Raw genomic sequence first — 94,624 nt, forward strand, 5'->3', positions numbered from 1 at the left:
CCGCTGGCCGCCGCGCCGCCGTCGCCGCGGCCGGGGCGGGGGGCGGCGCGTACAGCGGCTCGCTCGGGCGCTCGGCGGGCGGCGCGAAGTCGCGGACGCCGTAGTCGCCGTACTCCGCGGAGTGGCGCGACCGCGCCCGACGGCCGGCCTCGGCGGCCGGGCCGGCCCAGGCCTCGTCGGGTTCGGAGTGCCGGGCGCGCCGGCGCCGGCCCGGCGTCTCCTCAGCCGGGGCACCGGTCGGGTCGTTGCCGGCCCAATGGCTGCCCGGCGTTCCGGGCGGCAACCACAATCCGGACGCACCCACCGGCTGCCAACCCTGACCTTGCGGCTGGGCCTCGGGCTCGGGCTGCGGCGGGGCCGGCGGGGGTTCGAATCGCGGCTCCGGTTGCGGCGGGGCGGCGACGTACGACGGCTCCGGCTGGGCCGGCGCGGGCGGCTCCGGCGGCGGTTCGTACTGGTAGGGGGCCCGTTCGCGGTGCGGCGACGGCTGGCGCGGCGGCAGCAGCGGTTCCTCGGGCACGTCGATGATCGCCGTCTCGTCGGCGCGGCTGTCCTGGGGGACGGAGGCCACCCGGTCGCTGGCCACCCAGTCGTAGGGCGCGTCGCGCGGGGTCTCGCCGTTGCGGTCCCACTCGCTGTACGCGCGCTCCCGCGGCGCCTCCGTCTCGGGCGTCTCGAGCGCCGGGCGCTGGGCGAGGTCGGTGTCGAACAGGATCTCCAGGCTGGTGCGCAACGCGCTCAACTCCGCGCGCAGCTCGGCGAGGTCGTCGGCGGCCTGCGCGCGCAGCTCGGAGGCCAACTCGCGGCGCAGCTGGGACTCCACGGTCAGCTCGTACTCGCGGCGGGCCGAGATCTCCCGATCCAGCTGCAGGTCGTACACCAGCTTCAGGTCGCGGACGCGGGACTGATCCGCGTCGCTCTGGCGGCGATACAGCACCGAGACGAAGGCACCGGCGACTGCGGCCCACAGCGCCAGGATTACAGCGAGCTTGAGAAGTTCCACCCGATTGGTGAAAACCAATGCGGAACTGGCCCCCATCGCGAGGACCAGCAACGCGGTCAAGAGCACCCACCCCGGCCTGCGGCCGCCGCGCCGAACCCGGGCGCCGCGGGACAGAACGGTCATGGCCTGACTGTACCTGCGCGAGGTCAATCCGCGTGTCGCCCTCCTCCGGCGATTCTCGGGCGGCTTGCGGGCGGCCGTGAGAGGACTAGTTTTCCGCCCCTTCGCCGTGCTCGGTCTGATCCGGCGGCGACTTGCAGCAATGCTGCAGCCATAGCGCGGCGGCGACGAGTGCCAGCGCGCTGACGGCCGCGACCACGGTCCCGGTGGTGTCCTCGGCGGCCGCCCGCAGCCAGGACCGCCGCGGCAGGAAGTACACCAGCACGCCCACCCACCAGCCCAGCATCAACGCACCCACCCAGGCCGACGCCTTGGCGACCACGAGGCTGCGGGCCACGGCGAGCGGGTGCAGCCAGCCGGGCCCGACGCCGATCTCCCCGTCGCCGATCTTGGCCCGCACGTAGCGGGCCCACAGCGCTTCGCCGACTGCCACCGCCAGCAGCGACAGGCCGGTCCACACGGTGATGGGCGGGAACCAGCGGTACAGGGCCGTCACGAGCAGGTACCCCACCACCGCCGCGCCGACCACCGCGACCGTCAGGTCACGTTTCCTGGTTGGTCCCATCAGGTTTCCGGTTTCCGATCGGCCGCCCGCTGGAGCGTCAGGCTGGTCAACCGGACGCTGTCCCGGTCGGCCGGCTCCAGCTCGGCCAGCAGGCTCGCCACGGGCCGCGGGCCGTCGGCGAGCGTCAGTTGGGCATCCGGGTCGACGGCAAGCCACGGGATCATGACGAAGGCCCGTAAATGGGCCAGCGGGTGCGGCAGCGTGAGGTTGTTCTCGCGGGAGATCACCTCGGTCTCGCCGTAGCAGGCGATCAGGTCGACGTCGAGGGTGCGCGGGCCCCAGCGCTCGCCGCGCACCCGCCCGGCCGCGCGCTCGAACTCCTGGGCCCGGCGCAGCCAGCACTGGCCGTCGCAGTCCGGGTCGTTGGCGATCAGCACCGCGTTGAGAAACGCCGCCTGGTCGACCCGGCCCCACGGGTCGGTCTCGTACACGGGGGACACCGCGAGCACCGTCTCGCCCAGCCCGTCGACGACCGACTGCAGGCGCGCCAGGCGGTCGCCCAGGTTGGAGCCGACGGACAACACCACCCACGTCATAGGCGCCACTCCGTGACCACGGCCATGCCCGCGTCGTCGCGCTTCATAGGGCCCGGCCCGCCGGAACCACCGAGCCGCGCCCGCCGCGGCGCGACCGGCGCACCACGACGGCGACGTCGTCGAAGTGCCGGGGGATCGGGGCCTGCGGCTTGTGCACCACCACCTCGACGGCATGCACCCGCTCGTCTTCCATCACCCGGTCGGCGATCTCGCCCCCGACGGCTTCGATCAGGTTGCGCGGCGGACCGGCCACCACCTCGGCCGCGAGCTGGGCCAGGGCCGCGTAGTCGTACGTGTCGGCCAGCTGGTCGCTGGCGGCCGCCGCGGCGAGGTCGATCCACACGGTGATGTCGACGACGAAGTCCTGCCCGTCGGCGCGCTCGTGATCGAAAACCCCGTGCCGCCCACGGATCGTCAACCCCCGCAACTCGATTCGATCAGCCATCGTCTCCGGCCCGCCGTGTTTCGGTGTGCGCCCAGGCCGCCACCACCTTGAGGGCGTCGACCGTGGCCCGCACGTCGTGCACGCGAACGCCCCACGCCCCGTACAGCGCCGCCAGCGCGGAGATCACCGCGGTGGCGGTCTCGCGGCCGGCGGGCGGTCGCGGCGAGCCGTCCGGCCCGGCCAACAACGTACCGAGGAACCGCTTACGCGATGCGCCCAGCAGCACCGGGATTCCGGTGGCGACCAACTGCGGCAGCGCGCGCAGCAGCGCCCAATTTTGTTGAGCCGTCTTGGCGAACCCGAGGCCCGGGTCGATCACCAGCTTCGCGGGGTCGACGCCCGCGGCCACCGCCGCGTCGACGCTGGCGAGCAACTCGGCCCGCACTTCGGCCACCACGTCGTCGTAATGGGTGTCCGCATGCGGGCGGTCGGCGGCCACCGACCGCCAGTGCATCAGCACCCAGGGCACGCCGGCGTCGGCGACCAGCGGCGCCATCGCGGGATCGGCGCGTCCCCCCGACACGTCGTTGACGATCCGCGCGCCGTGCTGCAGCGCCGCCCGCGCGACGTCGGCGTGCATCGTGTCGATGCTTACCGTAATCCCCTCTGCCACAAGTTCTTTGACGACCGGGATCACCCGGGACGTCTCGACCTGGGAGTCGATCCGGGTGGCGCCCGGCCTGGTCGACTCGCCGCCGACGTCGACGATGTCCGCGCCGTCGGCGGCCAGAGCCAGCCCGTGCGCCACCGCGCTGGAAGTATCGAGGTAGCGCCCGCCGTCGGAGAACGAGTCGTCAGTGACGTTCAGGACCCCCATCACCTGCACAGGCGCCGGCTCACTTACGCAGGATGAGGTCGAGCGCTTCCGCTCGAGACGCCGCGTTGCTCTTGAACTGTCCGCGCACCGCCGACGTGGTGGTCGTCGCGCCGGGCTTGCGCACCCCGCGCATGGCCATGCACAGGTGCTCGGCCTCGATCACGACGATCACCCCCCGGGGACTGAGCTTGTTCATCAGGGCGTCGGCGATCTGACTGGTGAGCCGTTCCTGCACCTGGGGCCGCTTGGCGTAGAGGTCGACCAGTCGCGCGATTTTCGACAGCCCGGTGACCCGACCGTCGGCGCCGGGGATGTAACCGACGTGGGCCACCCCGTGGAATGACACCAGGTGGTGTTCGCAGGTGGAATACAGCGGGATTTCCTTGACCAGCACCAGTTCGTCGTGCTCTTCGTCGAACATCGTGTTCAGGACGCTGTCGGGGTCGGTGTAGAGCCCGGCGAACATCTCGCGGTAGGCGCGGGCGACGCGGGCCGGGGTCTCCCGCAGGCCGTGCCGGTCGGGGTCCTCCCCGACGGCGTACAGCAACTCCCGGACCGCGGCCTCGGCGCGGTCCTGGTCGAACACCCGGATAGGGGGATCGGCGGTGTCCGGCCCCAAATCCGTCAAGGCCATCGAGTCCTCCGTTCGTCAGCCGTGAGCCGGTGGGTTGGACCGGCTCACGTCGTCGTCCTGCTGGTCGGGAGACTTGCCGCCGGCCGGGTTGGGCAGGCTCGGCGGCGGGTAGGGCGGATACGGCGGGTAGGGGGGCTGCGCCTGACCCTGCGGGTGGGCGGGCTGGCCTTGATAACCCGGGTGGTACCCCGCCGGCTGCGGAAAGTAAGGCTGCTGTGGGGCCTGCGGCGGCGGATACCAGTAATTCGGCTGCTGGTCCGGCGGCGGCCACCCCGGCGCGTGCCAGCCCGCCGGAGCGCCGTAGTCCGGCTGAGTGGGGGCGTGCGGCGCGCCTGGTCGTTGGCCTTGAGCACCCTGAGAACCGTTGCCGCCGTTGTTGTTTCGCTCGGCCTCCGCTCGCGCGGCCGCGGCCTCGCTGGCGCGCGCGATGGCGGCCTTGAACGCCGGCTCGGGGACCGGGGGCGGCCACGGCTCGCCACGCTCCATCGCCAGCTCGCCGGGCGTCTTGATCGGCGGCTTGTCGGACGGGATGCGGCCACCGAAGTCGTCGAACATGGTGAGCCGGGGCCGCTTTTCGACGTCGGCGAAGATGCCCTCCAGCTCGGCCCGGTGCAGGGTTTCCTTTTCCAGCAGCTGGCCGGCCAACGTGTCGAGCACATCGCGGTATTCGGTGAGGATCTCCCACGCCTCGGTGTGGGCCGCCTCGATCAGCTTGCGGATTTCGTCGTCGATGTCGCGGGCGACCTCGTGCGAGTAGTCGGCCTGGGTCCCCATGGTGCGGCCCAGGAACGGGTCGCCGTGTTCGGTGCCGTACTTGACCGCGCCCAGCTTGGAACTCATCCCGAATTCGGTGACCATCGCGCGGGCCACCTTGGTCGCCTGCTCGATGTCGGACACCGCGCCGGTCGTCGGCTCCCGGAAGACCAGTTCCTCGGCGGCGCGGCCGCCCATGGCGAACACCAGCTGCGCGACCATCTCCGAGCGGGTCCGCAGGCCCTTGTCTTCCTCGGGCACCGCCACGGCGTGGCCCCCGGTGCGGCCCCGCGCCAGGATCGTCACCTTGTAGATCGGCTCGATGTCCGGCATCGCCCAGGCGGCCAAAGTGTGGCCGCCCTCGTGGTAGGCGGTGATCTTCTTTTCCTGCTCGCTGATGATCCGGCCCTTGCGGCGCGGCCCGCCGATCACCCGGTCCACCGCCTCCTCGAGCGCGGCGCCGGTGATGACGGTGCCGTTCTCCCGGGCGGTCAGCAGGGCCGCCTCGTTGATGACGTTGGCCAGGTCGGCGCCGGTCATGCCGACGGTCCGCTTGGCCAGCCCGTCGAGGTCGGCGTCCGGGGCGATGGGCTTGCCCTTGGAGTGCACCTGCAGCACCGCGCGGCGGCCCGCCAGGTCGGGGTTGGACACCGGGATCTGCCGGTCGAAGCGGCCGGGCCGCAGCAACGCGGGATCGAGGATGTCGGGCCGGTTGGTGGCCGCGATCAAGATGACCCCGGCGCGCGGGTCGAAGCCGTCCATTTCGACCAGCAACTGGTTCAGCGTTTGTTCGCGCTCGTCGTGGCCGCCGCCCAGGCCGGCGCCGCGCTGTCGGCCGACGGCGTCGATCTCGTCGACGAAGATGATGCACGGGTTGTTCTGCTTGGCCTGCTCGAACAGGTCGCGCACCCGCGAGGCGCCGACGCCGACGAACATCTCGACGAAGTCCGAGCCGGAGATGGTGAAGAACGGCACGCCGGCTTCCCCGGCCACCGCGCGGGCCAGCAGCGTCTTGCCGGTCCCGGGCGGGCCGTAGAGCAGCACGCCCTTGGGGATCTTGGCGCCCAGCGCCTGATAGCGGCCGGGGTTCTGCAGGAAGTCCTTGATCTCGTAGAGCTCTTCGACCGCCTCGTCGACGCCCGCAACGTCGGCGAACGTGGTCTTGGGCATGTCCTTGTTCAGCAGCTTGGCTCGGGATTTGCCGAACCCGAAGCCCATTCGCGCGCCGCCCTGCATGCGGGAGAACATCACGAACAGACCCACCAGCAACAGCAGCGGCAGCACGTAGACCAGCAGCTCGCCCAGGATGCTGCCCTGGTTGACGACCGTGCTGACCTTCGCGTTCTTGGCGCTCAGCGCGTTGAACAGGTCGACCGCGTACCCGCTCGGGTATTTGGTGATGATCTTGTCGGAGTTGTCGGTGTCGTTGTTGCCCTTTTTCAGGGTCAACCGCAGCTGCTGCTCACGGTCGTCGATCTGCGCGTTCTTGACGTTGTCGCCGTTGATCTGCGCCACCGCCACCGACGTGTCGACGGGCTTGTAGCCGCGGGTGTCGTCGCTGAAATAGAAGAACGACCAACCGAGCAGCACCACGACCGCAATCGCCGTGATGGTGCGAATAACGTTTTTCCGGTTCATCAATCATCGGCCTTGCCGGCCAGGTCCTTCCCCGATATTCACGCAGCTAGAAATGTCCAGGTTACCGCTCGTGGCGATCGCGAGCCCCGGCAGAGCCGGGGCGAAGCGGGTCGCCACCATCTGCACGGCGGCGATCGCGAGCCCCGGCAGAGCCGGGGCGAAGCGGGTCGCCACCATCTGCACGGCGGCGATCGCGAGCCCCGGCAGAGCCGGGGCGAAGCGGGTCGCCACCATCTGTCGATATAACGACCGGGGGTTCCCCTCCCCGCACGCCGAGACGCCGGGCGGCGGCCGCGGTTACCGGGCGTCTCGTCATTCGTAGTACCGGGCCTCGATCACGTTGCCGTCCGGATCGGCGAAGTAGTACGCCTGCGGCGCCCAACCGCGGGCCCCGAAATTGGGGCCCAGCCGCGCGCCGGTGTCCACGCCGTCGGCCTGCAGGCGTTGGTCCAGCGCGTCGTATTCGGACTTCGACAGCGCAAGGCAGACGTGATTCACCGGGTGTCCGGCGCTGCCGTCGACTCGCGTCAGGGACTCGGTGCCGGCGGCACCGGCAACCGGCATCAGGTCGATGATCGAGTCCTCGCACACCCGCACGCTCGGGAAGGGCGCGTCGCCGGCCTCGAACTCGGCGAACCGGACCGGAGCCAATCCGACCACCCGCGTATAGAAATCCATCGCGACGCGCGGATCCTTCGTCCACAGGACGACGTGGTCGAGCCGCTTCATCGGGTCCACCTGCTTCCAAGAAATGCGCGGGCTTTACGGCGATATCTACCAGCCGAGCAAAGCCGTTGGAATGCTATTCGCAATCAGCGCGAATACTTCTCAGCCCCGTGGGGGTTGTGCTTTGGTGGCATGGTGCTCAAATCAACCGAACGGTTAGTGGACACCAACGGTGTGCGGCTGCGGGTGATCGAGGCGGGCGAACGCGGCGCACCCGTAGTGATTTTGGCCCACGGATTTCCCGAGCTGGCCTACTCGTGGCGTCATCAGATACCGGCGCTCGCCGAGGCCGGCTACCACGTGCTGGCCCCCGATCAGCGCGGCTACGGCGGCTCGTCTCGTCCCGACCCAATCGAGGCTTACGACATTCACCACCTGACCGCTGACCTGGTCGGCCTGCTCGACGACGTCGGGGCCGAACGGGCGGTCTGGATCGGGCACGACTGGGGCGCCGCCGTGGTGTGGAACGCCCCGTTGCTGCACCCGGACCGCGTCGCGGCCGTCGCCGCGCTGAGCGTGCCGGTGACGCCTCGCCCGCACGTGGCGCCGACGAAGGCCTGGCGCAAGATGTTTGGCGAGAACTTCTTTTACATCCTGTACTTCCAGGAGCCCGGCGTGGCCGACGCCGAACTGAACGCCGATCCCGCCCGGGTGATGCGACGCATGATGGGCAGCCTGCGCGCCGACGGCAAGGATGCACTGGTGCGGATGGCCACCCCCGGCCCGGAAGGCTTCCTCGAGCGGCTGCCCGAACCCGACGGGCTGCCGGACTGGATAAGTCAGGACGAGCTCGACCACTACATCGCCGAATTCACCCGTACCGGCTTCACCGGCGGCCTGAACTGGTACCGCAATTTCGACCGCAACTGGGAGACCACTCCCGAGCTGGATGGCGTGAGGATCTCGGTCCCGTGTTTGTTCATCGGCGGGACGGCCGATCCCGTCCTGTCGTTCACTCGCGCCGACCGCGCCGCCGACGCGATCACCGGCCCCTACCGCCAGGTGATGATCGACGACGCGGGGCACTGGCTGCAGCAAGAACGGCCCGACGAGGTGAACGCGGCCCTGTTGGACTTCCTCAACGGATTGGAGTTGCGATGAGTGCCCCGCTGCGCTTCGGTGTCTTCATCACACCGTTTCACCCGATTGGCCAATCGCCAACGGTCGCTTTGGAATACGACATGGATCGGGTGGTCGCGCTGGACCGGCTCGGGTTCGACGAGGCGTGGTTCGGTGAACACCACTCCGGTGGCTACGAGCTGATCGCCTGCCCCGAGGTGTTCATCGCCGCCGCGGCCGAGCGGACCAAACACATCCGACTGGGCACCGGGGTGGTCTCGCTGCCCTACCACCATCCGCTGATGGTGGCCGACCGCTGGGTGCTGCTCGATCACCTCACCCGCGGCCGGGTGATGTTCGGCACCGGCCCGGGCGCCTTGCCGTCGGACGCCTACATGATGGGCATCGACCCGGTCGATCAACGGCACATGATGCAGGAGTCGCTGGAGGCGATCCTCGCGTTGTTCCGGGCCGGCCCCTCGGAGCGGATCGACCGCCACACCGACTGGTTCACGCTGCGTGAGGCGCAGCTGCACATCCGGCCCTACACCTGGCCCTACCCCGAAATCTCCACGGCGGCAATGATTTCGCCGTCCGGCCCGCGGCTGGCGGGCGCACTGGGCACGTCGCTGTTGTCGCTGTCGATGTCGGTGCCCGGCGGCTACGCCGCCCTCGAAACCACCTGGGACGTGGTGCGCGAGCAGGCCGACAAAGCCGGCCGCGCCGAGCCGGACCGGGCCGACTGGCGCGTTCTGAGCATCATGCACATCGCGGACAGCCGGGAAAAGGCGATCGACGACTGCACCTACGGCCTGCAGGATTTCGCCAACTACTTCGGCGCGGCCGGGTTCGTCCCGCTGGCCAACAGCGTCGAGGGCGCCCAGACGCCGCACGAGTTCGTCGAGGACTACGCGGCCAAGGGCAATTGTTGCATCGGAACCCCCGACGACGCGATCGCCCACATCGAGGACTTGCTCGAACGCTCAGGCGGTTTCGGCACGCTGCTGATGCTGGGCCACGACTGGGCCTCCCCCGAGGCGACGTATCACTGCTACGACCTGATGGCGCGCAAGGTGATTCCTCATTTCAAGGGGCAGCTCGAGGCGTCGCGTTCGTCGCACGACTGGGCCAAGGGCAACCGCGACCAGTTGATCGGCCGGGCGGGTGAGGCCATCGTGAAAGCCATCACCGAGCATGTCGAAGACGAGAAGGGCGTGAAAAGCTGATGCGCGCCGCGGTATTGCGCGACGGCCGGATGGTCTACCGCGACGACGTACCGGATCCTGTGCCCGAGGCCGGTCAGGTGCTCGTCGGCGTGCGGGCCTGCGGAATTTGCGGCTCCGACCTGCATTTCGCCGCGCACGGCGCACAGGTGCTGGAGATGACCGACTGGGTGGCCGGCGGCAAGGGCGGCATGCACGTCGACATGAGCCACGACATCTTCATGGGCCACGAGTTCAGCGCCGAGGTGCTCGAGGCCGGGCCCGACACCGAGACCCACCCGCCGGGAACGCTGGTCACCTCCCTTCCGATACTGCTGTCCGCCAAGGGCGTTGAGCCCATCGTCTACAGCAACAGCACCATCGGCGGCTACGCCGAACGCATGCTGCTCTCGGCGCCGCTGCTGCTGCCCGTCCCCAACGGCCTGGACTTCAAACATGCCGCGCTGACCGAACCCATGGCGGTCGGGCTGCACGCCGTCAACAAGTCGAACATCGCCCCCGGCGAGACCGCCCTGGTCATCGGATGCGGCCCGATCGGCATCGCCATCATCGCGGCGCTGCGGGCTCGTGGCGTCGAAAACATTGTGGCGTCTGACTTTTCACCGAAGCGCCGGGAACTCGCCACCGCCATGGGCGCGCATCAGACGCTGGACGCTGCGCAGGGCTCGCCGTTCGACTCCGTCAAACCCGCCGTGGTGTTCGAGGCGGTCGGAGTGCCCGGGGTGATCGACGACGTCCTGCTTCGGGCCCGGCCCGGCACCCGCCTGGTGGTCGCGGGCGTGTGCATGCAGCCCGACACCGTGCATCCCTTCTTCGCGATCGCCAAAGAGATCAACGTCCAATTCGTGCTCGCCTATACCCCGGAGGAATTCACCGATTCGCTTCGGGCCCTGGCCGACGGTGACATCGACGTGAGCCCGCTGATCACCGGGGAGGTCGGCCTGGACGGGGTCGGCGCCGCCTTTGACGACCTCGCCGACCCCGAGCGGCACTGCAAGGTTTTGGTCACCCCTTAGCCGCTAAGCCCAGCTCGACCCGACGGCGCTGTCGGTGCCCGCCATGTTGCTGCCGGCGGTTTGCACGTTCTGCCCGTGGGCGTTGGCCTGCTCGTAGATCACCTGGAAGTTGCGACCCAACTGAATGATGAACTCCTGGCACGCCGCCGAACCGGCACCGCCCCAAAAGTCGCCGGCGGCAAGCACATCGCGGACGATGGCCTGGTGCTCGGCCTCCAAAGAAGCGGCCTGCGAGCGGATCAAGGCGCCGTGGGCGTCGACATCGCCGAACTGGTAATTGATGGTCATCGTTGTACGTCTCCTGTTTGTACCGGTGGGCTAGCTGCCCAGGATTTGCTGCGAGGCCTGCTCTTGCTGCTCGTAGTTGTTCGCGTCGCGGACCAGTCCGTCGCGCACACCGTGGAGCATGTTGACGATGTTGCGGAAGGCCTGGTTGACCTGACCCATGGTGTCGTACGAGGTCGCCTGCGCCTGACCGCTCCAGCCCGAACCCGCGATGTTCATCGAGGACGCCCACATCTTGCGAGCCTCGTCCTCAACGGTCTGGGCGTGCACCTCAAAGCGGCCCGCCATCGCCCGCATCTCGTGCGGGTCGGTCATGAATCGTGCTGTCATTGCTTGTCTCCTTCGAAAATGGTTGTCAGTTCTGGATTTTGGTCAATGGTGCGTCGAGATTGCTTCTCCCCTTCCGTCATCCGACCAGCTGCGGCAATACGCTGACGCGAGCCGGCACCGCAGCGCCGAATCCGCGCATCTCCATGCCGCCGACCTGCCCCGCCGGGATGCCGCGCGGGGCCATCATCGGCGCGCCGGCACCGGCCAAGGGCGCGGCGGCGGGAGCGGGGGCCTCCGGGGCCGCCGCGGGCCAGCTCGCCGGCACCGACAAACGTCCGACCGGGGCGGCCTGGCCCATGGCCGCGGACGGCATCAGCCGCGCGGGCGCGAGCATTTCCGGCGCGGTCATCGCCGGCCGGAAGGGTGCGAGATGCTCCATCGCGGGCATCGCCGGGCGGACGACCGCCGGTGCGCGCACGGCGGTGGTGAGGCCCGCGCCGGATGTCGTCATCCCGCTCAGTCCGGACGCCCCAACCCCTCCCCCTTGTCCGAACGGCGTTCCGAGCAAGCTGGTGAAGCCGGTGATCGCCGACGGGAAGCCGCCGACCAACGACGACGCCGACGCATTGAGCGATGACGGCAGCCCCATCGCCGCCTGAGTGGCCGCGCCCGGCATGTTGGCTGCGCCCGCGGCCGCGGCGCCGGCGGACGCCCCGGCGGGATTAGTGGTGGGCGGCGCGACCGTCATCGGCGCCAACATGGCCGCCGCCGCCGAGGACCCCGCGTAGGCGTACATGGCAACGGCGTCCTGTGCCCACATCTGGCCGTACTGCGCCTCGGTGGCCGCGATCGCCGCCGCGTTTTGGCCCAGGAAGTTGGTGGCAACCAGCATCATCAACAAGGCGCGGTTGGCGGCGATCATCGGCGGCGGCACGGTAGCCGCAAACGCCGCCTCGTGCGCGGCCGCGGCCGCGGCGGCTTGCATCCCCGCCTGCTCGGCCTGCGCGGCGGTGGCGTGCATCCAGGCCACGTAGGGAGCGGCGGCGGCGGCCATCGCCGCCGACGACGGACCCTGCCAGCCGGCATCGGTCAGATCCACGATCGCGGTCCCGTACGCCGTCGCGGCCGAACGCAGCTCGGCCGCCAGACCCTCCCAGGCCATCGCCGCCGCGAGCAGGGACGCGGGCCCTGGCCCCGCGTACATCAGGCCGGAATTGATCTCCGGGGGCATCGCACCGAAATCCATCACTACATTCCTTTCCTGCTAGCCCAGCGCCGGGAGTGGCTTCGGGCCGGTGAACGCTTTGACCGCCGGCTCCGCGTGGACGATGTGCTCGGCCGGTAGGTTCGCGGGCAGCACCTTCTCGGCGGGCAGGGCGGCCGCGAGCCGGGCCGGCGCGGTGGGCGCCAGCTCCGCGGGCGAGATGTGCCGGGGCGCGATGTCCGCGCGCGCGGCGGGCGCCGGGTGGGCGGGCGCGAGGTGCTCGACGTGTTGGGCGGGCGCCATGCGGGCGGGGGGCGCGGGGGGCCGGCGGGGGCGGCCGGGGGGGCGCCGTAGTGGCCGTGCGTGTACGGCGCCTGGTGGCGGCCGTAATTGGCGGCTCCATAGCCGTTGTAGCCGCCGTGCTGGGGTGGGACGCCACCGCCGTAGCCGCCGCCGCGCCACCCCGGGGTCGTGGGCGCTGCCGCGGTGGCCGGCCGGGCGGGCCCCGTGGGTGTCACGCGATTGGGTGCGGCGGGCGTCACGCGACTGGGCAGGGCCGGTGACGTGCGAGCGGGTCCGGCCGGCACCATGCGGGCGGGCGCGGTGGGGACGAGGTGGCCGCCGGCGGCTTGCGTCGCGTTGGCGGCTTCGGTGGCCTCGTACGAATCGGCGCTTTGTCCCAGGGTCCTGACGAACTGCTCGTGGATCATGCTGGCCTCGGCGCTGATCGCCTGATACTGCTGGCCGTAGCCCGCGAAGGCGGCCGCGGTCATCGCCGAGACTTCGTCGGCCGCCGCCGGGACGACGCCCGTGATCGCGAATGCCGCCATCGAGTTGGCCGCGGTCACCGCCGAGCCGATCGACTGCAGCTGGCCGACCGCGGCCGACAAGAGCAGCGGTTGCGTGGTCAGGAACGACATGTGTCTTCTCCTCGTGGAAATGCCTGAATCTGGATAATCCCGTCGTGCTTGCGGACACTATGTCATGTTTTAGGAATTCATGTCTAGTGTTGGGGACAAATTTCTTATGTACGTCATCAGACTCGCAGGTGGAGACACTTTGCCCGGCTTTCGGCACCGCGTTACTCTGGACGGATGCCACGCACCAACGCCGCAGGATGGGGGCTGAAGCGCCTGCTCGAGGCGACGCTCAACCGCGACATCACCGTCGAGCAGTTGCGCGACGCCTGCGGCGTCACCAAAGGGCGCTGGTACGGGGCGGCCGGGCGCGCCAACGCCGACGACTTCCCCGACGCCGAGGAGGCCAGGCGCGCCGCGCACGCGTTCGGACTCAGCGCCACCTGGCTACAGATAGAACTGGGCCTGATCACGCCCGAAGATGTGCACGCAGTCCTGGGCGATGGCGAGTCGCCGGATCCGTTCCGGGTCACCACCCGCCAGCGAGTGCTGATGCCCAATCCGACGGTGGAGGGCCCCAGCAGCTGAACCGGCCGGCCCGGCTTTGACTCAGCCGCCGGCCGGGGGCGAAGCGATAACGGTGGGCTTGAAACCGTATCGGGGCGCAACAAAGTGCGCCGCGCCGCGCCCGGTCCCACCGACGGGCATCATCGGCACCCCGCCCACCGCATTCGCGGCCGGCTCGACGGACGACGCGGCGGAGAGACCATTGAGCGCCACGGTGACGGGCGGACCCGCCGGGGCCGCGCCCGCCCACGCCGCCGGCACCGACAAGCCACCGACCGACGAAGCCTTCCCGACGGCTCCGCCGATCGCGCCGATCGCGCCCGCGCCCGGCGCGGCCGCGGGCAAAGCCGCTTCCGCGGCCTTGGCGGCGCCCTCGGTGGCCGATTTCGCAGCCGGCATCATGCCCTGAGCAATACCTTGGATGTCTTTGAACGAGGTGGTGAAAAGCCTTGTGGGCGAGATCAATCGGATGAACGCATCGAAGGGCGTGCTGGCGTCCAGGGTCTGCGAGCCGGTCAGGCCCTCTAACAGATCGCCCAACGGCCCACTCACCACGAGCCCATCGCCCTCGGGGTTCAGGCTGATCCCACCGAGGCTGATACCGGCGGGATTGTTCGGCACCCCGGCCAGCGACGACAGCGTTTGAGGCACGGTGTCGAGCCCGTGCGCGCCGCCATTCCCGGCCGCCTGGGCCACCGCGGCGGCCTGACCGGCGACGCCGGCCGGATTGGTGGCGGGGGCCGCCGGGTCGAAGGGCGCCAACGTCGCCGCCTCGGCCGAGGTCCCGGCATATCCGTACATGGCCGCGGCGTCCTGCGCCCACATCTCGCCGTACTGCGCCTCGGTGGCCGCGATCGCGGCTGTGTTCTGGCCGAGGACGTTCGTCGCCAGCAATTCCAGCAACAACGCGCGATTCGCCGCGATCACCGGCGGGGGCACCGTTTCGGCGAACGCCGCCTCATAGGCACCCGCGGCGGCCACGGCTTGAGCGGCGGCCTGCTCCGCCCGACCCGCCGTGCCGCGAAGCCAGGCCACCTGTGGCACGGCCGCCGCCAGCATGGCCGACGCCGCCGCCCCCTGCCACAACCCGTCGTCAAGTCCCGCGACCACCGACCGGTAGGAGGATGCCGCGGCATCCAACTCGGCGGCGAGAGCGTTCCAGGCCGCGGCGGCGGCCAACAGCGGCCCCGAGCCGGGTCCCGAATACATCAGCGCGGAGTTGATCTCCGGCGGCAACTGCGCGAAATCCAGCATCTCCCCGCCTAACCGACGGCGGCGGTGTTGGCGATCTCCGTCGCGGCGTACGAACCCGCGCTGATACCCAGCGTGGTCGCCAACTGCTCACGAACCATCGCGGCCTGGGCGCTGATCTCCTGGAAGAGCTTGGCGTGCCAGGAGAACTGCGCCGCGGTCAACAGCGACACCACATCGGCGGCCGCGGGAGCCACCCCGGTCGTCGGAACGGCCGCGGCCAAACTGCCCTCCCGCACAGCCGTATTGATGCTGTGCAGGTCGCCGGCGGCCGAATGCAGCATGTCCGGCTGAGCCATCAGATAAGACACGTCCCCTCCTGGAAAATCAGTTCAGATCAACAGCTTTCAGACGCCTGGACACGTTAGGGAGTCGCATCCCGGGGCGACAGGCCCGCGGCCGCATTTTCACCACCGGGTCGATGACTGTTCACTTAGCTGGCCGAGAATGCTGGAACATTTGGTTTTCTCATGAAAGAGATTACAAACCAATATGATTGGAACATATATGCACATATATGCGGCCGCTGCCGGGGCGCATCGTACGTTTGCCGGCGGTCCTGGGGTCGTTGAACTTATTGGCACACAACGAAATTCGATTCTGCGCGCGAGCCGCAGTGGTCAGCCCGTAGCATCGGCGCACCCCGAGCGGCTAGGGTGCCACTCATGCCGGTCGCAAAGAATGTCCCGAGGTTTTCCCGCAAGTTGATCGCCGTGGCCGTCGCCGGCTTGGCCGCCGCCACCGTGTCGGCATGCGATTCCGCACCCTCAGCGCCCGCGCCCGGGGTGCACCCCCGTCAGGTCACCGTCCTCGGGTCCGGCCAGGTCCAGGGCGTCCCGGACACCCTGACCGCGGATGTCGGGATCGAATTCACCGCACCCGACGTGACCTCGGCGATGAACCAGACCAACGATCGCCAGCAAGCGGTCATCAATGCCCTGGTCGGCGCCGGCGTCGACCACAAAGACATCAGCACCACCGAGGTCACGCTGCAGCCGCAGTTCAGCAATCCCGAGCCCAACGGCGCCGCCAAGATCACCGGATACCGTGCCACCAACGCCATCACCGTCAAGATCCACCCGCCCGACGCCGCGTCGCGGATGCTGGCCCTCATCGTCGGCACCGGCGGCGACGCCACCCGGATCAAGTCGGTCAGCTACTCGATCGCCGACGACTCGCAGCTGGTCAAGGACGCCCGGGCGCGGGCCTTCAACGACGCCAAGAGCCGGGCCGAACAGTACGCCCAGCTGTCCGGGCTCCGACTGGGACGGGTGCTGTCGATCTCGGAGGCGACGGAACCGGCGACAGGCGGGCCGCCGGCGCCGCCGAGGGCGATGCCGAGCGCGGTCCCGCTGGAACCCGGCCAGCAGACCGTGAGCTTTTCGGTGACCGCGGTGTGGGAGCTGGACTAGGGCTACTGCTGGTAGACGCGGGGGTCCAGCGTGCCGATGTACGACAGGTCGCGGTAGCGCTCGTCGTAGTCCAGGCCGTAGCCGACGACGAAGTCGTTCGGGATGTCGAAGCCCACGTAGGCGATTTCGACGTTCGCGCCCTTCGCGTCGGGCTTGCGCAGCAGCGTGCACACGCGCAGCGAACGCGGATGGCGGCTGGTGAGGTTGCGCAGCAGCCACGACAGGGTCAGGCCCGAGTCGACGACGTCCTCGACGATCAGCACGTCGCGGCCCTGGATGTCGCGGTCCAAGTCCTTGAGGATCCGCACCACCCCCGACGACGAGGTCGAGGACCCATACGAGCTGACCGCCATGAACTCGAACTGGGTGGGCACCGGGATTGCCCGCGCCAGGTCGGTGACAAAGATCACAGCGCCCTTGAGCACGGTGATCAGCAGCAGATCTTGGCCGGTCTCGGTCATCACGTTGCGGTAGTGCCCGCCGATCTCCTCGCCGAGTTCGGCGATGCGCGCCTGGATCTGCTCGGCGGTGAGCAGCACCGACTTGATGTCCCCCGGATACAGCTCCGCGGGCTGGGCGGGGGTGATCGCCGAGGAGATCTGGGCCACGCCCACAGAGTGCCACGCCAACGGCCGAATAACCAACGGCGACCCCGGTATTGCGCCTACCGGACCGGTTCGCGCCACAGCGTCAGGACGCCGTCGCGCCGCCCCGCGATCAACCGCTCGGCCCGCAGCGCGGATCCGACCGCCACCCCGCCCTGCCCGCGCCACGCGGTGACGAGCGCGTCGACGCCGCGGATCTGCTTGTCGGTCAGGCCCGTTGCGCCACCGGCCAGGAGCCAGCCGCGGATCACCCGGCGCCGAACCGGGGCGGCCAGCGCCGCCAGGGCCTGCGCCCGCAGGCCCGCACCCTCCTTGGCCCCCGGCAGCGCCTGGGCGGCCAGGGTGTCGATCAGCTCGGTGTCCTCGCGCAGCGCGGTCGCCGTGCGGGCCAGCGCCTCGGCCACGCCCCCGCCCAGCACGTCCTCCAGCAGCGGCAGCACCTCCAGGCGCAGCCGGGACCGGGTGAAGCGGCGGTCGGTGTTGTGCGGATCCTGCCAAGGGGCCAGGCCCAACTCGCGGCAGGCGGCGTGCGTCACGGCCCGGCGCACGCCCAACAACGGCCGGCCCCACGGCGAGTCGTACGGCCGCATGCCGGCGATCGACCGCACGCCCGACCCCCGGCCCAGCCCCAGCAGCACCGTCTCGGCCTGGTCGTCGAGCGTGTGGCCCAGCAGCACCGGCCCGTCGTGGTAGGCGCTCAAGGCGGCATAACGGGCGGCGCGGGCGGCCGCCTCGGGGCCGCCCTCGTTACCCACGTGCACGCGAACCACTTGTGCGGCAACGCATCCCAACGCGACGGCTTGCTCGCGGGCGGTTTCGGCGATCGCGGCCGACTCGGGTTGCAGGCCGTGATCGACGATCACCGCGGTGGTCGGCCGCAGCTGCGCCGCCACCGCGGTGAGCGCGAGGGAATCGGGTCCGCCCGACAGCGCCACGCACCATCGCTCGACGGTGGCGACGTGGGTCTCGACGAACGCCTCGACAGCCGCGCGCAGCTGCCCTACAGCACCCTGTCGATCCATCGCTGAGGTTCTTCGATCTCGTCGGGCAGGGGCAGCGTCTCGGGTCCGGTCCAGATGGTGTTGAACCGCTCCATCCCGACCCGTCCCACCACATGGTCGACGAACGCCTTGCCCCGGGTGTACTGACTGAGTTTGGCGTCGAGGCCCAGCAGCGCGCGCAGCAGCCGTTGCAGCGGCGGCTGTTTGCGGTTGCGGCGCTCGTCGAATCGACGGCGGATGGTGGTCACCGACGGCACCACCATCGGCCCGACGGCGTCCATCACGTGGTCGGCGTGGCCCTCCAGCAGCGTGCCAAGCACCAGCAGCCGATCGAGGGCCTGACGCTGCGGCTCGGACTGCACCGCGCGCACCAAGCCGACAATGCCCGACGAGTTGCCGTCCGCCGATCCGTCGCCGCGGTTGCGGACGTACTCCGCGAGCCGGCTCGCCACCTGCGCGATGTCTTCGCCGGCGTCCCGCGTCAGCAGGGCCAGGGACTCGGACATGTAGTCGGACAGCCACCGGTTGGCGGTGAACTGCACCCGGTGGGTCACCTCGTGCAGGCAGACCCACAGCCGGAAATCGGAGGGTTCGACCCGCAGCTGCCGCTCGACGGCGATCACGTTCGGGTACACCAGCAGCAGGCTTCCCTCGTTGGTGGCGTCCAGGCCCCTCGCGAACGGGTCGTACTGGCCGAGGATGCCCGACGACACGAACGCCAGCACGGCGCCCGTCTGCGCGCCGGTGACGCGGCCGGTGAAGAAACCCCGCGGTTTCTCGGCCCCCTTCATCATCACGCGCATCGACTCGGCCGCCGCGCCGATCCATTCCGGCCGGTCGACGATGCGGGCCGGCGGCACGGCGCCCTCGGCGACCAGGCCGGTGACCTCGCGCACCGGCGGTTCGGCCTTGGCGGCCGAGCGGCTGAGCTCGTCGATCACCTGGCGCCGCGTGTAATCGCTCGCCGCCGGACCCGGGCGGGCCAGCCGTTGTCCGACGGTGGCGGCGAATCCCCAGTCGACCGCGGTACCGAGCGTCAGCTCCGAGGGCGGGCTCATGCGCACCCGCAGGACCACAGCTTGGTGGCCAGCGCGTCCATCACGTTGCGGCCGTTCGGCCCCGCGGCGTTGGAGATGAAGGCGAATGTGAGGACCCGTCCGCTGCGGTCGGTCAGCACCCCGGCCAGGGCGTTGACGGCGGTCAGCGATCCGGTCTTGGCGCGCAACCAGCCGGCCGGCCCCTGGTTGGAGGCCGCGTCGGTGAAACGGTCGGCCAGCGTCCCGCTGCCGGCCGCGATCGGCAGCAGGTCCAGCAGCGCCCGCAGCGTCGGCTGGTCGGGTCCGGCGGCGGCCTGCAGCACACCGTCGAGCGTCTTGGCGGTCAACCGGTCGTCCACCGAGAGCCCGCTGGAATCCATCAGCGTGGCGCCGCCGGTGTCGACGTGCGCGGTGCTCAACCGGTTGGTCACCGCGTCGGCCGCACCGGCGAAGCTGCGCGGCCGGTTGATGGCGGCCGCCACCTCGCGGGCGATGCATTCGGCCATCACGTTGTCGGAGTGGTCCATCATCTCCGACAACCGCTGGACCAGCGGCGCCGACTGCACGACGGCCAGCTGCCGCGCGCCCGACGGCGCGGTCGCGATCGTCACCGCGGCGGGATCCAGGCCGAGCGCCTTGGCCAGCTCGCGGCCGGCATCCAGCGCCGGGGTGCGGGACCGCCGGGAGTTGACGGTGGTCGGCTGGATGCGCCCGGCGTCGATCATCACCGACTCGATCGGCGCGATGTCGCCGTTGTCGACGTCGGCCGCATCCCAGCCCTGGGCCATCGTCGGCCCGCTGAACGCCGAGGTGTCGACCTGCACGGCGGTCGGGGTCACGCCGCTGCGGCGGACCTGCTCGACGAGGTCGCTGATGCGGGCCGACCCGCGGTACCAGGTGTCCACACCGGGCGGCGCGGCCGATAGCACCGGGTCACCCGCACCGACCAGCACCACGGGCCCCTGGGCGTTCTGGCTGCCGGCCACCACTCGCGTGCTGATCCGGGCCTGATGGTCCAGGGTCAGCAGGGCCGCGGCCGCCGTGAGCACCTTGTTGGTCGAGGCCGGCACGAACGGCATGTCGTCCGCCACCTGCCAAAGCTCTTTGCCCGTCATGGCGTCCGTGACCCGGCCGCCCAACCTGCCCAGGTTCGGATCGGCCGCCACGGCCGACAGCACGGCCGCCACCCCGGCGGGGTTGGGAGTCTCCGCGGAGTCGCTGACCGGGATCATTCCCGGCTTGACCGCGGGCGCGTGCGGAGGCGGTATCGGCGCGTGCGAGCTGTTGCCGCCGTGGCCCGCCGAGGTGAAAAACGTCGCCGCCGCCACCACGGCGGCTACGAACGCCAGCACCGCCAACCCAACGAACACCTGGGTGGATTTTTGCCAGCGAGTGGGACCCATCGCTCTCCTGACTGTCTCCGACCCATTCTGCCGAATCCGGCGCACTGGGCTCGACTAGGGTGATCCCCGACGCGACGGGACCACCGCGAAACGCCCAGATCTAAGGAGCGCACAGTGCAATTCGACGTGACCATCGAGATCCTGAAAGGCCAGCGGAACAAGTACGAGATCGACCACGAGACCGGACGGGTGCGTCTGGACCGCTACCTGTACACCTCGATGGGCTACCCGACCGACTACGGCTTCATCGAGGACACCCTCGGCGAAGACGGCGACCCGCTGGACGCGATGGTTCTGCTGCCGCAGTCGGTCTTTCCCGGAGTCATCGTCGAGGCGCGTCCGGTGGGCATGTTCCGGATGACCGACGAAAAAGGCGGCGACGACAAGGTGCTGTGCGTGCCCGCCGGCGACCACCGCTGGGACCAGGTCAAGGACATCGGCGACGTTCCGGAGTTCGAGCTGGACGTGATCAAGCACTTCTTCGTGCACTACAAGGACTTGGAGCCGGGCAAGTTCGTGAAGGCCGCCGACTGGGTAGGCCGCGAGGAGGCCGAGGCCGAGGTGCACCGCTCGATCGAGCGGTTCAAGAAAGAAGGGCACTGACGCCCGCTGAGGTGCGGTGACGCTCACGGCGTAACCGCACGCCGATTTCCGGTGGCATCCTGGCGAGGTGACCCCGGTGTGGCATTTCGCCGCCAACTTCTGGTGGCTGGTTTTTCCGCTGGGCGGCGCGATCGGCGGGGGCCTTCGCGCCATTGCCGCCGCCAACGAGCGCCGGGCCGAGCGGCGGCTCGAACGGTATCGGTTGAAGCAGCAAGCCAAGATCGCGGTGGCCGAGGCCTCCGGCCGGGCGCGGACCAACCACGAGAGCGACCGACGAGAGCTCGCCAAACTCGTTGCGGCGCATGACGGCACCGACGGGCGGTGGCTCGAATACGAAGTCGACATCGCGCGACTGCTCGACTTTCCGATGATGACCGACATGCGAGCCCCGCTGACCGTCGCGTTTCACAAGGCCAAGCGGCACGCGGACCTGCTGCGGCCGGAACCGCCCGAGAGCCTGCTCGGCGACCGGGACGCCTTGGCCGAATACCGCGACGCCGTTCACGAATACGTCAGCGCGTTCGAGATCGCCGAGGCCGAGGCGATCCGCCGGCGCCGTAGCGACTTCTCGGCGGACGAGCAACAACGGATGGCGCGGGCCCGGAGCCTGCTACACCTGGCGCAGGACGACGCCGCCACCCGCGAGGAACGCCAGAATGCCTACGCGCGGGCGAGCAAGGAATTGGACGGCCTGATCGCGCTGCCGGCGCCCGCGCGGGTCAGCATCGAACGGCGCATCGCGGGCCAGATCGAGGCCTAGCCGGCCGGCGACGCGGCGGCCCTGGCCTGGCGCCGGTTGCGCAGCACGCTCCAGCCCAGCGCCGCCCCGATGAACACCACGCCCACGGAGGCGGTGACGGCGTCGGGGACCTCTAAGCCCGGGTCGATCGACAGCAGCATGATCACCGCCAGCACACCGATCGCCCAGTGCGCGCCGTGTTCTAGGTACACGTACCGGTCCAGCGCATCCTGCCTCACCAGGAAGATCGTGATGGACCGCACGAACATCGACCCGATCAGCCCGAGACCCAGGGCGATGACGACGGGGTCCGAGGTGATCGCGAAGGCGCCGGTGACCCCGTCGAACGAGAAGGCGGCGTCGAGCACCTCGAGGTAGAGGAACAGGCTCAGGCCGGCCTTGCCGCCCGCCGTGCCGGCGGACACCGCGTCGATGTCCGGGGGCCGAAAGGCCCGGCTCAGACCGTTGACCACCAGGTACGTCACCAGGCCGAGCAATCCGGCGGTGAGCACGGTCGCGCGCTCGCCACCGGAGTGGGTCAGCCGCGTGCCGACGAGGATCAGCGCGACGCCGGTGACCGCCACCGGCACCTGGCCCAGCCGCCCGATGCGGGCGAACGGGATCTCGATCCACTTGAGCCACTTGATGTCTCGGTCGTGGAAGACGAAATCCAAGAACAGCATCAGCAGGAACGTGCCGCCGAACGCCGCGATCTGCGGATGCGCGGCGGTGATCAGTTTTTCGTAGCTGGGCGAGCCGTCCGGGAATTCCAGCGCGCCGTGGGGCGGGGGGTTCAGCGCCAACTGCATCGCGCGGACCGGATCGAGGCCCGCGGTCACCCACACGATCACCAGCGGGAAGAGCAGCCGCATGCCGAACACCGCGATCAGAATCCCGACGGTCAAGAACATCTGCCGCCAGAACGGGCTCATCTGCTTGAGGATCGCGGCGTTGATGATGGCGTTGTCGAACGACAGCGACACCTCGAGGGTGGCCAGCACCAGAAGCAGGAAGAGGTCTTTGAGGCCGCCGTGGGCGTATCCGACCGCGAGGGCCGCCACGGAGACCAACAGCGAGATCCCGAATATGCGCAAGGCGGCCAAGGTCCTTTCCGACAGCCGCCCACGATAGCGAACGCCGCTCGCCGCCGCCGACCAGCGCCCACGGGCACCTACTATTTTCAAATTGTGGCGATGCCCGAAGTCGGCGGTACCCCAGCGTCGACCGGCGCCGGTCCGATCACGCGCGGCAGCGTCGCCCGGGCGGCCACCGCGACGGCGCTGACCGCGCTGTGCGGCTACGCGGTGATCTATCTGGCCGCCCGTGACCTGGCCCCGGGCGGCTTTTCGGTGTTCGGGGTGTTCTGGGGGGCGTTCGGCCTGGTCACCGGCGCCGCCTTCGGGCTGCTGCAGGAGACCACCCGCGAGGTCCGGTCGGCCCGGTACTCGGCGGCGCCGACCGGACACGAACCGCGAACCCACCCGCTGCGGGTCGCCATGCTGGTCGGCGTGGCCGCGGCCGTCGTCATCGCGGGCAGCTCCCCGCTGTGGAGCGGGCGGGTGTTCGTCGAGCAACGCTGGCTGTCGGTGGCGCTGCTCAGCGTCGGGCTGGCCGGGTTCTGCGTGCACGCCACCCTGTTGGGCATGCTGGCCGGCGCCGACCGGTGGACAGGCTATGGGGCGCTGATGGCGACCGACGCCGTCATCCGGGGGGCGGGCGCCGCGGCCACCGTCCTGCTCGGCTGGCGGCTGGTCGGCTACCTGTGGGCCACGGTCGCGGGCGCGGTCGCGTGGGTGATGGTGCTGGCTGTCTCCCCGTCGGCCCGGGCCGCCGCCCAGGCGCTGACGCCCGGCGGCGTCCAGACCTTCCTGCGGGGAGCCGCCCATTCGATCACCGCCGCCGGCGCCAGCGCGATCCTGGTGATGGGGTTTCCGGTGCTGCTGAAGCTGACCAGCAACGAGCTGGGGGCCGAGGGCGGGGTGATCATCCTGGCCGTGACGTTGACGCGGGCGCCGCTGCTGGTGCCGCTTACGGCCATGCAGGGCAACCTGATCGCGCATTTCGTCGACGCACGCGGCGACCGGATTCGCGCCCTGGTCGCCCCGGCCGCGATCGTCGCCGGCGTCGGCGCGGTCGGGGTGCTGGCGGCCGGGCTGGTGGGCCCCTGGTTGCTGCGGGCCGCGTTCGGGCCGCAGTACCACGCCAGCGGTGCGCTGTTGGCCTGGCTCACCGGGGCGGCGGTGGCGATCGCCATGCTGACGCTCACCGGCGCCGGGGCCGTCGCGGCCGCGCTGCACCGGGCTTACTCGCTGGGCTGGGTCGGCGCCACGGTGGCGTCGGGATTGCTGCTGCTGCTACCGCTGCCCCTGCCGGCCCGCACCGTGGTGGCCCTGTTGTGCGGGCCCGTGGTCGGAATCGGCGTTCATCTGGCGGCGCTGGCGCGCGCCGGGCGCTCAGCCGGCTGATCCTGGCTAACCTTATGGGCTAGATGGTTACTGAACCCAAATACTCGGGCGCCTGGATCGTCATCCCCGCCTTCAACGAAGCCGCCGTCATCGGCGAGGTGGTCGCCGACGTGCGCTCCGTGTTCGACAACGTCGTCTGCGTGGACGACGGCAGCGCCGACGACACCGGCGAGATCGCCCGGCGGGCAGGCGCGCACCTGGTGCGCCACCCGATCAATCTGGGACAGGGGGCGGCCATCCAGACCGGCGTCGAGTACGCGCGCAAACAGCCTGGGGCGCAGGTGTTCGCCACGTTCGACGGGGACGGGCAGCACCGGGTCAAGGATCTGGCCGCGATGATCGACCGGCTGTGCGCGGAGGACGTCGACGTCGTCATCGGCACGCGGTTCGGCGGGCACGGCGGGACCCGACCGCCGTTCGTGAAGCGGGTGGTGCTGCAGACCGCCGCACGGCTGAGCCGCCGCGGTCGCCGACTTGGCTTGACCGACACCAACAATGGGCTGCGGGTGTTCAACAAGAAGGTCGCCGACGGGCTGGACATCACCATGAGCGGCATGAGCCACGCCAACGAGTTCATCATGCTGGTCGCCGAAAACCATTGGCGCATCGTCGAACAACCGGTCGAGGTGCTCTACACCGATTACTCGAAGTCGAAGGGGCAGCCGCTGCTCAACGGCGTCAACATCATCTTCGACGGGTTCCTGCGAGGGAGGGCTTCACGATGAACTGGATCCAGGTGCTGCTGATCGGCTCGATCGTCGCGCTGCTGGTCTACCTGCTGCGGTCGCGGCGGAACGCGCGCTCGCGGGCCTGGGTCAAGGTCGGCTACGTCGTCTTCGTGCTGGCCGGCATCTATGCCGTGGTCCGGCCCGACGACACCACGATCGTGGCGCACTGGTTCGGGGTGCGCCGCGGCACCGACCTGATGCTCTACGCGCTGATCATGGCGTTCTGCTTCACCACCATGAGCACCTACATGCGGTTCAAGGACCTGGAGCTGCGCTACGCGCGGCTGGCCCGGGCGGTCGCGCTCGAGGGCGCCGAGGAGCCCGACGCTCCGCACTCTGCGTCGAACGTCTAGCCCCGTGTGGCCGCGCGCCGCGGTTGAGTGTGCGCTGACGGCATTGCGGGTGTACCCACGGCGGAATTTCTGCGAATTCCCCGCCCTAGACGCACTCGAAGCCCTAGACGCACACTCGAGCCGTGGCACAGCTCGGCATCAAGCCGTGTGGCCCTGACGGAAGTACTCGACCGTGCGGCGCACGCCGTCGTCGAGCCCGACCCGCGGCCGCCACCCCAAAACCCGCTCCGCCAAACCGATGTCGAGGCAGGACCGCCTCAGGTCGCCGAGCCGCGGCGGCGCGAACTCCGGATCGTCGGGCCCGCCGACGGCCGCCGCCACCGCCGAATGCAGCTGCCGGTCCGAGGTTTCGATGCCGGTGCCGATGTTGAAGCGCTGCCCACCGCCCGCCTCCCCCGCGGCCTTGACGAAGGCGTCCACCACGTCGTCGACGAACACGTAGTCGCGGGTGTTGCCGCCGTCGCCGAACACCCGGGTGGGCTTGCCCGACAGCAGCGCCTGGGCGAAGATCGCCACCACGCCGGCCTCGCCGTGCGGGTCCTGGCGGGGGCCGTAGACGTTGGCCGGCGCGATGTGCGAGCAGTCCAGGCCGTACAGGTGGCGGAAGGTGTTCAGGTAGATCTCCCCGGCCACCTTCCCCGCGGCATACGGCGACGCCGGGTCGGTCGGCACGGTCTCGGGCGTCGGATATTCGGGCGGGGTGCCGTAGATGGAGCCGCCGGACGAGGTGTGCACGATCTTGCGCACCCCCGCCAGCCGCGCCGCCTCGGCCAGGCGCACGGTGCCGATGACGTTGACCGAGGCGTCGAATTGCGGGTCGGCCACCGAGTGCCGCACGTCGATCTGGGCCGCCAGGTGGAACACCACCTCGGGCCGGTGCTCGTCGAGGATGGCCTGCAGGTCGGCGGTGACGATGTCCGCCTCGACGAAGACGAGCGCCGGGTTGTCGGCCAGGTGCTCGAGGTTGCTCGCGCGGCCGCTGGCGAAGTTGTCCAGCCCCACCACCGCGTGGCCGTCGGCCAACAGGCGGTCGACTAGCGTCGACCCGATGAATCCGGCTGCCCCGGTGACCAGTGCGCGCACCGGCCCACCATACATAGTGGGTTTGGCCGTGGCGCTGATCGCCATTGCGCTGGGAATACGCGCGGCGCTGGCGTTCGGGGGCTACTTCTATTGGGACGACCTGATCCTGATCGGCAAGGCCGGCACCCACAACCTGCTGTCGCCGGCGTACCTGTTCGACGACCACGACGGTCACGTCATGCCGGGTGCGTTTCTGGTCGGTGGGGCCATCATCCGGCTGGCCCCGCTGAATTGGACGGTCCCCGCAATCAGCCTGGTGGTGCTGCAGCTGCTGGCCTCGCTGGCGCTGCTGCGGGCGTTGCACGTCATCCTCGGCTGGCGGCCGGTGCTGTTGATCCCGCTGACGTTCGCGATGTTCACGCCGCTGGCCGTGCCGGGCTTCGCCTGGTGGGCCGCGGCGCTGAACTCGCTGCCGATGCTGGCCGCGCTGGCCTGGGTGTGCGGCGACGCCGTCCAGCTGGTGCGCACCGGCGACCGGCGTTACGCGCTGACCGGGACGGTGGTCTATTTCGGCGGGCTGCTGTTCTTCGAAAAGGCCGCGGTGATCCCGTTCGTCGCGTTCGCGGTGGCCGCGCTGCTGCGCCACGTCCAGGGTGATCGGGCGGCGCTGCGGACGGTGTGGCGGGCCGGGCTGCGGCTGTGGATCCCGGCCCTGACGGTGACGGCGGGCTGGATCGCGCTGTATGTGGCCGTGGTGAACCAGCGACGGTGGAGCACCGACCTGGCGATGACGGCGGACCTGCTGGCGCGGTCGGTCACGCACGGCATCGTCCCGGGGCTGGCCGGGGGTCCATGGCACTGGGACCGGTGGGCGCCGGCCTCGCCGTGGGCCACCCCGCCGCCGGCGGTGATGGCGCTGGGCTGGCTGGTGCTGGCCGGCGCCCTGGCGGTCTCCCTGGTGCGCAAGCGGCGCATCGCGCCGGTGTGGCTGACCGCGGCCGGCTATGCCGTCGCCTGCCAGGTGCCGATCTATTTGATGCGCTCGTCGAAGCAGACCGCGCTGGAGCTGGCCCAAACCCTGCGCTATTTCCCGGATCTCGTCTTCGTGCTGGCGCTGCTGGCCGCGGTGGCGTTCTGTGCGCCGAACCGGCCCGCCGGGCCGCGCTGGCTGGACGCCTCACCCAAACGTGCCGTGGTGACACTGGCTTTGGCGGTGTTGTTCGTGGCCAGCAGCCTCTATTCGACGGCCACGTTCTTGACGAGCTGGCGGGACAATCCGGCCCAGCCCTATCTGCAGAACGCGCGGGCGGGTTTGGCCGCGGCGAACGCGGCCTCCACGGCGCCGCTGCTGGATCAGGAGGTCGACCCGATGGTGCTGCAGCGGGTGGCGGCACCCGAGAACCTGGCCAGCCACATGTTCGCCCTGCTGCGGGACAGGCCCGAATTTGCCCCGGCCACAACGCAATTGCGCATGCTGGACAGCGCGGGTCGGCTAATCAAGGCGCGGGTGACCTGGGTGCGGACCATCGCGCCGGGACCCATGCCGCAATGCGGGTACTTCGCGCAACCGGACAAGCCGGCGCGGTTGGTGCTCGACGGGCCGCTATTGCCCGCCGACTGGACCGTTGAAATCAACTACCTGGCCAACAGCGACGGCACGATGACGCTGTCGCTGACGCAGGGGCCCGACGTCAAGGTCCCCGTGCATCCCGGGCTCAACCGCGTCTTCGCCCGGTTACCCGGCGCCGGCGACGCGATCACCGTGCGGGCCAACACCACCGCGCTGGCGTTGTGCATCGCGTCGGGTCCGGTGGGCTTCCTGGCGCCGGCCTAGCCGTCTTCGCGTTCTTCGGTCGAATTGTCGTCGTCGCCGTCGGTGGCTTGCGGGGGTTGTTGGTCGCCTTCTGGTGGCGGCTGTTCGGCGGTGGTCACGCGGTTCTCCGTCCGGGCGGGATCTTTGCGTGTGCCTACCCGGGCCGGCGGAACGGGAAACGGCCGACCGGCGCACCGGGTGAAACTGTGGAGCCGCCTAGGAGAATCGAACTCCTGACCTATTCATTACGAGTGAATCGCTCTACCGACTGAGCTAAGGCGGCACGGCGGCACGAGTCTACGGCAGCGGCCGGGACACGGCGAAATCAATCCCGCAGCTCCTGGCCGAAGGTGGCCACCATGGCGTCGACGGCGAACTTGGGCTTGACGTTGATCGCCAGCGCCTCGCGGCACTGAAGCACCGCCTCGATGCAGCGCAGCAGCCGCTGCGGCGACGCGTGCACGGCCAGCGCCGACACCCGCTCGGCCATGTCCGGGTGGTTGGGCCGCACCGACCCCGCCCCCGCGGAGACCATGAGCGCATCACGGAAATAGGTCGCCAGGTCGATCAGCGCCCGGTCCAGGGCGTCGCGCGATGCCCGGGTCTGGCGCGACTTCTGGCGCCGTTCGAGGTCTTTCATCGCGCCGGTGGCACCCCGCAGCGCCCCGGCGGTGCCCTTGCCGGTGCCGCCGGCGCCCAGGGCCGTCCGCAGCTCCTCGGTCTCGGCCTCGGCGCGGTCCGCGGTGAGCACCACCGCCTCGGTTTCGGCCGCGGCCACCAGCTCCTCAGCGGCGGCATAGGCCCGCGACGGCGTCGCGGCGTCGCGGACCAGGGCCAGCGCCCGCTCGCGGCGCGCCCGCGCCTCGGCGTCGGTCGCCAGCCGCCGCGCCCGGCCCACGTGGCCGCCGCTGACCGATGCCGCCCAGTTCGCGGTCTCGGGGGTCAGGCCGTCGCTGTCGATCAGCACGCGCGCGATCGCCTCGGTCGGCGGGGTGACCAGCGCGACGTGCCGGCAGCGGGAACGCAGCGTGATGGCGATGTCCTCGGGGTCCACCGACGGCGCGCACAGCAGGAACACCGTCGACGGCGGCGGCTCCTCGACGACCTTGAGCAGCGCGTTGGCCGCGCCCTCGGTCAGCCGGTCGGCGTCCTCGATCACCACGATCTGGCGGTGCCCGGTGGCCGGGCGCCGCGACGCGATCTGCACGATGCCGCGCATCTCGTCGACACCGATGGACAGCCCCTCGGGCACGACCCGGCGCACGTCGGCGTGGGTGCCGGCCATCGTCGTGGTGCACGCCCGACATTGCCCGCACCCGGGTTCCCCGTCGGAGGTGCACTGCAGCGCGGCCGCGAAGCACAGCGCCGCGACCGAGCGGCCCGACCCCGGAGGACCCGTGATCAGCCACGCATGTGTCATAGTCCCGGCGCCTGCATCGCTGTGAACCAAGTCACCGCGGGCCGCCCTGGCGGCCGCGAGCAGCTCGGCCGTCACCACGTCCTGGCCTACCAGCCGCGTAAACACCCCGGACATCACAGGCAACATTAGCCACCCCCGCCGACAGATACCGATCGGCCACCGTATCGCGACAATCCCGTTACATTTCCCCCCTTTTCGGCCGGTCGGGCGCCGCGGTGGGATGGTTGGAAGTTTCCGAAGAGTCACTGCCGACCGATACGGTGGGATCGTGGCAACACCGGCAGCACTGCCCGGGCGGATCAGCGGATTCGTCCGGTGGGTAGTGCGCACCCCGTGGCCGCTGTTCTCGCTGAGCATGCTGCAGGCCGACATCATCGGCGCCCTCTTCGTGCTCGGCTTCCTGCGCTACGCGCTGCCCCCCGAGGACCGCATCCAGCTGCAGGACCTGCCCGTGCTCAACCTGGCGGTGTTCGCGATCGCCCTGGTGGTGCTGTTCCTGGCCGGCTGGATGGTCAACCTGAAGCTGCTGATGCCGGTTTTCCGCTGGCAGCGCCGCGACAACCTGCTCGCCGAGGCGGACCCGGCCGCCACCGAGCTGGCCCGCAGCCGCGCCCTGCGGATGCCGTTCTACCGCACGCTGATCAGCATGGTGGCCTGGTGCATCGGCGGCGTGGTGTTCATCATCGCCAGCTGGTCGGTGGCCCGGTTCGCCGCGCCGGTCGTGGCCGTCGCCACCGGGCTCGGCGCCGCGGCGACCGCCATCATCGGCTACCTGCAGTCCGAACGGGTGCTGCGGCCGGTGGCCGTGGCGGCTCTGCGCAGCGGCGTGCCCGAGAACGTCCAGGCCCCCGGCGTCATCCTGCGCCAGATCCTGACGTGGATGCTGTCCACCGCCGTGCCGGTGCTGGCGATCGTGCTGGCCGTGATGGCGGACAAGGCGTCCCTGCTGCACGCCACCCCGGAGAAGCTGTTCACCCCCATCCTGTTGCTGGCGCTGGCGGCGCTGGGCATCGGCTTCGTCAGCACCCTGCTGGTGGCCATGTCGATCGCCGACCCGCTGCGCCAGCTGCGCTGGGCGCTGTCGGAGGTGCAGCGCGGAAACTACAACGCCCACATGCAGATCTACGACGCCAGCGAGCTGGGCCTGCTGCAGGCGGGCTTCAACGACATGGTGCGTGACCTGTCCGAGCGGCAGCGGCTGCGCGACCTGTTCGGCCGCTACGTGGGTGAGGACGTGGCCCGCCGGGCGCTGGAGCGCGGCACCGAGCTGGGTGGTCAGGAGCGCCACGTCGCGGTCCTGTTCGTCGACCTGGTCGGCTCCACCAAGCTCGCGTCGACGCGACCGCCCGCCGAGGTGGTCCACCTGCTCAACGAGTTCTTCCGGGTGGTCGTCGAAACCGTGGGCCGGCACGGCGGTTTCGTGAACAAGTTCCAGGGCGACGCGGCGCTGGCCATCTTCGGCGCGCCGATCGAACACCCCGACGCTTCGGGCGGCGCGCTCGCCGCGGCCCGCGAGCTGCACGACGAGCTGCTCCCGGTGATCGGCTCGGCGGAGTTCGGGATCGGGGTGTCGGCGGGCAGGGCGATCGCCGGGCACATCGGCGCGCAGGCCCGCTTCGAGTACACGGTCATCGGCGACCCGGTCAACGAGGCCGCCCGGCTGACCGAGCTGGCCAAACTCGAGCCCGGCCACGTGCTGGCGTCGGCGATCGCGGTCAGCGGCGCGCTGGACGCCGAGGCCCTGTGCTGGGATGTCGGCGAGGTCGTCGAACTGCGCGGGCGCACCGCCCCCACCCAGCTGGCCCGGCCCGTGCATCTGGCCGGATCCCCGGAGCCCCAGCAACCCCAGCCCGTCCGGGCGCCCGAGGAGGTGCCCAGCGAGGCGATCGGCCCGGGCTTCTAGCCGGGCTAGTTGCGCTTGGCGGCCTTCTTCGCCGGGGCCTTCTTGCGGGCGGACTTCTTCGCCGGACGCTTCACCGGGCCACGCGCCCGACGGTCGGCCAGCAGTTCGGCGGCGCGTTCGTCGGTGATCGACAGGACGTCGTCGCCCTTGCGCAAACTCGCGTTGGTCTCGCCGTCGGTGACGTAGGGCCCGAATCGGCCGTCCTTGATCACCATCGGCTTGCCGGTCGCCGGGTCGGCGCCCAGCTCGCGCAACGGCGGCGCGGCCGCGGCCTGCCTGCCGCGGCGTTTGGGCTCGGCGTAGATCTTCAGCGCCTCGTCCAGGGTGATCTCGAAGATCTGGTCCTCGGTGGACAGCGAGCGAGAGTCGGTGCCGCGCTTCAGGTATGGGCCGTAGCGACCGTTCTGCGCGGTGATCTCCTCGCCGGTCTGCGGGTCCACACCGACCACCCGGGGCAGCGACAGCAGCTTCAGCGCGTCGTCGAGGGTGACCGTTTGCAGGTCCATGCTGCGCAGCAGCGACCCGGTGCGCGGCTTGGGGCCGGTCGGTTTCTTGCCCTTCTTCGCCGGGGCGCCGCCGTCGTCCTCGCCGGGGGGTTCGGGCAGGATCTCGGTCACGTACGGCCCGTACCGGCCGTCCTTGGCGACGATCTCGTGCCCGGTTTCCGGGTCGACCCCCAACGTGCGCCCCTCTTGCGGCGTGGCGAACAGCTGCTCGGCCACCTCCAGCGTCAGCTCGTCGGGCGTCAGCGAGTCGTTGAGGTTGGCGCGCTGAGGTTTAAGCTCGCCGCTGGGTTCATCGGGGTCGCCCGCGACCATGCGTTCCAGGTAAGGCCCGTTCTTGCCCACCCGGACGTACACGGGACGACCCTGATCGTCGTCAAACAGCTTGATGGAGTTGACTTCTCGGGCGTCGATGCCTTCGAGGTTGACGCCGACGAGCTTCTTCAGGCCGCCGGAGCGGGCCACCGAATCGGCCACGCCGTGTTCGCCGCCGAAGTAGAAGCGGTTGAGCCAGTCGGTGCGCCGCTCCTGCCCCGACGCGATCGCGTCGAGCTCGTCTTCCATCGCGGCGGTGAAGTCGTAATCGACCAGCCGGCCGAAATGCTGCTCCAGCAAACCGGTTACGGCGAACGCGACCCAGGACGGCACCAGCGCGCTGCCCTTCTTGTGCACGTAGCCGCGGTCCTGGATGGTCTTGATGATCGACGAGTACGTCGACGGGCGGCCGATGCCCAGCTCCTCGAGCGCCTTGACCAGCGACGCCTCGGTGTAGCGCGCCGGCGGGTTGGTGGCGTGGCCGTCGGGCGTGAGCTCGATCGCGTCCAGCCGCTGGCCCTGCGTCAGCTGCGGCAGCCGGCTCTCGGCGTCGTCGGCCTCGCCGCCCGCCAATTCGTCGACCGTTTCCACGTAGGCCTTCAAGAAGCCGGCAAAGGTGATGGTGCGGCCGCTGGCCGAGAACACGACATCGCGCCCGCCCGACTGGCCGCCGATCCGCAGGCTCAGCGTCGTGCCGCGCGCGTCGGCCATCTGCGAGGCCACCGTGCGCTGCCAGATCAGCTCGTAGAGCCGGAACTCGTCGCCGTCGAGCTCGCGGCGCACCGCGTCGGGAGTGGCGAACGTCTCACCGGCGGGCCGGATGGCCTCGTGCGCCTCCTGCGCGTTCTTCACCTTGCGGGTGTACTGGCGCGGCGACGGCGAGACATATTCCTCGCCGTAGAGCTGACGCGCCTGCGTGCGGGCGGCGTTGATGGCCGACTGCGACAGCGTCGTCGAGTCGGTGCGCATATAGGTGATGTAGCCGTTCTCGTAGAGCCGCTGCGCGATGCTCATGGTGCGCTCCGAGGAGAACCGCAGCTTGCGGCCGGCCTCCTGCTGCAGCGTCGACGTCATGAACGGGGCGTAGGGCCGGCGGGTGTAGGGCTTCTCCTCCACCGAGGCGACGGCCAGCTGGGCCCCGCGCAGGCCGGTGGCCAGCTCCGTGGCCTGGGCCTCGTCCAGGACGATGACCTCGTCGGCCTTGCGCAGCTGGCCCAGCGAGTCGAAGTCGCGGCCCGTCGCCACGCGCAGGCCGTCGACACCGGAGAGCCGGGCGGTGAACGTGGGCGGGGAGGCCGCTGCGTCGGACACGCTGGCGTCCAGCCGGGCCAGGATGTCCCAGTAGGAGGCGCTGCGGAACGCCATGCGGTCGCGTTCCCGCTGCACGATGATGCGCGTGGCCACCGACTGGACCCGGCCCGCGGACAGCTTGGGCGCGACCTTCTTCCACAGCACCGGGCTGACCTCGTAGCCGTACAGCCGATCCAGGATGCGGCGGGTCTCCTGCGCGTCGACCAGGTCGATGTCCAGGTCACGGGGGTTTTCGGCAGCCTCGAGGATGGCCGGCTCGGTGATCTCGTGGAACACCATCCGCTTGACCGGGATGTTCGGCTTCAGGGTTTCCAGCAGGTGCCAGGCGATGGCTTCGCCCTCGCGGTCGCCATCCGTGGCGAGATAGAGCTCGTCGACGCCCTTCAGCAGGCCCTTCAGTTCGCTGACCGTGCTCTTCTTCTCCGGGCTGATGATGTAGAGCGGCTCGAAGTCATGGTCGACGTTGACGCCCAGCCGGGCCCAGGGCTCGGACTTGTATTTCGCCGGCACGTCGGCGGCGGCGCGGGGCAGGTCGCGGATGTGGCCGCGGGAGGATTCGACGATGTAGTTGGAGCCCAGGTAGCCGGCCAGTTTGCGCGCCTTGGTCGGCGACTCGACGATGACGAGTCGCCTACGGCTCCCAGTCCGGCCGCTTTCGCGGTCCGTGAGATTCGGGTCGGCCAACTACGCTTACGCTCCATCCTTGGTCTGGGCCCCCCTGCGGGGCCGCCCCGCAGAAGAATGACAGGCCGGCGTCAGAAATTCCGGGGAAATTCAGATACGCCAGCGTTCCTTCGCCTTCGGGCACCTGACAATTTCGCACCCTTGGCCGCGACTGCGCAAACCGGCCGCCGCAACCGCAAATGTTTTTCCGCGGTTATACCCGCGGCCAGACCGGTGTCGCGTCAACGCCGTCCGGCGCGTCGCCCACGTTCTCTACCAGGCGCGATAGCCGGCGGCGGCCGCTGATCCGAAGCGCCGGGCGCCCTCCGCGGGTGCCGATCAATGTCGGGGCGATTCCGACCCGCATCAAAGCCGACGCCAGCGGGGAATGGGTGTCGGGCGCGTGGGGATCCAGGCCCAACAGGTAATGGTCGCCCTCGGGGTGACCGGCCGCCAGTGTCCACGCCCGTAATTCGCGGGGCCCGGGCAGCCAGCGCGGCGGCACGGTCTTCACCGCGCCGCGCGTCCATTCGGCGGCCAAACCGACCAAGGACGCCGTGACCGCGGTCCGCACCAGCGGGGTGTCCTCGTCGGTGCGACCGATCTCGGGTTCCAGCCCCGCCTCGCGGATCATCTCGGCCAGCGCCTCGGCGCGCCACGGCTGATCCACCACCACGGACAGCCGCGCGCCCTGCGCCTCGGGACCGCCGACCATCACGATCTGGCCGGAAGCCGCCAGCACCCCGGACAGATCGGCGACCGCGGGCGGCACCGACTCCGCTGTGAAGAAGGAAAGCTGGCTCACGCCAACGACAGTAGGCCAGGTCGACCATCCGCGTCTTGAACCAACCGGCGCGGCGACGGTTTCGCGAGCTTAGCCGCAATACGAAAACCCCCCGGCGGGCCCGCTGGGCGGGACTGCACGGGGGGTCCGTTGAGAGTCGGCTCGTCCTAGACGGAGCGGACTCCGGTGGCCTGGGGGCCCTTAGGGCTGTGGCCGATTTCGAACTCGACCTTCTGGTTTTCTTCGAGGGTGCGGAAGCCCGAACCCTGGATCTCCGTGTAGTGGACAAACACGTCAGCGGAGCCGTCTTCGGGGGCAATGAACCCGAAGCCCTTCTCCGCGTTGAACCACTTCACAGTTCCCTGTGGCATCTCTCGATCTTTCCTTTTCTTCTGGGTGCGGGGCATCGCTTTTCGATGCCCCGGGCCTGGTACGACCGCCATACCTCGCTCAGTCGCCGGAACTTCACCCGACCGATTAACCTCGCAGGAACCGCGGCCGCAACGATAGATCCTGCGAAAGTTTGACACGAACACAGAAGCTGCGACCGCAAATAGTCAACCATGTTCGTCGCTTCGGCGACAGACTTGCGCCCCGGAGCCGTGTAAGGAGGGTGTGAACTTGGCGAGTTTCGGCAGCGAGCTGCTCGCCGCCGCGCTCGCCGGTACCGCCCCCGACGAGCACCCGCTGCGCCACGTCGCCGAGCTGCCGCCGCGAAGCGGCAGGCCGCACAGTTGGCCGGCGTGGGCCGAGCCCGACGTGGTGCGCGCCTTCACCGCCCGCGGCGTCGGTTCCCCCTGGTCACACCAGTCGGCGGCCGCGGAACTGGCGCACGCCGGCCGGCACGTGGTGGTGAGCACCGGGACCGCGTCGGGCAAGTCGTTGGCCTATCAGCTGCCCATCCTCAACGCGCTGGCCACCGACCCGCGCGCCCGCGTGCTGTACCTGTCCCCGACCAAGGCGCTGGGCCACGACCAATTGCGCGCCGCGCACGCGTTGACGGCCGCCATCCCGCGCTGCCACGACGTGGCTCCCACCGCCTACGACGGCGACAGCCCCCCGGAAGTCCGCCGCTTCGCGCGAGAGCGGTCCCGCTGGTTGTTCTCCAATCCCGACATGATCCACCTGTCGATCCTGCGCAACCATGCCCGCTGGGCCGTGCTGCTGCGGGGCCTTCGGTTCGTGATCGTCGACGAATGCCATTACTACCGCGGGGTTTTCGGGTCCAACGTGGCGATGGTGCTGCGCCGGTTGCTGCGGCTGTGCGCGCGCTACTCTTCGGCGCCCACGGTGATCTTCGCCAGCGCGACGACCGACGCGCCGGGCGCGACGGCCGCCGAGCTGATCGGGCTTCCGGTCGAGGAGGTCACCGAGGACGGATCGCCGCAGGGCGCCCGGACGGTGGCGCTGTGGGAGCCGGCGCTGCGGGCGGATCTGCTCGGCGAAAACGGCGCGCCGGTGCGCCGCTCCGCCGGGGCGGAGGCGGCGCGGGTGATGGCGGACCTGGTCGCCGAGGGGGCGCAAACGCTGACGTTCGTCCGGTCGCGCCGCGCCGCGGAGTTGACCGCGCTGGGCACCCAGGCCCGGCTGGACGAGATCGCCCCGGATCTCTCCGGCAAGGTGGCGTCGTATCGGGCCGGCTATCTCGCCGAGGACCGGACGGCGCTCGAGCGCGCCCTCGCCGAGGGCCGGCTGCGCGGCCTGGCCACCACGAATGCCCTGGAGCTGGGCGTCGACATCGCGGGGCTGGACGCCGTGGTGCTCGCCGGGTTCCCCGGGACGGTCGCCTCGTTCTGGCAGCAGGCGGGCCGGGCGGGCCGCCGCGGGCAGGGGGCGTTGGTGGTGCTGATCGCCCGCGACGACCCGCTGGACACGTTTCTGGTGCACAACCCGGCCGCGCTGCTGGGCAAGCCCGTGGAACGGGTGGTGATCGACCCAGCCAACCCTTACCTCCTCGGACCCCAATTGCTCTGCGCCGCAACCGAAATGCCGCTCGACGAGGCCGAGGTGCGTGACTTCGGCGCCATCGAGGTGGCCGAGGGCCTGGTCGACGACGGGCTGCTGCGTCGCCGCAACGGCAAGTACTTTCCCGCGGCCGGCCTCGAACCGCATGGGGCGGTGGACATCCGGGGCTCGGCGGGCGGCCAGATCGTCATCGTCGAGGCCGACACCGGGCGGTTGCTGGGCAGCACCGGTGTCGGTCAGGCCCCGGCGTCGGTGCACCCGGGCGCCGTCTACCTGCATCAGGGCGAAAGCTACGTCGTCGACTCGCTGGACCTCGAGGACGCGATCGCGTTCGTGCACGCCGAGGACCCCGGTTACGCGACGTTCGCGCGGGAGATCACCGACATCGCCGTCACCGGCACCGGGGAGCGCAAGCAGTTCGGACCGGTCACCCTGGGCCTGGTGCCGGTGACCGTCACCCACCAGGTGGTGGGGTATCTGCGCCGCCGGCTGTCCGGGGAGGTGATCGACTTCATCGAGTTGGACATGCCCGAACACACGCTGGCGACCACCGCGGTGATGTACACCATCACGGAGGAGGCGTTGGCGCGCAAGGGGATTGACGCACCTCGGATCCCGGGTTCGCTGCACGCCGCCGAGCACGCCGCGATCGGCCTGCTGCCGCTGGTGGCCAGCTGCGATCGTGGCGACATCGGCGGCTTGTCCACCGCCGTGGGACCGGACCCGGCCGGGCTGCCCAGCGTCTTCGTGTACGACGGCTATCCGGGCGGCGCCGGTTTCGCCGAACGCGGCTATCGCCGGGTGAGTACCTGGTTGGGCGCGACCGCCGCCGCCATCGAGGCATGTGAATGCCCACGCGGGTGTCCGTCGTGCGTGCAATCACCCAAGTGCGGCAACGGCAACGACCCGCTCGACAAGGCTGGCGCGGTGCGCGTGCTGCGGCTGGTCCTCGCGGAGCTCGACGGTTCCTGAGCAACCCCGCGGATGACGACCGACCCCTCGACGGTCGATTCCACGGATGCGCGCTGTGCCGCCCGCGCCGAAAGCATTTCCTGCTGCTCACGAAATGCGGGCGCGCTACGCGCCGGCCAGCGAACGCTCATCGATGAGCGGTTCACAGCCCGAATGCGCGGGCGCAGCAGCAAACTACCAAGCCCGCTGCGGCATGGCAAGCTCATCGGCGCACCCACAAGCCCGAAGGCTTTGCCGCAGAGCGCGATATCGCATCCCGGGAGCCGCACCGAGACGGCGGGCGGACCCGACGTCCCGAGAACCCGCCGCCCCGCCGTAAAATCGGGCGCATGGCCCACGACTGGTTGCTCGTGGAGACGCTGGGGGGCGAGCCCACCGTGGTGGCGCAGGGACGTCAACTGAAGAACCTGGTCCCCATCACCACGTTCATGCGCCGTAGCCCCTATCTGGCCGCGGTGCGGACGGCGATCGCCGAGACCGTACAGACCGGACAGAGCCTGACCAGCATCACTCCCAAGCGCGACCGCGTCATTCGCACCGAACCGGTGGTGATGTCGGACGGCTTCATCCACGGCGTGCACGTGTGGACCGGGCCCGCCGATGTCGAACCGCCCGAGCGGCCGACCCCGGGACCGCTGAAGTGGGACCTGACCCAGGGCGTCGCCACCGACACCCGGGAGTCGTTGACCAACAGCGGCAAGAATCCCGAGGTGGAGGTCACCTTCGGCCGGGCCTTCGCCGAAGACCTGCCGTCGCGCGAGCTCAACCCCAACGAAACCAAGGTGCTTGCCATGGCCGTCAAGGCCAAGCCCGACCAAACCATCTGCAGCACTTGGGATCTCACCGACTGGCAGGGCACTCCCATGCGGATCGGTTTCGTGGCGCGCACCGGCCTGGAGGAGGGCCCCGACGGCCGCGACCACCTGGTCGCGCGGGCGATCAACTGGCGCGCCGAGCTCAAGGGCCCCCCGGTGTCGACCGACGATCTGGCGCAACGGATCCTGAGCGGACTGGCCCAGGCCGGCGTCCACCGCGCACTGATCGACCTGAAGAACTGGGCGCTGCTGAAATGGCTGGACGAGCCCTGCACCTTCTACGACTGGCGGGGCAGCGAGACCGGCAAGCCGAAGGTCCACCCCGACGACCAGCACCTGGTGGCGTCGATGACCGAGGAATTCGCCCAGGGCGCCACCAGTCGGGTGTTGCGAATGCCCGCCGTCGACGATGGTTGGGTGCCGGTGCACGTCACCGTCAACCGGGTGGAGCTCGAACCGGATACCTACGCCGGGCTGGTATCGCTGCGGCTGCCGTCCGATGAGGAACTCGCCGCCGCCGGGCGGCCGGACGGCGACCCGGCGGCCTAGCCACGAACCGGCCCCGCCCGCGCGGCGGCGCCGGCCGCACCACCGAAGACCGGCACCCGGACGGTGACGACGACATCAAGGTCCTCCACCACGCAACCGGCGTCGCCGGCCCGCATCCGGTGTGCCACCGCCGTCGCGCGGGCACAGGCCGCTTCGGGCCCGGCCGGCAGCCGGGCAGCCGCGGCCAGCGCGGCCAGATCGGCGGCCGCTTGCGCGCGATGCCGCGCCACCACCACCGCACCGAGGTACGCCCCGGCCCCCGTAACGGACAACAGCACCGCCACCATCCAGGCCGCGACCAGGGTGGCCGCGCCCCGATCATCCCGAGGGCTCGGCCACCGAGACCCCCTTGGCCGCAATGTCGAGCGCCGGCAACAACTTCGAGTGCGCGACCACGGTGGCCACCACGAACTCACCGTCGCGGTGCACCTCGACGCGCGCCCCGCCCGGGGCGATGCGACGCGCGACGCCCACCGCCGAGCGCTCGTCGCCGCGGGCGGCCAGGCGGGCGGCCTCGCGGGCGGCGTCCACGCAGCGCACCTGCATCGAAACCGCCGTGATGCCGGCCAGACACAGCACCAGCACGACGACGAGCGTGGCGATGCCCAGCGCGGCCTCGACGGTGGCGGCACCGGCACTGCCGGCTAGGCCTTGGTGTTGAGCGCGCGCCCGATGATGTTGGTCAGCGCCGACACGATGGAGTCGCCGGTCACGACGGTGTACAGGATCGCCCCGAAGGCGGCAGCCGCCACTGTGCCGATGGCGTACTCGACCGTGGACATGCCCGACTCGTCGGACGCCAACACCGTCACCCGGGCGACAATGAAGCGAATCATGTTGTACAGCAATGGTTTCCTTTCTTCTCACCATAATCCCGACTGGAAGACATCGCCGGCCAGCCCGGCCACCACCGGGACGATCCCCAGGCACACGAACGCCGGTAAGAAGCACACCCCGAGCGGGCCGGCGATCAGCACCCCGGCGCGCTCGGCGGCGGCGGTGGCGGCGTGCGCGGCGTCGTGACGGGATTGGTCGGCCAGCTCGGCGCCCCCCTCGGCCAGCGCCGCGCCCGAAGCCGCCGAACGCCGAGCCAACCGCAGCAACGCCTCGACCTGGGCATCGGCACCTACCTCCGGCGAAACCGCCCACGCGACAACGGGATCCGCGCCCAACGCCAGCAGGTCGGCCGCGCGCCGCAGCACGCGGGCCAACACCGGCGGGGCGGCCGTTGCGGCGGCGGCCGCCGCGGTGGCCACCGCCATGCCCGCGCCCAGGCACACGGCCAGCACGTCGAAACAGGATGCGACGGCGAGCGGATCGGGGCCGCGCGCCGGCCCGCGCCCCGGGCGCCGCCAACGCTCGCGGGCCGGGATCCGCGCCCGCGCCCGGACCAGCGACGGCCCGGGTCCGATCCACGCGGCCACCGCGAGAAACAACGCCGCCGCGGTCACGCTCCGACCCGATCCGTGATGCGGTCCGCCCAGCACAGGCCCGCGCACGCCAGCGTGGAACCGGCCACCAGGAGCCAGCCGCCCGCATGCCCGTCGAGCAGGAAGGCCAGCGGCCGCGCGCCGATCAATTGGCCCAACAGCACGCCGAGCACCGGCAGGCCCGCGAGAATGGCCGCGGTGGCGCGCGCGCCGGCCATGTTCGACGTGACCCGCGCCGAAAAGCGTTGCCGCTCGGCGGTATCGCGCTGTGCCGCGCGCATCAGCGTCGCGATCGCCAGGCCGTGGTCGCTGGCCAGCTGCCAGCACAGCGCGAGGCGATCCCAATGCGTCGGCAGCGCTGACGATTTCGCGGCGGCGCGCAGACCGGCCGCGACGTCGGCCCCGAGCCTGGCGCGGGCCGCGACCGCCCGCAAGGACGTCGCGACCGCACCGGTGGTTTCGCCGGCGGCCACCCCGAACGCGCGCACCGGATGGGACCCGACGCGCAATTCACCGACGAGCACGTCGAGCGCGCCCTCCAGCGTTTGGCCCTCGCGCAGTGCGCATCGGATGCGGTGGCGGCGACGAAAGCGCACGCTCGCGGTCGCGCCCACGACCGCGACGGCCAGCACCGTCGTCAGCGGCAGCGGCGCGGCGGCCGCACCCGCGACCCCCGTCGCAAGACAGGCCGCCGCGCGCGGGCGCCACCGACGGTTCGGCGTTACCGGCGCGAGGCGGCGCCGCGGTGACGGCGGCCCGACGATGAGCGCGAGCGCCAACAGCAGCGCGCCGGCCGTCGTCCCGTTCATGCCGGCATCCGGCTCTGCAACGCGCGTTTCAGCAGCCCGGCGTCGTCGGTCAGGCCGCCGTCGGCGTGCCACACCGTGACCGCCCGCACCCGCCCCTCGACCCTGCGCAGCACCGCGATTTCACCGAGCCGGCGCCGGCCGGTGCGATCCCGCGTGACGTGCAACAGCACCTGCACGGCCGCGGCGAGTTGGCTGTGCAGCGCCGCGCGATCGAGGCCGCCGAGCGCGCCGAGGGCCTCCAGCCGGGCGGGCACCTCGGCCGGGTTGTTCGCGTGCACCGTGCCCGCTCCCCCGTCGTGGCCGGTGTTCAACGCGGCGAGCAGATCGACCACCTCCGCGCCCCGCACCTCGCCGACCACGATGCGGTCGGGCCGCATCCGCAGGGCCTGCCGGACGAGTTGGCGCACCGGAACTTCGCCCACCCCTTCGACATTGGCGCACCGCGCGACGAGCTTCACCAGGTGCGGATGCCGGGGCGCCAGCTCGGCGGCATCCTCGACGCACACGATCCGTTCGGTGGGCGCCACGGCGCCCAGCATCGCCGCGAGCAAGGTCGTCTTGCCGGCCCCGGTTCCGCCGCAGACCAGGAACGCCAACCGGGCCGCGATGATGTCTTCGACCAGGGCGGCGGCCTCGGGCGCCAAGGCGCCGGCCGCGGTCAGGGCCGCCAGGTCCTGACTGGCCGGGCGCAACACCCGCAGCGACAAGCAGGTGCCCGCGGCCGCCACGGGCGGCAGCACCGCGTGTAAGCGCACGGCGAACCCGGCGCCGACGCCGGTCAGCTGCCCGTCCACCCACGGCTGCGCGTCGTCCAGGCGCCGGCCGGCGGCCAGCGCCAGCCGCTGTGCCAGGCGTCGCACCGCCGCCTCGTCTGCGAATCGAACCTGGGTGCGCCGCAACCCATTCCCGTCGTCGACCCACACCGCGTCGGGCGCGGTGACCAACACGTCGGTGGTGCCGTCCGCACACAGCAACGGCTCGAGGATGCCGGCGCCGGTCAGCTCGGTCTGCAGCACCCGCAGGTTGGCCAACACCTCGGTGTCGCCCAGCATCCCGCCGGACTCGGCCCGGATCGCGGCGGCCACGGCGTTCGGGCCCACCGGAGATCCCAGCGGTCCGGCTTCGGCGGCCAGCCGCTCACGCACCCGGTCGATCAGCGAACCGCTCACGCGGCCCTACCGTTTCGCGCCGGACCCGACGACGCGCGCGGCAGCACGGTGAGCACCTGGCGGGCCGCCGCCGCGAGCGCGGATCGCCGCCCGAGCCGCAGGCCGCCGCGCTCGAGCTGCTCGGCGACCCGGGGTTCGGCCCTCATCGCTGCCAGCAACGGCAGCCCGGTGATGTCGGCGATCTCACCGGCCCGCAACCCGCCCGGCGACGGGCCGCGTACCACCAACCCCACATTGGGATTGATGGCGGCCAGCACCGGGGCGAGCGCACCCGTCGCCGCGCACGCGGGCACGTCGCAGCGGCTGACCACGACGACGAGGTCGGCGGCGGCGAGCGCGGCCTGCGCCGCGTCGGTGAGACGGCGCGGAAGGTCACAGATCACGGTGACCGCGCCGCGGCGGCCGGCGTCGACGATGGCGTGCACCGGCCCGGCCGCCAACTCGTATCCGCGCCGGGTGCCGGACAGCACGCTGACCCCGCGGTGTCGCGGCAACGCCTCCCGCGCCGCCGACCAGTTGAGCCGGCCACCCTGCAGGGCGAGGTCCGGCCAGCGCAGGCCCGGCGCGGTCTCGGCGCCGAGCAGCAGATCGATTCCCCCGCCCCACGGGTCGAGGTCGACCAGCACTGCGTCGGCGGCGGCCTGCGCCAGGGCGGCCGCCAGCGTCGACGCGCCGGCCCCGCCGCACCCACCGACGACCGTGACCACTTCGCCACGCGACCCGTCGTCGCGCGACGATTCGACGGCCTCGGCGAGCGCGCGGACCAAGCCGGCCTCCTGCTCGGGCAGCCGCAGCACGCACTCGGCGCCCACCGCGACGGCCGCCGCCCACGCCGCGGTCGCCGGGTCGCCCGCCGTCAGCACGGCGACGTGAGCGCGGCGCGGCAGCGCCGCCCGCCCGCACCGGTCCGCCGCGGTTTCGTCCAGCACCACGGCCGCGGCCGCCGACCACGTCTTGCGACTCACGGCACCGCCCGCATGGACCACCCGGACACCGACGGCCGCCGCCACGCGGTCGAATTCCCGGCGCAGTTCCGGATCCGCCAACACCGCCAGCACGCCCGCGGGCTCGGCGTGGGGGGTGCTCGTCACGGACCCACCCTGTCGGACCCGCGATATTGGACACCAGTCCCAAATACCGATTTGGGGATAGAGACGCGAGTGTGCACAAAGCGTGTCGGCCGGGAGCGGCCGGCACACAGAAGTCGCAATGTCCGCAACCACGGGAACGCCGCGCCATGCGGCACGTCGAAGAGGATCTGACCCCAGAAAAGGGACGACCCCCGCCAGGGGGGGAGGAGGCGAGGGTCGTCGTGTATCAGCCCCGGGGGGTCGGGCTGATACACCCTCGGCTCAGGCCGAGTAATGCTTACTATACACATGACAAGCGGCGGTAACGCAAGGGCTCTTCTCCAGGAAAGAACACGTTGAGCCGCAAAAACAGTGCGTTACCGCCGGTCCCACATTGCTGAGCGGCGTTTCGGCCCCGGAACCGGGGCCCGGAAGCACGGCCGACATATGCTGGTTCGGTGACCGTCTTCGACCCGGCCGCGGAGCAGCACACGGCGGCGGCCACCGCTCCCCGGGCCCGCACCGCGGCCTTCTTCGACCTGGACAAGACGATCATCGCCAAGTCCAGCACGCTGGCTTTCAGCAAACCCTTCTTCAACCAGGGACTGCTGAACCGCCGCGCCGTGCTCAAATCGAGCTACGCCCAGTTCATCTATCTGCTCTCCGGTGCTGATCATGACCAGATGGACCGGATGCGCATCCACATGACGAACATGGTCGCCGGCTGGGACGTGGAACAGGTCAAGTCGATCGTCAACGAAACGCTGCACGACATCGTGACCCCGCTGGTGTTCGCCGAGGCTGCCGACCTGATCGCCGCGCACAAGCTGTGCGGCCGCGACGTGGTCGTGGTCTCCGCCTCCGGCGAGGAGATCGTCGCGCCGATCGCCCGCGCGCTGGGCGCCACCCACGCGATGGCGACCCGCATGGTGGTGGAGGACGGCCGGTACACCGGCGAGATCGCGTTCTACTGCTACGGCGAGGGCAAGGTGCAAGCGATCCGCGAGCTGGCCGCCCGCGAGGGCTACCCGCTGGAGCACTGCTACGCCTACTCCGACTCGATCACCGACCTGCCGATGCTCGAGTCCGTCGGCCACCCCAGCGTGGTGAATCCGGACCGCGGATTGCGCCGGGAAGCCGTCGAGCGTGGTTGGCCCGTGTTGTCGTTCTCCAAGCCGGTGTCGCTGCGCGATCGCATCCCCGCCCCGTCGGGCGCCGCGATCGCGACGACCGCCGCGGTGGGCGTCAGCGCGCTGGCCGCGGGCGCGGTCACCTACTCGCTGTTGCGCCGGTTCGCGTTCTAGCCGGCACCGCGATTCGCAGCAAACTCCGATGCCGCTTCGCTTCCCGGCTTTTGCAAAATTGGGCCTTGCTGCGCTAGGGGTCTAGTAGTACAAAGGAACCACGGAAGCCCGGTGAGGCCAAGGTCGATCCGGAAGAGAAGGTTCGTTCTCCCGACCCGGGCGCCCAGCACGGTGCTCGGCACCCACGCGGAGTCATAGCCGCGAAAATGGCAGAAGTGTTGCGGGCCTGCGTAATTGCGAAATGTGAACGGTGACGACGACCCTTTGGGTGGGGTTGCAGCCACAAGCATCGCAAGATCGCCGAGGCCAACCCACGCAGCCCAGAAATGCACGCATGGTAACCGAGCTCCGTGCTAGCGGGCGGCGGACCGAATTCCTTTCGGACGTCGCCCGCTTTGCATTGTTAGGTGCCGTTTTCGTCAACCGCCGGCTACCGAATCAGCTATCGACTCGACAGCGCATCGGCGATGGTCAGGGCTTCCTGCGCACCGGCTCGAATCGCGCGGCAACACAGCACCAGCCAGGCCGCCACCCCGTCCGCGGTACCGCCGGCGAAACCTTCGGCCGCATCGCGATAGTCGGCGGGCTGCCGCATCCAATTCACCTCGGGCACGCCCAATCCGTGCGGGTCCAAGCCGCTGGCGATGGTGACCAACCGCGACACCGCTCGGGCCACCACCCCGTCGGCGCTGCCGAAGGGCCGCAGCGTCAGCAGCTCCCCGTGCGCGACGGCGGCGACGTCGGGCGCCGGCGCCTGGGTGCCGCCGCTGACCAACTCCGCCAGCAACTCCAGCCGCGGCCCGACGCCGGCGTCGGCGCGGGGCCGGCCCAGCCGTTCCTCGTCGACCTGGCCGGCCGCCGCCAGCATGTGCAAGCGGGCCAGCGCCTGCAGCGGCGCGCGCCGCCAGATCCCGACCAGGGGCCCCTCGCCGCCCTCCAGCGCCTGGGCCACCCGCAGCGCCCCGCCGAAGACCGGGTCGCTGACCGCGCCCGCGTCGGCGAGGTCTTCCAGCCGCACGGGACCGCCGTCCAGCACAGAGGATGCGCGCGCGGCCCGCAATGCCGCCTCGGCGGCGGTCACCGGCCAGCCGCGCAGGTTGGCGCGGTGGCGGTGGGCGCGCCCCAGCGCCTCGCGGGCCCGATCGCTGGCCTCGGCGACGCCGGGCAGCTCCATCAGCGGAGCCAAAGGATCAGCGGTCACAGGTTGCCAACCTATCCCGGCTTCACCGATCCGATGTCGGCGCGTGCGGGATGGCCTCCAGCAACTGGCGCGTGTATTCGTGCCGGGGCCGGGCGAACAGCTCCTCGGTGGCGGCGTGCTCCACCACTCGCCCGGCGCGCATCACCAGGACGTCGTCGGCGATCTGCCGGATCACGGCCAGGTCGTGGCTGATGAACAGGTAGGTGAGCCCCAGCTCGGTCTGCAGTTCGGCCAGCAGATCCAGTATCTGCGCCTGCACCAGGACGTCGAGCGCGGAGACCGCCTCGTCGCAGACCAGCATGTCGGGCCGCAGCGCCAGCGCCCGAGCGATCGCCACCCGCTGCCGTTGGCCGCCCGACAGTTCGCGGGGCAGCCGCCCCAGGACCGACGACGGCAACGCCACCTGGTCGACTAGCTCGCGCACCGCGCGCTCGCGCTGCCGGCGGTCGCCGACGCGGTGGATGCGCAGCGGTTCCTCGACGGCCCGAAACACCGTGTACATGGGATCGAGGCTGCTGTAGGGGTTTTGGAAGACCGGCTGTACCCGGCGGCGGAGTGCCAATTGCCGATCGCGGTTCAGCGCGGCGTCGACGCGCGCGCCGTCGAAGACGACCGTGCCCGACGTCGGCGGCAGCAGGCCGAGCACCAGCTGCGCCAGCGTGGACTTGCCCGAACCGGACTCCCCGGCGATCGCCAGGGTGCTCGCTCGCCGCAGGCGGAACGAAACACCGTCGACGGCAAGGAATTCCGCGCGCTTCCAGGGCGCCCCGCGGGATTCCCGGTATGCCTTGGTCAGCCTGGAGGCGACGAGGATGTCGTCCGGCGTCCCAGCGTTCGCCGGCCGTTGCCGGGGCGGGCCTTTGACGGTCAGCGAGGGTGCGGCGGCCACCAGCCGCCGGGTGTACTCGTGCTGCGGGGTCCGCAAGATCGACCGCGCCGAACCGGATTCCACCACCACGCCGTCGCGCATGACGACCACCGACTCGGCGCGTTCGGCGGCCAGCGCGAGGTCATGGGTGATCAGCAGCAGCGCGGTGCCGAGTTCCGCGGTGAGCCCCTGCAGATGGTCGAGCACCTGGCGTTGCACGGTGACGTCCAGGGCCGACGTCGGTTCGTCGGCGATCAGCAGCCGCGGCCGGCCCGCCAACCCGATCGCGATCAGCGCCCGCTGACACATGCCGCCGGAGAGCTGGTGCGGGTAGCGGCCGGCCTGTTTGGCGGGGTCCCGCATCCCGGCCTGGGCGAGCAGTTCGACCGCCCGCCGCCGGGACCGGCGGTCGGAAGTGTTGGCCCGCAACGCCTCCGCAACCTGGAAGCCGACCTTCCAGACGGGGTTGAGGTTGGTCATCGGGTCCTGGGGGATGTAGCCGATCTCGCGGCCCCTGATCGCGCGCAGCGTCCGGCGGTCGGCCCCGGCGATGTCGGAACCGTCGAAGACGATGCGCCCGGCCGTGATCCGGCCGCCGGTGGGCAGCAGGCCTAGGATCGCGGCCGCCGTGGTGGATTTGCCCGATCCCGATTCCCCCACCACCGCGACGGTGTGGCCAGGCTGGACGGCGAAATCCACGCCGCGGACGGCGGCCTGATCACCGAAGTCGACCTTCAGGCCCTCGACCCAGAGCAGCGGTGTGCCGGTCATGGGCGCCACGCTCGGGACGCCGGGTCCAGGGCGTCGCGCAGCGCGTCGCCCATCATCATGAACGCCAGCACCGTGATCGCCAGCGCCCCGGCGGGAAAGAAGAGGATGGGCGATCCCGCCCGCAACCGCGTCTGGGCGAGATTGATGTCACCGCCCCAGGACACCACCGTCGCGGGCAGCCCGACACCCAGGTAGGACAGGGTGGCCTCGGTGACGATGAATACGCCGAGGGCGATGGTGGCCACCGCGATGACGGGGCCCAAGGCGTTGGGCAGCACGTGGCGCAGCAGGATCTGAAAACGGCTCAACCCCAGTGCTTTTGCGGCGACCACATAGTCGCTGGCACGCACGGCAAGCACCGATCCGCGCGCGATGCGGGCCACCTGCGGCCAGCCGAACAGGGCAAGGATGGCGATGACCGTCCACACCGTCCGGTGGTGCAGGACCTGCATCAGCACGATGGCGGCCAGCAGCAGCGGCAGGCCGAAGAACACGTCGCTGACGCGGGAGACCACCGCGTCGATCCACCCGCCGTAGAAGCCGGCCAGCGCGCCCAGCGCCCCGCCGACGACGAACACGGCCAGGGCGGCTCCCAGGCCGACGGTGACCGAAGCCCGTGCCCCGTAGACGGTGCGGGCGTAGACGTCGTGGCCCTGCAGGTCGGTGCCGAACCAGTGCGCGCGCGACGGCGGGAGCAGGCTCTGGGCGGGGTCGGCGTAGGCGGGGTCGGCCCCGGTGAACACCGCCGGAAACAGCGCGACCGCGACGACGAACGCGATCAGCAGGCCGGCGACGATGAACTTCGGTCGCCCGCGCAACCCGCGCCAGGCGTCGCGCCAGAAGCCACTGGCCCGCGACGGCTCAGCCATACCGGATCCTCGGATCCAGCGCGGCATACAGCAGGTCCACCGCCAGGTTGGTGATCAGGTAGATCAGCACCAGCACGGTCACGATCGACACCACGGTCGGCGCCTCCTGCCGGGTGACGGCCTGATAGAGCACGCCGCCCACGCCGTGGACGTTGAAAATGCCTTCCGTGACGATGGCCCCGCCCATCAGCGCCCCCAGATCGGCCCCCAGGAACGTCACGACCGGGATCAGCGAATTGCGCAGGATGTGCACCGTCACCACCCGGGGCCGGGACAACCCCTTGGCGGTGGCGGTGCGGACATAGTCGGCGTGCGCGTTCGCGGCCACCGCGGATCGGGTCAGCCGCACCACGTAGGCGAACGACACCGAGCCCAGCACCACGCCGGGCAGCAGCAGCCGCCCGAACGTCGACCGCTCCCCCACCGTGACCGGCGCGATGCCCAGCTTCACCCCGAAAACGAACTGCGCCAGGAATCCCAGGACGAAGATGGGCACCGCGATGATGACCAGCCCGGCGACCAACACGGTGGAATCGAACAGGCCACCCGTGCGCAGGCCGGCGATCACCCCGAAGGCGATGCCCAGCACCGCCTCGATCACCAGGGCGATCAGCGCGAGCCGCAGCGTGACCGGAAAGGCATGGGCCAGAACGTCACTCACCGGCAATCCGGAGTAGGACCGGCCTAGGTCACCGTGCAGGACGCCGCCGAGGTAACGCAGGTACTGGACGAGGAACGGGTCGTCGAGGTGGTAGCGCGCCCGCAGTTGCGCCGCGACCTCGGGCGTCAACGGCCGGTCCCCGGCCATCACGGCCACCGGGTCACCCGGCAACAGGAAGACCATGCCGTAGATCAACAGCGTGGCGCCGAGGAACACTGGCACCATGACGGCGATCCGGCGCGCGATGTAGAAACCCATCTCAGGCCTTGACGATGTTCTCGTAGTCGGGCATGCCGTTCCAGGTCAGCTTGACGCCGCTGACCTGCGGCGACCATCCGACCACCGCGATGTAGTACCACAGCGGCACGGCGGGCATGTCGCGCAACAGGATTCGTTGGGCGACGTTGACCAGCACGTCCGCCTGGTGCAGGTCCGGCGCCGCCTCGGCGGCGTCCAGCCCGGCGTCGAACTGCGGGCTGGAGTATCCGACGTCGTTGGATCCCGCTCCGGTGGCGTACAGCGGGGCCAGGAACTCGATCATCGACGGGTAGTCGCCGATCCAGCCCGCCCGGAACGCGGTGTCGATGCTGCGGTTCGTGATCTGGGTGCGGAAGCCCGCGAACGTGGGGTGCGGCGCACCGACGGCGTCGATGCCCAGGACGTTCTTGATGCTGTTGGCCACGGCGTCCACCCACTCTTGGTGGCCGCTGTCGGCGTTGTAAGCGATCGAGTACCGCCCGCTCCACGGCGAGATCGCGTTGGCCTGCGCCCAAAGTTGGCGTGCCCGTTGGGGATTGAAGTCCAGCGCCTCGTTGCCCGGGATGTTCGGGTCGAATCCCGGTAGCGAGCTGGCGGTGAAGTCGCGGGCCGGGCTGCGGGTGGCGTTGAAGATCTGCTGACAGATTTGCGGCCGGTTGACGGCAGCCGACAGCGCCAAGCGGCGCAGCCGGCCTTCCTCGCCGCCGAAGTGCGGCAGGCGCAACGGCGTGTCGAGCGACTGGCTGACCGCGACGGGCCCGCTGGCGGCGTTGCCGCCGAGGTCGCGCTTGAAGATGGTCAGCGCGCTGGACGGAATCGTGTCCAGCACATCGAGATTGCCCGACAGCAGGTCGGCGTAGGCGGTGTCCAGGTTGGCGTAGAACTCGAACCGCAAACCCTTGTTGTGGGGCACGCGATTGCCGTGGTAGTCGGGGTTGGGCTTCAGGTCGATCTTGACGTTGTGTTCCCAGGCCGGCCCGTCGGGGCCGTCCGCCAACTCGTAGGGGCCGTTGCCCACCGGGTGGCGGCCGAATGCCGCCATGTCCCGGAACGCCATGTCGGGTAACGGGTAGAACGCGTTGTGTCCCAGTCGCAACGTGAAGTCGACGGTCGGCGCCTTGAGCCGCACGTCGAACTCGAGATCGCTGACCACGCGCAGCCCGGACATGGTGGTCTTCCCGCCCCCACCGGGCCCGGCGACGTCGTCGTACCCAACGATCGGGCTGAAAAAGCTTTGTTGCAGTTGGGCATTGGCGCTCAGCGCCCCGTAGTTCCATGCGTCGACGAACGAATGGGCCGTCACCGGCGAGCCGTCGGTGAACTTCCACCCGGGCTTGAGCGCGATGCGGTAGTTGATGTTGTCGGTTGTCTCGATCGACTGCGCCACCTCCGGCGACGGTTTGCCGGCGGCGTCATACGACACCAAGCCGGCGAACAGTCGGTCCAGGATCCGCCCGCCGAGGCTGTCGTTGGTGCCCGTGGGAATCAGCGGGTTCGGCGGCTCGCCGCCGTTGACCACCACCAGTTCGGGGCTCAGCGCCCCGCCGCCGCACGCGGTCAGCGACGCGACCACGATCCCGGCGACGACCAGGAACAGCATCCGACGCATGACACCCGACCCTAGGGCCTGAACACCGACTGACGGTCCTCAGACGGGAGTGACGGGATGCACCTGCAACGCGCAGGCGTCGATGGTGGCCGGCACGGTCAGGACCACGGTGGTGTCCGGCGGGTTGACCAACAGGTCGGTGTAGGTGGGGCACGAGTTGCCGTTGGCGTCGACGGCAAGGCCCTCCACCACGGCCTGCGCCTGGGTGGATAGGGACAGGACGACGGTGGGCGGGACCTCGGTGCCGCCGGGGACGCCGCCCATGTAGCCGCGCAGCGTGGGCTGGGCGTGAACGAGCGGTCCTCCGGACCCGGAGTCGACGCCGGGGTATCCGGTCAGGGTGCAGGGTTCCGCGCCGCCGGCCAGGCTGAACACCAGCGTGGCCGCGCGGTGGCCCACCGCCGCCTGAGTCGGCGAGGCCGTGACGGCGATCTGGTCCGACCAGCACGGGGTCGGGGCGTCCGCGTTGTCGGTCGGCATGGCCCACGCGGCCGGCCCCAGCGCGGCGCTGACCGCGTAACCCGTTGCGGCCGCGACAAAGCTGCGAAGTAGTCGCCCGTGATCCGGCACATCGGTGATTATCCGCCACCGGGGCCGGCTTTGACCTCGATTTCAAGCGCCGCTTTTCACCTTGTGGGGCTAGGCTCTCTGACGATCGACGAGCCTCGACACTAGGAGGAAGCCAGTGACCGCCACCGACGCCGTAGGCCCGTCGTCGTATCCCCCGCCGGCGGAGTTCGCCGAGCAGGCCAACGCGGGCGAGGACTTGTACCGCGAGGCCGACGAGGACCGGCTGGCGTTCTGGGGCAAGCAGGCCAATCGGCTGTCGTGGTCGACCCCGTTCACCGAGGTGCTGGACTGGTCGGACGCCCCGTTCGCCAAGTGGTTCGCCGACGGCAAGCTCAACGTCGCCTACAACTGCGTCGACCGGCACGTGGAGGCCGGCCACGGGGATCGCGTCGCCATCCACTGGGAGGGTGAGCCCGGCGACAGCCGCAGCCTGACCTATGCCGACCTACAGGCCGAGGTCTGCAAGGCGGCCAACGCGCTCACCAATCTCGGACTGGTCGCCGGTGACCGGGCCGCCATCTACATGCCGTTGATCCCCGAAGCGGTGATCGCGATGCTGGCCTGCGCCCGGCTGGGCATCATGCACAGCGTGGTGTTCGCCGGCTTCACCGCGAAGGCGCTGCGGGCCCGGATCGCCGATGCCCAGGCCAAGCTGCTGATCACCAGCGACGGTCAGTTCCGCCGCGGGAAGCCCGCCCCGCTCAAGGCCGCGGCCGACGAGGCGGTCTCGGACTCCGACAGCCCGGTCGAGCACCTTCTGGTGGTGCGGCGCACCGGAATCGACGTGTCCTGGAACGACGACCGTGACCTGTGGTGGCACGACGTCGTCGACGCCGCGTCGCCCGAACACACGCCGGAGCCCTTCGACGCCGAGCAGCCGCTGTTCCTGCTGTACACCTCCGGGACCACCGGCAAGCCCAAGGGCATCGTGCACACCAGCGGCGGCTATCTGACGCAGTCGTCCTACACGCACTACTACATCTTCGACATCAAGCCCGACCGCGACGTCTTCTGGTGCACCGCCGATATCGGCTGGGTCACCGGGCACACCTACGGCGTCTACGGCCCGCTGTCCAACGGGGTCACGGAGGTCCTCTATGAGGGCACGCCCGACTCGCCGACCCAGCACCGGCATTTCGAGATCATCGAAAAGTACGGCGTCACAATCTATTACACCGCGCCCACGCTGATCCGCACGTTCATGAAGTGGGGGCGCGAGATCCCCGACGCGCACGACCTGTCCAGCCTGCGACTGCTGGGCACGGTGGGCGAGCCGATCAACCCCGAGGCGTGGCGCTGGTACCACAAGGTGATCGGCGCCGAGCGCCTCCCGATCGTGGACACCTGGTGGCAGACCGAGACGGGCGCCGCGATGATCTCCCCGCTGCCCGGAGTCGCTGCGGCCAAACCGGGTTCGGCGATGCGGGCGCTGCCGGGCATCTCCGCGAGCATCGTCGACGACCACGGCGAACACCTGACGCCCACCGTCCACCACGGCGAACACATCACCGGCTACCTGGTCTTGGACCAGCCGTGGCCGTCGATGCTGCGCGGCATCTGGGGCGATCCGGAACGCTACGTCGAGACCTACTGGTCCCGGTTCGCCGAGCACGGCTGGTACTTCGCCGGCGATAGCGCCTATTACGACCGCGACGGCGCCATCTGGGTGGTGGGCCGCATCGACGACGTGATGAACGTGTCCGGGCACCGGCTCTCGAGCGCCGAACTGGAGTCGGCGCTCGTCGGCCACCACGGCGTGGCCGAGGCCGCGGTGGTCGCCAAGACCGACGAGACCACGGGCCAGGCCGTCTGCGCGTTCGTCGTCTTGTGCGCCGAGTACGAAGTGCACGACGGGATCGTCGACGAGCTGCGGGCCGAGGTGGCCAAGGAGATCTCGCACATCGCCAAGCCGCGGGAGATCCACGTGGTGCCCGAGCTGCCCAAGACCCGCAGCGGCAAGATCATGCGCCGGCTGCTGCGGGACGTCGCCGAAAACCGCGAGCTGGGAGACACCTCGACGCTGCTCGACCCCGGGGTGTTCGACGCGATCCAGGCCTCGAAGTAGCCGACTCAGCCCGGTAGGGGCGTGAACCCCGCGCCGGGCCGGTGCTTGGCGTTGACGTCGCCCAGGATCGTGTTGAACGACTGGACGACGGCCGGCGTGTGCAGCGGGATGTACTTGATGATGCAGGTCGGCAGGTTGTCGCTGAACGCCCCGTGGATCATGCCGACCAGCATGTTGTTCACGGTCACCGGCGCTCCCGAGTCGCCCGGCTGGCCGCAGACCTGCATGACGATGGTGCCGGGTTCTTGGCCGGGGCCCCAGGTGACGCCGCACGAGTTGCCGGTGGTGCGGCCCTGTTTGCACGCGATCTCGCCGAAGGCCGGATCTGGGCCGAGCCCGTTGATCGCGAAGCCGTTGTAGTTGGCGGTCGGCGTCACCTTGGCGGGATCGAACTTGATCACCGCGTAGTCGAGGTTGTCGTTGCCGGCCACCATGGTGCCCAGGATGCCGGCGTTTTCGGCGCCCTCGGCGGCCACCTGCGCGCCCGGCCCGCCGCAATGCGCCGAGGTGAAGCCGATCAGGTCACCGGCGGCATCGCCCCCGATGGTGGTCAGGGTGCACATCGTGTCCCCGTTGATGACGATGCCGGCGCCGCCGCCCATCGGGATCCTCACATCGGCGGCCGCGGCGCGTGCGGGGCAGCCCACCAGGACCAAGAGCACCGCCACCGTCGCCGCCACGAAGTACCGGTGCGCCGTCTGCACAGCACCACTCCCATCGACAGGCCGGACCCGGACCGGCTTGGCCAGTCTAGTCGGCCGGGCGTCTCGCCCGCCGTGCTGCGCGTGGCCGTCGGCTGGCCTCGTCTGCCATGTCGGCGCATGGCAACATGAACCGCGAGGACAGCCAGCCGGGCGATGACGAAAGAGGGGACCGTCTGTGAGCAAAGCCGATGGCAAGAACGGTGTGCCCAGCACGCTGACCACGATTCCCCTGACCGATCCGCACGCCCGGCCCGGCGAGCCGTCGATCGGTGACCTGATCAAGGACGCGACCACGCAGGTCTCCACGCTGGTGCGCGCCGAGGTCGAGCTGGCCCGGGCCGAGATCACCCGGGACGTCAAAAAGGGCCTGACCGGCAGCGTGTACTTCATCGCCGCGTTGGTGGTGCTGTTCTACTCCACGTTCTTTTTCTTCTTTTTCGTAGCCGAGCTGCTCGACACCTGGCTGTGGCGCTGGGTGGCGTTCCTGATCGTCTTCGGTGTTCAGGTGGTGGTCGGGGCCCTGCTGGCCCTGCTGGGCTTCCTGAAGGTGCGCCGGATCCGGGGCCCGCGGGAGACCATCGAATCGGTCAAGGAGACCCGCACCGCGCTCACGCCGGGCCACGACAAGACGCCGGACGCGGCCAAACAGCTCACCGAGCGCGGCAGGCACGAGAAGCCCGAAACCGATCCATCGGGTTGGTAGATGGCCCCGCCGGATCCGTCGGTAACCCGCATCGACGGGCCATGGCGCCATTTGGACGTGCACGCCAACGGGATCCGGTTCCATGTCGTCGAGGCCCTGCCCGCGGGCGACGACGCGACCGCACCGCCCACGGCCCGTCCGCTGGTGATGCTGCTGCACGGTTTCGGTTCGTTTTGGTGGTCGTGGCGTCATCAGTTGCGGGGACTGACCGGGGCGCGGGTGGTCGCGGTCGACCTGCGCGGTTACGGCGGCAGCGATAAGCCACCCCGCGGCTACGACGGCTGGACACTGGCCGGCGACACCGCCGGCCTGATTCGCGCGCTGGGGCACTCGTCGGCGACGCTGGTCGGGCACGCCGACGGCGGGCTGGCCTGCTGGGCCACCGCGTTGCTGCACGCGCGCTTGGTGTCGGCCATCGCGCTGATCAGCTCGCCGCACCCGGCGGCGCTGCGCCGGTCCACCCTGACCCGGCGTGACCAGGGCTACGCCCTGCTGTCCACCCTGTTGCGCTACCAGATGCCGATCTGGCCCGAGCGCCTACTGACCCGCGACAACGGCGCCGAGATCGAACGCCTGGTCCGCAGCCGCAGCTGCGCCAAATGGCTTGCTTCCGAAGACTTTTCCGAGGCGATTGGTTATCTGCGGACGGCGATCCAGATCCCGTCGGCGGCGCACTGCGCGCTGGAATATCAGCGCTGGGCCGTGCGCAGCCAGCTGCGCGACGAAGGCCGGCGCTTCATGAAATCGATGTGCCAGCAACTCAGCGTGCCGCTGCTGCACCTGCGCGGCGACGCCGATCCCTACGTGCTGGCCGACCCGGTCGACCGGACGCAGCGCTATGCCCCGCAGGGGCGTTATGTATCCGTTTCGGGCGCAGGGCATTTCAGCCACGAAGAGGCGCCCGAGGAAATCAACAGGCACTTGCTGCGATTCCTCGACTCGGTGGTCAACTGACGCAGGCGCCGGTGGTGACCTGCTGGGTATCCCCGATCTTGGCGAGCTGACTGGCCACCTCGTCGGCCGTCAGCACGAAACCGGTGTCCGGGTCGTCGACGGCCGCCCCGAACACCACGCCGAGCACCTGACCGTTCAGGTCGATCAGCGGACCGCCCGAATTGCCTTGCTCCACATTGGCTCTGATGGTGTAGACGTCACGGGTGACCGGTGCGGGATCCCGGTAGATGTCCGGGCCGCTGAGCTTGATGACCTCGCGGATGCGAGCCGGGGTGGCGGTGAAGTTTCCGCCGCCCGGATAGCCCAGCACCACCACACTGGTTCCCGTCTTCGCATCGGACTGGGCGAACGCCAGCGGCTGCGGCGGCAGGTTGGGGACGGCGAGGATGGCGATGTCGACCGACGGGTCGTAGGAGACGACGGTGGCGTCGAGCGGGCTGCCGCTGGCGTAGATCTGCACGCTGTTGGAACCGGCCACCACGTGCGCGTTGGTCATCACCCGGTCCGGGGCGATCACAAATCCGCTGCCCTCCAACACTTTCTGGCAACTCGGCGCCAGGCTGCGCACCTTGACGACGCTGGGCGCGGTGGCCTGCACCACCGGGTTGCTGGCCAGCGCGGGGTCGGGTGAGGCGACGGGAATGACCGGAGTGCGGCTGAACGGCTCCAGCACCGCGGGCAGGCCGGAGGTGTTCAGCAGCGCCGACAGCCGCTTGGGCACCGTCTTCAGCCAGGGCGGGGCGACCTCGTTGACCTTGGCCAGCACCCGCGAACCGCGGACCGCGGCGGCCAGCTCCGGCTGGTCCTTCGACTGGGTCAGCGGCGTCGCCAGCAACCAGGCCGCGGTCAACACCACCACCAGCTGGACCCCCACCCCGATGAACGAGTCGGCCGTCCGGATGGTGCGGCTGCGGATCGCGCCCCGAACCGCCCGGCCCAACACCACTCCGGCGACCTCGCCGATGACGACCAGCGCAAGGATGAGAAACAGGGCGGCGAACAGCTTGGCCCGGGGCGCGGCGATGTGGGCAACCAGATGGGGCGCCAGCAGCACACCCGCGATCGCGCCCAACAACACCCCGACGAACGAGAACAGCGACCCCACCGCGCCGGAACGCCACCCCGACACGGCCGCGATGAACGCGACCGCCAGCACGGCCACGTCAAGCCATTGCGACGGGCTCATCGAGTTCAGGTTCATCCGGGGGCCTCACCCTGGTCGCCGACCAGCGCCATCGCCGCGTCCAATTCGCGGACGTCGGTGGTGTCCCAGGGCTGGGCCCAGCCGGCGACGTCGAGCATCGCACAGATCACCTGGCCAGTGAATCCCCAAACCAGCATCTCGTTCAGCAGAAACGCCGGTCCGGCCCACCGGCGCCCGAGGTCCCCCCGGTACACCATCAGCCGGTTGGCCGGGTTGATGAAGGCGCGCACCGGAACTCGCGCGACGATCGCGGTTTCGGCCTCGTTGACGACGGCCACCGGCCCGGGATCCTGCGAGTAGGCCAGCACCGGCACGACGTGAAATCGCGACGGCGCGATGAACGTCCGTTCCATCGTGACCAAGGGCCGCAACCGCGAGACGTCGATCCCGGTTTCTTCCTCCGCTTCGCGCAGGGCGGTGGACACCGGGCCGTCATCACCCGGATCGGAGGCGCCGCCGGGAAACGCCGCCTGCCCGGCGTGGTGGCGCAGCGTCGACGCCCGCACCGTGAGCAGCAGATCGGCGTCGTCGGGGACGCCGCCGTCGGCCGGCGCGGACGCGGGACCCGAAAACAGCACCAGGACTGCGGCTTCGCGACCCCGGCCGCTCATCGCCGACAACGACGACGCGGCCTTGCCGGTGATCATCGCGAGCACGTCGGCCGGCAGCCGGCGCCGGTACGCGTCCGGCATCCGCTCGACGTTGTCGACCAGGGGACGCAGCCACGGCGGGGAGACGTCGGGCGTCAGCGGCATCGTCCCGCGCGCGCGGGAGGGGGGCTTGCCCGCCGCATGCGGGGGCTCGCCCCCGACACTCACCCGGCGCTCCAGTCGGTCCAATTTCAGGCTTATCCCTTGTCGTTTCCGACCGCGGCGGCGATCTCGTCGGCACTGGCGAAGGCCCGCGGCAGCATCTGGGCAACGCTACCGTCCGGCCGCAGAACCACGGTCGCGGGCATCACGTTTACCACGCCGAGCGCCGCCGCGACCCGACGGCGACCGTCCTGCAGGGTCGGCAACCGAACGCCCAGCTCGGCCAGCCGCAGCAACGCCGCCGTCTCGTTCTCGTCCTGATGCACGGTCACCACCATCACGTCCGACCCGGCTCGCCGTTGATACTCGGCCATCGCGGGCAGCTCGGCCGCGCACGGCGCGCACCAATACGCCCACAGGTTGAGCACGACCCGGCGCCCGGCCAGCGCGCGGGCGACGTCGACAACCGAACCGTCCGCGGCGCATTCGGCGGTGACCCCGCGCAGCGCCGGGGGCCCGGGGCCGTCTCCGGCGCCCGGACACGGCGCCAGGTTGGCCCGCTGCCGCGGACCGGCCAGCGCGGCCGCCGTGTCGGCGTCGCGGTGCTCGCGGTAGGGCGTGCCCTGCGCGGTGCCGGGCGTTGTCGTCGGCGCGGACTGGTCGCGAAGCTGGGCCACCAGGGCCGCGGTCAGCGCCGCCACCACCGCGAGGATCGCGATCGTCCAGCGCGTGGAGCGCGTCAACGCCGTGCCCTACAGGCCGGCCAGGGCCAGCAGGTGCTCGGTCTCCGGGCCCCGCACCAACGGCGCGGCCAGCAGCGGCTCGGTGGGGCCGAGGCCGAATGAGGGGCAGTCCTTGGCCACGACGCAGACACCGCAGGCCGGTTTGCGCGCGTGGCATACGCGGCGGCCGTGGAAGATCACGCGATGGCTGAGCATGGTCCACTCGCTGCGTTCGATCAGCTCGCCGGCCGCGCGCTCGATCTTGACCGGGTCCTTGTCGGTGGTCCAGCGCCACCGGTGCAGCAGGCGCGCGAAATGGGTGTCGACCGTGATGCCGGGGACGCCAAAGGCGTTGCCCAGGATGACGTTGGCGGTCTTGCGGCCCACGCCGGGCAGCGTGACCAGTTCTTCCATCGTGGCGGGCACCTCGCCGTCGAACCGCTCGACCAACGCCTGCCCGAGGCCGATCAGTGAGGTCGCCTTGTTCCGGAAGAACCCCGTCGGGCGGATCAGGGTTTCCAGTTCGTCGCGGTCGGCTTGCGCGTAGTCCAGCGCCGAGGGATAGCGCTTGAACAACGCCGGCGTCGTCAGGTTCACCCGTTTGTCGGTGCTCTGCGCGGAAAGGATGGTGGCGACCGTCAGCTCCAGCGGCGTGGTGAAGTCCAGCTCGCAGTGCGCGTCCGGAAACGCCTGCGCCAGAGCCCTATTCATGCGGCGGGCCCGTCGTACCAGGCCGACTCGGGTCTCCTCGGAGAAGCGGCCGGCGGCGTCGACGCCCGCCTGGGCGGGGGTGGACTTCGAGCGCCCGGACGACTTTGCCGCTGTCACCTACGACAGAGTACTGATTTCGTGATCTCGCCGAGACCTCGTGTTGATTGAAGGCCCTGTTTACTCTCCTTGTGTCATGGTTGCTGGTGGCCTGCGTTCCCGGGCTGCTGATGCTGGCGGCGCTCGGCTTGGGGCGCCTCGAACGGGGGCTCGCCCGCGAAGACGTCACGATGATCGCGGTCGCCGAGCTCTTCGAGCACGTGGAGTTCATGGACGTGCGCACCCTGGCCCGCGAGGGCATGCCGGAGGCGGTGGAATACCTGCACCGGCGCGAGGACCGGGAACTCGCGGCGGCGGCGCTGGGCGGGCTGACCGCCGGGCCGCGGCACGCGGCGCCGTCGTTCGCCGCCAGCTTCGTCGACCGCGGCGAGCTGACATTGCCGACGCGAATACACGCGCAGACGCGCATCAATCCGCAGTTTAAGGCCCCTCGATACGTCAATCGTGTGTAGCGTTGCACGTTGGACAAAATGTCCGACCGCTAGACTCATCACGCGAGCACGGGATTAACCTGCACGTATCACCGTCATTAAAACCTGAAGAGGCAACGTGGACGAGATCCTGGCAAGGGCAGGAATCTTCCAAGGGGTTGAGCCCAGCGCCGTCGCCGCGCTGACCAAGCAACTGCAACCCGTCGACTTCCCCCGTGGGCACACGGTGTTCGCCGAGGGCGAGCCGGGCGATCGGCTGTACATCATCGTCTCGGGGAAGGTGAAGATCGGCCGTCGCTCGCCCGACGGTCGGGAGAACCTGCTGACGATCATGGGCCCGTCGGACATGTTCGGCGAATTGTCCATCTTCGACCCCGGTCCGCGGACCTCCAGCGCGACCACCATCACCGAGGTGCGCGCGGTGTCGATGGACCGCGACGCGCTGCGGGCGTGGATCGCCGACCGTCCCGAGATCGCCGAGCAGCTGCTGCGGGTGCTGGCCCGACGGCTGCGCCGCACCAACAACAACCTGGCCGACCTCATCTTCACCGACGTGCCCGGCCGGGTCGCCAAACAACTGCTGCAGCTCGCCCAGCGGTTCGGCACCCAGGAGGGTGGCGCGATGCGGGTGACCCACGACCTGACCCAGGAGGAGATCGCCCAGCTGGTGGGCGCCTCCCGCGAGACGGTGAACAAGGCGCTGGCCGATTTCGCCCACCGCGGCTGGATCCGCCTGGAGGGCAAGAGTGTGCTGATTTCGGACTCCGAAAGGCTCGCCCGCCGAGCGAGGTAAGCGCGCGCGAAGCGCGGGCGCAACCGAGCGAGAACTCGAACCCGAGCCCGGTAAGTGCGAGGTAATTGCGCCGAGCCGGTAATTTCGCAGGCGCCTACTCGCACTTCTCCTGCGAATATTCAGCCTCGCCGCAAATAGTCCAGCTGCGCCTGAACCGACCATTCGGCCGCGTCCCAGAGTTTCTCGTCGACGTCCACATAGACGTGTTCGACGACCTGGCGGGCGGTGGCGTCGTCGCCGATGTCGCGCAACGCCGCGCGCACCTGCTCCAGGCGTTCGTGCCGGTGCATCAGGTAGCCCGACGCGACGGCCTCCAGGTTGGCCAGGTCCGGCCCGTGGCCGGGTAGCACCGTGCGCGGGCCCAGTCCGCGCAGCCGGCGCAACGATTCCAGGTAGTCGGCCAGGCTGCCGTCTTCGGAGTCAATGACGGCGGTGCCGCGGCCCAGGACGCTGTCGGCGGTGAGCACCGCGTCGTCGATGAGAAACGACAGCGAGTCGGCCGTGTGGCCCGGCGTCGCCATCACCTTGATCTTCAGGCCTGCCGCGTCGATCACCTCGCCGTCGGTCAGATGACCGCCGAAGCCACGCAAGAACCCGCTGCCCGCCGACCGCACAGTCGCGCCGGTCCGCTCGACGAGCTTGTCGATGCCGTCGGTGTGATCGCCGTGCCGGTGACTGATCAGCACCAGCGTGATGCGGCCCAACCCCGCGACGCGCGCGATGTGTTCGTCGTCGTCCGGCCCGGGATCCACCACGACCAATTCGTCGCTGCCCTGGCCGCGCAGCACCCAGGTGTTGGTCCCCTCGAGCGTCAGCAATCCGGGGTTGTCGGCCAACAGCACCGAGGCAGTGTCGGTGACCGCCCGCAACCTGCCGTATGCGGGATGGCTCAACGACTCTTGCGCCTCGGTCACGGTCGTGAGCCGACCTCCACGATCAGCTCGACCTCCACCGGCGCGTCCAGCGGCAGCTCGGAGACGCCGACCGCCGACCGGGCGTGTGCGCCCCGCTCGCCGAACACCTCCGCCAGCAGCTCGGAAGCCCCGTTGATGACGCCCGGCTGGCCGTTGAAACCCGGGGCCGAGGCGACGAAGCCGGCCACCTTGACCACGCGGGTCACCGCGTCGATGCCGACCAGCGCATCCACGGCGGCCAGGGCGTTGAGCGCGCAGATGCGCGCCAGCGCCTTGCCCTCTTCCGGGCTGACCTGGGCACCGACCTTGCCGGTCCCCGCGAGCTGTCCCGCCCGCATCGGCAGCTGACCCGCGGTATAGACCAAATCGCCCGTGCGCACCGCGGGCACGTAGGCGGCCAGCGGGGCCACGACCTCGGGCAGCGCGACGCCGAGTTCCGCGAGCCGGGCCGAGGCGCTCATCTACTTCGGGCGCTTCAGATACGCGACGTGTTGCTCGCCGGTCGGTCCGGGCAGTACCGAGACCAATTCCCAACCGTCGGCGCCCCACTGGTCGAGGATTTGTTTGGTGGCGTGCGTCAGCAGCGGGACTGTCACGTATTCCCATGCGGTGGGTTGGCTCATGGCGCGAGCTTATCGGTCGGAGCTGAACGGCTCCGGCCTGCCCGGGGATCGGTCGGGCTAGCATGCGAAGGTGGCAAACACATCGAGCGGCGGTAGCGCCGTCGGCTGGCCGGCCCGGCTGTCGAAGGCCCGGCTGCATTTCGTCACCGGCAAAGGCGGTACGGGCAAGTCGACGATCGCGGCCGCGCTGGCGCTGACCCTGGCAGCCGGGGGCCGCAAGGTCCTCCTCGTGGAAGTTGAAGGGCGCCAAGGCATTGCGCAACTCTTCGACGTCCCGCCGCTGCCCTACCAGGAGGTCAAGATCGCAACCGCCGAACGCGGCGGACAGGTCAACGCCCTGGCGATCGACATCGAGGCCGCGTTCCTGGAATACCTGGACATGTTCTACAACCTGGGCATCGCCGGGCGGGCGATGCGCCGCATCGGGGCCATCGAGTTCGCGACGACGATCGCGCCCGGCCTGCGCGACGTACTGCTCACCGGGAAGATCAAGGAGTCGGTGGTGCGCGTCGACAAGAACCGGCTGCCGGTGTACGACGCGGTCGTCGTCGACGCTCCCCCGACGGGGCGGATCGCCCGTTTCCTGGACGTCACCAAGGCCGTGTCGGATCTGGCCAAGGGCGGGCCGGTGCACTCGCAGAGCGAGGGCGTGGTGAAGCTGCTGCACTCCGAGCAGACCGCCATCCACCTGGTCACCCTGCTGGAGGCGTTGCCGGTGCAGGAAACGCTGGAGGCCATCGAGGAGCTCGCCGAGATGGAGCTGCCGATCGGCAGCGTGATCGTGAACCGCAACATCGCGTCGCATCTGCAGCCGGCCGACCTGGCGAAGGCCGCCGAGGGTGACGTCGACGCGGACTCGGTGCGGGCGGGCCTGGAAATGGCGGGAATCAAGCTGAACGACACCGAGTTCGCCGGGCTGCTGACCGAAACCATCGAGCACGCGACGGTCATCGCCGCGCGGGCCGAGATCGCCCAACAGCTCGACGCGTTGAAGGTACCGCGGCTCGAATTGCCCGCGATCTCCGACGGCGTGGACCTGGGCAGCCTTTATGAGCTGTCGGAATCGCTTGCGCAGCAAGGAGTTCGATGAGTACGACGCCGAATAGGCTTGATCTGGCGGCGATCCTGGCCGACACGACGAACCGGGTCGTGGTGTGCTGCGGGGCGGGCGGCGTGGGCAAGACCACCACCGCTGCGGCGATGGCGCTGCGCGCGGCCGAATACGGCCGCAACGTGTGCGTGCTGACGATCGACCCGGCCAAGCGGCTCGCGCAGGCGCTGGGCGTCAACGACCTTGGCAACACCCCGCAATCGGTGCCCCTGGCGCCGGAGGTTCCCGGTGAGCTGCACGCGATGATGCTCGACATGCGTCGCACGTTCGACGAGATGGTGGTCCAGTACTCCGGACCCGGTCGCGCGCAAGCGATTCTGGACAACCAGTTCTATCAGACGGTCGCCAGCTCGCTCGCCGGCACGCAGGAGTACATGGCGATGGAGAAACTCGGTCAGCTGCTGGCCGAGGACCGGTGGGATCTGGTAGTGGTGGACACCCCGCCGTCGCGCAACGCGCTTGACTTCCTGGACGCGCCCAAGCGGCTGGGCAGCTTCATGGACAGCCGGTTGTGGCGGCTACTGCTCGCGCCGGGCCGGGGCATCGGCCGATTGGTCACCGGCGCAATGGGTTTGGCGATGAAGGCGATGTCCACCGTGCTGGGCTCGCAGATGCTGAGTGACGCGGCGGCGTTCGTGCAATCACTGGACGCCACGTTCGGCGGTTTCCGGGAGAAGGCGGATCGCACCTACGCGCTGCTGAAGAGGCGCGGTACGCAGTTCGTCGTGGTGTCGGCGGCCGAGCCCGACGCTCTGCGCGAGGCCTCCTTCTTCGTCGACCGGCTGTCGCAGGAGGGCATGCCGCTCGCCGGGCTGATCTTGAACCGCACCCACCCGACGTTGTGCTCGTTGCCCGCCGAGCGGGCGATCGACGGGACCGAAACCCTGGAGGCCGAAACGGACTCCGAGGCGGCGTCGCTGGCCGCCGCCGTGCTGAGGATTCACGCCGACCGCGCGCAGACCGCCAAACGGGAAATCAGGTTGCTGTCGCGGTTCACCGGAGCCAATCCGCATGTGCCGGTCATCGGGGTGCCCTCGCTGCCGTTCGACGTCTCGGATCTCGAGGCGTTGCGCGCGCTTGCCGACCAGATCACCTCGACCGTCGGCGGCGACGCGGCCCGGGCCGCCGCCCAGGGGCCCCTACGCTAGGGGCCCGATCGCGGGGTCAGCCGACGCTGCGGGCCCGCCTCTTGTCGAAGAAGTCCGCCCAGGACACCACCTCGGGGTGCTGCTTGAGCAGGGCGCGGCGCTGACGCTCGGTCATGCCGCCCCAGACGCCGAACTCGACCTTGTTGTCCAGCGCGTCCGCTCCGCATTCCTGCATCACCGGGCAGTGCCGGCAAATGACGGCGGCTTTGCGCTGCGCGGCCCCGCGAACGAATAACTCGTCCGGGTCGGTGGTTCGACACAGTGCTTTGGAAACCCAGGCGATCCGTTCTTCGGCATCAACGCTGCGGAGTACCCCTTGTGCGGCCGCAATGTTTGTTCTACGCGCCGCAGGCCGTGTTCCTGACACGAACTGTTCCCTTCCCTACCGGCCGCCCTCGCGACCGCCCTCCTCGGGTGCAGATCCTCACCTGCGATCTACGCCACACTGTGTACATCGGTGTTACCTGAATCTCACCGTGTGTCTAAGTTAGGTGGTCAGCTGGCAATTGCGCAACAGTCCGATAACGCTTTTTTTGGGACGGGCGTCCCGTCTCGTCCCAGAACGGTACGCGAAGAAGTGATCTTGGACACGTCAGCCTGCACGCATTCTACTGACGCCCGCGCAAATTTTGTCCCGCCCGCGGCCGTAAAGCGCTGGTCAATGCCGGGGGCAAATAGTGGGTGAACGCGCAGCGTGGCGACGTGACTGGGGGCCGCTACTGTAGTAGCCATGTCAGACCGCCCCCGGGCCGCCCTCACGATTCTCAAGCTTGCGGGGTACTGCTTGCTGGCCGGCGTCGTCGCCACCGCGCTGATGTTTCCGTTCGCGGGCGGATTGGGCCTGATGTCCAACCGGGCCTCCGAAGTCGTCGCCAACGGATCGGCCCAACTCCTCGAGGGCGAGGTGCCCGCGGTGTCGACGATGGTCGACGCGAAGGGCAACACCATCGCCTGGCTGTACTCCCAGCGCCGCTTCGAGGTGCCCAGCGACAAGATCGCCAACACGATGAAGCTGGCGATCGTGTCCATCGAGGACAAGCGGTTTGCCGAGCATGCCGGGGTGGACTGGAAGGGCACGCTGACCGGGTTGGCCGGCTACGCGCGCGGCGACGTCGACACCCGCGGCGGGTCGACCATCGAGCAGCAGTACATCAAGAACTATCAGTTGCTGGTGACGGCGAAGACCGACGCCGAAAAGCGCGCCGCCGTGGAGACCACCCCGGCGCGCAAGCTGCGCGAGATCCGGATGGCGCTCACGCTGGACAAGACGTTCACCAAGCCCGAGATTTTGACCCGCTACCTGAACCTGGTGTCGTTCGGCAACGGCTCGTTCGGTGTGCAGGACGCGGCGCAGACGTACTTCGGCATCAACGCCTCCGATCTGAACTGGCAGCAGGCGGCCCTGCTGGCCGGCATGGTGCAGTCGACCAGCGCGCTGAACCCCTACACCAACCCCGCGGGGGCGCTGGCGCGGCGAAACCTGGTGCTGGACACCATGATCGAGAACATCCCGCAGGAGGCCGACGCGCTGCGCGCCGCCAAGGCCACGCCGCTGGGCGTGCTGCCGCAGCCCAACGAGTTGCCGCGGGGCTGCATCGCGGCCGGCGACCGCGCGTTCTTCTGCGACTACGTCCAGGAGTATTTGTCCCGCGCCGGGATCAGCAAAGAACAGGTGGCCCGCGGCGGCTACCTGATCCGCACCACGCTGGACCCGGACGTGCAGGTCCCGGTCAAGGCGGCCATCGACCAGTTCGCCAGCCCCACGCTGCCGGGCATCTCCAGCGTGATGAGCGTGATCCAGCCCGGCAAGACGTCGCACAAGGTGATGGCGATGGCGAGCAACCGCACCTACGGGCTGAACCTCGACGCCGGCGAAACCATGCGCCCGCAACCGTTCTCGTTGGTCGGCGACGGCGCGGGCTCGGTGTTCAAGATCTTCACCACGGCCGCTGCCCTGGACATGGGGATGGGTACCAACGCCACGCTCGAGGTGCCGGGCCGGTTTCAGGCCAAGGGCATGGGCAGCGGCGGCGCCAAGGGCTGCCCCAAGGACACCTGGTGCGTGGTCAACGCCGGCAACTACCGCGGATCGATGAACGTGACCGAGGCGGTGGCCACCTCGCCCAACACCGCGTTCGCCAAGCTGATCCAGCAGGTCGGGGTGACCCGCACGGTGGACATGGCGATCAAGCTGGGGTTGCGGTCCTACGCCGACCCGGGCACCGCCCGCGACTACAACCCGGACAGCAACGAGAGCCTGGCCGACTTCGTCAAACGGCAGAACATCGGCTCGTTCACCCTGGGCCCCATCGAGGTCAACGCGCTCGAGCTGTCCAACGTCGCGGCCACGCTGGCCTCCGGCGGCACCTGGTGCCCGCCGAACCCGATCGACAAGCTGATCGACCGGCACGGCAACGAGGTCGCCGTGACCACCGAGACCTGTGACCAGGTGGTGCCCGAGGGGCTGGCGAACACCCTGGCCAACGCGATGAGCAAGGACGCGGTGGGCGGCGGCACCGCGGCCGGCTCGGCCGGCGCCGCGGGCTGGACGCTGCCGATGTCCGGTAAGACGGGCACCACCGAGGCGCACCGTTCCTCCGGCTTCGTGGGCTTCACCAATCACTACGCCGCGGCCAACTACATCTACGACGACTCGACCTCGCCGACGGACCTGTGCTCGGCGCCCCTGCGCCATTGCGGCGAGGGCGATCTGTACGGCGGTAACGAGCCGGCCCGCACCTGGTTCACCGCGATGAAGCCGATCGCCAACAACTTCGGGCCGGTGGCACTCCCGCCCACCGATCCCCGCTACGTGGACGGGTCGCCCGGGTCGCGGGTGCCCAGCGTCGCGGGCCTGGATATCGACGCGGCGCGGGCCCGCCTCAAGGAGGCCGGCTTCCAGGTCGCCGACCAGAACAACTTCGTCAACAGCAGCGCCAAGCAGGGCGAGGTGGTCGGAACCACCCCGAGCGGCGCGACGATCCCGGGCTCCATCATCACCATTCAGGTCAGCAACGGCATCCCGCCGGCGCCACCGCCGCCGCCGGAGGGCGCGCCGGTGCCGGTCGGGTCGCAGGTGGTCGAGATCCCGGGCCTGCCGCCGATCACCATTCCGTTGCTGGCGCCGCCGCCCCCGCCGCCGGGCGCCCCGCCCCCGTAATCGCCGCGCCGACCATGACGCCGTGGCGCCGGCTATACGTTGCCAAAGGGCAACCGGCAGTAGGCTGCCAACATGGCTGATGCAAGCTCGATGGCCCCACTCCTCGGCGGGCCGCTGCGCGGACCGCGTCGTCGCGGGGCGCTGCCCACGCTCATCCGCACCAGTGCCGTCGCGCTCGGTTCGGCGGTAGCCGGCATCGGTTATGCCGCCGTCGTCGAGCGCAACGCCTTCGTCCTGCGCGAGATCACCATGCCCGTCCTGACGCCGGGCTCCACGCCGCTGCGGGTGCTGCATCTCAGCGATCTGCACATGACGCCCAACCAGCGCCGCAAGCAGGCCTGGCTGCGCGAGCTGGCCAACTGGGAGCCCGACCTGGTGGTCAACACCGGCGACAACCTGGCGCACCCCAAGGCCGTGCCCGCGGTGGTGCAGGCCCTCGGTGACCTGTTGTCGCGACCGGGTGTCTTCGTGTTCGGCAGCAACGACTACTTCGGGCCGCGCCTGAAGAACCCGCTGAACTATGTGACCAACCCGTCGCACCGCGTCCGCGGTGAACCGCTGCCGTGGCAGGACCTGCGGGCGGCGTTCACCGAGCGCGGCTGGCTGGACCTCACCCACACGCGCCGTGAGTTCGAGGTGGCCGGCCTGCACGTCGCCGCCGCCGGCGTCGACGACCCGCACATCGACCGGGACCGCTACGAGACGATCGCGGGCCCGGCCAGCACGGCCGCGAACCTGCGCCTGGGGCTGACCCACTCCCCGGAGCCGCGGGTGCTGGACCGCTTCGCCGCGGACGGCTACCAGCTGGTGATGGCCGGACACACCCACGGCGGGCAGGTCTGCCTGCCGCTCTACGGGGCCCTGGTGACCAACTGTGGCCTGGACCGGTCGCGCGCCAAGGGACCGTCCCGCTGGGGCGCGCACATGGCGCTGCACGTGTCCGCCGGGATCGGTACCTCGCCGTTCGCGCCGGTACGGTTCTGCTGCCGGCCCGAGGCCACCCTGCTGACGCTGATCGCCAGCCCGATGGGCGGTCGCGACTCGGCCAGCGACCTGAGCCGTTCGCAGCCAACAGTTTCGGTGCGTTGACGCAGCGGGCCCGGATCGCGGTCCGCAGCCATTCCCGCAGCTGGACGGACAACGCGGTCCGGCTCATCCAGGCCGACGCCCGCCGCAGCGCGGACACGCACCTGCTGCGCTATCCCCTGCCGGAGGCATGGGCCGGACACGGCCCGGGTGCCCGGGTCGCGCTGTACCTCAAGGACGAGACCACCCACATCACCGGCAGCCTCAAGCACCGGCTCGCGCGCTCGCTGTTCCTGTACGCGCTGTGCAACGGGTGGATCCACGAGGGCACCACGGTGGTCGAGGCCTCCTCCGGTTCGACGGCGGTGTCGGAGGCCTACTTCGCCGCGCTGCTCGGCCTGCCGTTCGTCGCCGTGATGCCGGCGTCCACCAGCTCGTCCAAGATCGCGCTGATCGAATCCCAGGGCGGCCGTTGCCATTTCGTGCAGAACTCGGCCGAGGTGTACGCCGAGGCGGAGCGCGTCGCCCGCGACACCGGCGGGCACTACCTGGACCAGTTCACCAACGCCGAACGCGCCACCGACTGGCGGGGCAACAACAACATCGCCGAGTCGATCTTCGAGCAGATGGGCGAGGAGGCCCATCCGATTCCGGAGTGGATCGTCGTCGGCGCGGGTACCGGCGGCACCAGCGCGACGATCGGCCGCTACATCCGCTACCGGCGGCACCCGACCCGGTTGTGCGTCGTCGACCCGGAGAACTCCGCGTTCTTCCCCGCCTACGCCGACGACCACTATGACGTCGTGATGCCCACCTCGTCGCGCATCGAGGGCATCGGCCGGCCGCGGGTGGAGCCGTCGTTTCTGCCCGGCGTGGTCGACCGCATGGTGGCCGTGCCCGACGCCGCCTCCATCGCGGCCGCCCGCCACGTCAGCGCCGTGCTGGGTCGCCGGGTGGGGCCCTCGACGGGCACCAACCTGTGGGGCGCCTTCGGCCTGCTGGCCGAGATGGTCGCCGAGGGGCGCAGCGGCTCGGTGGTCACGCTGCTCGCCGACAGCGGCGACCGCTACCACGACACCTACTTCGACGACGAGTGGGTCAGCGCGCAGGGGCTCGATCCGGGCGGACCCGCCGAGGCGCTGGTGGAGTTCGAGCGCTCCTGCGTGTGGAAGTGACCCGCCACACCGCGATTTGGCCAGCCGATGGGCCGGTGCGATAGGCTGTCGGAGCTTCAAGCGGGGTGTGGCGCAGCTTGGTAGCGCGCTTCGTTCGGGACGAAGAGGCCGTGGGTTCAAATCCCGCCACCCCGACTCAGTTCGTGTTAGCTGGCAGGACGGCCGGCGACAAGATTTGACACTGCGGCCCGGCGGCTTTGCCATTAAGCTCACCGCGCATGGCGCTGGTAAGCCGGTCGCCCGGGCAGAGGCGGCGGCGCAGGGTTGGCCAACCGGCCACGCGCTTTGCTGACTCCCGTGCCCCGGCCGGCAGCCCCGACCACCCCACCCTGGCTGAGATCGCGCAGCGGCAGCAGGAGATCGAGGCATGGACCGCGCTGAACGTCGGCGGCTACCGGTTCGCCAAACCGGGAACCATCGTCGGCGCGCTGATCTCGGTGGTGCTGGTGGTTCTCGCGGTGACGCCCATCCCGCCGAACTGGCCGTGGGACATCCCGACGATGATCCTGGCCATCTTCACGGCGGTGGGGACAGTGACCTGTGGTCTGTTGTGGTTCGACAACCCGCACCCGCCCCCTCGCCCCGAGTCGTTGGTGATCGTGCCGTTCACCCGCGCGGAGAACTTGTGGCTGATGGGACAACAACTGCAAGAGCCCTACCGCGCCATCTGCACCTGCCCCGGCTGCGGCGACACCTCGGCGCACCTGATCCGCGAGCCCGCCAAAGACGAACCGGACTGGGCGATGGTCACCCGGCGCTGCGGCGTGTGCGAACGCGAATGGGCCCAGGCGTGAACGGTTTTCGGGCCTCCACGCTCAAGTCCCAGCGCGCACAAGGGTTTTCGCGCGCGATCGGCCCGTCGGTTACGCGCAGTCGGCGCAGACGGGAAGCCCGCCGGTCGAGCTGCGCAACCGGCTGCGGTGTTGGACCAAAAAACAGCTCGAGCAGGTGAACTCGTCGGACCGCTGGGGGATGACCGTCACCGACAGCTCTTCGCCGGACAGGTCGGCGCCGGGCAGCTCGAAGAAGGCCACGTCGTTGGGATCCTCGTCGACCACCGCGATCGACGATTCCTGCAGTGTCGGCGCTAATTCGCGGATCGCGGACTTGTCCTGGCCGTCCATGTCGGAGACCCGGCGTGCGTCATAGTCGCTTGCGGTCGGCATGGCAGTTCCTTCCTGCTAATGAGCCGGGTTGACGCACTTTCGGAGTACTCATCCCGTGGCGCAGGCTGTACCCCGTTCAGGCGCGCGTTACACCGGACGGCGCAAAAAAGTTGCGCCGGCGCGGGCCCAGCCGCCTCAACTGCCGGACGGCGGCGGGTAAGTGCGCGAGCGCCAAGCCCAACCACGGCGCGACGATGGACACGATCAGCGCCGGTATGGCAACCCCTTCGTGCCCGACCAACAGCTCGAACAGACCGATCGCCAGGCTGACCGCCCACACCGCCACGGCCGCGATGCCGAGCACGGGGAAGTCACGCTCGTACTCTCCCCGGTAATTTGCTGCTCGCAACGAAACGGGCGCGACCATGCTCCCCACGTACCCGGCCATCGGCGCAGTTAAACGGCCCGGCGGTCGAACAGGGACGGGTGCTCGTTAGCTCACAGGGGTCAGCTGCTCGGCGGCGGGGCCGGCCGGTCGGCATTCTCGGTGTGCCAGGCCAGCTCGGCGTCGCGGACTCTGCGGTGCGTGCGCCGCAGCCACACCGCGCTCGCCGCGCCCAGCACGACGGCGAGGATGACGGCCGTCAATCCCGCCGACAAGTGCCGGGTCGCCAACGCAAACAGGCCCACGATCAGGGCGAGCACCGCGACACCCGCGCCGGCGAGCCCGGGCGCATTGGCGCCGTAGGTGAAGGTTTCGCCGGCGTGCTGGCGCGCGGTTCGTTGGTGATCGACCGGGTCGATCTTGTGGTAATTCAACGTCATTCCTTGCGAGAAGGCTTGTGTACCAGGGCGATCCGTGCGGCAAGCCGCGGAGCTTTGCAGTGGCCGCCGCTGCGCGGACCATGGGTGGCGGTTACCCGTCGCGTCGATAACCAAACGACGCCGCCGGTGTCAGCAGGCCGCGGCCTGGGTATGCCGGGCAGATGAAACCCGCCGTTCTGTTCGACGTCGACGGAAGCCTGGTCGACTCCAACTACCTGCACGTGTACGCGTGGCAACGCGCCTTCGACGCCGAGGGACTGCCCGTGGCCGCCTGGCAGATCCACCGCTGCATCGGCATGGACGGCTCCACGCTGGTGCGAACGCTCTCCAAAGACGCCCCGGACGAGGTGCAGGAGCGACTGAGCGACGGGCACAGCCGCTTCTACCGCGAGTGCACCCCGCTGCTGGCGCCGCTGCCCGGGGCCCGCGCGCTGCTGCGCCGCGTCGCCGACCTCGGCCTGCAGGTGGTGCTGGCCACCTCGGCGCCCGACGACGAGCTGGAGATCCTGCGCAAGGTCCTCGACTGCGACGACGTCATCTCCGAAACGACGTCGTCGCGCGACGTCGACATGGCCAAGCCCGCACCCGGCATCGTGCAGGTCGCGCTGGACCGGGCCGGGGTCGACGCCGACCACGCCGTGTTCATCGGGGACGCCGTGTGGGACGCGCCCGCCGCGGCGGGCGCCGGCGTGCCGTGCATCGGGCTGCTGAGCGGCGGCATCGCCCGCGAGGAGCTGCAGGCGGCGGGCTCGTCCCCGATTTTCACCGATCCGCAGGACCTGCTCGAGAATCTGGACTCGACCCGCATCGGCGAACTCGCGCTACATGCCGCGAGTGCGGAGCAACAGCGGTAGCAGCCACCAGAAGAACGTAAACAGCGCCAGCGCACACACTCCCGCGATCAGGGCCGGGCTGCGCCCGGCCACGGCGGCGAACACGATGACCGTCACGCCGGTCAGCGCGAGTCCGAGCAACGCCAGCCCGGCGTAGGCGCACCGGTGGGCGGCCGACACCAGCACCTGCAGGCGGTGTCGGCGGAACAGCATCCGGTGCATCCCGACCGGGGCGATCAGCAGCACGGTCGCGCCGACCGAGCAGCCCACGGTGATCAGGTAGGCGTCGCGCAGGGCGGGCGCCAGGACGTCGAAACGCTGCTGAAACGGCAGCGTCAACAGGAAGCCGGTCAGCAGCTGCACACCCGTCTGCACCACCCGCAGTTCCTGCAGCAGGCTGTTCCAATTGCGGTCCAGCCGTTGGATTTCTGTTTCGCCACGCTCACGGCTATCCCAGCGCTGGTCGTCTTGCGGATTATCGACGTCCATAGCCGTGATCATCGCACCTGTCGTATGCGCCAGCGCCGTTTCACGACGACGGCACGAGAATCGTTATCCGCCGTGAATTCGAAGTGCTTACCGCCGTGCGGCCATTCGGCATCCGAAATCGCCAAAAACGTTGTCGCGCAAGCGCTGACGCCGGATAACCGGCTAGCGGTTGATGTTGCCGTCCCGCACCGCGGTCAGGGCGTCGTCCAGCGTGGGGTACAGCGGGAACGTCTTGTCCAGGCCGGTCAGGTGAATCGGCCGACGGGTCGCCGGGCCGCGGGCGACCACCCCGAACCCCGTCGCGTCGCCCAGCTTCTCGTAGGTGGCCGCCAGGATCTTGAGGCCCACCGAGCCGAGGAATTCCACCGCCGAAAGGTCGATGACCAGCGCCGTCGGGTTGTCCGCGACTACCGCGCCGATGGCCTGTTCCAGGGCCGGCGCCGTCACCAGATCGATTTCGCCGCTGACGCTGACCACGGACACCCCATCATGGTCCTCAACCAACGTGGTGATCGAATCAGGAGCTGACAATGGCGATCCTTTGTCCCTGGGCATTAAGTGTGGTGCAAGCCTAGCCTGCGTTGCGAACTGCGAGAAGAATATGCCCTCAACACCTGCCCCGCGACAACCCACGCTAGTCTCGCAAAACGAGCCTGGATACGGACGGGGCGCGGACCGGCACTCGGGAGGCCACATGTCAGATTCGCCGGCGGAGTTCAGCAGCGCGGCCGCCACCGCACAGGCGAACAATGTATCCAGCGAGGGCCTGCTGCCCCAGCTCGTCCAGCACCTGCGGCAGAACCGAACCGTTCTGCGCGAGGAATGGGCGCGCAGGATCACCGAGGCCGAACTGCTCACCGCGATGACGCCGGAGGAGCTGTTCTCCGAGGCGACCGCCGTCTACGACAACTACGTTGAGGTGCTCGAGACCGGTAGCGTCGAGGCGCTGCAGGCCTACGCGCGCGACCTGTCGGAACGCATCATTCCCCGGGGCGTGGAAACCGACGAGGTCGTCGGCATCGTGCTGTTGCTGCGCGACGTGCTCGCGCGCTCGTTGTTCGAGAAGTATCAAACCGAATTCGAGATGCTCAACCGGGTTCTGGACGCCTACGAGCCGGCGGCCAACCGCATCGCCAACACGGTGGCTGTCAGCTTCGTGCAGGAACGCGAGCGCATCATCCGCCAACAGCAGGAGGCCATCCGCGAGCTGTCGACGCCGGTGCTGCAGGTGCGCGAACAGCTGCTGATCCTGCCGATCATCGGGGTGCTCGACAGCCAGCGCGCCCGCCAGGTCACCGAACAGCTGCTGCGGGCCATCCGTGCCAACCGCGCGAAAGTGGTGGTCATCGACATCACCGGTGTGCCGACGATCGACTCCACGGTGGCCAACCACCTGGTGCAGACCGTCGACGCGTCGGGGCTGATGGGCGCCAGCGTCATCATCACCGGCCTGTCCTCCGAAATCGCCCTGACGCTGGTGACGATCGGCCTCGACCTGTCGAAGATGAACGCCGTCGGCGACCTGCAGGGCGGCATCGAGGAAGCCGAACGCCTGCTGGGTTACGAGGTCTCTCGCACCGGCGAGCAGACCGGCTAGATATCAGGAACGCGAGCGCCCCATGCCGGTACCGATCCTCAAACAGGGTGCGATCCTCATCGCCTCGGTGCAGGCCGCGCTCAGCGACTCCGACGCCGAGCGGCTCCGCTATGACCTCATGGAGCGGGTCAGCCGGTTCCGCGCGCAGGGCATAATCGTCGACGTCACCGCCATCGACGTGATGGACTCGTTCGCGGCCCGGTCGCTGCGGACGATCGCGCACATGACCCGGCTGCGCGGCGCGGACACGGTGATCGTGGGCCTGCAGCCGGAGGTGGCCTTCGCGATGGTCCAGCTCGGCTTGGCGTTCGACGACATGAACACCGCGCTCGACCTCGAAGAGGGCCTGGCCCTGCTGAATCGCCAACTGGGACAGCGAAAACCAACGATCGGACGCGACGGTGGGGGCTGAGATCGTCGTCGACATCCACACTCCCGACGACATCGTCGAAGCACGCAAAGCCGGACACCAACTCGCACTCGATCTCGGATTCTCACTCACCGACGTCACGATGATCGCCACGGCGATCTCCGAGATCGCCCGGAACATCACCAGTTACGCCGGCCGCGGCGCCGTGCGCGTCTTCGTCGCCGACCGGGAGGGCCGCAAGGCCCTGGTGGTGCGCGCCGAGGACGAGGGGCCGGGCATCGCCGACATCGAGCGGGCCATGGAGGACGGCTACTCGACCGGCCGCGGGTTGGGGATGGGCCTGCCCGGCTCGCGCCGGCTGATGGACAAGTTGCTGGTCGAGTCTGCGCTCGGCCGGGGAACGGTCGTCGAGATGTGGAAATGGGTGCCGCCCCGTGCGTGACAACGGCCGGTTCGGTCCCATCGAGTGGGCAAGGGCGGGCCGGCCCCTGCCGAGCGAATACGTCTCCGGTGACCGGGGTCTCGCCGTCGACATCGACGGCGAAGCCGCGCTGTTCGGCGTGGTGGATGGCCTCGGTCACGGCCCGGAGGCCGCGACCGCCGCGCTGCGCGCGATCGAAGCGGTGAAACGCTCCAGCTCCGAGCGGCTCGAGGTGTTGATCCAGCTGTGCCACCGCGTGCTGGAGGGCACCAGGGGTGTCGCGATGACCTTGGCCCGGGTGGACTTTGCGGCAAACACGCTGACGTGGACGGGCGTCGGCAACGTGACCGCTCACCTGGTGGCCAAGTCCCTGACCGGCGTCCAGATCCGATCCAGTGCGCGCCTGACCGCGGGCATCGTCGGCTACCGCATACCGGAAATCAGGCCGTCCCAAGTTGTTTCGATCCGAACCGGTGACCTGCTGGTGATTAGCACCGACGGAATCACCGAGGATTACCTCGACCACATCGACTTCTCGGCCCCGGCCGTCGTCATTGCCGAAGAACTCCTCGGCAAGGACGCCAAGGAAACCGACGATGCCATGGTGCTGACCGCACGTCATCGGGGAGCCCTTGCATGAACGACGACGACTTCCACGCCAAGTACGCGGCCGCGTTGCGCACCTACCTGAAGGCGCGTGACGAGGACAGCTTGGCGGTCGCCTACGAGCTCGGGCGCCGGGCCCTGCAGGAGGAAGTCAGCCTGTTGGCGATCATCGAGCGTCACGTCGAGCTGATCCTCGCGACGTCGCAGAACGTGCGGATCGACGCGCCGATCGCGCTGGAGTTCCTGCTGCAGATGCTGGTCCCGCTGGACATCGCCACCCGCGGCTTCCTTGACGGCACCAGGCGCTTCGCGCGCGAGCGCGCCCGCGCCGAGGGGTTGGCCGATCGCGACAAATTCCGTACGGCACTGGTCAATTCGTTGCAGGAGGGGTTCTTCGTCAGCGACCACGAGGGTTCCGTGATCGAGATGAACAACGCCCTGATCGAGATTCTCGGCTACCCCGCCGAGGGTCTGCCCTACCGGTGGCCACACCCGTGGCTGGTCGACCAGAAGGGCGCCCGCCAACAGCAGGCGCTGGTCCAGAGCATCGGCACCACCGCGTACGAGACACCGATCCGGCACCGCGACGGGCACCTGGTGTGGGTGACGGTGAGTATCAACGCGGTCCAGGGAAGCGGCAGCGACCAGGACGTCTTCGTGGGCACGATCCGTGACATCACTGCCGAACGTGCCTTCGCCGCAAGGGAAAGCGCGGTGCTGCGGCTGGCGACGGCGGTGGCGGTCGCCAAGAGCGTGGACGAGCTACTGTCGATCACCCTCGACGAATGCAGCACCGCCATCGACGTGCAACGGGTGGTGGCGATCTCTTGGCCGACCGGCGAGGGCGAACCCACCGTCCAGGTGGCGGGCGAGAAGTCCGAAACGCCTTGGCGCAGGCTGGATCCCTGGTTACGCCAGACCTTCGAGGAGGCACGCCATCAGCTGCCGCTGACGGCCAAGACGGTCGAGCGGCCCGACAATCCCGGCAAGGCACAGGGATTGGTGGCGGTGCTGTCCGGCGCGGGCGACCTCGCGTTGTGGTTGGAGCTACGCTCGCCGCGGTGGGTCAGCGCGGAAGACCGGCTGCTGGTCACGGTCCTGATCGGCCATCTCAGCCTGGCCATGCAGCATGTCCGCCAATTCGAAAGCGCCCGTGAGACCTCGCTGACGTTGCAGCGCGCCCTGCTGCCTACCCTGGAGCCGCCGCCGGGCTTCGTCGTGCGCTACGAACCCGCGGTGCCGCCATTGGAGATCGGCGGCGACTGGTATGACGTGCTGCCGATCGGCGACCATCGCATCGGGATCGTCGTCGGCGACTGCGTGGGCCGTGGACTGCCGGCGGCCGCGGTCATGGGCCAGCTGCGCAGCTCCGCGCGCGCCCTGCTGATCAACGGGGCCGAGCCCGCGCTGTTGCTCGAGCAACTCGACTCGGCTGCCTCACTCATCCCGAATGCGTACTGCACCACCGTTTTCCTGGCAATCCTGGATACCGAGTCCGGGGTTCTGCAGTACAGCAACGCCGGTCACATGCCCGCCGTGCTGGTCGGGTCCGAGCCGGGCACGACGACATTTTTGACCGACGCCGCGTCGGTGCCGCTCGCGGTCCGCCGATCGGAACCCCGGCCGCAGACCAGCCGCGTGTTGCCGTCCGGCTCCACCCTGATGCTGTTCACCGATGGACTGGTCGAACGCAAGCACGAGTCCATCGACGACGGGATCGCCCGTGCCGCGGCGGTACTGGTGAAGACCACGACGTTGCCGCTGGATTCCGTCGCGGATGCCGTACTGCGTGAGCTTGCCCCCGCCGCGGGGTATGACGACGACGTGGCGATGGTGATCTACCGACATCAGCAGTCCCCGCTTCGGATCGAAAGCGAGGCCAGCGCAGAGCGATTGCTCAGCATCCGGCATCGGCTGGCCGACTGGCTGGACACCGCCGGTTTGCCCGAAGATTCGGCCGCCGACATCGTGTTGGTCGTCAACGAGGCGTGCACGAACTGCGTCGAACACGCATACGCCGGACGCCCGGCGGGCACGATGCTGCTGGAGACCGAGCTCGCGGAAGGCGAGGTCCGCGCCCGGATCACCGACCACGGCTCGTGGAAGACACCCGACGAAAAGCCGCGCAACGGTGGGCGGGGCCTGCTGCTGATGCAGGCGCTGAGCAGCACGATGGAAATGACCTGCACCCCCACCGGCACCACGGCCGACCTCACGTTTCGGCTACCGGCCGAGGCCGGCTAGGGGCCTGGCACCGTTTGTGCCCCCCGGATACCGGGTAGTCGTGGGCGTGACCCGCGCATCGATCACCACCGAACCCGCCCTGCCGGCGGCACACGGGCCGCTGTCGACCGCCGTTCGTCGCGCCCTGACCGGGCCGCCGTCACACGACCACCTGACCCGGATCGGCGCGTCCGTCCGCGATTCGGACCCCTACGGCCTGGATCTGCAGCTGGCGCTGTGCATGTGCTACGAGCTGCACTACCGGGGCTTCGCGGGCGTGGACCCCGGCTGGGAATGGAACCCGGCGCTGCTGACGCTGCGCGGCGAACTGGAACGCGTGTTCCTGGCCGGCGTGCGCCGCGACGTCGGCCCCATCCCGCCGGACCAGACGGCGGCCGCCGAAATGGACGCGATCTCGGTCGAACCGGTCGACGGCACCGGGCCGTCGTATTACTTGCGCGACACCGGAACCTGGCAGCAGATGCGCGAATACTTCGTGCACCGGTCGGTGTATCACCTCAAAGAGGGCGACCCGCACGCGTGGGCGATCCCGCGGCTGACGGGCGTCGCGAAAGCGGCTTTCGTGGCAATCGAATTCGACGAGTACGGCGCCGGGCGGGGTCCGCGGCTGCATCAGCAACTCTTCGCCGATCTGATGGCGGCCGCGGATCTGGACCCGACGTATCTGGCCTACGTGGATGCCGTCCGCGCCGAGGCTTTGGCCGCGGTGAACCTGATGTCACTGTTCGGGCTGCACCGCGAGCTGCGCGGCGCCGCGATCGGACACTTCGCGTCGACCGAGATCACGTCGCCGCCCGGGTCCCGCCGGATGGTGCGGGCCCTGCAGCGCATGGGCGCACCGTCGGCCTGCGTCGAGTTCTACGCCGAGCATGTCGAGGCCGACGCCGTGCACGAGCACGTCGTGCGCATCGATGTGGTCGGCGACCTCGTTGACCGGGAACCGCAACTCGACCACGACATCGTGTTCGGCATCCGCGCGCACGCCGCGGTCGAAAACCGGTTGGCAGACGCGGTTATGGCGTCGTGGCAGCAGGATCGGACGTCGTTGCGGCGGGCGCTGGACTAGGCGTCCGGCGTCCCAGGTTCCGGCATCGCCGGTGACTGGTGTCGCACAAGGGATACTGTTCGCTGCGCCGGCATGTGCAGATCGCCACCATGAACCGGTCGGAGGAGACGACCTCCCCATTGGGCATCTCGATGCGCACCGGGCCGGATACCAGCACCGGCCCGCCCGCAACCACCTGTACCCGCGTGGCGCTCACCGCTTGTCCGCCCTGATCACGATCAGCTCTTCTTCGCGGCGGCCGGGCGGTATCAGTCCGACGCTCTCCAGCCAGTTCGCGCGCGCCGTCATCACGGGGCCGAACGGTATCCATTTGGACGCAACCACTTCCGCGTCCATCCCGGCCCACTTCAGCGAATCCAGGGATTGCTGGACACCGGCGAGCGCCGAGTGCACCAGGAGCAGGGAACCCCCGTCGCACAGCAACTTTGGCGCCGCTTCGCACAGTGGGTCCAGCACCGTCCGCCCGTCGACACCGGCGTTCCAGGCCCACGACGGGCCCGCGCTCGGACTGATGTACTCGGTGTCGCCGTCGGGCGGTGTCGGCACATACGGCGGGTTCGAAACGACCACGTCGAACGGCGCGCAGTCCAGGGCGTCGCTCCATGTCCCCTTGCGGACATCGACATTCACGCCGGCGGCGGCGGCATTGCCGCGCGAACAACCCACCGCGTTCGGGCAGATGTCGAAAGCCGTCACGTCCTCGCCGCCCATCTCGGCGGCGGCAATCGCGACGAATCCACTACCCGTACACAGATCGAGAACACGCCGTCCGCCGATGAGCCCGCTTTCCCACATTACCTCCACCAGCAATCGGGAATCTTCCTGCGGCTGATAAACGTTGGAAACAGCCGAGACGGCAGGTCCTGGATATGTTGTGGTCAACTTTGGCCTTTCGACGGATCGCCGGGGCGATCACTGCTTGGCCTGTGTAATGCCCGCAAACCGATGGGTTCAAACGGTGGGGCAATCGCCATTTCTTCGTTAACTCGCGGCCGCATGGGCGAATTGCTTGACAATGGCCGCGCAGAATGCCGGCAGGTCCTTCGGTGAACGACTGGTGATCAAGTTGCCGTCCACGACGACCTCCTGGTCCACCACGTTGGCACCGGCGTTGCGAAGGTCGGTGCGGATGGAGGGGTACGACGTGAGCGTGCGGCCCTCTGCCACACCGGCTTCCACCAGCGTCCACGGGCCGTGACAGATCGCGGCGACCGGCTTGCCGGAGCCGACGAACTCCCGCACGAAGTCGACCGCGTCGCCGTCCATCCGCAGCTTGTCCGGATTCACCGTGCCGCCGGGAAGCACCAGGCCGTCGAATTCGGCTGCCGAAGAATCTTTCACCGCACGGTCGACCGGGAAAGTTCCGGCGGGTTCGAGATCGTGGTTGCGGGCCTGTATTTCTCCGGTCTTCAGCGAAAGCAGCTCGACTTGCGCGCCGGCCTCTTGCAGCGCCGCGCGGGGTTGTTCGAGTTCCACCTTCTCCACGCCGTCGGCGGCGAGAATGGCGACTTTCTTGCCCTGCAATTCATTTGCCATGACTATTCCCCTTTTCTCACGTGGGATTGAGGATGACTTTGGTGCACCGGTCCTCTTTGTTCTTGAAGATCTCGTAGCCGTGGGGCGCCTGGTCGAGGCTCAGGTGGTGGCTGACAACGATGGTCGGGTCGATCTCGCCCTTGCGAATCCGGTCCAGCAGTGGGCGCATGTAGCGGTGCACGTGACACTGACCGGTCTTGATGGTCAGCGACCGGTTCATCACCGCGCCGATCGGGAACTTGTCCATCATGCCGCCGTACACCCCGACGATCGACAGGGTGCCGCCGTTGCGGCAACTCATCGCCGCCTCCCGAATGGCGTGTGGGCGTTCGGTTTCCAGGCGCGCGGCCTGCTTGACGCGGTCATAGGCATCCACCGGGGCGGAGCCGCTGCGCGCTTCCATGCCGGCGGCGTCGATGCAATGGTCGGGACCCCGCCCGGCGGTGATGTCCCGCAGCTCCGCGAGGACCGACGTCTCGGCGAAGTTGACCGCGGTGGCGCCGATCTGTTGGGCCAGCTCGAGACGATACGGAACGCGGTCGATGGCAATGACTTTCGCCGCTCCGAGCAGATAGGCGCTCATGATCGCGAACAGCCCGACCGGGCCGGCCCCCCACACGGCGACGATGTCGCCGGGGGTGATGCCGCACATCTCCGCGCCCATGTAGCCGGTCGGCAGGATGTCGGACAGGAACAGCACCTGCTCGTCGGTGAGGTCGTCTTCGATCTTCAACGGTCCCACGTCGGCGAACGGCACCCGCGCGTATTCGGCTTGGCCGCCGGCGAATCCACCGAGCATGTGCGAATAGCCGAACAGCCCGGCCGGCGAGTGGCCCATGAACTTTTCGGCGATGCCGGCGTTGGGGTTGGAGTTCTCGCACAGCGAGTACAGGTCACGCTGGCAGGCGGAACACGCCCCGCACGCGATCGGGAACGGAACCACCACCCGATCGCCGACGGCCAGGTTGTTGACGGCCTTGCCGACTTCGACCACCTCGCCCATGAATTCGTGGCCCAGCACGTCGCCGTGCTTCACGGTGGGGATGTAGCCGTCGTACAGGTGCAGGTCCGAACCGCAGATCGCGGTCGAGGTGATGCGCACGATGGCATCGCGATCGTTGAGGATCTTGGGGTCCGGAACCGATTCGACTTGGACGCTGTTGCGGCCCGCCCACACGGTGGCCCTCATACGCTGGCTCCTTCATTCGGTTGAGCGGGTTGCTGATGCATCTGCCGGGCTGCCGCCGTCCCCTCGGGGGACCCGTCGGAACGCAGGACCTGCCCGGTTTCGAGGATCTGCTTGAAACGGCGGAGGTCGTCGTTGACCTGTTGCTCGGGGGACTCCCCGAACAGGCTCGCCGCCGCCTTGCCGAACAGCCCACCCGGGATGTGGTAGCCGATGCTGACCCGGACCTCGGTGCCGTCGCCGGTGGCGGTGGGCGTGAATTCCACACTGCCGCCGTTTTCGATCGCCGAGCCGGGCAGCGACTGCCAGGCGATCCGCTTGTCGGGGTCGTCCTCGGTGATCTGCGCATCCCACTGCACGGACTGTCCGGCCGGGGCATTGGCGACCCACCGCGACTGTCCGTCGGCGCCGGACGTGACCGACTCGAGGTGATGCATGAAGCTCGGCAGGTTTTCCAGGTCGCGCCAGAACCGGTACACCTCCTCGGGCGGGCGCCGCACGGTGACGGCGGCGCGCAGGGTGCGATGCCGGGCGCCATTGAGGTGCCGGCCGCGGCCGTTGGTCGTGCGCAGGGCCGTGTAGAGGTCGAGCCCCCCGATCCCCGCGAGCAGCGCGGTCGAGATCGCGCCCCGCCGTCGCCGCCCGGGGCCGCGGGCGGCCACCCCCGCCACCAACAACGCCACATCCAGGACGTCGCCGGCCACCCGGGTCCATACCAGCTTCTCGGGGCCACCCAACAGCGCCGCGCCGTGGCCGCATTCCCGCGCGCCCAGCGCGCGGATGACCCGGCGCGACCGGGCGGTGTCGTCCACGCCCGCGATCGCAGCAACCTTTCCGGGCGCGACCAACTCGGTCAGACCGAGCCCGAAACTGGCGCCGCTGAGGGCCTTGACCAAAGCGGAGGTGGTACTTCCGGATCGATCGCCCATCGTCAACGCTCCTTGCCGTTCGGCGAACACATTTCGGGCAAAGTTGCTGCAAGACAGCCGCTTTGCAGGTCACGGGTGGTCGGCGCTGCTTGCCGGTATCCGCGCGCCCCGCCGGCCCGTACGGGGGGCTGCGCACGATTGAAGGCGGATACCCGGGCAGATACCGGCCAAACCTGGATTAGTTTGCTGCCTCGCGCAGCGCGGCAAGCAAAGGTTCGGCGGCTTCTTTCAGGAAGAGGTCCTGCGATTCGCCGCCGACCTGGACCAGTGCGACGTCGGTGAACCCGGCCTCCCAGTACGGCCGGACCGCCTCGACGATGGCGTCGAGGTCGGGGCCGCAAGGGATGGAGTCGGCGACGTCGTCGGGCCGGACGAATTGGGTGGCGCCGGCGAAACCGGCCGGGGTCGGCAGGTCGGCGTTGACCTTCCAGCCGCCGGCGAACCAGCGGAACTGCTCGTGGGCGCGCTTGACGGCGGCGTCGCGGTCGGGGTCCCAGCACACCGGGATCTGGCCCACGACGCGGCCCCCACCGGCGAGGTTGGCGGCCTGGCGCGCGGCGTGCCAGGCGTCGACGAGCTCGCCGTCGGGTTCGACCGCGACGAAGTGGTCGGCCAGCCGGCCGAATCGTTCGATGCCCTTGGCGCCGGCCATCGCCACCGCGATGCCGACCGGGACCTCGGGCACGTCCCACAGGCGCGCGGAGTCCACCCGGAAGTAGTCGCCGGTGAAGTTCACCAGCTGGCCGCCGAACAGCTCGCGGATGATCTTGATGGCCTCGCGGAGCATGTCCTGGCGGCGCTCGACGGTGGGCCAACCCTTGCCGACGACGTGTTCGTTGAGGTTCTCGCCGCTGCCCAGGCCCAGGGTGAACCGGCCGTCGGACAGGATCTGCACGGTGGCGGCCTGCTGCGCGACGACCGCGGGGTGGTACCGCATCGTCGGGCAGGTGACGTAGGTGTAGAGGTCCACCCGCTCGGTGGCGTGCGCGACCGCGCCCAGCACCGCCCAGGCGTTCGGCGCGTGGCCTTGGGAGGTCAGCCAGGGCGAGAAGTGGTCGCTGCAGACCTCGAAGTCGAAGCCCCGCTCTTCGGCCGAAATAGCTTGCCGTACAAGGTCTTTGGGCCCACTCTGCTCGGTCATCAGAGTGTAGCCGAAATTCGTCATGCCCTTATACGTACCCCGGCGCGCGATACGCAAACCGCCGCTTCGCTCAGTCCGCCGTGGTGATCGAGTCTTTCGTGACGCCCGCCGCGCGGCGCGCGGCCAGCCTGCGCTTCTGCGGCTCGATCGTGTAGCGCGGATCGCGGGTCGACGCCAGTCCCGCCTCGAAGAAGCCGAACCTCAGCATGGCCGACGCCGTCAGCAGGGTCACCCCGGACAGGGCCGCGAGGCCGCGGTGACCGCCGCCGAGCAACGCGCCCAGGCCGCCGGCGGCGGCGAGCCATTCGCTCGCGGCCAGGAGCCGGCCGGGCCTGCCTTGGTGCAGCGGTTCCCTGGTCACCGGGTCCATTCGGAACTCGGTGAACCTGGCGGAGATCAGGTCGCCGACCGCGCTGATGACGGCCAGCGTGCGCGCGGGACCCGCCTCGGACACCGGGGTGGTGATCATCGCCAACCCCGAGGCGGCCAGGCTTGCCGAACTGACGAACACGAACGGCAGGTCCCGGTAGGCGGCGTTCCAGGTGGGGGTGGCGGTGTCGGTGAGCAACACCGCGGTGTAGACGGCGAGCGGCGGCGAGAAGACGGCGGCCTCCAGCCCGGCCGGACCCTCCAGGGCGCGCAGGACGGGACGCAGCGGCCCCAACGGGATTCGTTCGCCGGTCATCCGGTCGACCTCGGACACCGCGGCCACCCCGATACCGGCGCCGAAAAAGCTGAGGATCCAGGAGCCGATGCTCATCGGCGAGGTCAGCTTGACCGTCCGCAGCATGTTGAAGAACCGCTCCGGCCGGCCCAGGTCCTTCACCAAAGCGACCGCGCCCAGCCCGACCGCGATCAGGGCGGAGAGCCTCGTGTTGCGGCGCAACGTGTTTCGCCCGGTGAGCTGGGCGCCGGCCGCCAACAGCCCCGAGCCGCCCGCGACGCCGCCCAGGAACAAATACGCCGCCACCTCGGGTCCCCACGGCGCGGGCTTGACGACCGGACGTCCGTAGTAGCTGGTGAATTCCGCGTCGGGCACCATCATCGAGTCGTCGCGGCGTCGGCGCTTGCGGTTGCGTTTCCCGCCCGTCGGCTCGGGTGGACGGAGGCTGTCGAATTCCGAAGTGCTCACCGGCTCCTCCAGAACGCCAATGCGGCCGCGCCGACCATGCCGGCCGCGGCCATCCCGGCCCGCTTGAACATGGTCACCAGGTCGGCCGTGCACACGCGCGGGTCCGGCGGCAGCCCGTATACCTCCGGCTCGTCGAGCAGTAGGAAGACCGACCCGGTGCCGCCGACGCCGTCGTGCTCGTTGGCGCCGTAGAGGCGGGCCTCCGTCAGACCCTGGGCATGCAGCGCGGCGACCCGCTGCCGGGCCTTGACCACCAGGTCGTCGTGGTCGCCGAACTTGATCGACGTCGTCGGGCAGGTCTTGGCGCACGCCGGGATCTGGTCTTCGACGAGGCGGTCGTAGCACAGGGTGCACTTCTGGGCCACCCCCGAGACCGGTTTCTCGGCCGGGCGACCCGGCCGCTGCGCCGGCGTCGTGTAGGTGCCGTCGCTGCGGCGTTCGACGACACCGAACGGGCAGCCCGCGACGCAGGTGCCGCACCCGTTGCAGACGTCATCCTGAACGACGACGGTGCCGAACTCGGTGCGGAACAACGCGCCCGTCGGGCAGACGTCCAAACAACCGGCGTGCGTGCAGTGCTTACACACGTCCGACGACATCAGCCAGCGGAACTCCGGGGTGTCCGGCGGCGTGGTATCCGGGGGCCGCGGGACCGCGGGCATGCCCAAATCGATTAGGGCGCGGCCGGATTCGCGCGCCTGTCCGATCCGGTCGCGGCCCTGCTCGATGAACGCGACGTGCCGCCAGGTGCTGGCGCCCAGCGATCCGGTGTTGTCGTAGGACGAGCCCAGCAGCTCCAGGTCGCCGTCGCGCGGGTTGCGGTTCCACTCCTTGCACGCGACCTCGCAGGCCTTGCAGCCGATGCAGATCGAGGTGTCGGTGAAGAATCCCTTGCGCGGCTTGGGTTCTGCCCAGCCGGCGTCACTCGTCGGGTCGGTCGGTCCGCTCAGCTGACCCATCGGCTCCCCCTTCCCAGACTCCGTCGCTGATTTGCACGTTGCCGGTCTCGGTGGTGGCACCCGATCGCGACTGGTACTCGGCGATGAGGCGCAGCAGGTCCTCGCCGCGCGGCCGCCGCCCCGGCCGGATGTCGCACGACCCGGCCTTCGACTCCTGAATCTGCACATTGGGGTCGAGCGTCACTCCGAGCAGGTCGTTGGCCGCGTCGCCACTCACCACGGCGTCGCCGCCCACACCCCAGTGATACGGCAGCCCGATCTGATGCACGGTGTGGCCGTTGACCACCAGGGGGGCAACGCGTTTGGTGACCAGCACCCGGGCCTCGATCGCCGCGCGGGGTGAGACGATGGTGGCCCATCCGTAGGGTTCCAGCCCGCGTTCGGCGGCCAGCTCCGGGGACACCTCGCAGAACATCTCCGGTTGCAGCTCCGACAAATAGGGCAGCCACCGGCTCATCCCGCCGGCGGTGTGGTGCTCGGTGAGCCGGTAGGTGGTGAACACGTACGGGTACACGTCGGCCCCGGGCTCCCCGGCGCTCGGCGCGCTGAGATTGTCCTTGCGCGGGAACGTGATTCGCCCGGGGTTGCGTTGCTGGGGATACAACGCGTTCGCGACCGGTGACTCCTGCGGTTCGTAGTGCGTGGGCAGCGGGCCATCGACCATACCCTTGGGCGCGAACAGCCACGCCTTGCCGTCGGCCATCATGATGAACGGGTCGTCACCGGCCAGCGCGTCGGGCCCGCCGACATCGGGATCGGGCCGGACGTGCGGGGCGCGGTCGACGGGGAAATCGGGCACGTCGTCACCGACCCAGCGGGCGCGCTGCTCATCCCACCAGATGTAGCGCTTGCGCTCGCTCCACGGTTTGCCGTCCGGGTCGGCCGAGGCGCGGTTGTACAGGATGCGGCGGTCGGCCGGCCAGGCCCATCCCCACTCGGACTGGCTCGGGCTCGGCCCGCCCAGCGGCGCTCGGCGGGCGGCCTGGTTGACACCCTCGGCGTATACGCCCGAGTAGATCCAGCATCCGCACGAGGTCGACCCGTCAGCGCCCAGTTCGGTATAGCCGGGGACGGGCTGGCCGGCCTTGGGGCCCGTCAGGTAGCAGCCGCTGATCTCGGCCAGCACCGCGGTGGGGTCGGGTTCGCCACTCTCGTCGGTGGGATAGTCCCACGTCAGATCGAGCAGTGGTCGGTCACGCGGGTCGGTGGAGCCGGCCAGCCGCTGGCGGATTCGCTTGCCCAGCTCTACGAAGAACTGCAACTCGCTCTGGCAGTCGCCGGGCGGGTCGACCGCCTTGTGCCGCCACTGCACGAGGCGTTGGGTCTGGGTGAACGAGCCGGCCTTCTCGACGTGCGTCGCCGCCGGGAAGAAGAACACCTCGGTCTCGATCTCCTCCGTCTTCAGTTCGCCGGACGCGATCTCCGGGCCGTCCTTCCAGAAGGTCGCCGACTCGATCATGTTGAGATCGCGCACCACCAGCCACTTCAGGTGCGACATGCCCATGCGCTGGAGCCGGCCGTGCGCCGACCCGACGGCCGGGTTCTGGCCGAGCAGGAAGTAGCCGTCGACTTCGTCGTCGAGCATCGACATGACGGTCTGGTACGTGCCGTGCGGACCGGACAGCCGCGGCAGGTAGTCGTAGGCCCAGTCGTTGTCGGCGCGGGCGGCGTCGCCCCACCACGCCTTGAGCAGGCTGACGATGTAGGTGTCGGCGTCGGCCCAGAAACCTTTCTGGTTCTTCGGTCCGACCGCTTTGATGTACTCGTCAAAGGTGTCGTGCACACCGGCCTTCGGCATCGACAGGTAGCCCGGCAGCAGGTTGAACAACGTCGGGATGTCGGTCGAGCCTTGGATCGTGGCGTGTCCACGCAGTGCCATGATGCCGCCGCCCGGGCGACCGACGTTGCCCAGCAGCAGCTGGAGAATCGTTGCGGTGCGGATGAATTGGGCCCCCAGCGTGTGTTGGGTCCAACCGACGGCGTAGGCGAAACAGGTGGTGCGCTCGCGGCCGGAGTTCGCCACAATCGTGCGCGCGAGATAGTCGAAGTCCTCGGTGCTGATGCCGCAGACGTCACGCACCATCTCCGGCGTGTAGCGGGCGTAATGTCGTTTGACGATCTGAAACACCGTTCGGGGATGCTGCAGGGTCTCGTCGCGCTGCACGCGGGCGTGCGGCAGGGGCGGACCACCGCTACCGTGCACATCGCCGGCGGCGCGGGAGGATGCGCTGGCGCCGTGCTCTTGCCGTTGCTCATCCTGTTCTTGCCCGGCGTAGGCCCACGTCGAGGTGTCGTACTGCCCGGTCTCGGGATCGTAACCGGAGAACAAGCCGCCCAGATCCTCAGTGTCACGGTAGTTTTCGTTGATCAGGGTAGCGGCGTTGGTATACGCGACGACGTAGTCTTTGAACCACAAATCATTGCCGATAACGTGATTGATCAGCGCGCCAAGCAGCACCACGTCAGAGCCGGCCCGGATCGGGATGTGCTTGTCCGAAACTGCCGAGGTACGGGTGAAGCGCGGGTCGACGTGAATGACCTTGGCGCCGTTTGCTCTTGCCTCCTCGACCCATTGGAAGCCGACGGGATGACATTCCGCCATGTTGGAGCCCTGGATGACGATGCAGTCGGCGTTGGCCATGTCTTGCAGTGTTTGGGTGGCGCCACCGCGCCCGAAGGAGGTCCCCAGACCGGGAACCGTGGAGCTGTGTCAAATACGAGCTTGGTTCTCGATCTGAATGGCGCCGGCGGCGGTGAAGAGCTTCTTGATGACGTAGTTCTCTTCGTTGTCCAGGGTGGCGCCGCCGAGGGCGGCGATCTTCATGGTGCGCCGTAGCGGATGGCCCTTCTTGTCGATGTCCTGCCAGGCGTGCCGGCGGGCCTCGATGAAGCGGTCGGCCACCATGTCGATGGCGGTGTCCAGCTCGAGCGGTTGCCATTCGGTCGCCCGGGGCGCGCGGTAGAGCACGTGCAGCTGCCTGCCCGGCGAGTTCACCAGCTGCTCGCTGGCGGCGCCCTTGGGGCACAGGCGGCCTCGCGAGATCGGCGAGTCCGGATCGCCCTCGATCTGCACCACCCGCTCGTCCTTGACGTACACCCGCTGCCCGCAGCCGACCGCGCAGTAGGGACAGATGCTCTGCACCACCCGGTCGGCCGTCGTCGTGCGCGGCGTGACGGCACGGGTCCGCTCCGAGGTCACCGCCGACCCCAGGCCGAACTTGTCACCCGAACGCAACTGACGCAGGACCGGCCACTGTAAGAAAAGCTTCCGCATAGCCATGACCTTTACCCTAGTGCCGGCCGCCGAAACTCCGCCCGGCTCAGCGGACGATGATCGTGTGCTCGCCGCGCGGCACCAGCTCCCCGACCACCGGCGCGCCCGGGATCTCGCCGGCGATCAGCAGCCCGCCCGAGGTTTGGGCGTCGGCCAGTAGCAGGGCCTCGTCCTCGCCCACGGCCGACAGGTCGGCGTGCGGGGCCACCCAGTCGAGGTTGCGTCGCGTGCCCCCGCTGACGTAGCCGGCCGCCAGCGCGTCCCGCGCGCCGTCCAGATACGGCACCGCCGCCGCCTCGACGATCGCGGTCACACCGCTGGCCCGCGCCAGCTTGTGCAGGTGCCCGAGCAGTCCGAAACCGGTTACGTCCGTGGCACATTCGACGCCGGCGGCCAGCGCGGCCGCGGCGGACGCCGCGTTGAGCGTCGTCATCGCGGCGATCGCCTGTTCGAAGCGCTCGCCGGTGGCCTTGTGCCTGCTGTTCAGCACGCCCACGCCCAGCGGCTTGGTCAGCGACAACGGCGTGCCGGGCTTGCCGGAGTCGTTGCGCAGCAACCGGTTCGGATCCGCGATCCCGGTGACGGCGAGCCCGTATTTGGGTTCCGGGTCGTCGACGCTGTGCCCGCCGGCGAGGTGACAACCGGCCAGGCCGCAGACGTCCAGCCCGCCGCGCAGTGTCTCGGCCGCCAGCTCGAACGGCAACACATCGCGGGGCCAGCCCAGCAAATTCACCGCGACCACCGGGCGGCCGCCCATCGCGTAGACGTCGGACAGCGCGTTGGTGGCCGCGATGCGGCCCCAGTCGTACGCGTCGTCGACCACCGGGGTGAAGAAGTCCGTCGTCGCGATCACCGCCGTGCCGTTCTGCAGGCGCACCACCGCGGCGTCGTCGCCGTGGTCCAGGCCCACCAGCAGCTCGCCGGCCGGGTCACGCGGTGCGCTCGCGCCCAGCCCGCGGACCACATCCTCCAGCTCGCCGGGCGGGATCTTGCACGCGCAGCCGCCGCCGTGGGCGTACTGGGTTAGTCGGTAGGCCACGGATACATAATGGTCGGCATGGTCCGAGGAGGCGTGTCCGGTCTGGTGACCGGCGCGGTCTTCAAAACCGTCGAACGGCAGACGCTGCCGCTGGCGGGTTCGATTCCCGTCCGCCTCCGCCATATTCCCTCGAGCGTGACGTGAGCGACCCGCGTCGGCGGGTGCCGCGCACCGACACCCTGCTCGCCGATCCGCGCCTGGTCGAAGCCCAGCGGCTGCTGGGCCGCGCGCTGGTGAAGTCGGTGATCGCCGACGCGCAGCAGCGGGCGCGCGCCGGGGAGATCGAGCCCGAGCGGGTCGCCGAGCACGCCGTCGCCGCCCTGCCCGCCACCGCGTCGAGCCTGCGGCCCGTCATCAACGCCACCGGCGTGGTCGTGCACACGAACCTGGGGCGGGCGCCGCTGTCGCGGGCCGCCGTCGACGCCGTGGTCGCCGCGGCCGGCACCACCGACGTCGAGCTGGACCTGGCGACGGGGCGGCGGGGCCGCCGCGGGCGGGCCGCGCTGGCGGCGCTGTCCCGGGCGGTGCCCACCGCCGGTGGCGTGCACGTGGTCAACAACAACGCCGCCGCGCTGCTGCTGACCGCGCTCACGCTGGCCCCGGGCAAGGAGATCGTGCTCAGCCGCGGCGAGCTCGTCGAAATCGGCGACGGCTTCCGCATCCCCGAGCTGCTGGCCTCGGCCGGATCGCGGCTGCGCGAGGTCGGCACCACCAACCGCACCAGCCTGCGCGACTACGCCGAGGCGATCGGCCCGCAGACCGGTTTCGTGCTCAAGGTGCACCCGTCGAACTTCCACGTCACCGGGTTCACCTCGGCCGTCGGCGTGGCGGAGCTGGCGAACCTCGGGGTGACCCTGGTCGTCGACATCGGCTCCGGGCTGCTGTCGCCGCACCCGGTGCTGCCCGACGAGCCGGACGCGACGACGACGCTGCGCGACGGCGCCGACCTGGTCACCGCGAGCGGTGACAAGCTGCTCGGCGGCCCGCAGGCCGGACTGCTGCTGGGTGACGCCGAGCTGATCGAGCGACTGCGCCGCCACCCTGCGGCGCGCGCGCTGCGGGTCGACAAGCTGACGCTGGCCGCGCTGGAAGCGACGCTGACCGGCCCGCCGACGCCGGTCGCCGAGGCGTTGGTGGTCGACGCCGCGGAGCTGCGGGCCCGTGCGGAGGCGCTCGCCGCCGCGCAGCAGGGCGCCGAGGCGGTGGATTGCTTCGCTGCCGTCGGCGGCGGCGGCGCGCCGGACGTCCGGCTGCCCAGCGCCGCCGTGAGCCTGCCCGAGTCGTACGCCGCCGCGCTGCGCGACGCCAGCCCGCCCGTCGTCGGCCGCCTCGAGGCGGGCCGCTGCCTGCTCGACCTGCGCACGGTGGCGGCCGAGGGCGCCGCGCTGCTGGCCGCGGCGGTGCGGGCATGTTCGTCATAGCCACCGCCGGGCACGTCGATCACGGCAAGTCCACGCTGCTGCACCGGCTCACCGGCATGCGGCCCGACCGGCTGGCCGAGGAGCAACGCCGCGGCCTGACCATCGACCTCGGCTTCGCGTGGACCGAGCTGGGCGGCCGCCAGCTGGCGTTCGTCGACGTCCCCGGCCACGAACGGTTCGTGGCCAACATGCTCGCCGGTGTGGGGGCGGTGCCGGCCGTCATGTTCGTCGTCGCCGCGACCGAGGGCTGGATGCCGCAGTCCGAGGAGCACCTCGCGGCGCTGCACGCCCTCGGGGTGCGCCACGGGCTGCTGGTGATCAGCAAGGCCGACCTGGCCGATCCCGGCCCGGCCATCGCGCAGGCGCGCGAACGGTTCGCCGCCACCTCGCTCGCGGGCGCGCCCGTCACGATCGGCACCGACCTCGACGGGGTGCGCGCGGAGTTGCTGGCGCTGACCGACCGGCTGCCGGTCCCCGACGCGGGTGCCGACGTGCGGTTGTGGGTCGACCGCAGCTTCACCGTCCGGGGCGCCGGCACGGTGGTGACCGGCACCCTGGCCGCGGGCACGATCCGGGTCGGCGACGAGCTGGAACACGCCGGCCGGCGCGTGACGGTGCGCGGCGTGCAATCGCTGGGCCGCGACCAACCGGCGGTCGGCGCGGTGGCGCGCGTCGCGCTGAACCTGCGCGGCGTGGACCGCGAGCACGTCGGTCGCGGTGACGCCGTCCGCACGCCCGGGGCGTGGCTGGACACCGCGCAGATCGACGTCGCCCTGCGGGCCGCCGATGACTTGCACCGCCAGTTGGTGTTGCACGTCGGGTCCGCGGCCGTGCCGGTCCAGGTGCGTCAGCTGGGAGCGGCCGCGGCCCGGCTGCGTCTCGCGAGGCCCCTGCCGCTGCGGGTCGGGGACGTCGGGTTGCTCCGCGACCCCGGCGAGCACCGGATCGCGGCGGGCATCCGGGTGCTCGACGTCCGGCCGCCGGCGTTGCGCCGACGGGGCGCCGCCCGCGATCGCGCCGCGGAGCTGGCGACCGGCCGGATCCGCCCGCCCGAGTGCGCCCGCGCGTTCGAGCTGCGGGCCATGGGCCTACCGCTGGCCGGGCTCCGGGTAGGGGACTGGGTGGTGGACCCGCGGTGGTGGGCCGGGCGGCGCGAGTGCGCTACGGCGGCGGTGCGGCGCTGGGCGGACGAGCACGACGTCGCGGCGGGAATGCCGCTGGAGACGCTGCGGCAGCGGGTGGGGCTGCCCGCCGCCGAACTGCTGCCCAAGCTGCTCGAGGGGACCGGCCTGGAGGTGGTCGACGGGTTGGTCCGCGCGCCGGGCGCGGGCCTGCCGGCCCGCGTCGACAAGGCCGTGCGCGCGGTCGAGGAGTGGTTGGCCGCCGAGCCCTTTCGGGCGCCGGAGGCCGACGAGCTCGCCGACCTCAAGCTCGGCCCCCGCGAGCTGGCCGCCGCGGTGCGCGCCGGCCGGCTGACCCGGATCGCCGACGGCGTCGTGCTGGGGTCCGGCGCGCTGGACCGGGCGGCCGGCGTCCTGGCGACGCTGCCGCAACCGTTCACCGTCAGCGACGCGCGCCGCGCACTGGGCACCACCCGCCGGGTCGCCGTGCCGCTGCTGGAGCAGCTCGACGCCCGGCGCGTCACCAGGCGCGCCCCGGACGGCACCCGGGTGGTGCTGGCTAGAGCCGCTCCTTGACGGCCGCCGACAGGCGGGCCCCGTCGGCCTTGCCGGCCGCGATCGCGGTGGCCGCCTTCATCACCAGACCCATCTGCTTCATGCCCGGGCGCTCACCGATTTCCTCGGCCACCTGGGCGATCGCGGTGTCGGCGACGTCGGCCACCTCGGCCTCGGTCAGCGGCGTGGGCAGGTATTCGTCGATGATCCGCGCCTCGGCATGCTCGTTGGCGGCGAGCTCCCCGCGGCCGTTCTGGGTGTAGATCTCCGCCGACTCGGCGCGCTTGCGGGATTCTTTCGCCAGCACCTTGATCACTTCGTCGTCGGAGAGGTCCCGGGCCTGTTTGCCGGAGACTTCCTCGGTTTGGATCGCGGCGAGCAGTAACCGCAGGGTCGCCGTCCGCAGCTTGTCCTTGCTCTTCATCGCATCGGTCAGGTCGGCCCGCAGCCGGGATTTGATTTTGGCCCAGGTCTCCCCGATGGTGATCGGCGACCCGAACACCGCCCGCCCGACGATGACG

98 protein-coding genes, 3 tRNA genes and 2 pseudogenes are annotated in these 94,624 nt (G+C 70.0%); 38 read left to right on the plus strand and 65 right to left on the minus strand.

Going from position 1 to position 94,624, the window contains the following annotated elements:
* From A5730_RS14130 to A5730_RS14170, 9 genes are all read right to left on the minus strand, one after another.
* Nucleotides 1-1,126, minus strand: a 1,126-nt coding sequence (locus tag A5730_RS14130) for a DUF6779 domain-containing protein (protein ID WP_067901257.1), incomplete at its 3' end; no start/stop codon positions are given.
* Nucleotides 1,127-1,211: 85 nt separating this feature from the next.
* Nucleotides 1,212-1,688 (minus strand): DUF3180 domain-containing protein, encoded by a 477-nt coding sequence (locus A5730_RS14135; protein WP_055399825.1) that lies wholly within the window; start codon nt 1,686-1,688, stop codon nt 1,212-1,214.
* The gene (gene folK, locus A5730_RS14140) at nt 1,688-2,224 is read right to left on the minus strand and encodes a 2-amino-4-hydroxy-6-hydroxymethyldihydropteridine diphosphokinase (RefSeq protein WP_067901259.1); all 537 of its coding nucleotides are present in this window, start codon (nt 2,222-2,224) and stop codon (nt 1,688-1,690) included. The genes A5730_RS14135 and folK overlap by 1 nt, the downstream gene beginning before the upstream one ends.
* A 43-nt stretch (nt 2,225-2,267) precedes the next feature.
* Nucleotides 2,268-2,669 (minus strand): dihydroneopterin aldolase, encoded by a 402-nt coding sequence (gene folB / locus A5730_RS14145; protein WP_067901261.1) that lies wholly within the window; start codon nt 2,667-2,669, stop codon nt 2,268-2,270.
* The gene (folP, locus tag A5730_RS14150) at nt 2,662-3,486 is read right to left on the minus strand and encodes a dihydropteroate synthase (RefSeq protein ID WP_067901483.1); all 825 of its coding nucleotides are present in this window, start codon (nt 3,484-3,486) and stop codon (nt 2,662-2,664) included. The genes folB and folP overlap by 8 nt, the downstream gene beginning before the upstream one ends.
* Before the next feature lie 19 nt (nt 3,487-3,505).
* The gene (folE, locus tag A5730_RS14155) at nt 3,506-4,120 is read right to left on the minus strand and encodes a GTP cyclohydrolase I FolE (RefSeq protein WP_067901264.1); all 615 of its coding nucleotides are present in this window, start codon (nt 4,118-4,120) and stop codon (nt 3,506-3,508) included.
* A gap of 15 nt (nt 4,121-4,135) precedes the next feature.
* On the minus strand, nt 4,136-6,511 hold the full coding sequence (ftsH, locus tag A5730_RS14160; RefSeq protein ID WP_067901266.1) for an ATP-dependent zinc metalloprotease FtsH: 2,376 nt from the start codon (nt 6,509-6,511) through the stop codon (nt 4,136-4,138).
* A 3-nt stretch (nt 6,512-6,514) separates the two neighbouring features.
* Nucleotides 6,515-6,745, minus strand: a complete 231-nt coding sequence (locus A5730_RS24725) for a hypothetical protein (protein ID WP_067901268.1) — start codon at nt 6,743-6,745, stop codon at nt 6,515-6,517.
* 78 nt (nt 6,746-6,823) lie between these two features.
* On the minus strand, nt 6,824-7,240 hold the full coding sequence (locus A5730_RS14170; RefSeq protein WP_067901486.1) for a VOC family protein: 417 nt from the start codon (nt 7,238-7,240) through the stop codon (nt 6,824-6,826).
* A gap of 129 nt (nt 7,241-7,369) precedes the next feature.
* On the opposite strand from A5730_RS14170, the gene A5730_RS14175 reads away from it, so the two are divergent.
* From A5730_RS14175 to A5730_RS14185, 3 genes are read left to right on the plus strand one after another with little or no spacing between them, the layout of a single operon-like run.
* Entirely contained in the window at nt 7,370-8,338 is a 969-nt protein-coding gene (locus A5730_RS14175; RefSeq protein WP_369829881.1) for an alpha/beta fold hydrolase, read from the plus strand.
* Nucleotides 8,335-9,522, plus strand: coding sequence for an LLM class flavin-dependent oxidoreductase (locus A5730_RS14180; protein ID WP_067901271.1), 1,188 nt, complete (start codon nt 8,335-8,337; stop codon nt 9,520-9,522). The genes A5730_RS14175 and A5730_RS14180 overlap by 4 nt, the downstream gene beginning before the upstream one ends.
* Nucleotides 9,522-10,535, plus strand: a complete 1,014-nt coding sequence (locus A5730_RS14185) for a zinc-binding dehydrogenase (protein ID WP_067901274.1) — start codon at nt 9,522-9,524, stop codon at nt 10,533-10,535. Before A5730_RS14180 ends, A5730_RS14185 begins: the two co-directional genes overlap by 1 nt.
* 3 nt (nt 10,536-10,538) lie before the next feature.
* On the opposite strand, the gene A5730_RS14190 is transcribed toward A5730_RS14185, so the two are convergent.
* The 4 genes from A5730_RS14190 to A5730_RS25345 all read right to left on the minus strand — a co-directional run bounded on the left by A5730_RS14190 (nt 10,539) and on the right by A5730_RS25345 (nt 12,597).
* On the minus strand, nt 10,539-10,823 hold the full coding sequence (locus tag A5730_RS14190; protein WP_067901276.1) for a WXG100 family type VII secretion target: 285 nt from the start codon (nt 10,821-10,823) through the stop codon (nt 10,539-10,541).
* 30 nt (nt 10,824-10,853) lie between these two features.
* On the minus strand, nt 10,854-11,150 hold the full coding sequence (locus A5730_RS14195) for a WXG100 family type VII secretion target (RefSeq protein ID WP_067819011.1): 297 nt from the start codon (nt 11,148-11,150) through the stop codon (nt 10,854-10,856).
* 76 nt (nt 11,151-11,226) lie between these two features.
* On the minus strand, nt 11,227-12,336 hold the full coding sequence (locus A5730_RS14200; protein WP_082946838.1) for a PPE family protein: 1,110 nt from the start codon (nt 12,334-12,336) through the stop codon (nt 11,227-11,229).
* 18 nt (nt 12,337-12,354) lie between these two features.
* Nucleotides 12,355-12,597: a hypothetical protein gene (locus A5730_RS25345; RefSeq protein WP_067901281.1), complete on the minus strand. Its 243-nt coding sequence runs from the start codon at nt 12,595-12,597 to the stop codon at nt 12,355-12,357.
* A gap of 204 nt (nt 12,598-12,801) precedes the next feature.
* Between A5730_RS25345 and A5730_RS25350 the strand changes: the two genes are divergently transcribed.
* Complete coding sequence (locus A5730_RS25350; RefSeq protein ID WP_304442329.1) at nt 12,802-13,029, plus strand: hypothetical protein; 228 nt, start codon at nt 12,802-12,804, stop codon at nt 13,027-13,029.
* Here the strand turns inward: A5730_RS25350 and A5730_RS24355 are convergent.
* A pseudogene (locus A5730_RS24355) lies at nt 12,921-13,214 on the minus strand (PE family protein); the annotation flags it as partial. The gene A5730_RS25350 and the pseudogene A5730_RS24355 overlap by 109 nt on opposite strands.
* A gap of 174 nt (nt 13,215-13,388) precedes the next feature.
* On the opposite strand from A5730_RS24355, the gene A5730_RS14215 reads away from it, so the two are divergent.
* A complete protein-coding gene (locus A5730_RS14215) occupies nt 13,389-13,739 on the plus strand; it encodes a hypothetical protein (protein ID WP_067901290.1) in 351 nt (116 codons plus the stop codon).
* Between the two features lie 21 nt (nt 13,740-13,760).
* Here the strand turns inward: A5730_RS14215 and A5730_RS14220 are convergent, their stop codons facing one another.
* Nucleotides 13,761-14,972, minus strand: a complete 1,212-nt coding sequence (locus tag A5730_RS14220) for a PPE family protein (protein ID WP_067901293.1) — start codon at nt 14,970-14,972, stop codon at nt 13,761-13,763.
* 8 nt (nt 14,973-14,980) lie between these two features.
* Nucleotides 14,981-15,280, minus strand: coding sequence for a PE family protein (locus A5730_RS14225; RefSeq protein ID WP_067901296.1), 300 nt, complete (start codon nt 15,278-15,280; stop codon nt 14,981-14,983).
* Nucleotides 15,281-15,634: 354 nt separating this feature from the next.
* Between A5730_RS14225 and A5730_RS14230 the strand changes: the two genes are divergently transcribed.
* The gene (locus A5730_RS14230; protein WP_067901299.1) at nt 15,635-16,381 is read left to right on the plus strand and encodes an SIMPL domain-containing protein; all 747 of its coding nucleotides are present in this window, start codon (nt 15,635-15,637) and stop codon (nt 16,379-16,381) included.
* 2 nt (nt 16,382-16,383) lie between these two features.
* On the opposite strand, the gene hpt is transcribed toward A5730_RS14230, so the two are convergent.
* Genes hpt through dacB form a run of 4 tightly spaced genes read right to left on the minus strand, consistent with a single transcriptional unit; the run spans nt 16,384 to nt 20,427 of the window.
* Nucleotides 16,384-16,995 carry a hypoxanthine phosphoribosyltransferase gene (gene hpt, locus A5730_RS14235; RefSeq protein WP_067901302.1) on the minus strand — a complete coding sequence of 204 codons (612 nt, stop codon included), beginning with the start codon at nt 16,993-16,995 and terminating at the stop codon, nt 16,384-16,386.
* A 50-nt stretch (nt 16,996-17,045) separates the two neighbouring features.
* On the minus strand, nt 17,046-18,008 hold the full coding sequence (tilS, locus tag A5730_RS14240; RefSeq protein WP_067901304.1) for a tRNA lysidine(34) synthetase TilS: 963 nt from the start codon (nt 18,006-18,008) through the stop codon (nt 17,046-17,048).
* Entirely contained in the window at nt 17,987-19,045 is a 1,059-nt protein-coding gene (locus A5730_RS14245; RefSeq protein WP_067901493.1) for a zinc-dependent metalloprotease, read from the minus strand. Before A5730_RS14245 ends, tilS begins: the two co-directional genes overlap by 22 nt.
* Complete coding sequence (gene dacB / locus A5730_RS14250; protein WP_067901308.1) at nt 19,042-20,427, minus strand: D-alanyl-D-alanine carboxypeptidase/D-alanyl-D-alanine-endopeptidase; 1,386 nt, start codon at nt 20,425-20,427, stop codon at nt 19,042-19,044. The genes A5730_RS14245 and dacB overlap by 4 nt, the downstream gene beginning before the upstream one ends.
* Before the next feature lie 114 nt (nt 20,428-20,541).
* Here dacB and A5730_RS14255 point away from each other — a divergent pair, with 114 nt between their 5' ends.
* Nucleotides 20,542-21,030, plus strand: coding sequence for an inorganic diphosphatase (locus A5730_RS14255; protein WP_067901310.1), 489 nt, complete (start codon nt 20,542-20,544; stop codon nt 21,028-21,030).
* A gap of 67 nt (nt 21,031-21,097) precedes the next feature.
* Nucleotides 21,098-21,790 (plus strand): hypothetical protein, encoded by a 693-nt coding sequence (locus A5730_RS14260; protein WP_067901313.1) that lies wholly within the window; start codon nt 21,098-21,100, stop codon nt 21,788-21,790.
* Here A5730_RS14260 and A5730_RS14265 read toward each other — a convergent pair.
* Entirely contained in the window at nt 21,787-22,872 is a 1,086-nt protein-coding gene (locus tag A5730_RS14265; RefSeq protein ID WP_067901316.1) for a DUF475 domain-containing protein, read from the minus strand. The genes A5730_RS14260 and A5730_RS14265 overlap by 4 nt on opposite strands.
* 90 nt (nt 22,873-22,962) lie before the next feature.
* On the opposite strand from A5730_RS14265, the gene A5730_RS14270 reads away from it, so the two are divergent.
* Genes A5730_RS14270 through A5730_RS14280 form a run of 3 tightly spaced genes read left to right on the plus strand, consistent with a single transcriptional unit; the run spans nt 22,963 to nt 25,315 of the window.
* Nucleotides 22,963-24,234: a hypothetical protein gene (locus A5730_RS14270; RefSeq protein WP_067901319.1), complete on the plus strand. Its 1,272-nt coding sequence runs from the start codon at nt 22,963-22,965 to the stop codon at nt 24,232-24,234.
* A gap of 23 nt (nt 24,235-24,257) precedes the next feature.
* Nucleotides 24,258-24,959, plus strand: coding sequence for a glycosyltransferase family 2 protein (locus tag A5730_RS14275; protein ID WP_067901322.1), 702 nt, complete (start codon nt 24,258-24,260; stop codon nt 24,957-24,959).
* Nucleotides 24,956-25,315, plus strand: a complete 360-nt coding sequence (locus A5730_RS14280) for a DUF2304 domain-containing protein (RefSeq protein ID WP_067901325.1) — start codon at nt 24,956-24,958, stop codon at nt 25,313-25,315. Before A5730_RS14275 ends, A5730_RS14280 begins: the two co-directional genes overlap by 4 nt.
* A 138-nt stretch (nt 25,316-25,453) precedes the next feature.
* On the opposite strand, the gene A5730_RS14285 is transcribed toward A5730_RS14280, so the two are convergent.
* Nucleotides 25,454-26,398, minus strand: coding sequence for an NAD-dependent epimerase/dehydratase family protein (locus A5730_RS14285; RefSeq protein WP_156745806.1), 945 nt, complete (start codon nt 26,396-26,398; stop codon nt 25,454-25,456).
* On the opposite strand from A5730_RS14285, the gene A5730_RS14290 reads away from it, so the two are divergent.
* Complete coding sequence (locus tag A5730_RS14290; protein WP_197506256.1) at nt 26,364-28,172, plus strand: hypothetical protein; 1,809 nt, start codon at nt 26,364-26,366, stop codon at nt 28,170-28,172. The genes A5730_RS14285 and A5730_RS14290 overlap by 35 nt on opposite strands.
* A 186-nt stretch (nt 28,173-28,358) precedes the next feature.
* Here the strand turns inward: A5730_RS14290 and A5730_RS14295 are convergent.
* Nucleotides 28,359-28,434 (minus strand) — tRNA-Thr (locus tag A5730_RS14295).
* Nucleotides 28,435-28,476: 42 nt separating this feature from the next.
* Nucleotides 28,477-29,685, minus strand: coding sequence for a DNA polymerase III subunit delta' (locus tag A5730_RS14300; protein WP_067901331.1), 1,209 nt, complete (start codon nt 29,683-29,685; stop codon nt 28,477-28,479).
* 106 nt (nt 29,686-29,791) lie between these two features.
* Here A5730_RS14300 and A5730_RS14305 point away from each other — a divergent pair, with 106 nt between their 5' ends.
* Nucleotides 29,792-31,474, plus strand: coding sequence for an adenylate/guanylate cyclase domain-containing protein (locus A5730_RS14305; protein WP_156745807.1), 1,683 nt, complete (start codon nt 29,792-29,794; stop codon nt 31,472-31,474).
* Nucleotides 31,475-31,479: 5 nt separating this feature from the next.
* Here the strand turns inward: A5730_RS14305 and topA are convergent, their stop codons facing one another.
* From topA to cspA, 3 genes are all read right to left on the minus strand, one after another.
* Nucleotides 31,480-34,287, minus strand: a complete 2,808-nt coding sequence (gene topA / locus A5730_RS14310) for a type I DNA topoisomerase (protein WP_067901342.1) — start codon at nt 34,285-34,287, stop codon at nt 31,480-31,482.
* A gap of 193 nt (nt 34,288-34,480) precedes the next feature.
* Nucleotides 34,481-35,071: a hypothetical protein gene (locus A5730_RS14315; protein WP_067901345.1), complete on the minus strand. Its 591-nt coding sequence runs from the start codon at nt 35,069-35,071 to the stop codon at nt 34,481-34,483.
* A gap of 146 nt (nt 35,072-35,217) precedes the next feature.
* Nucleotides 35,218-35,421 carry a cold shock protein CspA gene (cspA, locus tag A5730_RS14320; protein WP_007166602.1) on the minus strand — a complete coding sequence of 68 codons (204 nt, stop codon included), beginning with the start codon at nt 35,419-35,421 and terminating at the stop codon, nt 35,218-35,220.
* A 250-nt stretch (nt 35,422-35,671) separates the two neighbouring features.
* On the opposite strand from cspA, the gene A5730_RS14325 reads away from it, so the two are divergent.
* A complete protein-coding gene (locus tag A5730_RS14325) occupies nt 35,672-37,987 on the plus strand; it encodes a DEAD/DEAH box helicase (protein WP_067901499.1) in 2,316 nt (771 codons plus the stop codon).
* A 329-nt stretch (nt 37,988-38,316) separates the two neighbouring features.
* Nucleotides 38,317-39,351 (plus strand): PAS domain-containing protein, encoded by a 1,035-nt coding sequence (locus A5730_RS14330; protein WP_067901349.1) that lies wholly within the window; start codon nt 38,317-38,319, stop codon nt 39,349-39,351.
* On the opposite strand, the gene A5730_RS24735 is transcribed toward A5730_RS14330, so the two are convergent.
* The 7 genes and pseudogenes from A5730_RS24735 to ssd form a co-directional block, all read right to left on the minus strand.
* Nucleotides 39,348-39,638 (minus strand): Rv3654c family TadE-like protein, encoded by a 291-nt coding sequence (locus A5730_RS24735; protein WP_369829882.1) that lies wholly within the window; start codon nt 39,636-39,638, stop codon nt 39,348-39,350. The genes A5730_RS14330 and A5730_RS24735 overlap by 4 nt on opposite strands.
* Nucleotides 39,620-39,960: pseudogene (locus A5730_RS24740) on the minus strand (TadE family type IV pilus minor pilin); the annotation flags it as partial. The gene A5730_RS24735 and the pseudogene A5730_RS24740, both read right to left, overlap by 19 nt.
* Before the next feature lie 35 nt (nt 39,961-39,995).
* The gene (locus tag A5730_RS14345) at nt 39,996-40,187 is read right to left on the minus strand and encodes a DUF4244 domain-containing protein (RefSeq protein ID WP_067901506.1); all 192 of its coding nucleotides are present in this window, start codon (nt 40,185-40,187) and stop codon (nt 39,996-39,998) included.
* A 27-nt stretch (nt 40,188-40,214) separates the two neighbouring features.
* Nucleotides 40,215-40,802 (minus strand): type II secretion system F family protein, encoded by a 588-nt coding sequence (locus tag A5730_RS14350; RefSeq protein ID WP_197506257.1) that lies wholly within the window; start codon nt 40,800-40,802, stop codon nt 40,215-40,217.
* A complete protein-coding gene (locus A5730_RS14355) occupies nt 40,799-41,590 on the minus strand; it encodes a type II secretion system F family protein (RefSeq protein ID WP_067901360.1) in 792 nt (263 codons plus the stop codon). Before A5730_RS14355 ends, A5730_RS14350 begins: the two co-directional genes overlap by 4 nt.
* Nucleotides 41,587-42,759 carry a TadA family conjugal transfer-associated ATPase gene (locus A5730_RS14360; RefSeq protein ID WP_067901363.1) on the minus strand — a complete coding sequence of 391 codons (1,173 nt, stop codon included), beginning with the start codon at nt 42,757-42,759 and terminating at the stop codon, nt 41,587-41,589. Before A5730_RS14360 ends, A5730_RS14355 begins: the two co-directional genes overlap by 4 nt.
* Complete coding sequence (gene ssd, locus A5730_RS14365) at nt 42,756-43,808, minus strand: septum site-determining protein Ssd (RefSeq protein WP_082946843.1); 1,053 nt, start codon at nt 43,806-43,808, stop codon at nt 42,756-42,758. Before ssd ends, A5730_RS14360 begins: the two co-directional genes overlap by 4 nt.
* A 479-nt stretch (nt 43,809-44,287) precedes the next feature.
* Between ssd and A5730_RS14370 the strand changes: the two genes are divergently transcribed.
* Nucleotides 44,288-45,133: an HAD-IB family hydrolase gene (locus A5730_RS14370; protein WP_067901366.1), complete on the plus strand. Its 846-nt coding sequence runs from the start codon at nt 44,288-44,290 to the stop codon at nt 45,131-45,133.
* Between the two features lie 442 nt (nt 45,134-45,575).
* Here A5730_RS14370 and A5730_RS14375 read toward each other — a convergent pair whose 3' ends face one another.
* Genes A5730_RS14375 through A5730_RS14400 form a run of 6 tightly spaced genes read right to left on the minus strand, consistent with a single transcriptional unit; the run spans nt 45,576 to nt 51,940 of the window.
* Nucleotides 45,576-46,334, minus strand: a complete 759-nt coding sequence (locus A5730_RS14375; RefSeq protein ID WP_067901369.1) for an oxidoreductase — start codon at nt 46,332-46,334, stop codon at nt 45,576-45,578.
* A gap of 22 nt (nt 46,335-46,356) precedes the next feature.
* Entirely contained in the window at nt 46,357-47,973 is a 1,617-nt protein-coding gene (locus A5730_RS14380) for an ABC transporter ATP-binding protein (protein WP_067901515.1), read from the minus strand.
* Nucleotides 47,970-48,842: an ABC transporter permease gene (locus A5730_RS14385; protein ID WP_067901372.1), complete on the minus strand. Its 873-nt coding sequence runs from the start codon at nt 48,840-48,842 to the stop codon at nt 47,970-47,972. The genes A5730_RS14380 and A5730_RS14385 overlap by 4 nt, the downstream gene beginning before the upstream one ends.
* Nucleotides 48,835-49,761 (minus strand): ABC transporter permease, encoded by a 927-nt coding sequence (locus tag A5730_RS14390; protein ID WP_067901375.1) that lies wholly within the window; start codon nt 49,759-49,761, stop codon nt 48,835-48,837. The genes A5730_RS14385 and A5730_RS14390 overlap by 8 nt, the downstream gene beginning before the upstream one ends.
* 1 nt (nt 49,762) lies before the next feature.
* Nucleotides 49,763-51,370, minus strand: coding sequence for an ABC transporter substrate-binding protein (locus A5730_RS14395; protein WP_067901378.1), 1,608 nt, complete (start codon nt 51,368-51,370; stop codon nt 49,763-49,765).
* Nucleotides 51,371-51,409: 39 nt separating this feature from the next.
* Nucleotides 51,410-51,940 carry a DUF4232 domain-containing protein gene (locus tag A5730_RS14400; RefSeq protein ID WP_369829883.1) on the minus strand — a complete coding sequence of 177 codons (531 nt, stop codon included), beginning with the start codon at nt 51,938-51,940 and terminating at the stop codon, nt 51,410-51,412.
* 115 nt (nt 51,941-52,055) lie between these two features.
* Between A5730_RS14400 and acs the strand changes: the two genes are divergently transcribed.
* A complete protein-coding gene (acs, locus tag A5730_RS14405; protein WP_067901381.1) occupies nt 52,056-54,005 on the plus strand; it encodes an acetate--CoA ligase in 1,950 nt (649 codons plus the stop codon).
* Nucleotides 54,006-54,010: 5 nt separating this feature from the next.
* Here acs and A5730_RS14410 read toward each other — a convergent pair whose 3' ends face one another.
* Nucleotides 54,011-54,709 (minus strand): hypothetical protein, encoded by a 699-nt coding sequence (locus A5730_RS14410; protein WP_055404056.1) that lies wholly within the window; start codon nt 54,707-54,709, stop codon nt 54,011-54,013.
* Between the two features lie 175 nt (nt 54,710-54,884).
* Here A5730_RS14410 and A5730_RS14415 point away from each other — a divergent pair, with 175 nt between their 5' ends.
* Nucleotides 54,885-55,412: a phage holin family protein gene (locus A5730_RS14415; protein ID WP_067901386.1), complete on the plus strand. Its 528-nt coding sequence runs from the start codon at nt 54,885-54,887 to the stop codon at nt 55,410-55,412.
* Nucleotides 55,413-56,366 carry an alpha/beta fold hydrolase gene (locus A5730_RS14420; protein ID WP_067901389.1) on the plus strand — a complete coding sequence of 318 codons (954 nt, stop codon included), beginning with the start codon at nt 55,413-55,415 and terminating at the stop codon, nt 56,364-56,366. It begins immediately after the preceding gene.
* Here A5730_RS14420 and marP read toward each other — a convergent pair.
* From marP to nth, 4 genes are read right to left on the minus strand one after another with little or no spacing between them, the layout of a single operon-like run.
* Nucleotides 56,359-57,552 carry an acid resistance serine protease MarP gene (marP, locus tag A5730_RS14425; protein WP_156745809.1) on the minus strand — a complete coding sequence of 398 codons (1,194 nt, stop codon included), beginning with the start codon at nt 57,550-57,552 and terminating at the stop codon, nt 56,359-56,361. The two genes, A5730_RS14420 and marP, sit on opposite strands and share 8 nt — an antisense overlap.
* Before the next feature lie 11 nt (nt 57,553-57,563).
* On the minus strand, nt 57,564-58,388 hold the full coding sequence (locus A5730_RS14430) for a CoA pyrophosphatase (RefSeq protein WP_156745810.1): 825 nt from the start codon (nt 58,386-58,388) through the stop codon (nt 57,564-57,566).
* Between the two features lie 29 nt (nt 58,389-58,417).
* Nucleotides 58,418-59,065 carry a TlpA disulfide reductase family protein gene (locus tag A5730_RS14435; protein ID WP_067901397.1) on the minus strand — a complete coding sequence of 216 codons (648 nt, stop codon included), beginning with the start codon at nt 59,063-59,065 and terminating at the stop codon, nt 58,418-58,420.
* Between the two features lie 9 nt (nt 59,066-59,074).
* The gene (nth, locus tag A5730_RS14440) at nt 59,075-59,755 is read right to left on the minus strand and encodes an endonuclease III (RefSeq protein ID WP_055404062.1); all 681 of its coding nucleotides are present in this window, start codon (nt 59,753-59,755) and stop codon (nt 59,075-59,077) included.
* 188 nt (nt 59,756-59,943) lie between these two features.
* Between nth and A5730_RS14445 the strand changes: the two genes are divergently transcribed.
* Both A5730_RS14445 and crp read left to right on the plus strand, forming a co-directional pair.
* Nucleotides 59,944-60,324, plus strand: a complete 381-nt coding sequence (locus A5730_RS14445) for a hypothetical protein (RefSeq protein ID WP_067901400.1) — start codon at nt 59,944-59,946, stop codon at nt 60,322-60,324.
* Nucleotides 60,325-60,421: 97 nt separating this feature from the next.
* A complete protein-coding gene (gene crp, locus A5730_RS14450) occupies nt 60,422-61,096 on the plus strand; it encodes a cAMP-activated global transcriptional regulator CRP (protein ID WP_007166630.1) in 675 nt (224 codons plus the stop codon).
* A 119-nt stretch (nt 61,097-61,215) separates the two neighbouring features.
* On the opposite strand, the gene A5730_RS14455 is transcribed toward crp, so the two are convergent.
* The 3 genes from A5730_RS14455 to A5730_RS24745 are packed head-to-tail and all read right to left on the minus strand — an operon-like array spanning nt 61,216 to nt 62,633.
* Nucleotides 61,216-62,010 (minus strand): MBL fold metallo-hydrolase, encoded by a 795-nt coding sequence (locus A5730_RS14455; RefSeq protein ID WP_067901403.1) that lies wholly within the window; start codon nt 62,008-62,010, stop codon nt 61,216-61,218.
* Nucleotides 62,007-62,471, minus strand: coding sequence for a RidA family protein (locus A5730_RS14460; RefSeq protein WP_067901407.1), 465 nt, complete (start codon nt 62,469-62,471; stop codon nt 62,007-62,009). The genes A5730_RS14455 and A5730_RS14460 overlap by 4 nt, the downstream gene beginning before the upstream one ends.
* Nucleotides 62,472-62,633 (minus strand): DUF4177 domain-containing protein, encoded by a 162-nt coding sequence (locus A5730_RS24745; RefSeq protein WP_007166633.1) that lies wholly within the window; start codon nt 62,631-62,633, stop codon nt 62,472-62,474.
* Nucleotides 62,634-62,703: 70 nt separating this feature from the next.
* On the opposite strand from A5730_RS24745, the gene A5730_RS14465 reads away from it, so the two are divergent.
* Both A5730_RS14465 and A5730_RS14470 read left to right on the plus strand, forming a co-directional pair.
* Nucleotides 62,704-63,723 (plus strand): ArsA family ATPase, encoded by a 1,020-nt coding sequence (locus A5730_RS14465; protein ID WP_067901411.1) that lies wholly within the window; start codon nt 62,704-62,706, stop codon nt 63,721-63,723.
* A complete protein-coding gene (locus tag A5730_RS14470) occupies nt 63,720-64,892 on the plus strand; it encodes an ArsA family ATPase (RefSeq protein ID WP_067901414.1) in 1,173 nt (390 codons plus the stop codon). Before A5730_RS14465 ends, A5730_RS14470 begins: the two co-directional genes overlap by 4 nt.
* A gap of 16 nt (nt 64,893-64,908) precedes the next feature.
* Here A5730_RS14470 and A5730_RS14475 read toward each other — a convergent pair whose 3' ends face one another.
* Nucleotides 64,909-65,259, minus strand: a complete 351-nt coding sequence (locus A5730_RS14475) for a WhiB family transcriptional regulator (RefSeq protein WP_055404068.1) — start codon at nt 65,257-65,259, stop codon at nt 64,909-64,911.
* Between the two features lie 363 nt (nt 65,260-65,622).
* Between A5730_RS14475 and ponA2 the strand changes: the two genes are divergently transcribed.
* The 5 genes from ponA2 (at nt 65,623) to A5730_RS14500 (ending at nt 71,047) form a co-directional block, all read left to right on the plus strand.
* Complete coding sequence (gene ponA2 / locus A5730_RS14480) at nt 65,623-68,052, plus strand: transglycosylase/D,D-transpeptidase PonA2 (RefSeq protein WP_067901417.1); 2,430 nt, start codon at nt 65,623-65,625, stop codon at nt 68,050-68,052.
* Between the two features lie 90 nt (nt 68,053-68,142).
* The gene (locus tag A5730_RS14485; protein ID WP_082946839.1) at nt 68,143-69,141 is read left to right on the plus strand and encodes a metallophosphoesterase; all 999 of its coding nucleotides are present in this window, start codon (nt 68,143-68,145) and stop codon (nt 69,139-69,141) included.
* On the plus strand, nt 69,138-70,253 hold the full coding sequence (locus tag A5730_RS14490; protein ID WP_067901422.1) for a PLP-dependent cysteine synthase family protein: 1,116 nt from the start codon (nt 69,138-69,140) through the stop codon (nt 70,251-70,253). Before A5730_RS14485 ends, A5730_RS14490 begins: the two co-directional genes overlap by 4 nt.
* Before the next feature lie 61 nt (nt 70,254-70,314).
* Nucleotides 70,315-70,388 (plus strand) — tRNA-Pro (locus tag A5730_RS14495).
* Between the two features lie 83 nt (nt 70,389-70,471).
* Complete coding sequence (locus A5730_RS14500; protein WP_067901424.1) at nt 70,472-71,047, plus strand: hypothetical protein; 576 nt, start codon at nt 70,472-70,474, stop codon at nt 71,045-71,047.
* A gap of 69 nt (nt 71,048-71,116) precedes the next feature.
* On the opposite strand, the gene A5730_RS14505 is transcribed toward A5730_RS14500, so the two are convergent.
* The 3 genes from A5730_RS14505 to A5730_RS14515 form a co-directional block, all read right to left on the minus strand.
* Nucleotides 71,117-71,419 carry a DUF4193 domain-containing protein gene (locus A5730_RS14505; RefSeq protein WP_067901426.1) on the minus strand — a complete coding sequence of 101 codons (303 nt, stop codon included), beginning with the start codon at nt 71,417-71,419 and terminating at the stop codon, nt 71,117-71,119.
* A 76-nt stretch (nt 71,420-71,495) separates the two neighbouring features.
* Complete coding sequence (locus A5730_RS24975) at nt 71,496-71,807, minus strand: hypothetical protein (RefSeq protein ID WP_067901429.1); 312 nt, start codon at nt 71,805-71,807, stop codon at nt 71,496-71,498.
* Nucleotides 71,808-71,866: 59 nt separating this feature from the next.
* Complete coding sequence (locus A5730_RS14515; protein WP_067901431.1) at nt 71,867-72,184, minus strand: hypothetical protein; 318 nt, start codon at nt 72,182-72,184, stop codon at nt 71,867-71,869.
* Between the two features lie 161 nt (nt 72,185-72,345).
* Here A5730_RS14515 and A5730_RS14520 point away from each other — a divergent pair, with 161 nt between their 5' ends.
* Nucleotides 72,346-73,038: an HAD family hydrolase gene (locus A5730_RS14520; protein ID WP_067901434.1), complete on the plus strand. Its 693-nt coding sequence runs from the start codon at nt 72,346-72,348 to the stop codon at nt 73,036-73,038.
* On the opposite strand, the gene A5730_RS14525 is transcribed toward A5730_RS14520, so the two are convergent.
* Together A5730_RS14525 and A5730_RS14530 are read right to left on the minus strand one after the other, a co-directional pair.
* Nucleotides 73,006-73,506, minus strand: a complete 501-nt coding sequence (locus tag A5730_RS14525; RefSeq protein WP_055399940.1) for a DUF6328 family protein — start codon at nt 73,504-73,506, stop codon at nt 73,006-73,008. The genes A5730_RS14520 and A5730_RS14525 overlap by 33 nt on opposite strands.
* Before the next feature lie 162 nt (nt 73,507-73,668).
* On the minus strand, nt 73,669-74,037 hold the full coding sequence (locus A5730_RS14530) for an STAS domain-containing protein (protein ID WP_156745811.1): 369 nt from the start codon (nt 74,035-74,037) through the stop codon (nt 73,669-73,671).
* A 163-nt stretch (nt 74,038-74,200) separates the two neighbouring features.
* On the opposite strand from A5730_RS14530, the gene A5730_RS14535 reads away from it, so the two are divergent.
* From A5730_RS14535 to A5730_RS14560, 6 genes are read left to right on the plus strand one after another with little or no spacing between them, the layout of a single operon-like run.
* The gene (locus A5730_RS14535) at nt 74,201-75,103 is read left to right on the plus strand and encodes an STAS domain-containing protein (RefSeq protein WP_067901439.1); all 903 of its coding nucleotides are present in this window, start codon (nt 74,201-74,203) and stop codon (nt 75,101-75,103) included.
* Nucleotides 75,104-75,125: 22 nt separating this feature from the next.
* Nucleotides 75,126-75,515, plus strand: coding sequence for an STAS domain-containing protein (locus A5730_RS14540; RefSeq protein ID WP_055399935.1), 390 nt, complete (start codon nt 75,126-75,128; stop codon nt 75,513-75,515).
* Nucleotides 75,505-75,915 carry an anti-sigma regulatory factor gene (locus tag A5730_RS14545; protein ID WP_067901441.1) on the plus strand — a complete coding sequence of 137 codons (411 nt, stop codon included), beginning with the start codon at nt 75,505-75,507 and terminating at the stop codon, nt 75,913-75,915. Before A5730_RS14540 ends, A5730_RS14545 begins: the two co-directional genes overlap by 11 nt.
* Nucleotides 75,908-76,534, plus strand: coding sequence for a SpoIIE family protein phosphatase (locus A5730_RS14550; RefSeq protein ID WP_067901444.1), 627 nt, complete (start codon nt 75,908-75,910; stop codon nt 76,532-76,534). The genes A5730_RS14545 and A5730_RS14550 overlap by 8 nt, the downstream gene beginning before the upstream one ends.
* On the plus strand, nt 76,531-78,744 hold the full coding sequence (locus A5730_RS14555) for a SpoIIE family protein phosphatase (protein WP_067901445.1): 2,214 nt from the start codon (nt 76,531-76,533) through the stop codon (nt 78,742-78,744). Before A5730_RS14550 ends, A5730_RS14555 begins: the two co-directional genes overlap by 4 nt.
* Nucleotides 78,745-78,790: 46 nt before the next feature.
* On the plus strand, nt 78,791-79,810 hold the full coding sequence (locus A5730_RS14560) for an iron-containing redox enzyme family protein (RefSeq protein ID WP_067901521.1): 1,020 nt from the start codon (nt 78,791-78,793) through the stop codon (nt 79,808-79,810).
* Here A5730_RS14560 and A5730_RS24370 read toward each other — a convergent pair.
* The 10 genes from A5730_RS24370 to selD form a co-directional block, all read right to left on the minus strand.
* The gene (locus A5730_RS24370) at nt 79,758-80,006 is read right to left on the minus strand and encodes a CDGSH iron-sulfur domain-containing protein (protein WP_231994688.1); all 249 of its coding nucleotides are present in this window, start codon (nt 80,004-80,006) and stop codon (nt 79,758-79,760) included. The genes A5730_RS14560 and A5730_RS24370 overlap by 53 nt on opposite strands.
* Nucleotides 80,003-80,692, minus strand: a complete 690-nt coding sequence (locus A5730_RS14565) for a HemK2/MTQ2 family protein methyltransferase (protein WP_067901448.1) — start codon at nt 80,690-80,692, stop codon at nt 80,003-80,005. The genes A5730_RS24370 and A5730_RS14565 overlap by 4 nt, the downstream gene beginning before the upstream one ends.
* Nucleotides 80,693-80,791: 99 nt before the next feature.
* Nucleotides 80,792-81,346 carry a type 1 glutamine amidotransferase domain-containing protein gene (locus A5730_RS14570; RefSeq protein WP_067901452.1) on the minus strand — a complete coding sequence of 185 codons (555 nt, stop codon included), beginning with the start codon at nt 81,344-81,346 and terminating at the stop codon, nt 80,792-80,794.
* Nucleotides 81,347-81,362: 16 nt separating this feature from the next.
* Complete coding sequence (locus A5730_RS14575; RefSeq protein WP_067901454.1) at nt 81,363-82,535, minus strand: zinc-dependent alcohol dehydrogenase; 1,173 nt, start codon at nt 82,533-82,535, stop codon at nt 81,363-81,365.
* Nucleotides 82,532-83,461, minus strand: coding sequence for an SRPBCC family protein (locus A5730_RS14580; RefSeq protein ID WP_067901457.1), 930 nt, complete (start codon nt 83,459-83,461; stop codon nt 82,532-82,534). The genes A5730_RS14575 and A5730_RS14580 overlap by 4 nt, the downstream gene beginning before the upstream one ends.
* A 178-nt stretch (nt 83,462-83,639) precedes the next feature.
* The gene (locus A5730_RS14585) at nt 83,640-84,626 is read right to left on the minus strand and encodes an LLM class F420-dependent oxidoreductase (RefSeq protein WP_067901460.1); all 987 of its coding nucleotides are present in this window, start codon (nt 84,624-84,626) and stop codon (nt 83,640-83,642) included.
* A gap of 46 nt (nt 84,627-84,672) precedes the next feature.
* A complete protein-coding gene (nrfD, locus tag A5730_RS14590; RefSeq protein ID WP_067901465.1) occupies nt 84,673-85,734 on the minus strand; it encodes an NrfD/PsrC family molybdoenzyme membrane anchor subunit in 1,062 nt (353 codons plus the stop codon).
* The gene (locus A5730_RS14595; RefSeq protein ID WP_067901468.1) at nt 85,731-86,693 is read right to left on the minus strand and encodes a 4Fe-4S dicluster domain-containing protein; all 963 of its coding nucleotides are present in this window, start codon (nt 86,691-86,693) and stop codon (nt 85,731-85,733) included. Before A5730_RS14595 ends, nrfD begins: the two co-directional genes overlap by 4 nt.
* Nucleotides 86,656-89,973, minus strand: coding sequence for a formate dehydrogenase (gene fdh, locus A5730_RS14600; RefSeq protein ID WP_197506258.1), 3,318 nt, complete (start codon nt 89,971-89,973; stop codon nt 86,656-86,658). The genes A5730_RS14595 and fdh overlap by 38 nt, the downstream gene beginning before the upstream one ends.
* A 40-nt stretch (nt 89,974-90,013) precedes the next feature.
* The gene (gene selD, locus A5730_RS14610; protein WP_067901523.1) at nt 90,014-91,006 is read right to left on the minus strand and encodes a selenide, water dikinase SelD; all 993 of its coding nucleotides are present in this window, start codon (nt 91,004-91,006) and stop codon (nt 90,014-90,016) included.
* 27 nt (nt 91,007-91,033) lie between these two features.
* On the opposite strand from selD, the gene A5730_RS14615 reads away from it, so the two are divergent.
* The 3 genes from A5730_RS14615 (at nt 91,034) to A5730_RS14625 (ending at nt 94,124) form a co-directional block, all read left to right on the plus strand.
* Nucleotides 91,034-91,128 (plus strand) — tRNA-Sec (locus A5730_RS14615).
* 18 nt (nt 91,129-91,146) lie between these two features.
* On the plus strand, nt 91,147-92,427 hold the full coding sequence (selA, locus tag A5730_RS14620) for an L-seryl-tRNA(Sec) selenium transferase (protein ID WP_067901477.1): 1,281 nt from the start codon (nt 91,147-91,149) through the stop codon (nt 92,425-92,427).
* The gene (locus A5730_RS14625; protein WP_067901480.1) at nt 92,415-94,124 is read left to right on the plus strand and encodes a selenocysteine-specific translation elongation factor; all 1,710 of its coding nucleotides are present in this window, start codon (nt 92,415-92,417) and stop codon (nt 94,122-94,124) included. The genes selA and A5730_RS14625 overlap by 13 nt, the downstream gene beginning before the upstream one ends.
* Here A5730_RS14625 and A5730_RS14630 read toward each other — a convergent pair.
* The gene (locus A5730_RS14630; RefSeq protein ID WP_067901526.1) at nt 94,108-94,527 is read right to left on the minus strand and encodes a GatB/YqeY domain-containing protein; all 420 of its coding nucleotides are present in this window, start codon (nt 94,525-94,527) and stop codon (nt 94,108-94,110) included. The two genes, A5730_RS14625 and A5730_RS14630, sit on opposite strands and share 17 nt — an antisense overlap.
* Nucleotides 94,528-94,624: the final 97 nt, after the last annotated feature.

The organism is Mycobacterium sp. ACS4054 (genome assembly GCF_001667275.1).
In the GTDB taxonomy this organism is placed as follows: domain Bacteria; phylum Actinomycetota; class Actinomycetes; order Mycobacteriales; family Mycobacteriaceae; genus Mycobacterium.

Excerpts from the sequence above, each read along its gene's own strand:
- A5730_RS14135 (WP_055399825.1), bottom strand. The coding sequence starts at position 1,688 with ATGGGACCAACCAGGAAACGTGACCTGACGGTCGCGGTGGTCGGCGCG.
- folK (WP_067901259.1), bottom strand. The coding sequence starts at position 2,224 with ATGACGTGGGTGGTGTTGTCCGTCGGCTCCAACCTGGGCGACCGCCTG.
- folB (WP_067901261.1), bottom strand. The coding sequence starts at position 2,669 with ATGGCTGATCGAATCGAGTTGCGGGGGTTGACGATCCGTGGGCGGCAC.
- folP (WP_067901483.1), bottom strand. The coding sequence starts at position 3,486 with ATGGGGGTCCTGAACGTCACTGACGACTCGTTCTCCGACGGCGGGCGC.
- folE (WP_067901264.1), bottom strand. The coding sequence starts at position 4,120 with ATGGCCTTGACGGATTTGGGGCCGGACACCGCCGATCCCCCTATCCGG.
- ftsH (WP_067901266.1), bottom strand. The coding sequence starts at position 6,511 with ATGAACCGGAAAAACGTTATTCGCACCATCACGGCGATTGCGGTCGTG.
- A5730_RS24725 (WP_067901268.1), bottom strand. The coding sequence starts at position 6,745 with ATGGTGGCGACCCGCTTCGCCCCGGCTCTGCCGGGGCTCGCGATCGCC.
- A5730_RS14170 (WP_067901486.1), bottom strand. The coding sequence starts at position 7,240 with ATGAAGCGGCTCGACCACGTCGTCCTGTGGACGAAGGATCCGCGCGTC.
- A5730_RS14175 (WP_369829881.1), top strand. The coding sequence starts at position 7,370 with ATGGTGCTCAAATCAACCGAACGGTTAGTGGACACCAACGGTGTGCGG.
- A5730_RS14180 (WP_067901271.1), top strand. The coding sequence starts at position 8,335 with ATGAGTGCCCCGCTGCGCTTCGGTGTCTTCATCACACCGTTTCACCCG.
- A5730_RS14185 (WP_067901274.1), top strand. The coding sequence starts at position 9,522 with ATGCGCGCCGCGGTATTGCGCGACGGCCGGATGGTCTACCGCGACGAC.
- A5730_RS14190 (WP_067901276.1), bottom strand. The coding sequence starts at position 10,823 with ATGACCATCAATTACCAGTTCGGCGATGTCGACGCCCACGGCGCCTTG.
- A5730_RS14195 (WP_067819011.1), bottom strand. The coding sequence starts at position 11,150 with ATGACAGCACGATTCATGACCGACCCGCACGAGATGCGGGCGATGGCG.
- A5730_RS14200 (WP_082946838.1), bottom strand. The coding sequence starts at position 12,336 with ATGGATTTCGGTGCGATGCCCCCGGAGATCAATTCCGGCCTGATGTAC.
- A5730_RS25345 (WP_067901281.1), bottom strand. The coding sequence starts at position 12,597 with ATGGCGCCCGCCCAACACGTCGAGCACCTCGCGCCCGCCCACCCGGCG.
- A5730_RS14215 (WP_067901290.1), top strand. The coding sequence starts at position 13,389 with ATGCCACGCACCAACGCCGCAGGATGGGGGCTGAAGCGCCTGCTCGAG.
- A5730_RS14220 (WP_067901293.1), bottom strand. The coding sequence starts at position 14,972 with ATGCTGGATTTCGCGCAGTTGCCGCCGGAGATCAACTCCGCGCTGATG.
- A5730_RS14230 (WP_067901299.1), top strand. The coding sequence starts at position 15,635 with ATGCCGGTCGCAAAGAATGTCCCGAGGTTTTCCCGCAAGTTGATCGCC.
- tilS (WP_067901304.1), bottom strand. The coding sequence starts at position 18,008 with ATGGATCGACAGGGTGCTGTAGGGCAGCTGCGCGCGGCTGTCGAGGCG.
- A5730_RS14245 (WP_067901493.1), bottom strand. The coding sequence starts at position 19,045 with ATGAGCCCGCCCTCGGAGCTGACGCTCGGTACCGCGGTCGACTGGGGA.
- dacB (WP_067901308.1), bottom strand. The coding sequence starts at position 20,427 with ATGGGTCCCACTCGCTGGCAAAAATCCACCCAGGTGTTCGTTGGGTTG.
- A5730_RS14270 (WP_067901319.1), top strand. The coding sequence starts at position 22,963 with ATGCCCGAAGTCGGCGGTACCCCAGCGTCGACCGGCGCCGGTCCGATC.
- A5730_RS14275 (WP_067901322.1), top strand. The coding sequence starts at position 24,258 with ATGGTTACTGAACCCAAATACTCGGGCGCCTGGATCGTCATCCCCGCC.
- A5730_RS14280 (WP_067901325.1), top strand. The coding sequence starts at position 24,956 with ATGAACTGGATCCAGGTGCTGCTGATCGGCTCGATCGTCGCGCTGCTG.
- A5730_RS14290 (WP_197506256.1), top strand. The coding sequence starts at position 26,364 with ATGAATCCGGCTGCCCCGGTGACCAGTGCGCGCACCGGCCCACCATAC.
- A5730_RS14300 (WP_067901331.1), bottom strand. The coding sequence starts at position 29,685 with ATGTCCGGGGTGTTTACGCGGCTGGTAGGCCAGGACGTGGTGACGGCC.
- A5730_RS14305 (WP_156745807.1), top strand. The coding sequence starts at position 29,792 with ATGGTTGGAAGTTTCCGAAGAGTCACTGCCGACCGATACGGTGGGATC.
- cspA (WP_007166602.1), bottom strand. The coding sequence starts at position 35,421 with ATGCCACAGGGAACTGTGAAGTGGTTCAACGCGGAGAAGGGCTTCGGG.
- A5730_RS14330 (WP_067901349.1), top strand. The coding sequence starts at position 38,317 with ATGGCCCACGACTGGTTGCTCGTGGAGACGCTGGGGGGCGAGCCCACC.
- A5730_RS24735 (WP_369829882.1), bottom strand. The coding sequence starts at position 39,638 with ATGGTGGCGGTGCTGTTGTCCGTTACGGGGGCCGGGGCGTACCTCGGT.
- A5730_RS14345 (WP_067901506.1), bottom strand. The coding sequence starts at position 40,187 with ATGATTCGCTTCATTGTCGCCCGGGTGACGGTGTTGGCGTCCGACGAG.
- A5730_RS14355 (WP_067901360.1), bottom strand. The coding sequence starts at position 41,590 with ATGAACGGGACGACGGCCGGCGCGCTGCTGTTGGCGCTCGCGCTCATC.
- A5730_RS14380 (WP_067901515.1), bottom strand. The coding sequence starts at position 47,973 with ATGACCGGCACACCGCTGCTCTGGGTCGAGGGCCTGAAGGTCGACTTC.
- A5730_RS14385 (WP_067901372.1), bottom strand. The coding sequence starts at position 48,842 with ATGGCTGAGCCGTCGCGGGCCAGTGGCTTCTGGCGCGACGCCTGGCGC.
- A5730_RS14390 (WP_067901375.1), bottom strand. The coding sequence starts at position 49,761 with ATGGGTTTCTACATCGCGCGCCGGATCGCCGTCATGGTGCCAGTGTTC.
- A5730_RS14395 (WP_067901378.1), bottom strand. The coding sequence starts at position 51,370 with ATGCGTCGGATGCTGTTCCTGGTCGTCGCCGGGATCGTGGTCGCGTCG.
- A5730_RS14420 (WP_067901389.1), top strand. The coding sequence starts at position 55,413 with ATGGCCCCGCCGGATCCGTCGGTAACCCGCATCGACGGGCCATGGCGC.
- marP (WP_156745809.1), bottom strand. The coding sequence starts at position 57,552 with ATGAGCCCGTCGCAATGGCTTGACGTGGCCGTGCTGGCGGTCGCGTTC.
- nth (WP_055404062.1), bottom strand. The coding sequence starts at position 59,755 with ATGAATAGGGCTCTGGCGCAGGCGTTTCCGGACGCGCACTGCGAGCTG.
- A5730_RS14460 (WP_067901407.1), bottom strand. The coding sequence starts at position 62,471 with ATGAGCGCCTCGGCCCGGCTCGCGGAACTCGGCGTCGCGCTGCCCGAG.
- A5730_RS24745 (WP_007166633.1), bottom strand. The coding sequence starts at position 62,633 with ATGAGCCAACCCACCGCATGGGAATACGTGACAGTCCCGCTGCTGACG.
- A5730_RS14470 (WP_067901414.1), top strand. The coding sequence starts at position 63,720 with ATGAGTACGACGCCGAATAGGCTTGATCTGGCGGCGATCCTGGCCGAC.
- ponA2 (WP_067901417.1), top strand. The coding sequence starts at position 65,623 with ATGTCAGACCGCCCCCGGGCCGCCCTCACGATTCTCAAGCTTGCGGGG.
- A5730_RS14485 (WP_082946839.1), top strand. The coding sequence starts at position 68,143 with ATGGCCCCACTCCTCGGCGGGCCGCTGCGCGGACCGCGTCGTCGCGGG.
- A5730_RS14500 (WP_067901424.1), top strand. The coding sequence starts at position 70,472 with ATGGCGCTGGTAAGCCGGTCGCCCGGGCAGAGGCGGCGGCGCAGGGTT.
- A5730_RS14505 (WP_067901426.1), bottom strand. The coding sequence starts at position 71,419 with ATGCCGACCGCAAGCGACTATGACGCACGCCGGGTCTCCGACATGGAC.
- A5730_RS24975 (WP_067901429.1), bottom strand. The coding sequence starts at position 71,807 with ATGGCCGGGTACGTGGGGAGCATGGTCGCGCCCGTTTCGTTGCGAGCA.
- A5730_RS14515 (WP_067901431.1), bottom strand. The coding sequence starts at position 72,184 with ATGACGTTGAATTACCACAAGATCGACCCGGTCGATCACCAACGAACC.
- A5730_RS14520 (WP_067901434.1), top strand. The coding sequence starts at position 72,346 with ATGAAACCCGCCGTTCTGTTCGACGTCGACGGAAGCCTGGTCGACTCC.
- A5730_RS14525 (WP_055399940.1), bottom strand. The coding sequence starts at position 73,506 with ATGGACGTCGATAATCCGCAAGACGACCAGCGCTGGGATAGCCGTGAG.
- A5730_RS14535 (WP_067901439.1), top strand. The coding sequence starts at position 74,201 with ATGTCAGATTCGCCGGCGGAGTTCAGCAGCGCGGCCGCCACCGCACAG.
- A5730_RS14540 (WP_055399935.1), top strand. The coding sequence starts at position 75,126 with ATGCCGGTACCGATCCTCAAACAGGGTGCGATCCTCATCGCCTCGGTG.
- A5730_RS14555 (WP_067901445.1), top strand. The coding sequence starts at position 76,531 with ATGAACGACGACGACTTCCACGCCAAGTACGCGGCCGCGTTGCGCACC.
- A5730_RS14570 (WP_067901452.1), bottom strand. The coding sequence starts at position 81,346 with ATGGCAAATGAATTGCAGGGCAAGAAAGTCGCCATTCTCGCCGCCGAC.
- A5730_RS14575 (WP_067901454.1), bottom strand. The coding sequence starts at position 82,535 with ATGAGGGCCACCGTGTGGGCGGGCCGCAACAGCGTCCAAGTCGAATCG.
- A5730_RS14580 (WP_067901457.1), bottom strand. The coding sequence starts at position 83,461 with ATGGGCGATCGATCCGGAAGTACCACCTCCGCTTTGGTCAAGGCCCTC.
- A5730_RS14585 (WP_067901460.1), bottom strand. The coding sequence starts at position 84,626 with ATGACGAATTTCGGCTACACTCTGATGACCGAGCAGAGTGGGCCCAAA.
- A5730_RS14595 (WP_067901468.1), bottom strand. The coding sequence starts at position 86,693 with ATGGGTCAGCTGAGCGGACCGACCGACCCGACGAGTGACGCCGGCTGG.
- A5730_RS14625 (WP_067901480.1), top strand. The coding sequence starts at position 92,415 with ATGTTCGTCATAGCCACCGCCGGGCACGTCGATCACGGCAAGTCCACG.
- A5730_RS14630 (WP_067901526.1), bottom strand. The coding sequence starts at position 94,527 with ATGAAGAGCAAGGACAAGCTGCGGACGGCGACCCTGCGGTTACTGCTC.